General features: G+C 70.8%; 102 protein-coding genes and 4 tRNA genes (2 of these 106 only partly in view). 32 read left to right on the top strand and 74 right to left on the bottom strand.

The genetic code is table 11. The features are described 5' to 3' along the window. Together IM778_RS03865 and IM778_RS03860 are read right to left on the bottom strand one after the other, a co-directional pair. Positions 1–1,713 carry the 5' portion of a copper amine oxidase gene (locus tag IM778_RS03865; RefSeq protein WP_194410771.1) on the bottom strand. It extends 132 nt beyond the left edge of the window, so 1,713 of the gene's 1,845 nt are visible here — the first part of the coding sequence; the start codon lies at positions 1,711–1,713; its stop codon lies off the left edge, out of view. A 17-nt stretch (positions 1,714–1,730) separates the two neighbouring features. Next, positions 1,731–2,570 carry a hypothetical protein gene (locus IM778_RS03860; protein WP_194410770.1) on the bottom strand — a complete coding sequence of 280 codons (840 nt, stop codon included), beginning with the start codon at positions 2,568–2,570 and terminating at the stop codon, positions 1,731–1,733. Positions 2,571–2,822: 252 nt separating this feature from the next. Between IM778_RS03860 and IM778_RS03855 the strand changes: the two genes are divergently transcribed. Further along, positions 2,823–4,262 carry an APC family permease gene (locus IM778_RS03855; protein ID WP_194410769.1) on the top strand — a complete coding sequence of 480 codons (1,440 nt, stop codon included), beginning with the start codon at positions 2,823–2,825 and terminating at the stop codon, positions 4,260–4,262. Continuing rightward, a complete protein-coding gene (locus IM778_RS03850; protein ID WP_194410768.1) occupies positions 4,259–5,005 on the top strand; it encodes an IclR family transcriptional regulator in 747 nt (248 codons plus the stop codon). Before IM778_RS03855 ends, IM778_RS03850 begins: the two co-directional genes overlap by 4 nt. Positions 5,006–5,017: 12 nt before the next feature. Here the strand turns inward: IM778_RS03850 and IM778_RS03845 are convergent, their stop codons facing one another. The 3 genes from IM778_RS03845 to IM778_RS03835 are packed head-to-tail and all read right to left on the bottom strand — an operon-like array spanning position 5,018 to position 8,543. Next, positions 5,018–5,659, bottom strand: a complete 642-nt coding sequence (locus IM778_RS03845; protein WP_194410767.1) for a DUF305 domain-containing protein — start codon at positions 5,657–5,659, stop codon at positions 5,018–5,020. A gap of 43 nt (positions 5,660–5,702) precedes the next feature. Then, positions 5,703–7,862 carry a helicase HerA-like domain-containing protein gene (locus IM778_RS03840; protein WP_194410766.1) on the bottom strand — a complete coding sequence of 720 codons (2,160 nt, stop codon included), beginning with the start codon at positions 7,860–7,862 and terminating at the stop codon, positions 5,703–5,705. Positions 7,863–7,871: 9 nt separating this feature from the next. After that, a complete protein-coding gene (locus tag IM778_RS03835; RefSeq protein ID WP_194410765.1) occupies positions 7,872–8,543 on the bottom strand; it encodes a phosphatase PAP2 family protein in 672 nt (223 codons plus the stop codon). A 190-nt stretch (positions 8,544–8,733) separates the two neighbouring features. Here IM778_RS03835 and IM778_RS03830 point away from each other — a divergent pair, with 190 nt between their 5' ends. Then, complete coding sequence (locus IM778_RS03830) at positions 8,734–9,231, top strand: nitroreductase family deazaflavin-dependent oxidoreductase (protein ID WP_194410764.1); 498 nt, start codon at positions 8,734–8,736, stop codon at positions 9,229–9,231. A gap of 57 nt (positions 9,232–9,288) precedes the next feature. Here IM778_RS03830 and IM778_RS03825 read toward each other — a convergent pair whose 3' ends face one another. Next, entirely contained in the window at positions 9,289–10,659 is a 1,371-nt protein-coding gene (locus IM778_RS03825; RefSeq protein ID WP_194410763.1) for a multidrug effflux MFS transporter, read from the bottom strand. 127 nt (positions 10,660–10,786) lie between these two features. Here IM778_RS03825 and IM778_RS03820 point away from each other — a divergent pair, with 127 nt between their 5' ends. Together IM778_RS03820 and IM778_RS03815 are read left to right on the top strand one after the other, a co-directional pair. Beyond that, complete coding sequence (locus IM778_RS03820) at positions 10,787–11,494, top strand: DUF3105 domain-containing protein (RefSeq protein WP_194410762.1); 708 nt, start codon at positions 10,787–10,789, stop codon at positions 11,492–11,494. Between the two features lie 4 nt (positions 11,495–11,498). Beyond that, positions 11,499–12,170, top strand: a complete 672-nt coding sequence (locus IM778_RS03815; protein WP_194410761.1) for a DUF305 domain-containing protein — start codon at positions 11,499–11,501, stop codon at positions 12,168–12,170. A 34-nt stretch (positions 12,171–12,204) separates the two neighbouring features. Here the strand turns inward: IM778_RS03815 and IM778_RS03810 are convergent, their stop codons facing one another. The 3 genes from IM778_RS03810 to IM778_RS03800 all read right to left on the bottom strand — a co-directional run bounded on the left by IM778_RS03810 (position 12,205) and on the right by IM778_RS03800 (position 15,624). Beyond that, entirely contained in the window at positions 12,205–13,188 is a 984-nt protein-coding gene (locus IM778_RS03810) for a carbohydrate ABC transporter permease (RefSeq protein ID WP_194410760.1), read from the bottom strand. Continuing rightward, positions 13,185–14,153: a carbohydrate ABC transporter permease gene (locus IM778_RS03805; RefSeq protein ID WP_194410759.1), complete on the bottom strand. Its 969-nt coding sequence runs from the start codon at positions 14,151–14,153 to the stop codon at positions 13,185–13,187. The genes IM778_RS03810 and IM778_RS03805 overlap by 4 nt, the downstream gene beginning before the upstream one ends. Before the next feature lie 115 nt (positions 14,154–14,268). After that, entirely contained in the window at positions 14,269–15,624 is a 1,356-nt protein-coding gene (locus IM778_RS03800; RefSeq protein WP_194410758.1) for an ABC transporter substrate-binding protein, read from the bottom strand. Between the two features lie 229 nt (positions 15,625–15,853). Here IM778_RS03800 and IM778_RS03795 point away from each other — a divergent pair, with 229 nt between their 5' ends. Further along, positions 15,854–16,930 (top strand): LacI family DNA-binding transcriptional regulator, encoded by a 1,077-nt coding sequence (locus IM778_RS03795; protein WP_194410757.1) that lies wholly within the window; start codon positions 15,854–15,856, stop codon positions 16,928–16,930. Between the two features lie 12 nt (positions 16,931–16,942). Here IM778_RS03795 and rplL read toward each other — a convergent pair whose 3' ends face one another. The 6 genes from rplL to IM778_RS03765 form a co-directional block, all read right to left on the bottom strand. Continuing rightward, entirely contained in the window at positions 16,943–17,332 is a 390-nt protein-coding gene (rplL, locus tag IM778_RS03790) for a 50S ribosomal protein L7/L12 (protein WP_194410756.1), read from the bottom strand. Between the two features lie 44 nt (positions 17,333–17,376). After that, positions 17,377–17,892, bottom strand: a complete 516-nt coding sequence (gene rplJ / locus IM778_RS03785) for a 50S ribosomal protein L10 (RefSeq protein WP_194410755.1) — start codon at positions 17,890–17,892, stop codon at positions 17,377–17,379. Positions 17,893–18,183: 291 nt separating this feature from the next. Then, positions 18,184–19,170 (bottom strand): DUF4349 domain-containing protein, encoded by a 987-nt coding sequence (locus tag IM778_RS03780; RefSeq protein ID WP_194410754.1) that lies wholly within the window; start codon positions 19,168–19,170, stop codon positions 18,184–18,186. Positions 19,171–19,244: 74 nt separating this feature from the next. Then, positions 19,245–19,568, bottom strand: a complete 324-nt coding sequence (locus IM778_RS03775) for a 4a-hydroxytetrahydrobiopterin dehydratase (protein ID WP_194410753.1) — start codon at positions 19,566–19,568, stop codon at positions 19,245–19,247. A 54-nt stretch (positions 19,569–19,622) separates the two neighbouring features. After that, on the bottom strand, positions 19,623–21,005 hold the full coding sequence (locus IM778_RS03770) for an FAD-binding oxidoreductase (RefSeq protein ID WP_194410752.1): 1,383 nt from the start codon (positions 21,003–21,005) through the stop codon (positions 19,623–19,625). Between the two features lie 79 nt (positions 21,006–21,084). Further along, positions 21,085–22,734, bottom strand: a complete 1,650-nt coding sequence (locus IM778_RS03765; RefSeq protein WP_228484734.1) for an HD domain-containing phosphohydrolase — start codon at positions 22,732–22,734, stop codon at positions 21,085–21,087. 51 nt (positions 22,735–22,785) lie between these two features. Between IM778_RS03765 and IM778_RS03760 the strand changes: the two genes are divergently transcribed. Beyond that, positions 22,786–23,466, top strand: a complete 681-nt coding sequence (locus tag IM778_RS03760; RefSeq protein WP_194410751.1) for a YqaJ viral recombinase family protein — start codon at positions 22,786–22,788, stop codon at positions 23,464–23,466. A gap of 12 nt (positions 23,467–23,478) precedes the next feature. Here IM778_RS03760 and IM778_RS03755 read toward each other — a convergent pair whose 3' ends face one another. Continuing rightward, positions 23,479–23,895, bottom strand: a complete 417-nt coding sequence (locus tag IM778_RS03755; protein WP_194410750.1) for an SRPBCC family protein — start codon at positions 23,893–23,895, stop codon at positions 23,479–23,481. Positions 23,896–24,101: 206 nt separating this feature from the next. On the opposite strand from IM778_RS03755, the gene IM778_RS03750 reads away from it, so the two are divergent. Together IM778_RS03750 and IM778_RS03745 are read left to right on the top strand one after the other, a co-directional pair. Beyond that, complete coding sequence (locus IM778_RS03750) at positions 24,102–25,853, top strand: MDR family MFS transporter (protein ID WP_194410749.1); 1,752 nt, start codon at positions 24,102–24,104, stop codon at positions 25,851–25,853. An 11-nt stretch (positions 25,854–25,864) separates the two neighbouring features. Next, positions 25,865–26,329 carry a MarR family winged helix-turn-helix transcriptional regulator gene (locus tag IM778_RS03745; RefSeq protein ID WP_228484733.1) on the top strand — a complete coding sequence of 155 codons (465 nt, stop codon included), beginning with the start codon at positions 25,865–25,867 and terminating at the stop codon, positions 26,327–26,329. Between the two features lie 17 nt (positions 26,330–26,346). Here IM778_RS03745 and IM778_RS03740 read toward each other — a convergent pair whose 3' ends face one another. The 3 genes from IM778_RS03740 to IM778_RS03730 form a co-directional block, all read right to left on the bottom strand. Next, positions 26,347–27,348: a sugar phosphate isomerase/epimerase family protein gene (locus tag IM778_RS03740; RefSeq protein ID WP_194410747.1), complete on the bottom strand. Its 1,002-nt coding sequence runs from the start codon at positions 27,346–27,348 to the stop codon at positions 26,347–26,349. Between the two features lie 33 nt (positions 27,349–27,381). After that, entirely contained in the window at positions 27,382–28,527 is a 1,146-nt protein-coding gene (locus tag IM778_RS03735) for a Gfo/Idh/MocA family protein (protein ID WP_194411711.1), read from the bottom strand. Between the two features lie 102 nt (positions 28,528–28,629). Further along, positions 28,630–29,676 (bottom strand): substrate-binding domain-containing protein, encoded by a 1,047-nt coding sequence (locus IM778_RS03730; protein WP_194410746.1) that lies wholly within the window; start codon positions 29,674–29,676, stop codon positions 28,630–28,632. A 276-nt stretch (positions 29,677–29,952) separates the two neighbouring features. On the opposite strand from IM778_RS03730, the gene IM778_RS03725 reads away from it, so the two are divergent. From IM778_RS03725 to IM778_RS03710, 4 genes are all read left to right on the top strand, one after another. Beyond that, a complete protein-coding gene (locus IM778_RS03725; protein WP_228484732.1) occupies positions 29,953–31,473 on the top strand; it encodes a sugar ABC transporter ATP-binding protein in 1,521 nt (506 codons plus the stop codon). After that, entirely contained in the window at positions 31,470–32,528 is a 1,059-nt protein-coding gene (locus IM778_RS03720; RefSeq protein ID WP_194410745.1) for an ABC transporter permease, read from the top strand. The genes IM778_RS03725 and IM778_RS03720 overlap by 4 nt, the downstream gene beginning before the upstream one ends. Positions 32,529–32,652: 124 nt before the next feature. Then, positions 32,653–33,828 carry an ROK family transcriptional regulator gene (locus IM778_RS03715; RefSeq protein WP_194410744.1) on the top strand — a complete coding sequence of 392 codons (1,176 nt, stop codon included), beginning with the start codon at positions 32,653–32,655 and terminating at the stop codon, positions 33,826–33,828. Between the two features lie 188 nt (positions 33,829–34,016). Beyond that, on the top strand, positions 34,017–35,048 hold the full coding sequence (locus tag IM778_RS03710; RefSeq protein WP_194410743.1) for an NADP-dependent oxidoreductase: 1,032 nt from the start codon (positions 34,017–34,019) through the stop codon (positions 35,046–35,048). Between the two features lie 7 nt (positions 35,049–35,055). Here the strand turns inward: IM778_RS03710 and IM778_RS03705 are convergent, their stop codons facing one another. Next, entirely contained in the window at positions 35,056–35,949 is an 894-nt protein-coding gene (locus tag IM778_RS03705) for a LysR family transcriptional regulator ArgP (RefSeq protein ID WP_194410742.1), read from the bottom strand. 71 nt (positions 35,950–36,020) lie between these two features. On the opposite strand from IM778_RS03705, the gene lysE reads away from it, so the two are divergent. Then, complete coding sequence (gene lysE, locus IM778_RS03700; protein ID WP_194410741.1) at positions 36,021–36,701, top strand: L-lysine exporter; 681 nt, start codon at positions 36,021–36,023, stop codon at positions 36,699–36,701. A 13-nt stretch (positions 36,702–36,714) separates the two neighbouring features. Here lysE and IM778_RS03695 read toward each other — a convergent pair whose 3' ends face one another. Further along, a complete protein-coding gene (locus IM778_RS03695; protein ID WP_194410740.1) occupies positions 36,715–37,068 on the bottom strand; it encodes an iron chaperone in 354 nt (117 codons plus the stop codon). Positions 37,069–37,126: 58 nt separating this feature from the next. Between IM778_RS03695 and IM778_RS03690 the strand changes: the two genes are divergently transcribed. After that, positions 37,127–37,402, top strand: coding sequence for an acylphosphatase (locus IM778_RS03690; protein WP_194410739.1), 276 nt, complete (start codon positions 37,127–37,129; stop codon positions 37,400–37,402). A gap of 4 nt (positions 37,403–37,406) precedes the next feature. Here IM778_RS03690 and IM778_RS03685 read toward each other — a convergent pair whose 3' ends face one another. The 8 genes from IM778_RS03685 to IM778_RS03650 form a co-directional block, all read right to left on the bottom strand. Then, positions 37,407–38,222 (bottom strand): amino acid ABC transporter ATP-binding protein, encoded by an 816-nt coding sequence (locus IM778_RS03685; RefSeq protein WP_194410738.1) that lies wholly within the window; start codon positions 38,220–38,222, stop codon positions 37,407–37,409. Next, a complete protein-coding gene (locus tag IM778_RS03680) occupies positions 38,209–38,880 on the bottom strand; it encodes an amino acid ABC transporter permease (protein WP_194410737.1) in 672 nt (223 codons plus the stop codon). Before IM778_RS03680 ends, IM778_RS03685 begins: the two co-directional genes overlap by 14 nt. 68 nt (positions 38,881–38,948) lie before the next feature. Next, positions 38,949–39,752: an amino acid ABC transporter substrate-binding protein gene (locus tag IM778_RS03675; RefSeq protein ID WP_194410736.1), complete on the bottom strand. Its 804-nt coding sequence runs from the start codon at positions 39,750–39,752 to the stop codon at positions 38,949–38,951. A 203-nt stretch (positions 39,753–39,955) separates the two neighbouring features. Continuing rightward, complete coding sequence (rplA, locus tag IM778_RS03670; protein WP_194410735.1) at positions 39,956–40,648, bottom strand: 50S ribosomal protein L1; 693 nt, start codon at positions 40,646–40,648, stop codon at positions 39,956–39,958. Positions 40,649–40,662: 14 nt separating this feature from the next. After that, a complete protein-coding gene (gene rplK / locus IM778_RS03665) occupies positions 40,663–41,094 on the bottom strand; it encodes a 50S ribosomal protein L11 (protein ID WP_194410734.1) in 432 nt (143 codons plus the stop codon). 145 nt (positions 41,095–41,239) lie between these two features. Further along, on the bottom strand, positions 41,240–42,268 hold the full coding sequence (nusG, locus tag IM778_RS03660; RefSeq protein ID WP_194410733.1) for a transcription termination/antitermination protein NusG: 1,029 nt from the start codon (positions 42,266–42,268) through the stop codon (positions 41,240–41,242). 86 nt (positions 42,269–42,354) lie between these two features. Then, positions 42,355–42,627 (bottom strand): preprotein translocase subunit SecE, encoded by a 273-nt coding sequence (gene secE / locus IM778_RS03655; protein ID WP_194410732.1) that lies wholly within the window; start codon positions 42,625–42,627, stop codon positions 42,355–42,357. A 93-nt stretch (positions 42,628–42,720) separates the two neighbouring features. Continuing rightward, positions 42,721–42,793: transfer RNA gene (locus IM778_RS03650), tRNA-Trp, on the bottom strand. A gap of 170 nt (positions 42,794–42,963) precedes the next feature. On the opposite strand from IM778_RS03650, the gene IM778_RS03645 reads away from it, so the two are divergent. Next, positions 42,964–43,578, top strand: coding sequence for a tetratricopeptide repeat protein (locus IM778_RS03645; protein ID WP_194410731.1), 615 nt, complete (start codon positions 42,964–42,966; stop codon positions 43,576–43,578). Positions 43,579–43,677: 99 nt separating this feature from the next. On the opposite strand, the gene IM778_RS03640 is transcribed toward IM778_RS03645, so the two are convergent. The 5 genes from IM778_RS03640 to gabT all read right to left on the bottom strand — a co-directional run bounded on the left by IM778_RS03640 (position 43,678) and on the right by gabT (position 50,428). Next, positions 43,678–45,042, bottom strand: a complete 1,365-nt coding sequence (locus tag IM778_RS03640) for an NAD-dependent succinate-semialdehyde dehydrogenase (RefSeq protein WP_194410730.1) — start codon at positions 45,040–45,042, stop codon at positions 43,678–43,680. Positions 45,043–45,071: 29 nt separating this feature from the next. Then, positions 45,072–46,649, bottom strand: a complete 1,578-nt coding sequence (locus tag IM778_RS03635) for an APC family permease (protein WP_194410729.1) — start codon at positions 46,647–46,649, stop codon at positions 45,072–45,074. Continuing rightward, the gene (locus IM778_RS03630) at positions 46,649–47,542 is read right to left on the bottom strand and encodes a universal stress protein (protein WP_194410728.1); all 894 of its coding nucleotides are present in this window, start codon (positions 47,540–47,542) and stop codon (positions 46,649–46,651) included. Before IM778_RS03630 ends, IM778_RS03635 begins: the two co-directional genes overlap by 1 nt. After that, a complete protein-coding gene (locus IM778_RS03625) occupies positions 47,539–48,900 on the bottom strand; it encodes a flavin monoamine oxidase family protein (RefSeq protein WP_194410727.1) in 1,362 nt (453 codons plus the stop codon). The genes IM778_RS03630 and IM778_RS03625 overlap by 4 nt, the downstream gene beginning before the upstream one ends. A gap of 151 nt (positions 48,901–49,051) precedes the next feature. After that, positions 49,052–50,428: a 4-aminobutyrate--2-oxoglutarate transaminase gene (gabT, locus tag IM778_RS03620; protein WP_194410726.1), complete on the bottom strand. Its 1,377-nt coding sequence runs from the start codon at positions 50,426–50,428 to the stop codon at positions 49,052–49,054. Between the two features lie 93 nt (positions 50,429–50,521). Between gabT and IM778_RS03615 the strand changes: the two genes are divergently transcribed. The 6 genes from IM778_RS03615 (at position 50,522) to IM778_RS03590 (ending at position 58,999) form a co-directional block, all read left to right on the top strand. After that, a complete protein-coding gene (locus IM778_RS03615; protein WP_228484731.1) occupies positions 50,522–52,066 on the top strand; it encodes a PucR family transcriptional regulator in 1,545 nt (514 codons plus the stop codon). Positions 52,067–52,181: 115 nt separating this feature from the next. Beyond that, entirely contained in the window at positions 52,182–53,573 is a 1,392-nt protein-coding gene (locus tag IM778_RS03610) for an NAD(P)/FAD-dependent oxidoreductase (RefSeq protein ID WP_194410724.1), read from the top strand. 995 nt (positions 53,574–54,568) lie between these two features. Then, positions 54,569–55,873, top strand: a complete 1,305-nt coding sequence (locus tag IM778_RS03605; protein ID WP_194410723.1) for a sugar ABC transporter substrate-binding protein — start codon at positions 54,569–54,571, stop codon at positions 55,871–55,873. A gap of 148 nt (positions 55,874–56,021) precedes the next feature. Beyond that, positions 56,022–56,882: a carbohydrate ABC transporter permease gene (locus IM778_RS03600; RefSeq protein ID WP_228484730.1), complete on the top strand. Its 861-nt coding sequence runs from the start codon at positions 56,022–56,024 to the stop codon at positions 56,880–56,882. Position 56,883: 1 nt separating this feature from the next. Next, complete coding sequence (locus IM778_RS03595; RefSeq protein ID WP_194410721.1) at positions 56,884–57,771, top strand: carbohydrate ABC transporter permease; 888 nt, start codon at positions 56,884–56,886, stop codon at positions 57,769–57,771. A 73-nt stretch (positions 57,772–57,844) separates the two neighbouring features. Next, entirely contained in the window at positions 57,845–58,999 is a 1,155-nt protein-coding gene (locus tag IM778_RS03590; protein WP_194410720.1) for a glycoside hydrolase family 1 protein, read from the top strand. A 272-nt stretch (positions 59,000–59,271) separates the two neighbouring features. Here the strand turns inward: IM778_RS03590 and IM778_RS03585 are convergent, their stop codons facing one another. The 3 genes from IM778_RS03585 to IM778_RS03575 form a co-directional block, all read right to left on the bottom strand. Beyond that, the gene (locus IM778_RS03585; RefSeq protein WP_194410719.1) at positions 59,272–59,892 is read right to left on the bottom strand and encodes a TetR/AcrR family transcriptional regulator; all 621 of its coding nucleotides are present in this window, start codon (positions 59,890–59,892) and stop codon (positions 59,272–59,274) included. Between the two features lie 37 nt (positions 59,893–59,929). Continuing rightward, the gene (locus IM778_RS03580) at positions 59,930–61,486 is read right to left on the bottom strand and encodes a glucoamylase family protein (protein ID WP_194410718.1); all 1,557 of its coding nucleotides are present in this window, start codon (positions 61,484–61,486) and stop codon (positions 59,930–59,932) included. Between the two features lie 275 nt (positions 61,487–61,761). Beyond that, on the bottom strand, positions 61,762–63,240 hold the full coding sequence (locus tag IM778_RS03575; protein WP_228484729.1) for a helix-turn-helix transcriptional regulator: 1,479 nt from the start codon (positions 63,238–63,240) through the stop codon (positions 61,762–61,764). 222 nt (positions 63,241–63,462) lie between these two features. Here IM778_RS03575 and aceB point away from each other — a divergent pair, with 222 nt between their 5' ends. Both aceB and IM778_RS03565 read left to right on the top strand, forming a co-directional pair. Further along, positions 63,463–65,103, top strand: a complete 1,641-nt coding sequence (gene aceB / locus IM778_RS03570; RefSeq protein WP_194411708.1) for a malate synthase A — start codon at positions 63,463–63,465, stop codon at positions 65,101–65,103. Between the two features lie 40 nt (positions 65,104–65,143). Then, a complete protein-coding gene (locus IM778_RS03565; protein WP_194410717.1) occupies positions 65,144–66,739 on the top strand; it encodes an isocitrate lyase in 1,596 nt (531 codons plus the stop codon). A 66-nt stretch (positions 66,740–66,805) separates the two neighbouring features. On the opposite strand, the gene IM778_RS03560 is transcribed toward IM778_RS03565, so the two are convergent. Beyond that, positions 66,806–66,961 (bottom strand): response regulator transcription factor, encoded by a 156-nt coding sequence (locus tag IM778_RS03560; protein ID WP_337905419.1) that lies wholly within the window; start codon positions 66,959–66,961, stop codon positions 66,806–66,808. 18 nt (positions 66,962–66,979) lie between these two features. Further along, positions 66,980–67,306, bottom strand: coding sequence for a hypothetical protein (locus IM778_RS03555; RefSeq protein WP_194410716.1), 327 nt, complete (start codon positions 67,304–67,306; stop codon positions 66,980–66,982). Positions 67,307–67,478: 172 nt separating this feature from the next. Here IM778_RS03555 and IM778_RS03550 point away from each other — a divergent pair, with 172 nt between their 5' ends. Beyond that, positions 67,479–68,717, top strand: coding sequence for a pyridoxal phosphate-dependent aminotransferase (locus IM778_RS03550; protein ID WP_194410715.1), 1,239 nt, complete (start codon positions 67,479–67,481; stop codon positions 68,715–68,717). A gap of 226 nt (positions 68,718–68,943) precedes the next feature. Here IM778_RS03550 and IM778_RS03545 read toward each other — a convergent pair whose 3' ends face one another. The 7 genes from IM778_RS03545 to IM778_RS03515 form a co-directional block, all read right to left on the bottom strand. Next, the gene (locus IM778_RS03545; protein WP_194410714.1) at positions 68,944–70,080 is read right to left on the bottom strand and encodes a UDP-N-acetylmuramate dehydrogenase; all 1,137 of its coding nucleotides are present in this window, start codon (positions 70,078–70,080) and stop codon (positions 68,944–68,946) included. A 3-nt stretch (positions 70,081–70,083) separates the two neighbouring features. After that, positions 70,084–70,515 carry a MaoC/PaaZ C-terminal domain-containing protein gene (locus tag IM778_RS03540; RefSeq protein WP_194410713.1) on the bottom strand — a complete coding sequence of 144 codons (432 nt, stop codon included), beginning with the start codon at positions 70,513–70,515 and terminating at the stop codon, positions 70,084–70,086. Continuing rightward, entirely contained in the window at positions 70,512–70,961 is a 450-nt protein-coding gene (locus IM778_RS03535) for an FAS1-like dehydratase domain-containing protein (RefSeq protein ID WP_194410712.1), read from the bottom strand. Before IM778_RS03535 ends, IM778_RS03540 begins: the two co-directional genes overlap by 4 nt. 629 nt (positions 70,962–71,590) lie before the next feature. Further along, positions 71,591–72,385 carry a sulfite exporter TauE/SafE family protein gene (locus tag IM778_RS03530; RefSeq protein WP_194410711.1) on the bottom strand — a complete coding sequence of 265 codons (795 nt, stop codon included), beginning with the start codon at positions 72,383–72,385 and terminating at the stop codon, positions 71,591–71,593. A 3-nt stretch (positions 72,386–72,388) separates the two neighbouring features. Continuing rightward, on the bottom strand, positions 72,389–73,198 hold the full coding sequence (locus IM778_RS03525; protein WP_194410710.1) for a DUF2510 domain-containing protein: 810 nt from the start codon (positions 73,196–73,198) through the stop codon (positions 72,389–72,391). A gap of 83 nt (positions 73,199–73,281) precedes the next feature. Further along, positions 73,282–75,336, bottom strand: a complete 2,055-nt coding sequence (locus IM778_RS03520; protein WP_228484823.1) for a heavy metal translocating P-type ATPase — start codon at positions 75,334–75,336, stop codon at positions 73,282–73,284. A gap of 445 nt (positions 75,337–75,781) precedes the next feature. After that, positions 75,782–76,819 carry an alpha/beta hydrolase gene (locus IM778_RS03515; protein WP_194410709.1) on the bottom strand — a complete coding sequence of 346 codons (1,038 nt, stop codon included), beginning with the start codon at positions 76,817–76,819 and terminating at the stop codon, positions 75,782–75,784. Positions 76,820–76,914: 95 nt separating this feature from the next. On the opposite strand from IM778_RS03515, the gene IM778_RS03510 reads away from it, so the two are divergent. Then, positions 76,915–77,538 carry a rhomboid family intramembrane serine protease gene (locus IM778_RS03510; RefSeq protein WP_194410708.1) on the top strand — a complete coding sequence of 208 codons (624 nt, stop codon included), beginning with the start codon at positions 76,915–76,917 and terminating at the stop codon, positions 77,536–77,538. Here the strand turns inward: IM778_RS03510 and IM778_RS03505 are convergent, their stop codons facing one another. From IM778_RS03505 to IM778_RS03485, 5 genes are all read right to left on the bottom strand, one after another. Further along, positions 77,539–79,776, bottom strand: a complete 2,238-nt coding sequence (locus tag IM778_RS03505; RefSeq protein ID WP_194410707.1) for a LuxR family transcriptional regulator — start codon at positions 79,774–79,776, stop codon at positions 77,539–77,541. A 95-nt stretch (positions 79,777–79,871) separates the two neighbouring features. After that, positions 79,872–81,218 (bottom strand): serine/threonine-protein kinase, encoded by a 1,347-nt coding sequence (locus IM778_RS03500; protein WP_194410706.1) that lies wholly within the window; start codon positions 81,216–81,218, stop codon positions 79,872–79,874. A gap of 126 nt (positions 81,219–81,344) precedes the next feature. Beyond that, a tRNA-Met gene (locus tag IM778_RS03495) sits at positions 81,345–81,418 on the bottom strand. A 35-nt stretch (positions 81,419–81,453) separates the two neighbouring features. After that, positions 81,454–81,525, bottom strand: a tRNA-Thr gene (locus IM778_RS03490). A gap of 62 nt (positions 81,526–81,587) precedes the next feature. Then, on the bottom strand, positions 81,588–82,958 hold the full coding sequence (locus IM778_RS03485) for a M23 family metallopeptidase (protein ID WP_228484728.1): 1,371 nt from the start codon (positions 82,956–82,958) through the stop codon (positions 81,588–81,590). A 271-nt stretch (positions 82,959–83,229) separates the two neighbouring features. On the opposite strand from IM778_RS03485, the gene IM778_RS03480 reads away from it, so the two are divergent. Next, positions 83,230–83,523, top strand: coding sequence for a hypothetical protein (locus IM778_RS03480; RefSeq protein WP_194410704.1), 294 nt, complete (start codon positions 83,230–83,232; stop codon positions 83,521–83,523). Positions 83,524–83,832: 309 nt separating this feature from the next. On the opposite strand, the gene IM778_RS03475 is transcribed toward IM778_RS03480, so the two are convergent. Next, positions 83,833–84,633, bottom strand: a complete 801-nt coding sequence (locus IM778_RS03475; protein WP_194410703.1) for an inositol monophosphatase family protein — start codon at positions 84,631–84,633, stop codon at positions 83,833–83,835. Positions 84,634–84,726: 93 nt separating this feature from the next. Between IM778_RS03475 and IM778_RS03470 the strand changes: the two genes are divergently transcribed. Further along, positions 84,727–86,325: a phytoene desaturase family protein gene (locus tag IM778_RS03470; protein WP_194410702.1), complete on the top strand. Its 1,599-nt coding sequence runs from the start codon at positions 84,727–84,729 to the stop codon at positions 86,323–86,325. Between the two features lie 48 nt (positions 86,326–86,373). Here IM778_RS03470 and IM778_RS03465 read toward each other — a convergent pair whose 3' ends face one another. The 5 genes from IM778_RS03465 to aztB form a co-directional block, all read right to left on the bottom strand. Then, on the bottom strand, positions 86,374–87,393 hold the full coding sequence (locus IM778_RS03465) for a hypothetical protein (protein WP_194410701.1): 1,020 nt from the start codon (positions 87,391–87,393) through the stop codon (positions 86,374–86,376). Positions 87,394–87,550: 157 nt separating this feature from the next. Further along, positions 87,551–88,765, bottom strand: a complete 1,215-nt coding sequence (gene aztD / locus IM778_RS03460; RefSeq protein ID WP_194410700.1) for a zinc metallochaperone AztD — start codon at positions 88,763–88,765, stop codon at positions 87,551–87,553. A gap of 29 nt (positions 88,766–88,794) precedes the next feature. Beyond that, positions 88,795–89,706, bottom strand: a complete 912-nt coding sequence (gene aztC, locus IM778_RS03455) for a zinc ABC transporter substrate-binding protein AztC (protein ID WP_194410699.1) — start codon at positions 89,704–89,706, stop codon at positions 88,795–88,797. Beyond that, entirely contained in the window at positions 89,703–90,962 is a 1,260-nt protein-coding gene (locus IM778_RS03450; protein WP_228484727.1) for an ABC transporter, read from the bottom strand. The genes aztC and IM778_RS03450 overlap by 4 nt, the downstream gene beginning before the upstream one ends. A gap of 32 nt (positions 90,963–90,994) precedes the next feature. After that, complete coding sequence (aztB, locus tag IM778_RS03445) at positions 90,995–91,837, bottom strand: zinc ABC transporter permease AztB (protein ID WP_194410698.1); 843 nt, start codon at positions 91,835–91,837, stop codon at positions 90,995–90,997. Between the two features lie 55 nt (positions 91,838–91,892). Here aztB and aztA point away from each other — a divergent pair, with 55 nt between their 5' ends. Further along, positions 91,893–92,555, top strand: coding sequence for a zinc ABC transporter ATP-binding protein AztA (gene aztA / locus IM778_RS03440; RefSeq protein WP_194410697.1), 663 nt, complete (start codon positions 91,893–91,895; stop codon positions 92,553–92,555). A 15-nt stretch (positions 92,556–92,570) separates the two neighbouring features. Here aztA and IM778_RS03435 read toward each other — a convergent pair whose 3' ends face one another. Continuing rightward, positions 92,571–93,125 carry a YbaK/EbsC family protein gene (locus IM778_RS03435; protein ID WP_228484822.1) on the bottom strand — a complete coding sequence of 185 codons (555 nt, stop codon included), beginning with the start codon at positions 93,123–93,125 and terminating at the stop codon, positions 92,571–92,573. A gap of 66 nt (positions 93,126–93,191) precedes the next feature. Here IM778_RS03435 and IM778_RS03430 point away from each other — a divergent pair, with 66 nt between their 5' ends. Beyond that, positions 93,192–93,602 carry an META domain-containing protein gene (locus tag IM778_RS03430; RefSeq protein WP_194410695.1) on the top strand — a complete coding sequence of 137 codons (411 nt, stop codon included), beginning with the start codon at positions 93,192–93,194 and terminating at the stop codon, positions 93,600–93,602. Between the two features lie 62 nt (positions 93,603–93,664). On the opposite strand, the gene IM778_RS03425 is transcribed toward IM778_RS03430, so the two are convergent. From IM778_RS03425 to IM778_RS03380, 10 genes are all read right to left on the bottom strand, one after another. Next, a tRNA-Tyr gene (locus tag IM778_RS03425) sits at positions 93,665–93,746 on the bottom strand. A gap of 90 nt (positions 93,747–93,836) precedes the next feature. Beyond that, entirely contained in the window at positions 93,837–94,748 is a 912-nt protein-coding gene (locus IM778_RS03420; protein ID WP_194410694.1) for a PfkB family carbohydrate kinase, read from the bottom strand. Continuing rightward, positions 94,745–95,245 carry an FBP domain-containing protein gene (locus tag IM778_RS03415; RefSeq protein WP_194410693.1) on the bottom strand — a complete coding sequence of 167 codons (501 nt, stop codon included), beginning with the start codon at positions 95,243–95,245 and terminating at the stop codon, positions 94,745–94,747. The genes IM778_RS03420 and IM778_RS03415 overlap by 4 nt, the downstream gene beginning before the upstream one ends. 386 nt (positions 95,246–95,631) lie before the next feature. Then, positions 95,632–96,546, bottom strand: coding sequence for a bile acid:sodium symporter family protein (locus IM778_RS03410; RefSeq protein ID WP_194410692.1), 915 nt, complete (start codon positions 96,544–96,546; stop codon positions 95,632–95,634). Between the two features lie 84 nt (positions 96,547–96,630). Continuing rightward, the gene (locus tag IM778_RS03405; RefSeq protein WP_194410691.1) at positions 96,631–97,419 is read right to left on the bottom strand and encodes a hypothetical protein; all 789 of its coding nucleotides are present in this window, start codon (positions 97,417–97,419) and stop codon (positions 96,631–96,633) included. Continuing rightward, complete coding sequence (locus IM778_RS03400) at positions 97,416–99,338, bottom strand: alpha-amylase family glycosyl hydrolase (protein ID WP_194410690.1); 1,923 nt, start codon at positions 99,336–99,338, stop codon at positions 97,416–97,418. The genes IM778_RS03405 and IM778_RS03400 overlap by 4 nt, the downstream gene beginning before the upstream one ends. Before the next feature lie 149 nt (positions 99,339–99,487). Beyond that, a complete protein-coding gene (locus IM778_RS03395; protein WP_194410689.1) occupies positions 99,488–100,972 on the bottom strand; it encodes an alpha-amylase in 1,485 nt (494 codons plus the stop codon). 4 nt (positions 100,973–100,976) lie between these two features. Further along, positions 100,977–101,963, bottom strand: a complete 987-nt coding sequence (locus IM778_RS03390; protein WP_194410688.1) for a sugar ABC transporter permease — start codon at positions 101,961–101,963, stop codon at positions 100,977–100,979. Between the two features lies 1 nt (position 101,964). After that, positions 101,965–103,584, bottom strand: a complete 1,620-nt coding sequence (locus IM778_RS03385; RefSeq protein ID WP_194410687.1) for an ABC transporter permease subunit — start codon at positions 103,582–103,584, stop codon at positions 101,965–101,967. Between the two features lie 75 nt (positions 103,585–103,659). Continuing rightward, positions 103,660–104,910: a sugar ABC transporter substrate-binding protein gene (locus tag IM778_RS03380; protein ID WP_194410686.1), complete on the bottom strand. Its 1,251-nt coding sequence runs from the start codon at positions 104,908–104,910 to the stop codon at positions 103,660–103,662. A 283-nt stretch (positions 104,911–105,193) separates the two neighbouring features. On the opposite strand from IM778_RS03380, the gene IM778_RS03375 reads away from it, so the two are divergent. Continuing rightward, complete coding sequence (locus IM778_RS03375; protein ID WP_194410685.1) at positions 105,194–105,682, top strand: YajQ family cyclic di-GMP-binding protein; 489 nt, start codon at positions 105,194–105,196, stop codon at positions 105,680–105,682. 44 nt (positions 105,683–105,726) lie between these two features. Here IM778_RS03375 and IM778_RS17975 read toward each other — a convergent pair whose 3' ends face one another. From IM778_RS17975 to IM778_RS03345, 6 genes are all read right to left on the bottom strand, one after another. Then, positions 105,727–106,017 carry a hypothetical protein gene (locus tag IM778_RS17975; protein WP_228484821.1) on the bottom strand — a complete coding sequence of 97 codons (291 nt, stop codon included), beginning with the start codon at positions 106,015–106,017 and terminating at the stop codon, positions 105,727–105,729. A 950-nt stretch (positions 106,018–106,967) separates the two neighbouring features. After that, entirely contained in the window at positions 106,968–107,966 is a 999-nt protein-coding gene (locus IM778_RS03365; protein WP_194410684.1) for an alpha/beta hydrolase, read from the bottom strand. Between the two features lie 23 nt (positions 107,967–107,989). Further along, on the bottom strand, positions 107,990–109,363 hold the full coding sequence (locus IM778_RS03360) for an FAD-dependent oxidoreductase (protein WP_194410683.1): 1,374 nt from the start codon (positions 109,361–109,363) through the stop codon (positions 107,990–107,992). Between the two features lie 74 nt (positions 109,364–109,437). After that, on the bottom strand, positions 109,438–110,493 hold the full coding sequence (locus tag IM778_RS03355; protein ID WP_194410682.1) for a polyprenyl synthetase family protein: 1,056 nt from the start codon (positions 110,491–110,493) through the stop codon (positions 109,438–109,440). A 115-nt stretch (positions 110,494–110,608) separates the two neighbouring features. Continuing rightward, complete coding sequence (locus IM778_RS03350; protein WP_194410681.1) at positions 110,609–111,352, bottom strand: demethylmenaquinone methyltransferase; 744 nt, start codon at positions 111,350–111,352, stop codon at positions 110,609–110,611. Positions 111,353–111,391: 39 nt separating this feature from the next. After that, positions 111,392–111,943 carry a DUF402 domain-containing protein gene (locus IM778_RS03345; RefSeq protein WP_194410680.1) on the bottom strand — a complete coding sequence of 184 codons (552 nt, stop codon included), beginning with the start codon at positions 111,941–111,943 and terminating at the stop codon, positions 111,392–111,394. A gap of 22 nt (positions 111,944–111,965) precedes the next feature. Here IM778_RS03345 and IM778_RS03340 point away from each other — a divergent pair, with 22 nt between their 5' ends. Continuing rightward, positions 111,966–113,052 carry the 5' portion of an isochorismate synthase gene (locus IM778_RS03340; RefSeq protein WP_228484726.1) on the top strand. 209 nt of this gene lie beyond the right edge of the window, so 1,087 of the gene's 1,296 nt are visible here — the first part of the coding sequence; the start codon lies at positions 111,966–111,968; its stop codon lies off the right edge, out of view.

Raw genomic sequence — 113,052 nt, 5'->3', positions numbered from 1 at the left:
TCCGAGGATCGCGGACGGCGAAGCGGCTGCCACCATGAAGGTGCCCTGCGCGACCGCTGACGACGTCTGCCCGGTCAGCACCAGCGTGTGCTCGCCGGGGGACGTGTCGGACGGGACGATGAACTGCGCGGTCACCACTCCCTCGTCATCGGCGAGGAACGTCCCGACGTCGACCGGGTCGGAGTGCAGCACGGCGCTCACGGTCTCGCCCGGGGCGAAACCGCCCGCCGTCGCCGTCTGCGTCCCTCCCGGAGCGACCTCGGCGTGGCCGAACGTCACCGAGGCGACGTCCGGGGTGGGCTCCGCGGTCGGCCCGGTCGTCGGCTCGGTGGTCGGCTCGGTCGTCGGCTGCGCCGTCGGCTCGGTCGTCGGAGTCGGCGTCGGCGACGCGGTGGGCATGGGCGTGATGTTGGGGTTCGGCACCCCGCGCATGTCGCCGTTGACCCACTTGCGGCCCTCGGGGATGTTCGGCGCCTGAGCGGCGAAGTCCCGCGGGTAGAGCGTGAAGCCCTGCCAGTGGATCGGCATGGGGCTCTGGTCCTCATCGCGGTTGATGTGGTGGAAGCCCACGTTCACCCACGCCACCGGGTCGGTGAGCGACTCGGCGTCGGCGATGTAGTCCGTCACCATCTGCCCCGCCTTGGACGGGATGAGGTTGTAGCTCGCGTGCAGCTCGTCCGACTTGGCGTTGGTGAACGCGATGTCGTAGTCGGTCTCGGGGTTGAGGTTGTACGCCTGGTCGCGCGGCACGATGATCTCGTACGAACGGGCGTGGCCGTCCGCGTTGAGGCTCTCGGGGTTGACCACGCGGTAGGCCTCGCGGTTCGCCCCCATCGTCTTGGTCTCGGTGGTGACCGGCGTGATCTGGGTGTCGAGGATGGCGGTGTGACCGGTGTCGCCGGTCGTGCCGTGCTCGCCCGTGTGCGTGGTCGCGAACTTCTCGACGATCTGGCTGGTGCCGGAGTCGAGGCCGAAGTCCACGCGCCAGAACGCGGAGTGGTAGTGGTTGACCGCGAAGTCCTCCTGGCCCGGTGCGAGCGGCCACCCGTGGTTGACGACGTTCACGTAGTCGTTGGGCGACAGGTCGCCGGTGGCGCCGAGGCGCACCGAGATCTCGCCGTCGTCGTGGAACCGGTACTCGGTCTGGTACTCGTACCAGCCGATGCGCGACACCGAGTGGAGCACGAGGTCGGTGCCCTGGGCGGCATACAGCGCGTCCCGCGCGATGTTCGAGCGATACGCCAGGCCCGAGTCCTCCTCGCCGATGCAGACGGCCGGGATCACTCCGCGCGTCGCGTCGACCCACGACGCGCGCACCTCGCCGACCGGGCAGTCGACGGCCTCGATCGCCTGCAGCCGACGGCCGCCCACCTGGTAGGTGGTGACGTCGTTGTACTCGGTCGCGCCGGTGTCGTACGGCACGTTCAGCTGCGCGAGGGCGATCGAGTCGAGCACGAGGATCGGCGCGGCGTCGTCGCGCGGCTGGTACGCGATCTTGTCGAGCACGAGGCCGCGGTACGAGTCGATGCGCCAGCACATCTGCCAGCTCGACCCGGACTCGAGGGTCTCCGAGACGAGCGAGTCGCCGGAGCAGGAGGCCTCGGTGACGGTCTGCGCGGAGGCGGCGGCCGGGGCGGACAGGACGAGTCCGCCGGCGAGGACGGCCATCGCCAGGCCGGCGCCGAAGACCCGCCGAAGGGGGGTTCGTTTCATGTGGGTGTTCTCCATGGTCATGAGATGGTCAGGACTTCTCGGGTCGACAGGTTGACGACGAAGGTGCTGGTGGTGAGGAACGCGCCGCCGTCGACCTGGGCCAGCAGCTGCACGCACCGGTCGACGCCGCACGCCTCGGCGCCGAAGGCTCCGGCATCCGTCACGAAGGAATGCGCCGTGAGCTCGACCTCGGCCGAGGCCGGAGTGAGGACCGAGCCGCCGGTGAGGCTCGCGAACTCGTCGACGACGGGCTGGGCCGCGTCGGAGTCCAGCAGCAGCTCCCACGCGAACGAGGTCTCGGCGTCGGTCGGTGCGGGCTGGGTGCCCGACGCGCGCTCGACCGCCTCGATGACGCCGCGGGTGACGTTGACGATCATGCTGACCGTCTCTTCGGTGGCGTAGTCGTAGTAGAGCGACAGCAGCCGGCGCTGGCCGTCGCCGTACGCCTGCGGGTCGGCGACGTCGGTCGACAGGAACTGCATGCCGGGCTGGCCGAACACGTCCTGTCCGGTCGAGAACGCCGGGTCCTGCGCGCCGAGGAAGCGGACGTACTCGACCTCGGCACCGCTGAGCTGGTCGTACGCGGCGGCGATCGTGGCGGGCTTGGCGATCTGCTCGGCCTTCTCGGGTGCGTCCTCGTCGGTGCTGTCGGCGGCAATCGGAGTCGAGGCCGGCGTCTCGGGCGACGAGGTGGCCTGGACGGCGGTCTGCGTCGCGAACACCAGCGCGACCGCGGCGGCGCCTGCAGCGACGGCCGAGCCGATGCCGAGGGCACGCGGCGTGAGGAGGCGGGCCCATCGCTGCGACTGCGAGCCGGGCGGCGGATCCTCTCCGGGGGAGTGCTGTGTGTGGGTCACAGGGTTCCTTTCGATGGCGTCGATGTCGGAAGACGCGGCCGACGACTCGCGTCGCGCCGATTCTTCGCGTTCGCCGTTTCCTCGCCGTGTGCTCACTCGAACGCCCCGCGAAAACCCGATGAGACACCGGAGCCGGCATCCGGCTCGCCCGTCTCACGCGCTGTCACGCGCGCGAAACACGGTCTGCGGTTGCGTGCAACGCAGCGCGGCTAGCGTCACAGCCACCCAGACACGTGCGGCGAGGGAGGACGGGTGAGCGCACTCGCGGACGCGATCAGCCGGGCCCGCCCGCGGGTCGATCTCGGCGCGAGCTCGCCGTTCGCGGGCCTGCGGCGCCGGCACGCGCACACCGTCGACGTCGTCGCGCAGTCGGTGGCCGCGACGGCGCCTGCGGGCGTCCTGCTGGTGCACCCGGCGGCCGCGTACGCCCGCAGCGGGTCGTTCGGGTTCATCGACATCGCGATCACGATCGCCCTCGTCATCGGCGTCGCCCTCGTCATCGGGATGTTCGCGCGGCGGATCGCCAGCACGGGGTCGCTGTACACATTCGTCGCGCGCGGTCTCGGCACGCACGCCGGCCTCGTCGCCGGCACGGCGCTCGGCGCGGGATACCTGGCCGTCGCGATGAACACGCTCCTTTCGGGCTCGTCACGCGTGGCCCAGCTCGTCACCGGTTCACCGGAGCCGCCGCCCTGGCTGGTGTGCGCCCTCGTCGGCGGCTTCGGCTGCGTGATCGCCGCCCTCGTGGCGCGGGGTCTGCGCATCTCGACGCGCATCCTGCTCGTGCTGGAATCCGTCGCGGTGCTGACGGTCATCGGGCTGTCGATCGCCGCCCTCAGCCTCACGAGGTGGGACCTGGGCCTTCTCGTGCCGGACTCGGCCGACTTCTCGCTCGACGCGATCGTGACGGGCGTGGCATTCGCCCTCATCGGGTTCGTCGGGTTCGAGAGCGGCACGGCGCTCGGGCCCGAGACCCGCCGCCCCTATGCCGCGGTGCCGCGGGCGATCCTCGTGAGCGTCGGCGCCACCAGCCTCGTGCTGCTCGTCGGCACCGCCGCGCAGCTGTCGATCGTCGCCGAGCAGCCCGGGGCGCCGTCCCTGGCGGCCGTCACCGGTCTCGCACCCCTCATCGACGGGATCGTGGCGATCTCGTTCCTCGCGTGCGCGCTCGCGATGACGAACGCGGCGACGCGGCTCGCGTTCGCCATGAGCCGCGAGGGCCTCCTCCCGCCCGCGCTCGGGCGGGTGTCACGGCGCGGCGTGCCGGCGGTGGGCGGCGTGCTGCTCGCGGCCGCCGTCACCGCGGTGCCGCTCCTGGTGCTCGCGCTGGGCGGCAGCCGGCAGGACCTGCGGATCGTCACCTCCCCCGCCTCGATCGTCGGCTTCCTCGTCGCGTACGCCCTGGTGTGCGCCGCGGCGCCGGTCTTCCTCGCCCGCATCGGCGAGCTGACCGCGCGCGCCGTCGTGCTGGCCGCCGTGCCCTTGCTCGGCCTCGTGGGAGTGCTGGGCTTCTATCTCGTCGCGACGATGCGTGACAACCCCGTGGGTCTGCTCTGCGCCCTCGCCGGCCTGTGCGCGATCGCCATGGCCGGGGCCGTGCGGGTGGCGCGGCATCCGCACGTCGGCGATCGGGTCGGGGTGCACGACTGGCCGGTCGACGGCGACTGCATCGACGGGGCGACACGGCAGTGAGCGCCGCCGGCCTCGCGCGCGAACCGCGCCTGCCCGAGAGCGGGCTGGGGCTGGCCCTCGAGATCCTCGAGCAGGTGGCGCGCGAGCACCACGGCGCGACGGCCGCCGACATCGCCCGCGCGGTGGGTGCGCCCCGGGCCACGGTGTACCGCGTCGTCAACTCGCTCGTGCGCGACGAGTACCTCGTGCGCCGGGCGGACTTCTCGGGCTTCATGCTCGGCACGCGCGTGCTCGAGCTCGCGGCGGTCGTGGGCGCCCGCACCCGGCCCGACCACGCCGACGTCGTCGACCGGCTCCGACGCGAGACGGGCGAGGCGGTGCACCTGTTCGGGTTCCACCGCGACGGACTCGTGCTGCTCGACGAGGATCCGGGCCTGCCGCTGTCGGATCTCGAGTCGCTGCTGTCGGACCCGACGCGGTCCGCGACCGGCCACCTGTGGCTCGTCGATCATCCCGAGCGCACCATCCCCCGCGCGCCGCGCTGGCGGGTCGCTCCGTCGCCCGACCAGCGGCAGGCGATCGAGGAGGCGTACTCGGTGCGCGGCTATGCGGAGCAGGCGGCGATGCTCGCGCCCGACCGGGGCTGCCTCGCGGTGCCCATCCGCGACGAGCGCTCCCGCCCTGTCGGGGCCGTCTGCCTCGCGACCAGCACGTCGCGCCTCTCGCTCGCGGCGCGGTACGTCGGCGCGCTCCGTGACGCGGCGCGCGCGCTCGCGCCGGCCGCGAGCCTCAGCCAGTGGTGACGTACCCCCGGCTCAGGGCGATGACGCAGCGAGCTCGTCGAGCGCGGCCAGATCGGCCTCGGCGTGCGCCAGCACGCGGCGTGCCGATTCCGCCACCGCCGGGTGCGGGGCGCCGTCGAGCACGAGGGTGACGAGCGCGACCATCCCGGCGGTCTGGTCCCGCAGGATCCCGGTGAACTCGCGCTCGGCGGCGGGCGGTGCGGCGTCGGCGAGCGCGAGCTGCCGGCTCCACGACGGCATGCCCGGCATCTGCGCATGGTCGGCGCCGTGCCCGCCGCACAGGCCGTCGGCGGGCGGCGTCGCCGGACGCGCGTCGGCCCACGACACGTACCACTCACGCAGGTCGTCGAGCTCGGCGACGGCACGCTCGGCGACGGCGTCCGCCAGCGCGCGGGCGGCCGGCGCGGTCCCCTCCTTGCGCAGCAGGGTCCGGGCGAGCTCGGACTCCTCGACGCGGTAGTAGATCATCGCCTCGACGTAGCAGTAGTCGTCGGCCGTCACGGCTGCCGACGCCGACGGCACCACGGACGATGCGGGCGCGGTGGGCGCGGCATCCGGGACTCCCCCGCTCGAGGCGGCCACCGCGAGCGCGACCGCCGCGCCCGCCGTCGCGACGGCGAGCGTCAGCGCCACGACGACGACGGGCTTGCGCACGGCGGAACCTTCCGGAGAGGACCGATCCGCTCGGGCCGGGAGTTCAGCGCCTGCCGGTGCCGAAGATCCCGCGGATCACTCCGCCCAGTATCGCCTCGGTCGACTTCGAGTTCAGAATCTGCTCGATCGGCGACGCCGGCGCCGACCGGGAGCGCGACGTGCGGGTCGTGCCCGCGGTCTTCTTCAGCAGCCGCTCGTACTCCTGCTGAGCCTTCTTGTCGGCCGCGGCCTGGGCCTTGTCGATCGCGGCCTGCTGCTTGGCCAGCTCCGCGTCGATCCGGGCCCTCTCGAGGGCGGCCTCCTCGGCGGCGGCGGCCTCGTCGGCCGCCTTCATCTTCGCCGCCAGGATCTCGCGCGCCGACTCGCGGTCGATGGCCGTGCCGTACTTCGCCAGCAGCGGCGAGGCCTTCACGGCGGCCTCGATGGCCGGATCCGGCGTGGGCGACATGAGCCCCAGCGGTGCGCGCAGCCGCGTCCACGCGACGGGCGTCGGCGCACCCTTCTCGCTCATCACGGTCACGATCGCCTCGCCCGTGCCGAGCTCCTGCAGCACGCGCTCGAGGTCGTAGCCCGAGGTCGGGTACGTGCCCACGGTCGCCCGCAGCGCTTTCGCGTCGTCGGGAGTGAACGCGCGCAGCGCATGCTGCACGCGCGAGCCCAGCTGTGCCAGCACGTCGGACGGCACGTCCTTCGGGGTCTGCGTCACGAAGAAGACACCGACGCCCTTCGACCGGATGAGCCGCACCGTCTGCACGATCGCGGCGAGGAAGTCCTTCGAGGCGTCCTTGAACAGCAGGTGCGCCTCGTCGAAGAAGAACACGAGCTTCGGCTTGTCGGGGTCGCCCACCTCGGGGAGGATCTCGAACAGCTCGGCGAGCAGGTACATCAGGAACGTCGAGAACAGCGCCGGCTTGTCGATCACCCCGGGCACCTCGAGCAGGCTGATGACGCCGCGACCGTCGGACGCCGTGCGGAGGAAGTCGGTGACGTCGAACTCGGGCTCGCCGAAGAACACGTCGGCGCCCTGGTCGGCGAACGTGATGAGCTCGCGCAGGATGACCCCTGCCGTCGCCGCCGACAGCCCGCCGAGCTCCTTGAGCTCGGCCTTGCCCTCGTCGCCGGTGAGGAACGTGAGCACGGCCCGCAGATCCGACAGGTCGACCAGCGCCAGGCCGTTCTTGTCGGCGTAGTGGAACACCAGCCCGAGGCTCGACTCCTGCGTGTCGTTCAAGCCGAGCACCTTGCTCAGCAGCAGCGGGCCGAAGCCCGACACCGTCGCCCGCACCGGCACGCCCTTGCCGATGCCGCCCAGCGCGAAGTACTCGGTCACCGACGCCTCGGGCCGCCAGTCCTGACCGATGCCCTTCGTGCGGGCCAGCAGCTTCTCGCTGGGCTCGCCCGGGGTCGCGACGCCCGACAGATCGCCCTTGATGTCGGCCGCGAACACCGGCACGCCGTTCGCCGCGAGCTGCTCGGCGAGCCCCTGCAGCGTGCGGGTCTTGCCGGTGCCGGTGGCCCCGGCGACCAGTCCGTGCCGGTTCATCATGCCGAGGGGGATCCGGATCTGCGCCGCCGGTACGGGGTCGCCGTTGACGAGGGCGCCCAACTCGAGGGCGGGGGTGTCGCCGTCGAAGCCGTACCCCGAGATGATCTTCTGGATCTCCGCCGCGGTGAGCGGGCCGGTCTCGGCCGGCTCGTCGGGTGCGGACTCCGGTTCCGGTTCCGGTTCAGCGGCGGCCGCTTCGGCGGATTCCGGTTCCGGCGCGGCCGCGGCGTCCGCGCGCTCGGCGGTTTCGGCATCCGTCGTCGCCGCCGTGCTCGCGAGATCAGGAGATATGGCGGACGCAGGAGGTTTCGTGGCGGAATCGTCCTGCGTCGGCGAGATCTCCTGATCTGGTGAAGGGGCCGGGGCGGCTCCGGCGGGGGCGGCCTCGGCTCCGGCGGGGACGGCCGCGGCGGCCTCGGCTCCGGCGGGGACGGCCGCGGCTCGGGCCTTCGCGGCCTCGGCCTCGGCTGCGGCGAGCGCGGCCTTCGCCTGGGCGGCTTTCAGCTGTGCCTCGGCCGCCTCGGCTTCGGCGCGCAGGCGCGCGAGGTCGGCCTCGGCAGCCGCGACGTCGGGATCGGGCGCAGCGGGGGCCGAGCCCGCGCCCCCGGAGGCTCCGGGCGACGAACCGTCGGCGGCGGGAGGGGGCGTGGGGATCATGCGCTCAGCCTAGCCACGCGCCCCGAGACCGGCATCCGTTCTCTCCCGTGCCATCGGCACGGCGAAAACGGCGGCGACCAGCAGCGCCGCACCGACGCCGAGCAGCGCGCCGCCGAGCGTGTCGCTCAGCCAGTGCGCGTGCAGATACGTCCGGCTGAAGGCCATCAGCAGCACCCACACAGCTCCCGCGACGGCCACCCACACGCGCGGGAAGACCACCACCGCCGCAGCCGCGATCGTCGCCGCATTCGCGACGTGGCCCGACGGGTACGAGCCGTAGTCCGACACGACCAGGATGTCTTCGGGCCGCACACGCCCGAACAGGTGCTTGAGCACCTGCACACCCGCCGCCGACACCGCCTCGGCGGCCAGGAAGTACGCCGCCGCCCACGGCCGCCGCAGCAGGATCAGCCCCACGGCGCTGCCGATCGGCACCGCCAGCACGCCGACCCATCCGCCGCCGACCCAGTTCATGACGCGCGAGAACCCCAGCAGCACCGGGTTCCACCACGTCGTGACCAGGGCGTTCCACCACACGTCCACGGCGAACGGCTGGTCGCGGCGCGCGAAGAGCCACCAGCCGAGCAGGCACGCGAGCGCCACGAGCACGCCGCCGGCGACGAGGAACGCGATGACGGTTCCCCGCAGCTGCCGCTGCCTCTGCTGCTGCCGCTCGATCATCGCCCCATTCTGCCGGGCCGCGCACCCGCCCGGAGATGCGAAAACACCAGTCCGTCACCCGACACGCCGTGTCCCGGCATCCGTCACCGCCGTGTCGTCGTCACCGACTGGTGTTTTCGCACGGCTCGCGCGCGGGCCCGCTCACCCCGCGTGCGCTGCGGGCCCGCGCCCCATCTGTGAAGATGGGGCCGTGACCCGAGTCGTCGACGTCGTCCGCGCCGTGATCGCCCCGCTCACCCGCACGCGGGTGTTCCGTCGCGTGATCGGCCCGGCCCTGCTGCCGCCGATCGAGCGGCTCCTCGCACGGGTCACGAGCGGACGCGTGCAGCTGAGCGCCCTCCTCGTGCCCTCGCTCGTCCTGCACACGGTCGGCGCGAAGTCCGGCATCGTCCGCGACGTGCCCCTCATGTACACGCCGGACGGGCACGGCCGGGCGATCGTCGCGGGCACGAACTTCGCCGGCGAGAAGCACCCCGCCTGGACGACGAACCTCCTCGCGAATCCGGATGCCGACATCACCGTGCGCGGCCGGCGCATGCCGGTGCACGCCACCCCGATCCCGGAGGCCGAGCGCGACGCGACATGGGCGACGATCGAGCGCCAGTGGCCGGGGTACCGCAACTACGAGCGGGAGTCCGGACGCACCGTGCGCCTGTTCCGCCTGCAGCCGGTCCGGCCGCGGGACTGACCGCACGCCGGATCAGGGGGGCAGCCGGTCCGGCCGCAGGACTGACCGCACGCCGGATCAGGGGGTCAGCCGCTCCACGGTGCGCGGACGCACGATCAGCCACAGCGACAGCACGCCGATCACCGCGCATCCGACCATGACCGAGGCCATCGTCGTCGCGGTGATCCCGGCATCCCGCGCGATCCAGCCGACGAGGGGCGAGATGATCCCCGCGACGCCGAAGTTCGACGCGCCGATGATCGACTGCGCCGTGCCGGCGGCCTTGCCGTGGCGATCGAGCGCGAGCACCTGCACGCACGGGAACGTGAAGCCGCATGCGGTCATGAACACGAACAGCGGCGCCACGGTGCCCCACAGCCCGAGACCCAGCTGGTCGGTGACGATGATGGCGGATGCCGCGAGCACGAGCACCGCGGTCGACCACGCCAGCACCCACTGCGGGCCGAAGCGCGCCGCGAGCCGCGACGCCGCCTGGACGCCCAGCACCACGCCGAGGGAGTTCACCGCGAACATCAGCCCGTACTCCTGCGGGCTGAGCGCGTAGTCGAGCTGGAACAGGAACGACGAGCTCGACAGGTACGAGAACAGGCCGCTGAAGGTCATGCCGCCGATGATCAGCACGCCGATGAACACGCGGTCGCTCAGCACGCTGCGGTAGCGCTGCCACACGGTGGTCGCGCCCCGCTCGTGGCGGCGCGCCGGCGGAAGGGTCTCGGGGATGAAGATCAGCGCCGAGATGAGCATCACCGCGCCGTAGACCGCCAGCACGGCGAACACGCCGCGCCAGGGCATCACCAGCAGCAGCGCCGAGCCGACGAGCGGTGCGAGCACCGGCGCGACGCCCGAGACCAGCGCGAGACGCGACAGCATGACGACGAGGCGGCGCCCGCCGAAGAGGTCGCGCACGATCGCGGCGGCGACCACGCCACCGGCGGCCGCACCCGCCCCCATCAGCACGCGGGCGACCGACAGCAGCTCGAGCGAGGGGGCGAACGCGGCGGCGGTGCTCGCCACGACGTGCAGCGCCGTGACCGCCAGGAGCGGCACGCGGCGTCCGACCTTGTCGCTGAGCGGACCGACGACGAGCTGACCGAGCGCGAAGCCGACCATCGTGCCGGTGAGGGTGAGCTGGATCGCGGCGGCGGTGGTGTCGAACTCCGCCTCGAGCACCGGGAACGCCGGCAGGTAGAGGTCGATCGTGAAGGGGCCGAGGGCCGTGAGGGCGCCCAGCAAGATGATGTACAGGACCCGCTTGCGCGTCGGGATCGAGTCGCCGGGGTGCAGGACGATCGGCGCGGTGGCGGGGTTGCTGCCGAGCGTGCGGATCGCGCCGGTCGGGGTCGGACGGGGCGGCTCGTGCGCGGGCTTCGCGGCGTCGGGGGCGAGGTCTTCGGGGCGCTGGACGGGGACGGACGCGGTATCGAGCAACAGTTCCTGGTTTCGGCGAGATGCGGTGAGTGCGACGACGAGGTCGAATCGATTCGAGGTCCGATGATACCGCACCGGTCGGCAGCCTCACAGCGGACGCCCGCATGCGCTCGCATAGGATGAGGGGGTGACACCGACCCCCGCCGACCAGCGCAAGAGCGGCAACCCTGCCACGCAGGCCGAGATCAACCTCACCGTCAAGCAGCAGCGCGAGCAGAAGCGCCAGGCGAAGCTCGCCGAGTATCAGAAGCAGCTCGCCAAGCGCCGCCGCAGCAAGCTGGTGTGGTGGATCGTCGGCTCGGCGGCGGTCGTCGTGATCGTGGGCCTCATCGTCGCGTCGATCGTGTTCGCGCCGGCTCCCCCGAAGCAGTACGAACCGGGCAGCGAGGGCGCCGAGATCGAGGGCGTCGAGACGTTCGAGAACGCCACCGAGCACGTCGACGGCACCGTCGACTACGAGCAGAACCCGCCTGCCGGCGGTCCGCACAACCCGGTGTGGCTGAACTGCGGCGTCTACGACCAGCCCGTCCCGAACGAGAACGCCGTCCACTCGCTCGAGCACGGCGCCGTGTGGGTCACGTACGACGCCGACGAGGTGACCGGCGAGGAGCTCGACACCCTCAAGAGCCAGCTGCCGTCCAGCTACGTCATCCTCTCGCCCTACGAGGGCCTGGATTCGCCGATCGTGCTGTCGAACTGGAACCACCAGCTGAAGCTCGACTCGGCCGATGACGAGCGGATCGGCGAGTTCTTCGAGGAGTACTGGCGCAGCCAGAACGTGCCCGAGCCCAACGCCGCCTGCACCGGCGCCCTCGACGCGCCCGGCAAGCAGTGACCCCATGAGCGACGACGCGACCGTCGGCCGGCGACCGCTGCGCTGGTGGGCGATCGCCCTCGTGCTCCTCGCGATCGCGGCGCTCGCCTTCGCCGTGGGGCGGTTCTCGACCTTCGGCGCGCAAGGGCCCGGCACGCCCGGCACCGACTCCCCCGAGGCGGGGTTCGCGCGCGACATGCAGGTGCATCACGCGCAGGCCATCCAGATGGCCATGGAGATCTACCGCGAGACCGACGACGACGAGCTGCGCGTGCTCGCCTACGACATCGCGACCGGTCAGGCCGGCCAGCGCGGCGAGATGTACGACTGGCTCGTGCAGTGGGGGCTGTCGCAGAGCGGCGGGCCCATGATGCAGTGGATGGACGCCTCCGGCGAGAGCCACGCCCACGGCGGCGACGGCGAGCCGATGACCGACGACGAGGCCCGCGAGGCGATGGGCATGGCGACGGATGCCGAGCTCGCCGCACTCGAAGAGGCCACCGGTCAGGCCGCCGACTGCCTCTTCCTCGAGCTCATGATCCGCCACCACGAGGGCGCGATCCCGATGGCCGACGCGCTGCTCGAACTCGGCACCGACCCGCGCGCCCTCCAGGTGGCGGGCAGCATCGAGGCGGGGCAGACGGCCGAGATCGACGCGATGCGGTCGATGCAGAGCCGGCTGGGCTGCACGGGCTGAGCCCTCGGCAGACCGGCCGCCCCACGCTGTCGCGCTAACCCTTCGTGCTGCCGGCGAGCAGTCCTCTCACGAAGTAGCGCTGCAGGCCGAAGAACACGATCAGCGGCACCACCAGCGAGACGAAGGCTCCGGCGGTCAGTCGCTGCCAATCCTGGCCTCTCGAGCCGACCATCTCGGCGAGGCGCTGCGTGAGTGGTGCGACATCCTGCGTCCCGCCCGAGAAGATCAGCGCGACGAGCAGGTCGTTCCACACCCACAGGAACTGGAAGATCGCCACCGACGCGATCGCCGGCGTCGCCAGCGGGACGATCACCCGGAGGAAGATCTGGCTGTGGCTGGCGCCGTCCACACGCGCGGCCTCGATCACCTCGCCCGGGATCTCCGAGATGAAGTTGTGCAGCAGGAAGATCGTCAGCGGCAGCGCGAAGATCGTGTGCGCGATCCACAGCGGCAGGTAGTTCTGCACCGGGATGACGGGTATCACATCATGCAGCCACTCCTGGCCGGGTCGCAGCCAGATCGCGAACGTCTGCAGCAGCGGGACCAACGCCATCTGGATGGGCACGATCTGCAGCGCGAAGATGAAGATGAACAGCCAGTTCGAGAGCCGGAACTTCATCCATGCGAACGCGTAGGCCGCCATCGACGCGAAGACGATCGGGAAGATCGTCGCCGGGATGGCGATCGCGAGCGAGTTGACGAAGTACGCCCCGAGCTGCGGCGACGACTGCGACGGCGAGAACAGGACGTCGCGGTAGTTGTCGAGTGTGAACCCGGGGTTCTGGAAGACGGTCCACCAGCCGGTCGTCTGGATCAGCTCGGCTGGACGGAACGACGAGATGAACAGCCCGAACGTCGGGATCGTCCACAGCACCGCGATGACGAGGGCGGCGATCGTCGCGACCGGGGAAGTGAGGCGGCGTTTCGCGCGCGCGGCCGGCCTGGTGTCTTCGGCGGCCTCGCGATAGGCGTCCGGACCGCCTTCGATCGGAAGGTCGACGGGGGCGACGCTGCTCATCGGATCTCCCTCTGCTTGCGGAGGATATTGACGTTGTAGATGACGATCGGGATGACGAGGAGGAACAGGATCACCGCGAGCGCCGATCCGCGACCGACCTCACTGGCGCGGAACGCCTGGACGTACATCTCGTTCGCCACGACGGAGGTGTTGAAGTTTCCGCCGGTCATGGTGCGGACGATGTCGAAGACCTTCAGGGTCGCGATCGAGATCGTGGTGAGCACGACGACGAGCGCTCCGCGGATCCCCGGGACGGTGACGTTGGAGAAGCGCTGCCACGGGTTGGTGCCGTCGAGCATCGCCGCTTCGATCTGCTCGGTCGGGATGCCCTTGATCGCGGCGCTCAGCACCACCATGGCGAAGCCGGTCTGGATCCAGATCATCACCACGATCAGCAGGACCGTGTTGATCGGGTCGGTCTGCATCCACTGCACCGGCTCGCCGCCGAACGCGACGACGAACGCATTGAGGAGGCCGATCTGGTCGCGGCCTGCGGAACGGTACTCGTAGACGAAGCGCCAGATGATGCCGGCGCCCACGAACGAGATGGCCATCGGCATGAACACGAGCGCCTTGTAGTACTTCTCGCCTCGGGACTTGTCGATCCAGACCGCGTACGCCAGGCCCAGCGCCGTCGAGAACGTCGGCACGAGCAGCACCCACACCACGGTGTTGACGAGCGTACGAATCGCCGAGGGCTGGGTGAACATCCATACGAAGTTGTCCCAGCTGAAGTTGCCGGCGTTGTCCTGGAAGGCCAGGCCCGTGGTGCGGATAGCCGGCCACACCAGGCCGACGGCCAGTAGGAGCACCGCCGGCAGCAAGAACCACAGCAGCTGCCACCAGCTCCTCTTCTTGCCGACGCGTCGGCCCATCAAGAAGATCAGCAGTCCCACGATCGCCGCGAAGACCACCAGGCCTATCACCACCTGGAGGATCTTTCCGATCAGATCACCGGTTGTCATCGGTCGCCTCTCTTGCTTCGTCTTCGAAGGGAGCATGCGACGGCCCGCGGGGCCGCGCGGTGGGTGGGAGGTGTCCGGGGCGGGGAAGCCCCGCCCCGGACACCTCACCGGCGAGTCAGCTGGCGGGCCAGCTCGCCTCGATCTCGTCGACCACCGACTGGGTGCTCGCACCGCCCACCCACTCGACGATGCCCGTCCAGAACGAGGCCGCACCCACGGCGCCCGGCATGAGGTCCGACCCGTCGAAGCGGAACGTGGTCTCGGGATCCTGCAGGATCTCGATGGACTGCACGAGCAGCTCACTCGAAGCGTTCTCGGGGTCCACGCCGGTGTTGGCGCTGATCACGCCGCCGAGGCTGACGCGGTTGTTCGCCCACGTGTCGCTCGACAGGAACGTACGCACCGCCTCGACCTCTTCGGCATCGCGGAACGCGACCGGAAACTCGCCACCGCCGGTGACCGACAGCGGGTCGCCCGCGTCAGCAGGAGGAAGCAGGAAGCCGAAGATGTCGCCGTTCGACGCCACCGTCACCTCGTCTCCGCCCTCGGGGTTCCAGAACGTCTCGTAGAACGACGCCTGGTGGTGCAGCGAGCACTCGCCGTCGAGGATCGGCAGGCCCGCCGTCTGGAAGGCCTCGCTGATCTGCGTCGAGACGTCGCCGATGCCGCCGTTGACCATGTCGTCGTTCTTCAGGTACTCGCCGACCGCGTCGAAGGCCTCGACGATCTGCGGGTCGTTGAACGGGATCTCGTGCGTCACCCACTGGTCGTAGACGTCGGGCCCGTGAAGGCGCAGGACGTAGTCCTCGATCCAGTCGGTGCCCGGCCAGCCGGTCGCCTCACCGGACTCCAGGCCCACGCACCACGGCTTGTGGTCTCCGGCGTCGGCGATGTCCTGCGACAGGGCTGTCAGGTCGTCGAGCGTCGCGGGGATCTCCCAGCCGTTCTCCTCGAACTCGGTCGGCGAGTACCAGATGTAGCCCTTGATGCTCGCCATCAGCGGCGCCGCGTAGAACGTGCCGTCGTACGTGCCGTAAGCCTTCCAGTCCTCGGACCAGAACTCGTCGACGTTGGCCTCGACGCCCTCCGACGCCGGGATCAGCCAGCCGCCCTGGGCGAGACGTGCCAGCAGGCCGGGCTGCGGCACGATGCCGATGTCGGGCGCGTTGCCGCCTTCGGCGAGGACGGCGATCTGAGCCTCGAACTCGCTCGAGCCCTGATAGTCGATGGTGATGCCGGTGCAGGTCGCGAAGTCGCTCCACGACTCCACCAGTCTGTCGGCCTCGAGGTCGAGGATGGTGCCGCCGATCGTGACGGTCGCGTCCTCGAACGTGCCGTATTCCTCGTACTCGGAGCAGTCGACGTCTTCGCCGCCCTCCTCCATGTCTCCGGTGCAGCCGGCCAGTGCGAGGGCTGCTACACCCACGCCGGCCGCCGCCGCGATCAGCCGACCGCGTCTGTGCACTCTCATTCGTCCTCCTCATCGAGTTCGCGGAGCCCGCGATCGGTCTCCGCCCGTTTAGGGAACCGATTCCATGATTACGCTAGGGGATGCCGGGGAGCGGCACAATCGCTCTGGGTCACAACTCGATAAACAGCGGACTGCGGGTGGCGCCCCGCCGAGCCCCGGGGCACAATGGTGGCCGGAACCGGTTCCAGAATCCGCGGACTGCGTCGTCCGCGGTCACGAGGAGGACCCGATGGCGGGCATCGCCGACGTGGCGCGCGCGGCAGGCGTCTCGAAGTCGACGGCGTCGCGGGCGCTGACCGGCGCGGGATACGTCTCGGAGGCCACGCGGGCGCGCGTGAAGGATGCCGCGGCCGCCCTCGGCTACGTCCCGACGACGAGCGCGGTGAGCCTGGTGACCGGCCGCACCCAGACGATCGGCGTCGTGATGCCGTCGCTGGACCGCTGGTTCTTCGCGCAAGTGCTCGAAGGAGTCCAGGACGCCCTGCTCGAGCACCGCTACGACCTCGTGCTCTACGGTGCGCCCCCGGAATCGGCCGCGCGCCGCGAGATGTTCGAGCACTTCCTCGCGCGCAAGCGGTTCGACGGCCTCATCGCGGTCGGAATCGAGCCCAGCGCCCGAGAACTCGAGCGCCTCATCGCGTTCGGGAAGCCGGTCGTGAGCGTGGGCGGGTACGACGCGGGCACCGACGCGGTGTCGATCGACGACGAGGCGGCCGCACGCATCGCGACCGAGCATCTGGTGGGCCTCGGCCACCGCGACATCGTGTTCCTCGGCGGCGACCCCGACGGCCGCCGCACGAGCTTCGGAGACGGGCGACGCCTCGAGGGATACCGGGCGGCGATGCGGGATGCCGGGCTCGATGCATCCGCGCGCCATGTGCAGTCCGAGGTGACGATGCCGGGCGGCTACGGCGCGGCGGCCGAGCTGCTGGGCGACCGGCGCACGCGTCCGACCGGCATCGTCGGCGTGTGCGACGAGGTCGCCGTCGGAGCGATCATCGCCGCCCGCCGGCTGGGCATCCGGGTGCCCGAGCGGCTGAGCGTGATCGGCATCGACGATCACGCGTACGCCGAGATGTTCTCGCTGACCACGCTGCAGCAGCGGCCGCACCAGCAGGGACGCGCGGCCGTGCGGCTGCTGATGTGGCAGCTGCGCGACCCCGAGGCGACGACGCACCGCATCTACGAGTCGTCGCCGCTGGTGGTGCGCAGCTCGACCGCCGCCGTCGATGACGACGCCTCGGCGATCGTCCGCACCGCGAACAAGACGAAGGCCCCGGATGCGCAGCATCCGGGGCCTTCGTGAAGAAGAGCGAGATTACTTGAGGGTAACCGTCGCGCCGGCCTCTTCGAGAGCGGCCTTCGCCTTGTCGGCGGTCTCCTTGTTGGCGCCCTCGAGGACGGCCTTGGGAGCACCGTCGACGACGGCCTTCGCCTCACCGAGGCCGAGCGAGGTGAGCTCGCGGACGACCTTGATGACCTGGATCTTCTTGTCGCCGGCGGCCTCGAGGATGACGTCGAACGCGTCCTTCTCCTCGGCCTCCTCGGCGGGGGCACCACCGGCGGGAGCGCCGGCAGCGGCCACGGCCACGGGGGCGGCAGCGGTGACGTCGAAGGTCTCCTCGAACGCCTTGACGAACTCGCTGAGCTCGATGAGCGTGAGCTCCTTGAACTGGTCGAGCAGCTCCTCAGTGCTGAGCTTTGCCATGATGTTTCTCCTTGATTGTGGTTTCGCTACGCCGAGGCCCGATGTCAGGCCGCGGACTCCTGCTTCTCGCGCAACGCGTCGACCGTGCGGACGGCCTTCGACGGAAGCGCACTGAAGACGTATGCCGCCTTGGTCATCGAGGCCTTCATCGCACCGGCGAGCTTCGCCAGCAGGACTTCACGGCTCTCGAGGTCGGCGAGCTTGTTGACCTCGTCAGCGCTCAGGGGGTTCCCGTCGAAGAAACCGCCCTTGATCACGAGAAGAGGGTGTGCCTTGGCGAAGGCACGCAGGCCCTTCGCGACGGCGACCGGGTCGCCGTGCACGAACGCGATGGCCGACGGACCCTTGAGGTCGTCGTCCAGCGACGAGATCCCCGCGTTGTTCGCGGCGATCTTGGTGAGCGTGTTCTTCACCACGGCGTATTCCGCGTCCTGACGGATGGTGTTGCGGAGCTCCTTGAGCTCTGCAACCGTCAGACCGCGGTACTCGGTCAGCAGAACGGCGGTCGAGTCCTCGAAGTGCTTCGTGAGCTCGGCGACCGATGCTTCCTTCTGCGCCATGGCCACTCCTTGTGTGTACGAGACGCTCCGCGATGGCGGGGCGCCGGCCGCAGGCTGCCGGTCATCAGAGTCGGCGCAGGCAAACAAAAACGCTCCGGCGCAAGCGCACGGAGCGGGATTCCTGAACCCAGGAGATTCGTTCGTGACACCTGCGCGGGCCTCTGCGTCTGCAGTGCTTCGATCTCAGTACGCTTTCACGCACATCGATGACCGGCGGTCTTCGGCTCCGTCAAGGGTACGTGATGCCGCAGGATCGGCCAAATCGGCGCACGCCCGCCGGCACCGGCCGGATCACGCGGTCGGCGGCGTGCCGCCCGTGCGCACCGGACGCCGCTCATCGTCCTGAATCCACGGCAGTGGCGGCTCGGACCGAGGCTCGGCAGGCGGCTCGGGCGGCCGGCGGCGCCGCACCCAGCGCACCAGCGCCACGATCGCCGCGGCGAGCAGGCCCAGCGCGAGCAGCCACGGCAGGAGCACGCCCAGCACGATGGCGAATCCGGCCAGGAAGGTGACGAACGACGTCCATCCCACGATCAGGCCGCCCCAGAACGAGTCGGGCGCGGTCGACGGGGACGGCTGCGACTGGATCGAGAGCGTGACGGTCGAGAACGCCACCTGCTCGCCGAGATCGGCCTGCCGGGCGAGGTAGGTCTCGAGTTCGGTCTGGCGCTGCGAGATCTCCTCTTCGATCGACAGGAGGTCGTCGACGGACGCGACCCCCTCCTGGAACGACTCGAGCCGCGCGATGGTCGACTGCAGCGCGGCGACCCGTGCGTCGACATCCTGCACCTCGGTGGTGACATCGACCGTCGACGTGCGCAGCGACTCGACGGTGCCGAGGTCCCGCAGCGCATCGAGGGCGGTCTCGAGCGAGTCCGCCGGGATGCGCAGGACCATCGTCGCGGTCATCCGCGCGCCCTCGTCGCTCTGGTCGCTCCATTCCTCCCGGCCGTCGACGCGCCCGCCCGCATCGCGCACGATGTCGAGCGCTGCGGCGGCGGCCTCGTCGACGTCCGCGGCGACGATCGACATCGACCCCTCGATGATCACGGAACGGTCGTCCTCCGCGGCGGCGCCCGCATCCTCGGCACCCACGCCCTCGGCTCCCGCGCCGGCACCGGGCTGAACGACGCTGCCGCCGGAGCCGGCGCCCCCAGCCGAGCATCCGACGAGCGCGACCGCGATGGCGATGAGCGCCGCGACCGCCGCCGGGCGCGCCCCGTGCGAACGGCGGCGGCGCGGCGGGACATCCTCTCGAACGCCCGCTGTCGACTCCATGCGCACACGCTAGCGGCGCCCGATCTCGGCGCGCAGCGGGTGCCCGTGTCGATCCCGTAACGATGCGGCCGCGGTCAGATCTCGCGCTCCGGGTGATCCGCATCGGCGTCGACGCCGAGCTCACGGGCTGCGCGCGAGATCTCGGCCGCGAGCTCGGCATCCTTCGCCGTCAGGCCATCGGCCGAGTGGGTGTAGAGCCGCACGCGCACCGCCGGATAGCGGACGTCGACGTCGGGATGGTGGTTCGCCGCGTCGGCGAGCCGGGCGACCGCCGCGAACAGCTTCGCTCCCGTCGCGAAGTCCCCGGTGCGGAAGCGCGCGAACGCGCCCGCGTCGGTCGCCCGCCAGTCGCCGACATCCGGGAACGTGCCGAACTCGTCGCTCGTGATCGTGTCCATGATTCGACGATGCCACTGCGCAGGGCGGATGCAACCCCCTCTTCGCGCGAGGGCTCACGGACGCAGCGCGGCCTCGGCGAAGATCCCCTCGGGGTCGAACGCGCGCCGGATGCGCTCCACCCGTTGCTGGTGCGCGCCCAGCACCAGGCCGCGATCGGTCTCGCCGTCGAACCCGGCGAAGTTGAGGTAGACGCCGCGCGACCATGGCGAGAGCTCGTCCCAGAACCCCCGCGCCCATTCGATCGACGCGTGATCGAGGCCCGGATCGGACCAGATGGCGTCGATCGACACGTTGAAGCGGGAACCACGGTGGGCGAAGGCCGACGCGTCGGGTCCGGTGCGATCGATCGCGCCGCCGAGCGTGCGGATGAAGACCGCGGATCGCGGGTCCGGCCGGCGGGAGGCCCGTGCGACGATGAGGTCGATCGCCTCGTCGTCGAGCTCGTCCATGAAGTGCGACTTCCAGAAGTACCGGTCGCCCGGCGGGATCGCGAAGTCGAACGCGCTCTGCGCCTCGATCCAGGTGCTCGTGCCGCTCAGATCCAGCAGCGGCTCACCGAGTCCACGGAACGGCTCGAGCGCGGGTCCCGCGTCGGCCGGGTCGCCGATGTACGTGCCGAGGACCACGACGACGGGCAGCCCCACGACCTCGTCCGGGATCCCCGGGAAGGGCGGGAGCGCCCACAGCGCGAACTGGGGCGCGACCGTCTCGGGGGCTTCGGCCGCAAGCGTGCGCCACCCACGGAAGACCGGCGCAGCGGCCTCGACCGGGTACACCAGCGCCGCCGCCGCGACGTCCGGGCCCAGCGGGTGCAGCTCGAACTCGAACTCGGTCACGACTCCGAGCCCGCGGCCGGCGCCGCGCAGCGCCCAGAACAGATCGGGGTTCTCGCGCGCATCTGCCGTACGCACGACGCCGTCCGCGGTGACGACGGTCATGGCGCGCACGTTGTCGCAGGCGAGACCGAAGGTCCGCTGCTGCAGGCCCAGCCCTCCGCCGAGGGTGAGTCCGGCCACCCCGGTCTCGGACACCTCGCCGCCGGGCGTCGCCAGCCCGAACGCCTGGGTCGCGGCATCCACATCCGCCCATCGCGCACCGCCCTGCACCCGGGCGATCCGGGCATCGGGGTCCACTTCCACGGCGCGCATCGCCGACAGGTCGATCACGAGCCCGTCGTCGCACACCGCGCTCCCCGCCACCTGGTGCCCGCCGCCGCGCACCGACACGGGCGGCCGGTATCGCCGCGCCGCCTGCACGCACGCGACGACGTCGTCGACCCCCGCGCACCTCACGATGACCTCGGGATGCCGGTCCACGAGGCCGTTCCAGACCGCCCGGGCCTCGTCGTAGCCGACGTCGTCCCGCCCGATGACGGCGCCGCGCACGGCCGGCCTCAGATCCCTGATGAGCTGTGAGCCCACTGCCTCGAGCACCATGACCGCGTCTCCTCGTCGTCGCCGTCGCCGACGGCATCGCCGGCGGTGCGCACAGGCTAAGGGCGTCGGGCAGCCCGTTTCATGGGGCGATCGACCCATCTTCGGCGCGCTCGCGGACCGGCGCCGCGTCGCCCGAGAACAGGGCGTGCCGCACGGTGAAGACCGCGAGCATCGCCCGGTTGCGCGCCCCCGTCTTGACGTAGATGTGCTCGAGATGATGCGCCACCGTCTTCGGCGACACATGCAGCGCCTCGGCCATCTCGGCGGTGGAGCGCCCGCGTGCCGCGAGCTGCAGCACCTCGACCTCGCGATCTGTGAGACCGCACGGCCAGGAGCGACGCCGCCGGCGACGGTGCCCGGCCGCGACCAGCACTGCTTCCACGGCCGCCGAGTCCAGCCGGCCCTCCCGGGCCCCCTCGCGCAGCACCGCAGGGAGATCGGATGCCGGGACCGCGGCGCGATGCGGACGCCGTTCCGCCTTCGAACTGTAGACGTCAGCGGCTGCCAGCAGCCGGCCGGCCGGTGAGATCGCGTCGCCCGAGAGCGCTCGCGGATAGCCGGATCCGTCCAGGCGTTCATGGTGCTGGCCCGCGGTGGCGCCCAGCGGACGCAAGCCCGGGAACGGTTCGAGGATCGACTCCGTGACGTAGGGATGCAGGCGGATCTGCTCAGCCTCAGCCGGGGTGAGCGGGCGCCGGCTCTCCCAGACGGCCGCGGGCACTCCCAATCGCCCGATGTCGTGCAGCAGGGCGGACCGGCGCACGTGGACGCGGTCGCGCGCGGCGAACCCGCACTCGGCGGCCGCGGCATCCACGAGGCCGGCCGTCATCGATTGATGCCCGAGCGCAGACGGAGCCTTGAGGTCCACGTAGTCCGCGATCGCTGCCAGCGCCGCGTCGAGCCGCGCGCCGTCGATCGCGTCGTCGAGCGCGGGGCAGACGCGCTGGACCGCCGCGAGCGGACCGGCGTCGGCCAGCTCGTCGAACAGCGCGCCGGCCTCGTCGCAGAACGCCTCCACCAGGCCGGGGTCGAACTCCGTTCCGCTGCGGGCGCGCGCCACCGCGACGGCGGCATCCTGCCCGCCCGCGCGCCACATCGCCATCACGACGTCGCCCAGGTCGCAGGCACGGGCCGAGAACGCGATCTCGGTCCCGCCGAGACCGTCGGGCTCGCCCTGGCCGTCCCAGCGTTCGAAGACGTGGCCGAGACCGATCCGCTCCCGCAACGGCACGGCCAGAGCGTCGGCGAGCGCGGTCGCCGCGAAGCTGTGATTGGGGAACATCTCGTCGACCTGGCGCCGACCGTCGACGCGGAATCCGGCGATCGTGCGGCGACGCACCGCAGCCGGCTGCCCGGCTCCGAGATGGCGTGCCAGGTAGACGGCCTCGGCGTGCTCGTCGCCGAAGTCCACCGTCCGGAATCCGGCCTTCGCGCGGTGATCGTCACCGAACCACGTCGCCTGCTCGAGCGAGTCGACGTGGCATCCCGCCCACGCGAGCATCGACGTGTGGAAGACCTCGCGCCGCGCGTCGTCGTCGAGACCGGCCCGTTCCGCCAGGCGCAGCGCGATGCAGGTCTGCCCGAGAGTGTGACCCATGGGCTGCCCCATGCACAGGTCGATCCCGCGCGACAGCGCTGTCAGCAGCTCATGCCGGTGGACCGGCGGTGCCCCGACGTCCTCGACGGCGACCATAGAGGGATTCTCGCACCGGCGCACGGCGGTGCACATCGGCGGGCATGTCGGCCGGCCGGCGTCGGGCGCCGGGGTTACGCTCGAACGGTGACCCCTGAGCTCGCCGCACGCACCCCTGAGCTCGCGGCCCGCATCGTCGCGGACTCCCGCGATCGGGTCGCGTGGGTGCGAGCCCGCTCGCGCGGCATCACGGCGACGGATGTCGCGGCCCTCACCTCCGAGCGGGCGATCGCGCGCGCAGCCGACGCCAAGCTCATGGGTTCGGGTTTCTCGGGCAACGCCTACACGGCGCACGGTCGCGCACGCGAACCCGAGATCGCGTCGTGGGTGGCGGCCACCCACGGCATCCAGCCGTCGTCCGCGCTGTTCCACGCCGTCGTCGAGAAGCGTCACCTCGCCACCCCCGACGGCATCGCGGTCGACGTCGCCGGGCGGGTCACGCTCGCCGAGATCAAGACGACGAACAAGGCCTGGCGCAGCATCCCGCGGTCCTACCTCCGTCAGGTGTGGTGGCAGCAGCACGTGCTCGGCGCCGAGCGCACGCTCGTGGCGTGGGAGCAGCACGACGGCTTCGTCCCGGTCGGCGACGAGCCCCGGTGCGCGTGGGTCGACCGCGACGAGGCCGAGATCGCGAAGCTCGTGCGCCTCGCGACCGCTCTCATCGACGAGCTCTACCTGCGCACGACCCGTGGCCGCAACGACGAGCGGATGCCGCAGCCGCCGTCCGCGCCGCGCCAGCCGTTCCGCGCGCTCGCCCTCGCGGACTGACCGCGCCGGTCGTCACCCCTCCAGCAGCAGCGCGAGCGACTCGAGGTCCCGCTCGAGGGCCCGCTGCACGGTGTCGCCCAGGCGCTCCGACCAGCCGTCGGCCTCGGGACCCTCGAGCCAGGCACGGAGGACGACGACGCACCCGCCGTCGACGGGGGTGGCCTCGTGGTGGACCGTGAGCTCGGCGCCACCGAGCTCGGTGCGGTCGGCGTAGACCGCCCCGGGTCCGACGGCGGTGACCACGAACGACGCCTCCTCGCCGCCCCGCGGCCGGGAGACGCCGCGGGCGCCGATCCCGAACGGGTCCTGGGGGCGGAAGTACTCCATGCTGGGGGCCCACTCCGGGTGCGATCCGAGATCGCACCACCGCGCGAAGAACTCCTCAGCGCGGGCGGTGGACGTGCGCTCGGCGCGGGCGATCCCGATCATCACCCGACGGTAGCGGGAGGGTACGACATCCGCCCGCCACCGCTCTCTCGTTCGCTGCGTCCGGTCTCGCCGCGGCGCCTGGCGACGATGGTTGACGTGTGTCAACCATCGTCGTATAGTTGACTCATCTCAACTGTTGACCTCGGTCAACTTTCTCGCGCGCCACTGCCGCGGCGCCTCGACCTCACACTGCTCGAAGGATCTCCATGGTCACGTCCACCCCCGCGACCGGGTCGGTCGCCACTGCCACCGCCGGCGGCGCCACCATCGCCGACGACAAGCGCCGGCACCGCCGCGTGCTGCAGGCGCTCACCGGGCTGCTGCTCGGCATGTTCGTGTCGATGCTCGCGTCGACCGTCGTGTCGACCTCGCTGCCCGTCATCGTCCACGATCTCGGCGGCGACCAGGCCGCGTTCACATGGGTCGTCACCGCCACACTGCTGACCACCGCGATCTCGACGCCGATCTGGGGCAAGCTCGCCGACCTGTTCAACCGCAAGCTGCTCATCCAGATCGCGATCGTGATCTTCGTGCTGGCGACCGCCGCGGCCGGATTCTCGCAGGATCCCGGCACGCTCATCGCGTTCCGCGCGGTGCAGGGCATCGGCGCCGGTGGACTCGCGGCGCTCAGCCAGGTGATCATGGCCGACATCATCAGCCCGCGCGAGCGCGGTCGCTACATGGGCCTGTTCGGCGCCGTCATGGCCGTCGCCACGGTCGGCGGACCGCTCCTGGGCGGCTTCATCACCGACACGATCGACTGGCGCTGGAACTTCTTCATCGCCGTGCCCTTCGCCGTCGCTGCCCTGATCATGATGCAGCGCACCCTGCACCTGCCGGCGAGGCCCAAGACCAAGGTGCGCATCGACTACCTCGGCATCGTGCTGCTGTCGACCGCGGTCTCGCTGCTGCTCATCTGGATCACGAACGCGGGCAACGACTACGGGTGGTGGAGCGCCGAGACGATCCTCATGGTCGGCGGCGCACTGCTGGCGACGCTCCTGTTCATCATCGTCGAACTGCGCTCGAAAGAGCCGCTGGTCCCCCTCACGATGTTCCGCAACCGCACCTTCACGCTCGCCGTGATCGCGTCGATCTCGATCGGCATCGCGATGTTCGGCACGTCGGTCTTCCTCAGCCAGTACATGCAGATGGCACGCGGCGCCACGCCGACCGAGGCGGGACTCATGACCATCCCCATGATCGGCGGCCTGCTCATCGCGTCGATCGTGATCGGCGGGCTCGTCACCAAGCACGGGCACTGGAAGCCCTATCTCGTCGTCGGCGGCGTGCTGCTGATCGCGGGTTCGTTCCTGCTGTCGACGATCGAGTACGACACGAACTTCGTGCTCGTCTCGCTGTACATGTTCCTGCTCGGCGCCGGCGTCGGCATGACGATGCAGAACCTCGTCCTCATCGTGCAGAACACCGCCAAGCCCACCGAGATCGGCGTCGCCAGCTCGGGAGTGACGTTCTTCCGCAGCCTCGGCGGCACGATCGGCGTGTCGGTCATGGGTGCCGCTCTCGCCACCTCGGCGACCGACCTCGTCGCCGAACGCCGCGCCGACATCGGGGCGGCCATCGCGAAGCTGGGCGAGGAGGGCGTGGCCGTGGCCGAGCAGCTGCAGTCGGGCGCGATCCCGAACGTCGCACAGCTGCCCGAAGCAGTCCGCGTGATCTTCGAGGACATCTACGCCCAGGCGATCGCCCACTCGTTTCTCATCGCCGTGCCGCTGGCCGTCGTGAGCCTCATCGCGATCGTGTTCCTGCCGAACGTCCCGCTCACGCGCATGACGACGAGCGAGCGCGTCAGTGCGAGCGAGGCCGACCTCGCGACCGTCACGACGGCCGAGGGCATGGACGCTCTGACCGCGACCGCCGAGAACACGACGACGGATGCCTCGGCCACCGCGACCGCCGATGACGCCGCGTCCGCGACGACCCGGACCCGACGCTAATGTCGATCAGGATGGCCACCCACGAGACCCGAGAGGCGCGCACCGAAGCGGTGCGCGCCCTCGAAGCGGAGTTCGGCGAGCTGATCAACCGGTTCCGGCGGATCATCCTCGAGAACGCGAACCGGGTGAGCCCGGGCATGCTGCCCGGCGCCTACAAGGTGTTCACCACGATCGTGCGCCGCGAACAGGTGACGCTGTCGGCCCTGGCCGAGACCCTCATGGCCGACAAGGGCCAGATCAGCCGTACGGTGCGCGAGCTCGAACAGCTGGGACTGGTGCAGCGCACCCCCGATCCCACCGACGGCCGGTCGAGCCTGCTCGCACCCACGCCGGAGGGTCTCGAGCGCCTCGCCGCGGCGCGCGCGCCGCAGGAGAGCACGCTCGTCGACGCGCTCGAGGACTGGTCCCTCGACGACATCCACAACCTCACGCGGCTGCTGCACGCCCTGACGGCGGGTGAGTCGCCGAGCTCCTGAGCCCGGCGACCCGACCGTCAGCGCTGCGAGAACGCGGCGTCGAATGCGGCGTCGGAGGGCCGGTACGTGGACAGCCGGCGGACGAACTCGAGGGCCTCGGGCGCACCGACGAGGCGGTCCATGCCGGCATCCTCCCACTCCACCGAGAGCGGACCGTCGTAGCCGATCGCGTTGAGCATGCGGAAGGCATCCTCCCACGGCACGTCGCCGTGGCCGGTCGAGATGAAGTCCCAGCCCCGCCGCGGGTCGGCCCAGGCCAGGTGCGACGACAGCCGGCCGTTACGACCGTTGAGGCGCTTCTTCGTGTCCTTGCAGTGCACGTGGTAGATCCGGTCCTGGAAGTCCCACAGGAAGCCCACCGGGTCGAGGTCCTGCCACACCATGTGCGACGGATCCCAGTTCAGGCCGAACGCCTCGCGGTGGCCGATGGCCTCGAGCGTGCGCTTGGTGCTCCAGTAGTCGTACGCGATCTCGGACGGGTGCACCTCGTGCGCGAAGCGCACGCCCACCTCGTCGAACACGTCCAGGATCGGGTGGAAGCGCTCCGCGAAGTCGCGGTAGCCGGCATCCACCCACTCCTCCGACGCCGGCGGGAACATGGCCACGGCCTTCCAGATCGAGGAGCCGGTGAAGCCGGTCACCGTCTTCACGCCGAGCCGGGCGGCCATGCGCGCGGTGAGCTTCATCTCTTCGGCGGCGCGCTGACGCACGCCCTCGGGATCGCCGTCGCCCCACACCCGGTCGTTCAGGATGTCGCGGTGGCGCTGGTCGATCGGGTCGTCGCACACCGCCTGCCCGGCGAGGTGGTTCGAGATCGTGTAGACCTTCAGGCCGTTGCGCTCGAGGATGTCGAGCCGCCCCTGCACGTAGGCGTCGTCGTCCCATCTCGACACGTCGAGGTGGTCGCCCCACGAGGCGATCTCGAGCCCGTCGTAGCCCCATTCGCCCGCGAGCCGTGCCACCTCCTCGAACGGCAGGTCAGCCCACTGGCCCGTGAACAGAGTGATCGGTCGCGTCATCGCGAGTACCTTTCGTCGTTGGGATGCCGGAGCTCAGCCGGCGATGGGGGTCCAGACGCTTCCCGCCGCCGAGCTGCGCTCCACGCCGTCCAGCACGCGCTGCACGTGGAGGCCGTCGGCGAAGGACGGGCGAGGCTGCGAGCCCTCGTCGATCGCCGCGACGAAATCGCGCACCTGGTGCGAGAAGCCGTGCTCGTAGCCGAGCATATGACCGGTCGGCCACCACGGCGCAAGGTACGGGTGGTCGTGCTCGGTGACGAGGATGCGGCGGAAGCCCTGCTCGAGCTCGGGCTGGGTCGCGTCGTAGTACTCGAGCTCATTGAGGCGCTCGAGGTCGAAGGCGAGCGCGCCGGTCGATCCCGAGATCTCGATGCGCAGCGCGTTCTTGCGTCCGGTGCGGAAGCGCGTCGCCTCGAACGACGCCAGCGCGCCGGACTCGAGCCGGCCGGTGAAGAGAGCCACGTCGTCGACGGTGACCTCGCCGCGCTCCGCCGACGCGGTGCCGGAGAGACCGACGCCTTCGCCCAGCAGGGGGCGCTCGGCGACGAGCGTCTCGATGAGACCCGACACCGACGTCACCTTCTGACCGGTGATGTACTCGGTGAGATCGACGGCGTGCGCCCCGATGTCGCCGAGCGCGCCGGAGCCGGCGTGCTCCTTCTTGAGGCGCCACGTGAGCGGGGCCTCGGGGTCCATCAGCCAGTCCTGCAGGTACTCGGCCCGCACTTGACGGATCTCGCCGATCCGTCCGGACGCGACCAGATCGCGGGCGAACGTCGTGGCGGGCACGCGGCGGTAGGTGAAGCCCACCATCGAGCGCACGCCCCGCTCGGCCGCGGCGACCGCCGCGCGGTCCATGGCCTCCGCCTCGGCGACGGTGTTGGCGAGAGGCTTCTCGCACAGCACGTGCTTTCCGGCCTCGAGCGCCGCGATGGCGATCTCGGCGTGCGTGTCGCCCGGGGTGACGATGTCGACGATGTCGATGTCGTCGCGCGCGATCACCTCGCGCCAGTCGGTGGCGCTCTCGTTCCACCCCCATTTGCGGGCGGATGCCGCGGTCGTCTCGGCATCGCGGCCGACCACGACGGTCATCTCGGGCTGTCGGGGGAGGTCGAAGAATCGCGGGGCGACTCGCCACCCCTGGGAATGTGCGGCGCCCATGAAGCCGTGGCCGACCATGGCGACGCGAAGCGTATCGGTCAACGCGCTGTCCTCACTTCTCGGAAGGGTGAAGCAGGGGCGCCCGCCGGCTCGACGGGCGCCCCGTGCTCTTCTTCTGTCTTACTCGAACGAGAGGCCGATGTATTGCTCGACGTTCTCCTTCGTCACGACGGGGGCGTCGAGGACGATGCGGTTCGGGATGCCGGGGGTGATCAGGTCGCCCATCGTCTTGCCCTGCGCGATGAGGCGCGCGAGCGCGACGCCGTCGGCGGCCTGCGTCGACGGGTAGATGACCGTCGCCTTGAGCACCGAGTCGTCGGCCTCGATGGCCTCCATGGCGCTGCGGCTTCCGGCGCCGCCCATCATGAAGAACTCGTCGCGACCGGCGGACTCGATGGCCGCCAGCACGCCGATGCCCTGGTCGTCGTCGTGGTTCCAGATCGCGTCGATCTGCGGGTTGGCTGCGAGCAGCTGGGATGCCGCCGCCTCACCGCCGGCGACCGTGAAGTCCGCCGCGACGCGGGCCGAGACCTCCAGGCCGCAGTCCTCGAGGGCGTCGGCGAAGCCCTGCGAGCGGTCCTGCGTCAGCGGCAGCGAGTCGATGCCCGCGATCTCTGCGACGACGGCGTCGGAGTCGCCTCCGAGCTGCTCGCAGATGTAGGTGCCGGCGCTCACGCCCATGCCGTAGTTGTCGCCGAGGATCGTCGCGCGTGCGGCGAACGGGCTCGAGAACTCGCGGTCGACGTTGATGACCGGCACGCCGGCCTCCATGGCGGCGATCGCGGCCTCGGTCAGCGCGGCCCCGTCCGAGGGCAGCAGCACGATGGCGTCGACGCCCTCGTTGACGAACGTCTCGACAGCCGCGATCTGGGCGATCGGGTCGTTGGTGCCCTCCGCGACGCGCAGCTCGACATCGTCGTAGCTGTCGGCCGCGGCCTGCGCACCGGAGTTGATGGCACCGAGCCAGCCGTGGTCGGCCGCAGGACCCGAGAATCCGATGACGACGGTCTCGCCCGACTCGGCGTTCTCCTCGGTCGTGGTCCCCTGGTCGACGACGTCGCCCTCGTCCGCGCCTCCGCCGGTGCACCCGGCGAGAAGTCCGATGGCTGCGATGACAGCGGTGCCCGTGAGCACCAGCCGCGTGCGCGCTTTCAGGTGTGAGCGCATGTTTCCTCCTTGAAATGTGATGCAGCGGTGACAGCGCGCTGCCTTCGAGGGGGATGACGGGCCCGCACTCCAGGATCGACGCTGACGGGGACCACCGTAGCAGAAGTGTCGCTCAGCTTGTCAGCTTTTGATTTTTGTTCGGCATAAGTGGCGGGCCCGATGCGAGGCAACCCCGGATCGCCCCGGGGGCGGGTTTCCGTGATTTCGCGCAGGCACGAGTGCCTTGCGGCGAATCCACGCTCGGCACGCCCACGGTTGGCGTGTTATGTTCGTCGCGTGATCAAAGTTGACCATCAATCGGCATTACTCGACGTCCGAGGCGTAACGAAGGCGTTCGCGGGCGTTCAGGCGCTGCGAGGCGTCGACCTCGAGATCCTGCCGGGCGAGGTGCATTGCATCCTCGGCCAGAACGGCGCGGGCAAGTCGACGCTGATCAAGACACTGGCAGGCGTCCACCGTCCCGACGAGGGAGTCATCTCATGGCTCGGCGAGCCGGTCGAGATCCCGACTCCCGAGGCCGCCATCGAGCTCGGCATCGCGACGATGTACCAGGAGCTCGACGTCGTCGACGGGCTCACGATCGCCGAGAACATCTTCCTCGGGCACGAGCTGTCGCGCGGCGGGTTCACCAAGCGCTCCGAGGCGGCCAGGCAGACGCGCGAGCTGCTGCGACGCCTCGGGCACGGCAGCCTGTCGCCGCACACCGAGGTCGGCCAGCTGAGCGCCGCCAACAAGCAGATCGTCAGCATGGCGCGCGCCCTCTCGCACGACATCAAGCTGATCATCATGGACGAGCCGTCGGCGGTGCTCGACGGCGAGGAGGTCAAGAACCTCTTCCACGTCGTGCGCGAGCTGACGTCGGCGGGGATCGCGGTCGTCTACATCACGCACCGGCTCGAAGAGATCCGCCAGATCGGCGATCGCATCACCGTGCTCAAGGACGGGCGCTCGATGGCCAGCGGCCTCCCCGTGGCCGACACCCCGACGCCCGAGCTGATCCGCCTCATGACGGGCCGCTCGGTCGAGAACGTCTTCCCGCCCGCGGTCCCGCTCCCCGACGAGGCGCCCGTCGTGCTCGAAGTGCAGGGCCTGGCCGCGGCCGGCGTCTTCGAAGACGTGTCGTTCTCGGTGCGCGCGGGAGAGGTCGTCGGGCTCGCCGGCCTCGTCGGCTCGGGGCGGTCCGAGATCCTCGAGACGGTGTACGGCGCACGACGCGCGACGGCCGGCACGGTGAAGGTCGGCGGCAAGAAGCTCCCCCGCGGCTCCGTCGTGGCCGCCGTCCGCGCCGGCATCGGCCTGTCGCCCGAAGAGCGCAAGAGTCAGGGCCTCGTCCTCGACGAGCCGATCTACGTCAACGTGACGCTGTCGTCGGTCTCGCGCTTCGCCAAGGCCGGATTCCTCGACGAACGGGCCGAGCGCACGGCCACCCGCGAGCAGATCGAGGCCCTCGAGCTGCGGCCCGCAGACCCCGATCGCGAAGCGATCACCCTGTCGGGCGGCAACCAGCAGAAGATCCTGCTCGCCCGTTGGCTGGTCCACGGCACCCGCGTGCTGCTGCTGGACGAGCCCACCCGAGGCGTGGACGTCGGCGCGCGCGCCGAGATCTACGCCCTCATCCGGCGCCTCGCCGCCGCGGGCAACGCCATCGTCGTCATCTCGAGCGAGATCGAAGAGGTGCTCGGCCTGTCCGACACCGTCCTCGTGGTCGTCGACGGCCGCGTGCTCGAAACCCTTCCCGCCTCCCAGATCGATGAGCACGGCGTGCTCGATCTCGTCATGAAAGGAACCGCCGCGTGAGCGAGCAGAAGACCACGGGGGCCGAAGCCGTCCCCTCGAACGGCGGGGTCGCGTCGCCGGGCGCCGAGCCGCCGCGCAAGTCCGGAGCCCAGCGCATCCTGTCGGGATCGGTCGGTCGCAACCTCGGCCTGGTGCTCGCCCTGATCGTGCTCGTGATCGTCGGCGCCGTGACGGCCCCCGACACCTTCATGAGCGTCAGCAACCTCCTGACGATCCTGCGGCAGGCCTCGATCATCGGCGTGATCAGCATCGGCATGACTCTCGTGATCATCTCCGGCGGCATCGATCTGTCGGTGGGGTCGGTGATGGGACTCGCGTCCGTCGTCGCCACGATCGCCGCCGTGCAGGACCTCGCCGACCAGATCCACTGGGTCCTGATGGTCGTGATCGCGCTCGCCGTGGGCCTGGCCGCAGGCCTCATCAACGGCATCGTCATCGCGTACGGCAAGGTCGTCGCGTTCATGGCGACCCTCGCGATGCTCGTCGCCGCACGCGGGCTCGCCGAGATCCTCGCCGAGCGGCGCACCCTGCAGGTCGGGGAACGCGACTTCATCGTGTTCATGAACCTCGACATCATCGGCGTCGACATGCTGATCTGGATCTTCGCCATCGTGGCGGTGCTCGGCTGGGTTCTGCTCAACCGCACCACGTTCGGCCGCCGCACGGTCGCGATCGGCGGCAACCGCGAGGCCGCGCGGCTCGCGGGCATCAACGTCAAGCGCCACACCATGTGGCTCTACGCGATCGCGGGACTGTGCGCCGGCATCGCCGCGGTCATGATGCTCGGACGCACCACGGCGGGCACGTCGACCCACGGGACGCTCTACGAGCTCGATGCGATCGCCGCCGTCGTCGTCGGTGGCACGCTGCTGATCGGAGGCCGCGGCACGATCACCGGCACCGTCTTCGGCGTGCTGATCTTCGCGACGCTGACGAACGTCTTCGTGCAGAACAACCTCTTGTCCTCCGTGCAGGCGGTCGTGAAGGGCATCATCATCGTGGTCGCCGTGCTGCTCCAGCAGCGGTTCGCCAGGCCGACCGGTCGAGCGACATGACGGATGCCGCGGCCAGGCCCCGCAGCGCCCCACCGGGCCTGCGGCGCCGGGCCGCGGCATCCCCGTCCGCGTCCGGCGCGATCGGCTGCCCGCCGAACCGCCGATACTCTGAGGTGTGAAGAGCATGAGCATCGAACCGACGACGAACGTGACCGGCGTGAGCCAGCTGTTCCAGCTGTTGCGCGACGGCGTTCCGCGTACCCGGGCCGAGCTGGCGAAGTCCACGGGCCTGGCGCGATCGACCATCGCCGCCCGCGTCGACGAGCTCATGCGCATGGGCCTGATCACTCCCGTCGCCGACGCGGTGTCGACCGGCGGGCGGCCGCCGTCGCAGTTCGCCCTCAACCCGGCGGCAAAGGTCGTCGTGGCCGCCGATGTCGGAGCGTCGCACGCGACGGTCGCCATCACCGACCTCACCGGAAGCGTGCTCGCCGAGCACTCCGAGCCCCTCGACATCGCACTCGGCCCGGTGCCGGTGCTGACCTGGCTGGTCGAGAGCGCCAGCACGCTGCTCGATCGCGTGGAACGCGACCGCTCGCACGTCGCGGCCATCGGCATCGGCGTCCCCGGTCCCGTGGAGCACTCGACGGGGCAGCCCGTGAACCCGCCGATCATGCCGGGATGGGATCGCTTCGACATCCCCGGGTGGCTCAATCAGCACCTCGAGGTGCCCGTGCTCGTCGACAACGACGTGAACATCATGGCGCTCGGCGAGCGCCAGGTCGCGTGGCCGGGCGTCGAGCACCTCATGTTCGTCAAGATCGCCACGGGCATCGGCGCCGGCCTCATCTCGGGCGGCGCGCTGCAGCGCGGCGCACAGGGCGTCGCCGGCGACATCGGCCATGTGCAGGTCGCGCGCGCCGCGGACGTACCGTGCCGCTGCGGCAACCGCGGCTGCCTCGAGGCGATCGCGGCGGGCCCGGCGATCGCCCGGACCCTGCGAGGGCAGGGCGTCGAGGCGCACACCGGGTCCGACGTCGTCGATCTCGTCAAGCGCGGGAACATCGAGGCGATCCAGGCCGTGCGCCAGGCCGGCCGCGACATCGGCGAGGTGCTCACGACGTGCGTGAGTCTCGTCAACCCCTCGGTCATCGCGATCGGCGGCTCGATGGCGCGCGTCGGCGAGCACCTCATCGCCGGCGTCCGTGAGATCGTCTACACGCGCTCGACCCCGCTCGCCACCGAGCACCTCTCGATCGTGCAGTCCATGACCGCCGAGCACGCCGCCGTCCTGGGCGCCAGCATGCTCGCCGTCGAGCACGCGCTCTCTCCCGAGGCGCTCGCCGTCGGGTTCCGCTGAGCCGGAGCCGTTCCGGCTCCGCCCTGCATCGTCTCGGCGGCCGGCGCACGGCGAGTGCACGGCGAGTGCACGGCACCCCTTAGCCACGCGGTAGCACCCGCGTAACACGACCGAGACAAACGCGCGGTTGACTGGCCTCACCGAGGCAGAGTGGTGCCGACGACGACAGCACTCGGAGGGAGCGCGCCATGAGATTCCGACCGTTGCGATCGGCACCGGCGCCGGCCGTCGATGGGGCCACCGTGCTCGAGCCGCCGTCCGCGATGCGGGCGATGGTGATCGACACCACGGGGGACCCCGACGCGCTGCGCGCGGCATCCGTCCCCGTCCCCTCCCCCGTGCTGAGCGAACTGCTCGTGCGCGTGATCGCGGCAGGAGTCAACCCGATCGACGCGAAGACCCGGTCGGGCGCGGGCGTCTCGGGCGCCATCGGAGCGTACCCCGCGACGCTCGGCTACGACTTCAGCGGCGTCGTCGTGAAGAGCCCGTACGAGTCGCACCCGTTCCCGCCCGGCACCGCGGTGTTCGGCATGGCGTCGTTCCCCCGCTCCGGCGGGACGTACGCCGAGTTCGCCGTCGTCCCCTCGCTGTCGGTCGCGCGCAAGCCGGGCGCGCTGTCGCACGTCGAGGCGGCCGGCGTGCCGCTGGCGGCCCTGACCGCGTGGGGCCTCGTCGTCGAGACCGCCCACGCGCACGAGGGCCAGCGGATGCTGATCCACGCCGGAAGCGGCGGGGTGGGCCATTTCGCGGTGCAGCTGGCCGCCTACTTCGGCGCGCACGTGACCGTCACCTCGTCGGCGCGCAACGCGCCCTGGCTGCGCGAGCTCGGCGCGTCGGTCGTGATCGACTACACCACGACGCGCTTCGACGAGGTCGTCGCCGATGTCGACGTGGTGATCGACCTCGTCGGCAACACGACGGGCGACACCGGCACGCGATCGCTCCAGGTGCTGCGCCCGGGCGGGCTGTACGTCCTCGTTCCGACCGGCGCGTGGCCCGGCTATGCGGCGGCCGCCGCCGCCGCCGGCGTGCGCGCCACGTCGTACAAGGTGATCCCCGACGGCGGCGCCCTCGCCACGATCGCCCGGCTCCTGGACTCGGGCGCGGTGCAGGTCTACATCGACACCGTGTTCGATCTGACCGAGGCGGCCGCCGCGCACCGGCAGCTCGAACAGGGGCACACGCGCGGCAAGCTCGTGCTGCGCGTGAGCGACGACTGAGCCGCGCTCAGCCCACCGGCGCGAGCACGCGACGCCCCTCGGCCACGACCTCGTCGGCGATCGCGTCGAGCAGCGGCGAGCGCAGGTTCCACTGCTGCCAGTGCAGCACGACGTCGACGGGGTCGCCGCCGAGGAGCACGAGCTCGCCGCGCGCGATCGCCTCGTGCGACTGGAAGCGCGGCAGCATCGCCCAGCCGAACCCCAGCCGCACCGCGGTCGCGAAGTCGTTCGAGGCGGGCACGTAGTGCCGCGGCGGCCGCGCGGGGTCGACGCCGCGCGAGGCCAGCCACGCGTTCTGCAGATCGTCGCGCCGGTCGAAGTCGACCAGCGGCGCCTCGGCGAGCGCCGCCGCCGAGTCGTCCGCCAGCCAGCGCTCGACATAACCGGGAGTCGCCACCGCCTGGTAGCGCATCGCGCCGAGCACCGAGACGCGGCATCCGGCCACCGGCGCGCCGCGAGAGGTCACCGCGCCCATCACGGCGCCCGACTCGAGCAGCCCCGCGGTGAAGTCCTGGTCGTCGCGGTGGAGATCGAAGACGACCGGATGCCGCTGCGACAGGCGCGCGAGCGGGTCGAGGAACCACGTGGCCAGCGAGTCGGCGTTGACCGCGATCGGCACGCTGATGCGGGCGCCCTCGGCCGGGTCGTCGCCGAGCTCGACGAGCGTGTCGTGCTCGAGCAGCGCGGCCTGCCGGGCGAGGCGGATCACGGCGGCACCGGCATCCGTCGCCCGCACCGGCTTCGAGCGCACCAGCACCAGCCGCCCGAGCTGCTCCTCGAGCGCCTTGATGCGCTGGCTCACGGCCGAAGGCGTGACGTGGAGCCGCCGCGCGGCGGCATCGAGGGTGCCCTCGTCGACGGCGGCGGCGAGGGTCTCGGCGAGTTCGAACGGAATGCGCATCTTCAGTCTGGCTAATGGTACTGAAGAAGCGTGAGCTGGACTACGGATCGGGGTGTTCGTAGCGTCGAAGCGTGCTCTCCCCCGTCCTCGCCGGCCTCGGCCTCGGCTTCTCCCTCATCATCGCGATCGGCGCGCAGAACCTCTTCGTGCTGCGCCAGGGACTGCGGCGCGAGCACGTGCTCGCCGTCGCGGCGGTCTGCGCCGTCTCGGATGCGGTGCTCATCGTGCTGGGCGTCTCGGGCATCGGACTCGTGCTGCAGGCCGTTCCGTGGCTCGTCGACGTCGTGCGGTGGGCGGGGGCGCTGTTCCTGGTGATCTATGGCGTGCTCGCCGCACGCCGGGCCTGGCGGCCGTCGGGCGAGGTGCTCCGTGCCGCCGAGACCGACACGCCCGCCGCGGGAGGGGCGTCGGCATCGGCATCGGTTGTGCCCACCACCACCGCCACGGTCGCGCGGCCCCGGCTGATGCCCGTGCTCCTGACGTGTCTCGCTCTGACGTGGCTGAACCCCCACGTGTACCTCGACACGGTGTTCCTGCTCGGCACGGTGGCGAACACCCATGGCGACGCACGCTGGCTCTTCGCCGCGGGCGCGGTGACGGCGAGCTTCGTGTGGTTCTTCGGTCTCGCCTTCGGCGCACGCCTGCTCGGGCGGTGGCTGTCGACCCCGCGCGCGTGGCGGATCCTCGACGGCGTGATCGCGGTCGTCATGATCGCGCTCGGCGTCTCGCTCGTGCTGCCCACGGGCGGCTGACCCGAGCCGGCGGTCACGCGTCGATCTGCTGTGTGCGCGCGTTCACGAGTGCCCGCACGACGTCGTCGGGCAGCGGGTGCTCGGGCTGGAACCGGATCGTGCCCTTGTCGAGGCTGACCCCGGGATGCCCGGCGAGCGCATCGGCGACCGCCGAGACGGCGTCGGGGCTGAACGGGTAGACGCCGATGTGCTTCTTCGCCCGCATCACCGACACGAGCGGCTTGCCCCGGTACACGAGCGCCGGCATCCCATACCCGAGTCCCTGCTCGGCCTCGGGCACCTCTTCGCGCGCGATCGCGTAGATCCGCTCGATCGAGGGCCGGTCGGCCGGGTCGAGTCCTGCGAGGAGTTCGTCGACGGTTCCCATGGAGGCATCCTCGCACCGCCCCTCGCCCGCCGCACCCCGATCACGGCACGATGGAGGCATGAGGCGTGTGCACGTCGTCGTCCGCGGCGAGGTCCAAGGGGTCGGGTACCGCTACACGATGCGCCTGGTCGCGCGCGAGGCGGGCGTCGCCGGATGGGTGCGCAACCGGCGCGACGGCACGGTCGAGGCAGAGGTCGAGGGCACCGACGCCCAGGTCGACGAGGTGCTCGCGTGGATGGCGGAAGGCCCTCCGGGGTCGCGCGTCGAGAGCGCGACGGTGACGGATGCCGCACCCGCCGGCGAGCGCGGGTTCGAGGTGCACCCGACCGCGTGACGGATCAGTCCTCGAGCGGATGCAGGATGCGCTCGACGAACCGGCGCGTACGCTCCTGCCGGGGCGCCGTGAAGAGCTGCTTCGGGGCGCCGCGCTCGACGATGACCCCGTGGTCGAAGAACAGCACCTCGTCGGCGACCTGCCGCGCGAACCCGAGCTCGTGCGTGACGATCACCATCGTCCAGCCTTCGTCGGCGAGCTCCTTCAGCACGACGAGCACCTCGCCGACCAGCTCCGGGTCCAGCGCGCTCGTCGGCTCGTCGAAGAGCAGCAGCTGCGGCCGCAGCGCCAGGGCGCGGACGATCCCGACGCGCTGCTGCTGACCGCCCGAGAGCTCGAACGGGTACGCGTCGCGCTTCTCGATCAGCCCGACGCGCTCCAGGAGCGCCTCGGCGTTCGCGATCGCCTCGGCCTTCGGCACGCGGTGCGCGTGCACCGGGCCCTCGATCACGTTCTGGAGCACGGTGCGGTGCGGGAACAGGTTGTGATGCTGGAACACCATCGCCGAGCGGTCGCGCAGCGCGGCGCGATCGGCCTTCGAGATCCGGGCGGAGAAGTCCAGCACCGGGCCGCCGTCGACGTCCACGACGCCGGCGTCGGGCGTCTCGAGACCGTTGAGCGAGCGCAGCACGGTGGTCTTGCCCGATCCGCTCGGGCCGATCAGCACGACGACCTCGCCGCGACGCACCGAGAACTCGACCCCGTCGAGCACGCGGTTGGTGCCGAAGCTCTTGGTGAGCCCGCTAACCCGCAGGAGCGGCCGATCGTCGGCGGGCGCGGGCGGCGCGAGCGGGTCGCCGGGAAGGTCAGTGGGCGACATAGCGGTCGAGCCTCCTCTCCACGGCGCTCTGCCCGGTCGAGAGGATCAGGCAGAACACCCAGTAGATCAGCGCCGCCTCCAGGTAGATGACCATGAACTCGAATGTGAAGGCGGCGATCTCCTGCGCCTTGCGGAACAGTTCCGTCACGAGGATCAGCGACGCAAGCGACGTGTCCTTCACGAGCGAGATGAACGTGTTCGACAGCGGCGGCACCGAGACGCGCGCCGCCTGCGGCAGCACGATGCGCGCGAGCGTGTGCGTGTGCGAGAAGCCGACCGTGTGGGCGGCCTCCCACTGGCCCTTCGGCACCGACAGGATCGCGGCGCGGATCACCTCGGCGGCGTACCCGCCGACGTTCAGCGAGAACGCGATGATCGCGGCGGGCCACGGGTCGATCACGAGTCCGATCGAGCCCATCCCGTAGAAGATCACGAACAGCTGCACGAGCAGCGGCGTACCCCGGATCACCGAGATGTAGAACCGCGCGACGTTCGAGACGACCGGGTTCGACGACAGCCGCATGAGTGCGACCACGAGGGCCAGGACGAGGCCGATCGCGAACGACACGAGCGCGAGCGGGATGGTCGCGGTCAGTCCGGCCGCCAGCAGCGGCCAGAAAGAGTCGGCGACGAGCGTCCAGGTCTCCGATTGATCCATCGGCGCTCCTTCCCGTGGACGGCGGCGTCCGGCCGCCGGCCCGGAAGCCGGCGGCCGCGCCGAACGGACTACTGGGTGACGTCGGCCCCGAAGTACTTCTCGCTGATCTCGGCGAGCACGCCCTCTTCACGCAGCTCGGCCAGCGCCTCGTCGACCGCCTTCACCAGCGCGGCCTTGTCCTTCGTGAACGCGAAGGCGTTGTACGCCGGGTCATCGGTCTCGGCGGCGATCTTCAGGCCGGTCGGACCCTCGCTCTTCTCGTAGTCGAGGAAGGTGAGGTTGTCGTTGATCGTCGCGTCGACGCGGCCCTGCTGCAGCAGCGCCACGGCCTGGGCCCAGCCCTCGACGGCTTCCACCTGCGCGCCGCTCTCCTGCGCGAGCTCGTACCAGTTGCTGGTCAGCGACTGCGCCGTGGTCTTGCCCTCGAGGTCGGCGAAGCTGGTGATCGTCTCGTCGTCCTCGGGCACGACGATGACGCCGGGCGAGACGGTGTACGGCTCGCTGAAGAGGTACTTCTCTTCACGATCGGGGTTGATCGACACCTGGTTCGCGATGACGTCGAAGCGCCCGGCGTCGAGGCCCGTGAAGATCGCGTCCCACTGGGTCTCCTCGAACACGACCTCGAGCCCGAGCTTGTCGGCGACCGCCTCGGCGATCTCGACGTCGAAGCCGACGAGGTCGCCGGACGCGTCGTGGAACGTGAAGGGGCGGTAGGTGCCTTCGGTGGCGACCGTCAGAGTTCCCGCGGTGACCAGGCCGTAGTCGTCGCCACCGGGTGTCGGGGCGGAGCCGGCGGTCGATCCGCTGCTGCAGGCGGTGAGGGCGAGAGCGGCGGCGGCGGTGAAGACAAGGGCGGTGAGGCGGCGCGACATAGATGTTTCCTGTGATGCGGTGATGCGGGGTGCGGTGGGTGAACCGCGGTGGACATTCCAGTACAACACGGACCACGCCGGCGGGCTTCGTCGTGTGACGTTCCGTTGCTGCCCGTGGACCCCTGGGCGCCCGCTCGGCCCGGGGAGACGACGAAGGCCCCACCCGGAGCGGGTGAGGCCTTCGTGCGAAGTACTCGCGGGCGTCAGGCGATCGCGTTGACGTCCAGCGGGATGCCGGGACCGAACGTGGTCGACACGGCGCCCTTCTGGATGTAGCGGCCCTTCGAGCTGGACGGCTTGAGGCGCACGATCTCTTCGAGCGCGACCTTGAGGTTCTCGTCGAGCTGCTCCTGCGAGAACGAGGCCTTGCCGACGACGAAGTGCACGTTGGCGTGCTTGTCGACGCGGAACTCGATCTTTCCGCCCTTGATCTCTTCCACGGCCTTGGCCGGGTTGGGGGTCACGGTGCCGGTCTTGGGGTTGGGCATGAGGCCGCGGGGGCCCAGCACCTTACCCAGGCGACCGACCTGGCCCATGAGCTCGGGCGTCGAGACGGCCGCGTCGAACGCGGTCCAGCCGCCGGCGACCTTCTCGATGAGCTCGGCGCCGCCGACCTCGTCCGCACCCGCGGCGATGGCGGCCTCAGCGGCCGGGCCCGTCGCGAAGACGATGACGCGGGCGGTCTTGCCCGTGCCGTGCGGGAGGATGACGGTGCCGCGCACCATCTGGTCGGCCTTGCGGGGGTCGACCGCGAGCTTGAGCGCGACCTCGACGGTCGAGTCGAACTTCGCCGAGCCGGTCTGCTTCGCGAGGGCGACGGCCTCGGTGGGCGTGTAGAACTTGTCCGCCTCGATCTTGGCGGCAGCGGCCTGGAAGGCCTTGGACTTGGTTGCCATGTGTCTTATCCCCCTCAGTCCTCGACCGTGATGCCCATGGAACGGGCGGTGCCGGCGATGATCAGCGAGGCGGCCTCGATGTCGTTCGCGTTCAGGTCGGGCATCTTCGTCTCTGCGATCTGGCGCACCTGCTCCTTGGTGAGCTTGGCCACCTTGGTCGTGTGCGGGGTCGACGAGCCCTTCTGGACGCCGGCGGCCTTCTTGATGAGCTCAGCGGCCGGCGGGGTCTTCAGGATGAACGTGAAGCTGCGGTCCTCGTAGACGGTGATCTCCACGGGGATGACGTTGCCGCGCTGCGACTCGGTCGCGGCGTTGTACGCCTTGCAGAACTCCATGATGTTGACGCCATGCTGACCGAGCGCGGGGCCGATCGGCGGCGCCGGGTTGGCAGCACCGGCGTTGATCTGAAGCTTGATCAGGCCGGTCACCTTCTTCTTCGGTGCCATTCTCTTTCCTTTCAACGAACGGATGCCGGGGCACCCTGTTCTCCCGCGAATCCGGCCGTTCCGGAACGCGGTGTCGATCGCGCGCGCTCAGAGCGCGCGGCAAACCTCAAAAGTCTACCAGCGACAGCGCTGGGGTTTCGACTCGCTACAACTTCGTGACCTGGTCGAACGAGAGCTCGACCGGGGTCTCGCGCTCGAAGAGCGACACGAGGACCGTGAGCTTGCCGCTCTCGGGCTTGATCTCGCTGATCGTGCCGGGCAGGCCCGCGAACGAGCCCTCCTTGATCGTGATCGTCTCGCCGACCTCGAAGTCGACCTCGGCGGGGAGGACGCGCGTCGCGGCGGCGGCGCCCTTCTTGGCGGTCCCACCCTTCGCGGTCGCGACCTCCTTGACCTCGACGAGGCTCTTCAGCATGTTGAAGGCCTCCTCGAAGCGCAGCGGCGTCGGGTTGTGCGCGTTGCCCACGAAGCCGGTGACTCCCGGGGTGTGACGCACGACCGACCAGGTGTCTTCGTTGAGCTCCATGCGCACGAGCACGTAGCCGGGGATCCGGACGCGCGTGACCATCTTGCGCTGCCCGTTCTTGATCTCGACGACGTCCTCCATCGGGACCTCGATCTGGTAGATCTCCTCCTCGACCTCGAGCGTCGACTTGCGCTGCTCGATGTTCGCCTTCACCTTGCGCTCGAAGCCGGCGTAGGAGTGGATCACGTACCACTTGCCCGGGAGCGAGCGGAGCTCGGCGCGGAAGGCCTCGTACGGGTCCTCTTCCTCGTCGGTCTCGTCGTCGGCGTCCGACGCCTCGTCCTCGTCGCCGTTCACGTCAGGGCCGTCGTAAGGCGTCACCTCGTCGGCGGCCTCGGCCTCACGCTCGGCCACCTCCTCCGCGATGGAGTCGTTGATGACCTCGGCCGCAGCCTCGGTCTCGGCCGTCTCGTCGAGATTCAGCGCGTCGTTCACGATCGCATCCGCCTCCGGGTCGTCGATATCGATGTCGTCCAGGCCTGCGTCGTCCTCGTCGCTGTCGTCGACGATGTGGATCGCGACGTGCTCGGCGGCCTCGACCGACCGCTCCTCCTCCGCGAGGACGTTGCCTTCCTGCGCCTCGTCGTCCTCCGAGGACTGCTCGGCTGCCGTCGCCCAGTCGGCGTCGTCGACATATCTTTCAGTCACGTTGAGTTCTTCTCTTCCGTTCCGTCCGCGGCGACCTGAGGTCCACCCGGGTCACGCTCCTCGTGTCACACGGGAGGGGTCGGCGTTCAGGCGCCCGGCACTCCGAAGACGTACGCAGCGATCCACACGAACAGCACGTCCAAGCCGTAGACGATCGCCATCATGACGACGACGAAGCCGAGCACGACGCCCGTGTACTTCAGCAGCTCCTGGCGCGTCGGGGTGACGACCTTGCGAAGCTCGGCGAAGACCTGACGGATGAACAGGGCGATGCGCGCGAAAACGTTCGGCTTCTTCTCGCGGGGTGCGCTCGCTCCCCCTGCGGGGACGACCTCGCCCTTCGGCTCGTCCTGAACCATCGATGCCACCTGATTACCTTCCGTGGGCCGACGGGAGTCGACACACTTTGTTGTCAACCACCGGAGACGTTGCGCCGGTGTTGCGCTGACGCGCAGGGCGGACAGGAATCGAACCTGCAACCTGCGGTTTTGGAGACCGCTGCTCTGCCAATTGAGCTACCGCCCTAGAGACCCAGGGGTCTCGTGAAACCCGCACTCTTCCCCTGACACCTGAGCGAGAGGGGCCCTGCCTCCCGGCCTTGAACCGGCGGGCACGGCGAAAGAATGCAGACTTCAACTGCACCATCCAGTGTACGGCATGCCCGCTGGGGCCGCGAACCCGCCTAGCATGCCGCCATGCCCATCACGCAGTCTCTCCTCGACGAACTCTGGGACTTCTCGGACGCCGCCGGCTCCGAGGCGCGGCTGCGCGAGGCGCGCGAAGAACAGACGGATGCCGAGGACCGCGCCGAGCTCGACACCCAGGTCGCACGGGCCCTCGGCCTTCAGGAGCGGTTCGCCGAGGCGCACGCGATCCTCGACCGCGTCGACGTCTCCCACGACGCCCTCGCCGCGCGCGCAGCCCTCGAGCGAGGGCGGCTGCACAACTCCGCCGGCGACCACGAACGGGCCGTGGCGTACTTCCTCGCGGCGGTGGATGCGGCATCCCGAGCCGGACACGTGTTCCTGCAGGTCGACGCGCTCCACATGCTCGCGATCGCCGAGCCGGAGCAGGGCGAGGAATGGACCGACGCAGGGCTGGCGGCGCTGGAGGGCGTCGACGACCCGCGGACGCTGCGCTGGCGCGTATCGCTGCACAACAACGCCGGGTGGCGTCTGTTCGACGAGGGTCGCGTCGACGAGGCGGTGGCGTCGTTCGAAGCCGCACGGGATGCCGCGACCCGCTGGGGCACACCGCAGCAGGTGCAGTGGGCCGACGAGGCCCTCGCCGAGGTGAGCGCGCACCTCTGAGCGTTTCGTCTCGCTTCGCTCGCTCAACGACCGGAACTCGGTCGTTGAGCGAGCGAGCGCCAGCGAGCGAGACGAAACGCGCCGAGCCGACGAGAGACCTCAGCCCGCGACGCGGATGAGCTTCTTGTTGACGAACTCGTCGGCGGCGAGCAGACCCATCTCGCGCGAGGTGCCGGAGCGCTTCACGCCGCCGAAGGGCAGTTCGGGCGAGTCGGCGAGCACGATGTTGACGTAGACCATGCCCGCGTCGATCTTGTTCGCGATCCGCTCGGCCTGCGCGGGGTCGGTCGTGTAGACGTACGACCCGAGGCCGAAGCTGGTGTCGTTGGCGATCTTGACCGCCTCGTCCTCGTCGGCCACCTTGTAGACGACTCCCGCCGGGCCGAAGAGCTCCTCGCGGTACACGTCCATGTCGGGCGTAACGTCGGTGAGCACGGTCGGCTCGTAGAAGGCGCCGTCGCGGTTGCCGCCGGCGACGAGCTTCGCCCCCTGTGCCACGGCACGGTCGACCTGCTCCTGCAGACGCTCGGCGGCCGCGAGCGACGACAGCGGGCCGAGCACGGTGTCTTCGGCGAACGGGTCGCCCATCTTGGACGCGGTCATCGCCTCGGTGAACTTCTCGAGGAACGTGTCGTAGAGGCCCTCCTGCACGATGAAGCGCTTGGGCGCGTTGCACGACTGGCCGTTGTTGTCCATTCGGGCCTCGACCGCCGCCGCGACGGTCGAGTCGAGGTCGTCGGTCGACAGCACGATGAACGGATCGGATCCGCCGAGCTCGAGCGCGACCTTCTTGAGGTTCTGGCCGGCGAGCGCCGCGACCGCGGAGCCCGCGCGCTCCGATCCCGTCACCGAGACGCCCTGCACGCGCCGGTCGGCGATGATCGTGGCGGCCTGCTCGTTGGTCGCGTACACGTTGGTGTACACGCCGTCGCCGAGTCCGGCATCCGCGTAGATCTTCTCGATGGCCGCCGCCGACTCGGGGCACTGCGGAGCGTGCTTGAGCAGGATGGTGTTGCCCACCACGATGTTGGGCGCCGCGAAGCGGGCGACCTGGTAGTACGGGAAGTTCCACGGCATGATGCCGAGCAGGGCGCCGAGGGGGGTGCGGCGGATGATCGCGGTTCCCTCCCCCTGGATCTCGATCGGCTGATCCGCCGTGATCGTCTCGGCGTTGTCGGCGTAGTACTCGGTGATGTCGGCGGCGAAATCCACCTCGCCGAGCGCCGCCGAGAGGGGCTTGCCCATCTCGCGCACGATGATCGCTGCGAGCTCGTCGCGACGCTCGCGGTGCAGCTCGGCCACCTTGCGGATACGTGCCGCGCGCTCGGCGACGGGAACGTCGCGCCACGGGCGGTAGGCGGCATCCGCCCCCGCGATGGCGGCCTCGAGAGCCTCGTCGGTGATGGTCGGATACGTGGCCAGGGTCTCGCCCGTGGCCGGGTTGACGACGGCGTAGTCGCTCATATCAGTTGTCTCCGATCGGATGGGTGGTTTCAGTCTGCCGCGACGCGGCGTTCGCGTCGAAGGCTTTCGGGAGCTTCGAGACCGAGTGTCTCGCCGCGGAAGAAGGCCGGACGCTTGATCGCCTGCCAGATCATGATGGCGACGCCCGTCAGGATGACGGTGACGCCCAGGATGAACACGAGGCCGACGCCGGCGATGTTCGACCCGCTGCCGTAGTCCGGATCCATGCTGTCGACGAGCGTGATGACGAACAGCACCGCGAGGATGCTGCCGCCCACGAGCGGGAACAGGAAGGCGAAGAAGAACGAACGCGCCGAGTCGAACCACTGCTTGCGGAAGTACCACACGCACGCGAACGCAGTGAGTCCGTAGTAGAAGCAGATCATCATGCCGAGAGCGGTGATGGTGTCCCACAGCACGTTCTCGCTGACGAACCGCATCACAGCGTAGAAGACGCTCGCGACGACGGCCGACACGATGGTGGCGAAGCCGGGCGTGAAGAAGCGGGGGCTCACACGCGCGAACTGCTCGGGCAGCGCGCGGTAGTGCCCCATCGCGAGCAGGGTCCGCGCCGGGCCGACCGCCGTCGACTGCAGCGATGCCGCCGAACTCGTGAGCACCGCGAGCGAGACGAGGAACGCGAGGGGCCCGAGGATCGGATCCGACAGGTAGAAGAACACGTTGCCCTGGATGTCGGGGTTTCCGAGGCCGAGCTCGCCCTCGCCGACGCCCGCGAACGACAGCAGCGCCATCGACAGCAGCAGGTAGAGTCCCGCGACGATCAGCACCGTCACGGTCGCCGCGCGTCCCGGCGTCTTGCGCGGGTTGCGGGTCTCCTCGTTCATCGTGAGCACGACGTCCCAGCCCCAGAAGATGAAGATCGACAGCGACAGTCCCGCGACCACCGCACCGAAGTCCCCGACGGCGAACGGGTTGAACCACGACAGCTCGACCGGGCTCGCGTCGAATGCGGTGCCGTTCGCCACGTGCACGAACGCCGCGACGAGGAAGATCACGAGCACGACGACCTGGAAGCCGACGAGCACGTACTGCAGCTTCTGAGTCGTCTGCAGATCGCGGTACGACACGATCGTCGCGCCGAGCATGAACAGCAGGCACACCCCGACGTTGATGAACGGGTTGAACGCGAGCGCGGCGATCCACCCCGGGCTGCCGGCGAGCTGGTCGATCAGCAGGAACAGGAACTCCACCGCGATGCCGGCGAGGTTCGACAGCACGATCACGGTGGCGGCGACGAGGCCCCAGCCGGCCATCCATCCGATCCACGGGCCGAAGGCGCGCGTGGCCCACGTGAACGACGTGCCGGAGTCCGGCATGCGCGTGTTGAGTTCGCGGTACCCGAAGGCGACCAGCAGCATCGGGAGGAATCCGACGATGATGATCGCCGGCACCTGGAACCCGACCTCCGACACCGTCGGGCCCAGCGATGCGGTCAGCGTGTAGGCCGGGGCGATGGTTGAGATTCCGATCACGACCGCGCCGACGAGACCGACCGTGCCGGCGCTCAGGCCCTTCTTCGAGATGCCGCCGGCCTCTGCGCCGGCGACGGGGGCGAGCGGCGCCTCGGCCGCAGTGGGGGCGCCCATCATCGCGCTCCGTTCTTGCTGTGGTGGTCGCGCGTGCGGGGCACGACGACCATGGGGACGGGGAGCTCGTGCAGCATCTTCGCCGCAGTCGATCCGAGGAACAGGCGGCGCGGCTGTGCGAGCCGGCTCGAGCCGACGACGGCGAGCTCGCCGGGCTCCCAGCCCAGGTGCGAGACCGCGTCTTCGATGCTCTCGCCGCGCGCGACGACGACGTCGGCGTCGACGCCCTCGGGCAGCGCGGCCAGCGCCTTGCCCAGGACGTCGTCGGCGTGGGCCGCACCGGCGATCCGGATCACCCCGGTGTCGACGCTCGCCGGAAGGTCGACCGACACGAGCGACAGGAGCCGCAGCCCGGCATGGGCCGACGTGGCCAGCGCGACGCTCTCGTCGAGCAGCGCCTCGGCGCCCGGACGCGTGCCGATCGCCGCCGTCACCCGGCTGATGCCGGTGCCCGGGTCCACGCGCCGCGAGCCCTCGGGGGCGAGCACGACCGGCACATCCGACGAGTGCAGCAGCTCGGTGGCGACCGTACCGAGGCGGTGGCGTCCGCGCCGGCCGCCGTTCGCAGCACCCACGACGACGTGCGACGCGCCGAACTCGTCGGCCGTGCTCACGAGGCCTTCCGCGAACGACTCCCCGTAGCGCACGTGGGTGCGGACGTCGACGGATGCCGGGACTGCGGCCGCGGCATCCGTCAGCCATTCCTGGGCCTGCTGCTGCAGGTACCGGTCGTAGCCGGCGTCGGGCGGCGTGATGACGCTGCGCTCCTCGCCGGGGAGCACCACCACGAGGTCGAGCGACGAGGCGGTGGCGGCGGCCAGACGCGCGCCGAGCGCGACGGCGTCGGCGCCGGCGTCGGTCGCGGTGTAGCCCACGACGATGCGCGCGCTCATCGGCCGGCCGACTCGAGGATGTTCGACGCCACGAGGCGCCCCATGCGGATCGCGCCGTCGACGTGCTGGTATCCGGCGCCGGCCATGTCGCTGCAGGCGAAGTGGATCGGACCGACGGGGGTGCGCAGGTCGGCGCCGTAACGGGCGAGACCGCCCAGGTCGAAGCTCGCGGCGTAGGCGCCGCGCGTCCACTCCTCGGCACCCCAGTCGCTCTCGAAGTACACCAGCGGGTTCAGCGCCTCGGGCCCGTAGTAGTGCGACAGCGACTCGAGGACGCGCTGCCGGCGCTCCTCGGGCGAGACGCGGAAGAGGTCATCGGCGTTGCGGTCCGAGACGAAGCCGACGAGGGTTCCGCGCTCGTCTCCGTGGTTGGTGTTGTCGTAGGCCTCGTGCGAGATCTCGTACGGGCTGAACGCGGTGCCCGACAGGCCCTGCTCACGCCAGAACGGCCGGTCGTAGACCGCGTGCACCTTGACCACGAAGCCCATCGAGATGTGCTGGTGCATCTGCTGCTTGAGGCGCGGGAGCGGCGGCGTGAACTCGATCCAGGGGTACAGGATCGGTGCGTGCGCCAGCACGACGTACCGCGCGCGCACCTCGAGGCCCTTGTCGGTGACGACGCGCACGCCGTCGTCCGAACGATGCACCTCATTGACGGGCTGGCCGAGCAGGATGTCGCCACCGAGGCGCTCCGCCAGCAGAAGGGGCACCTGCTGGAGCCCGCCCACGACGCGCTCGTCCAGGATGAAGTCGGCGTCGACGAGGTGCGAGAAGCTGCCGGCGCTCGCCGCCATGAGCAGGGCCTGCAGCGTCGAGAACGCGTACGCGGGCTTGGTGAGCATCGCCCCGGCGATGAAGAGGGCGATGTTGTCGCGCGCCTCCTGGTCGTCGGTCTGCTCCTCGAGCCATGCCTCGAACGACACCCGGTCCAGCTCCTCGGCGTCGGGGTGCTCCCAGGGCCGGTCGGGGTCGACCTCGGCGACCATGCCGTCGAGCAGCTCGATGAGCCGCACGATCTCCTTCTCGGTGCCGGGGGCGACCGGGAAGATCTCGCCGGTGAAACGCTTGAGCTCGCCGTCCTTGCCGATGTACAGCGAGTCGCCCTCGCGGTAGCGGCGGTACGTCTCGAGCCCGAGCTCGGCGAGCGTCTCCTTCAGCGCGTCCTGGTCGGGCGAGACCCACTGGCCGCCGATCTCGAGCATGGCGCCGTCGACCACGTCGGTCCACAGCCGGCCGCCGACACGGTCGCGGGCCTCCAGCACGACGACCGACAGTCCCGCCTTCCTCAGCTCGTTGGCGGCGGTCAGGCCGGCGGCGCCGGCTCCGACGATCACGACGTCGCGGGTCAGCTCGGTCATGGGGACTCCTTCGTCATGCGCGTGTGGGGCGCGGGCTCTTGCGTTGCGTGTGGATCGAGGCGTTTCGTCTCGCTCGTTCCTCGCTCGCTCGACGACCGGACGAGGGCGTTGAGCGGGCGAAGCGAGACGAAACGCGTTGAGGATGCCGCGGTCAGTTGCCGGCGAGGGCGGCCGCGACGACGTCCAGGCCCTCGTGGAGCAGGTCGTCGCCGATCGAGAGCGGCGGCAGGAAGCGGATCACGTTCCCGTAAGTGCCGCAGGTGAGCACGATGACGCCCTGCGCGATGCACGCCTTGGCGACCGCGGCGGTGAGCGCGGCATCCGGCTCCCCCGTCGCGGGGTCGACGAACTCGGCCGCGATCATCGCACCGTGACCGCGGACGTCTCCGACGCGCGGGTCGGCGACCTGCAGCCGGCCGAGGCGGTCGGTGAGGATCGCGCCGATCTCGCGCGCCCGCTCGACCATCCCGTCGTTCTCGAACACGTCGATCGCGGCGAGCGCCGCGGCGCACGCGATGGGGTTGCCACCGTAGGTGCCTCCGAGGCCACCGGCGTGGGCGGCATCCATGATCTCGGCGCGCCCCGTCACCGCCGCGAGCGGCAGGCCGCCGGCGATCCCCTTGGCCGTCGTGATGAGGTCGGGCACGATGCCGAACACCTCGCTCGCGAACATCGCCCCGGTGCGGGCGAAACCGGTCTGGATCTCGTCGGCGATGAAGACGACGTCGTTCGCGCGGCACCAGTCGGCGATCGCGGGGAGGAACCCGTCGGCCGGGACGATGAAGCCGCCCTCACCCTGGATGGGCTCGATGATGACGGCGGCGAGGTTGTCGGCGCCGACCTGCTTCTCGATGACCGAGATCGCCTTCTTCGCCGCCTCTGCGCCGTTCAGGCCGTCGCGGAAGGGGTACGACAGGGGCGCGCGGTAGACCTCCGACGCGAACGGGCCGAAGCCACTCTTATAAGGCATCGACTTGGCGGTGAGCGCCATCGTGAGGTTGGTGCGGCCGTGGTAGCCGTGGTCGAAGGCGACGACGGCCTGCTTGCCGGTGTGCTTGCGTGCGATCTTCACGGCGTTCTCGACCGCCTCGGCGCCCGAGTTGAACAGCGCGCTCTTCTTGGCGTGGTCGCCCGGCGTCAGGCGGTTGAGCGCTTCGGCGACCGCGACGTACGAGTCGTAGGGCGCGATCATGAAGCACGTGTGCGTGAACTGCGCGACCTGCTCCTGCACCGCCGCGACCACCTTCGGGTGCGCGTTGCCGATGGTCGTGACCGCGATGCCCGAGCCGAGGTCGATGAGCGAGTTGCCGTCGGCGTCGACGATGACGCCGCCGCCGGCGGCCACGGCGTGGACCGGCGCGGTGTGGCCGACGCCCGCGGCGACCGCGCCGGCCTTGCGGTCGATGAGCTCCTGCGAGCGCGGGCCCGGGATGCTGGTGACCAGGCGGCGCTCCTGCGGAAGGGTGGGACCGCCCAGGGGCATGTCGACCGGGCGTGATGCGATCTGCGTGTCGGCTGCGCTGCTCATGCTGGGGAGCGTATGTCGCCCCCGCGCACGCCCGCACCTTCCCGGCCGTACATTATCCATAGCCCGCTATACGACCCGTACACTCGGAGGACGATGGACACCGCCGCCGATGCCCCGACGCTGCGGGCGCTGCTCGCGCGTCGAGACCTGGGCCTGACGCTCGCCGACACGCGATCGCTCGAGCCCGGAGCGCTCGATCGCTCGATCCGCTGGGTGCACAGCTCCGACCTGTCGGACCCGACGCCCTTCCTGTCGGAGGGTCTCGTGCTGCTGACGACCGGCACGCAGTTCCCGCGCCCCGAGGACGCCGGCGCCGACGACCCTGAGCCCTACCGCGCGTACGTGCACCGGCTGGCCGCGCGGGGCGTCGTCGGCCTCGGCTTCGGCACCGAGGTGGCGCGCCCCGGCATGCCCCCGGCGCTCGCGGACGCGTGCCGCGACGAGCGGATGCCGCTGTTCGAGGTTCCCTACCGCACGCCGTTCATCGCCGTCGCGCGCGCCAACGCCGAGGCGATCGCGGCCGAGGCCTACGCCCGCCGGAGCTGGGCGCTCGCGGCGCAGCGGGCGATCGCACTCGCCGCGCTGCGGCCGGACGGACTCGGAGCGACCGTCGCCGAGCTCGCGAAGCAGCTCGACACGTGGGTGGGCATGTTCGACGCCGCCGGCGAGCTCTCGCGCGAGCACCCCGCGGGCGGACTCGACGCCGGCACCGCCGCCGACCTGCAGCGCGAGGTCACCGGCGTGCTGCACCGCGGCGCACGGGCCGGATCGTCGCTGCGGATCGGCGACACCCCGTTCACCCTGCAGACCCTCGGACGCGGCGGGCGCCTGCGCGGTGTCATCGCGATCGCGGCGGGCGACCTCGACCAGGAGGGCCGCGTCGTCGTCACCGCCGTCATCGGGATGGCCGGTCTCGCGCTCGAGCAGCAGCAGGGGCTCAGCCGGGCACGCGGCGCGCTTCGTGCGGGCCTCGTGCAGTCGCTGCTCTCGGGCGACCCCGCCCTGGCGCGCCGCACCTCGCGCGACCTGTGGGGGCCGTTGCCCTCCCCGCCGATCGTCGTGGGACTGACGGATGCCGCGGCCGCACGCGTCGAGGGCATCGCCGAGCTTCTCGAACTCCGCGCCGAAGAAAACCGGGGTGGCCTGTTCTTCGGCCGGGGCGACGACGGGCTGGTGCTGGTGTCGCCCGCCGGCGACGGCACGGCCGTCCGGGAGCTGGTGGAGCGCTTCGACGTCCGCGTGGGCCTCTCGAACCCGACGGGCTACGACGGCTTCGCCGCCGCGTTGAGCGAGGCGCGCGTGGCGCGCGACCGCGGCGCCGGCCCGATCACCAAGTTCGCCGAGGTGTCGGCCAGCGGCGTGCTCTCGGCGCTCTCCGACGACGCACGAGCGCTCGCCCGCGCCGAGCTCGCCCCGCTGTCGGAGCACGACACCGCTCACGGCACGAGCCTCGTCGAGACGCTCCGGGTGTGGCTCGACGAAGACTGCTCGCACGAGGCATCCGCCCGCGCCCTCGGCGTCCACCGCCACACGGTGCGCACGCGGCTCGCCCTCGTCGAGCGCGTGCTCGGCCGCGAGCTCGCGTCGTTCGCCACGCGCGCGGAGCTCTGGGCGGCGCTGCGCGCCCTCGAGGACTGAGCACCGCGAGAGCGGGCCGCGGGTCGACCCTCGCGCGACGGATCCGCCGACGCGAGCTCGGCTTCGCGACAGATCGCCGGGATGCCGTACCGCCGCGACGCGGCAGGATGGGCGCATGAGCGAGACCGGAGTGCCCAACGGGGACGTGTCGTGGTGGTGGCGGGACCTCGGGGGCACGCCGCAGGCGCGCGCCCCCTTGCCGGGCGACCTCGACGCCGACGTCGCGATCGTGGGCGCCGGGTACACCGGCCTGTGGACGGCGTACTACCTCAAGCGGGCGCAGCCCGGCCTGCGGGTCGTCGTGCTCGAGCAGCGGTTCGCCGGGTTCGGAGCATCCGGGCGCAACGGCGGCTGGCTCACCAACACGGTCACCGGGGGGCGTGAGCGGTACGCGGAGTCCCACGGCCGCGACGCCGCGATTGCCCAGCAGCGCGCCCTCAACGAGACCGTCGACGAGGTCATCGCCGCGGCCCAGCGCGAGGGCATCGACGCCGACATCGTCAAAGGCGGCGAGTTCGGCGTCGCCCGCACGCCGGCCCAGCTCGCACGGTTGCGCGCCGCGTACGAGGGCGAGCGGGAGTGGCCCCACACCGACCTGGAGTGGCTGGATGCCGCGGCCGCGGCATCCCGGATCCGCATCGACGGCGTGCTCGGCGGGGCGTGGCATCCGCACTGCGCGCGCGTGCACCCCGCCAAGCTGGTGCGCGGTCTCGCGGAGGCTGTCGAGCGGCTCGGCGTGACGATCCACGAGCAGACGCGCGTGCGCGAGATCGCGCCCGGCCGGGCTGTCACCGACCGCGGAACGGTGCGCGCGACGCACGTGCTGCGCGCGACCGAGGGCTTCACCGCCGACCTCGCCGGAGAGCACCGCACGTGGCTGCCGATGAACTCGTCGATGGTCGTCACCGAGCCGCTGCCGGCGTCGTTCTGGGAGGGCGTGGGCTGGGACGGCCGTGAGACGCTCGGCGACTTCGCCCACGTGTACATGTACGCGCAGCGCACCGCCGACGACCGCATCGCGTTCGGCGGACGCGGAGTGCCGTACCGCTACGGCTCGCGCGTCGACACCGACGGCACGACGCAGCAGCGCACGATCCGCTCGCTCACCGCGGTGCTGCGCGAGTTCTTCCCGGGCGCCTCGGCCGTGCCGATCGCGCACGCCTGGGCCGGCGTGCTGGGGGTGCCCCGCGACTGGGCTGCGACCGTCGGCCACGACCGCGCCACGGGTCTCGGCTGGGCCGGCGGATACGTCGGAACCGGCGTCACCGCGACGAACCTCGCCGGCCGGACCCTCGCCGACCTCGTGCTCGGTCACGACACCGACCTCACGCGGCTGCCGTGGGTCGGCCACCGCGCCAAGAAGTGGGAGCCGGAGCCGCTGCGGTGGGTGGCCGTCAACGCCATCTACACCGCGTACCGCCTGGCCGACCGCCTCGAGGCCTCGGGCTCGACCCCCCGCACCGCCTGGCCCGCGCACATCGCCGACGTCGTCGCCGGACGCCACTGACGCTGCGGTCCCCGCCGCCGCGCGACTCCGGCGTCCGGCGTCCGGCACCGGGCTCCGGGTACCGGGCACCCGGCACCCGGCACCGGCATCCGGCACCGGGCACCGGCATCCGGCGTCCGGCGTCCGGCACAGGCCCCCACGAGATCAGGACATCTCGCGGACGCAGGACGATTCCGCACCGAAACGTCCTGCATCCGCCAGATCACCTGTTCTCGCCACACCTGTTCCCGCCACATGCGCGGGCGTCGGCACGCCGGCTAGCACGCGACGGATGCCGTTACCAGGGCACACCCCGACGCGACGGGTCGCGGCATCCCCCCACGAGATCAGGACATCTCGCGGACGCAGGACGATTCCGCACCGAAACGTCCTGCATCCGCCAGATCACCTGTTCCCGCCACACCTGTTCCCGCGACATGCGCGGGCGTCGGCACGCCGGCTAGCACGCGACGGATGCCGTTACCAGGGCACACCCCGACGCGACGGGTCGCGGCATCCCCCCACGAGATCAGGACATCTCGCGGACGCAGGACGATTCCGCACCGAAACGTCCTGCATCCGCCAGATCACCTGTTCCCGCCACACCTGTTCCCGCGACACGCGCGGGCGTCGGCACGCCGGCTAGCACGCGACGGATGCCGTTACCAGGGCACACCCCGACGCGACGGGTCGCGGCATCCCCCCACGAGATCAGGACATCTCGCGGACGCAGGACGATTCCGCACCGAAACGTCCTGCATCCGCGAGATCACCTGTTCTCGCCAGATGCGCGGGCGTCGGCACGCCGGCTAGCACGCGACGGATGCCGTCGCCAGGGCATTCCTCGACGCCACGGGTCGCGGCATCCTGCGCATCATGAGCCCTTTCTCATCCCTAATACCTTTCACCTGTAAGGTTTTAGGCGTACATTCGTGACACGGCGCAGCATCGCGCCGGCACAGCCGAGGCAAGGACGCCGCACGGGTGCGGCGACGACCGAAGGAGGCGTCAGACCGATGACACGATCAGGTGCACGCAGGACTTCCCGGTGGGCGGCGGCGGGAGCCACCGCGCTCATCGGCGCATTGGTGCTCGCCGGATGCGGCCGCACGGACGGCGGCGGGGGTGGCGACGACGGTGGCGGCGGCGGAGAGGCGATCGACGACTCCCCGGCGACCGGCACCATCCAGGTGTGGGCGATGGGCAACGAGGGCGAGGTGCTCGACGAGCTGGCAGCCCAGTTCGAGGAGGAGAACCCCGACGTCACGATCGAGGTGACCGCCGTGCCGTGGGAGAGCGCCCACGACCGCATCGCCACCGCGATCGCGGGCGGCGAGACCCCCGATGTCACGATGCTCGGCACGACCTGGGTGGGCGAGTTCGCCGCCACCGGCGCATTCGAGCCGACACCCGAAGGGCTCGTCGACGAGTCGTCGTTCTTCGAGGGCTCGTGGGACACCACCGTCGTCGACGGCGTCGCGTACGGAGTGCCGTGGTACGTCGACACGCGCGTGCTCTACTACCGCACCGACCTCGCCGAGCAGGCGGGCGTCGAGCCGCCGGCCACGTGGGACGAGTACACCGCGTTCACGCAGGCGCTGCAGTCGGCCGGCGCGCAGTGGGGCGTCTCGCTCCCGCCGGGCGGCTTCGACTCGTGGCAGTACGTCACGCCGCTCGCGTGGCAGCAGGGCGGCGACATCCTGAACGAGGACGGCACCGAGTTCACCTTCGACACCCCCGAGTGGGAAGAGGCGTTCGCGTTCTACACCAGCTTCTTCGAGGAGGGCATCGCCGAGCCGCGGCGCCTGGAGGGCGGCGAGATCGAACAGGCGTTCATCAACGGCGAGGTCGGCGCGTTCTACAGCGGCCCGTTCCACGTGGGCCTGCTGCTCGACCAGGGCGGCGAGGAGTTCGCCGACCAGTTCGGCGTGGCCATGGTGCCCGGCGCCGACAGTCGCACGAGCTTCACCGGCGGTGGCAACCTCGCGGTCTTCGAAGACACCGACAACCGCGATGCGTCGTGGAAGTTCGTGCGGTGGCTGAGCCAGCCCGAGACGCAGATCGCGTGGTACGACATCTCGACCGACCTCCCGAGCGTGGAGGCCGCGTGGGACGACCCGACCTTCGCGGAGGACCCCTACCTCAGCGTGTTCGGCGAGCAGTTGCAGGACTCCAAGGCCCCGCCGGCGATCCCCACGTGGGCACAGGTGTCGGCGGTGATCGACCAGGAGCTCGAGAAGGCGACCCGCGGCGAGACCACGCCCGCCGATGCGATCGCCACGATCCAGCAGCAGGCGACGTCGATCGGCACCGGGCAGTAGGAGCCCGCATCCCATGATCCCCACGCCTTCTCCACCCGCCGCGGGCGCGTCGCGCGGAGCCTCGCGGCGCGTGGGCCCGGCTCTCGCGACCCCGGCTCCGCCGCGCGGCCCCGCCCCTCGGGCGCGCGCCTCGCGGCGGAGCCGGCACATGACCCTCACGGCGTGGATGTTCGCGCTGCCGTTCGTGGTGCTGTTCGTGGTGTTCATGGCGGGACCGATCGTGGCCTCGCTCGGGATGAGCTTCACCGACATGACCACGCGCGACCTGCAGACGCCGTTCCAGGTGAACATCGTCGGGCTCGACAACTACGCGCGGCTCTTCCAGGACCCGCGGTTCGTGCGGTCGCTGGCGAACACCTTCACGTTCGTGATCGTCGCCGTCCCGCTCACGATGGGCCTGGCGCTGGTCGTGGCGCTCGCGCTCGACAAGGGCATCCGCCGGTTCCGCACGGTGTTCCGTGTCGGCTACTACGCACCGGTGGTCACGAGCATCGTCGCCATCGCGATCGTGTGGCGGTTCATCCTCCAGCCCGACGGACTGCTCAACGGCTTCCTGAGCCTGTTCGGCATCCAGGGGCCGGACTGGCTGCAGTCGACGACGTGGGCGCTTCCGTCGCTCATCATGATGGCGGTCTGGCGCAACATCGGGACGCTCATGGTGATCTTCCTGGCAGCACTGCAGGGGGTGCCGCGCGAGCACCACGAGGCCGCCATGGTCGACGGCGCGAACGCGTGGCAGCGGTTCTGGAACATCACGATCCCCGCGATGCGCCCCGCGCTGCTGTTCGCGGCGGTCATCACCGGCATCGGCTTCCTGCAGTTCTTCGAGGAGCCGTTCGTGATGACGCGCGGCGGTCCTCTCGACGCGACGCTCTCGACCGCGATGTACACGTACCAGCAGTTCGGCTTCGGCAACTACGCGTACGCGTCGGCCGCGAGCTACGTGCTCTTCCTCGCGATCGTCATCCTCTCGCTCATCCAGTTCCGCTTCCTCGGAAGGAAGGACTGACATGGCCACCGTCGCCCCCGCCTCGACCGCGTCGCACGCGGCGCCCGAACCGGCTCCCCGTCGCCGTCGCCGCCGCGAGAAGACCCGCTGGTGGCTCTACGTCGTGCTGTTCCTCGGGCTCGTCGCGATGGTCATGCCCTTCGTGTGGATGATCCTCGGGTCGTTCAAGACGGATGCCGAGATCCGGCAGTACCCGACCGAGTTCCTGCCCCGCGACCCCACGGTCGAGAACTACGAGACGCTGTTCGGCCGGCTGGACTTCACGACCTTCTTCGTCAACAGCATCGTCGTGGCGGTCTTCGTGACGCTCGGCAACATCGTGTTCTGCTCGATGGTCGGCTACGCGCTGGCAAAGCTCGAGTTCCGCGGCAAGAAGCTGCTGTTCACGCTCGTGCTGGCCACGCTCATGGTGCCGGGCGTCGTCACCTTCGTGCCGCTGTTCGTGCTGACGGCGAACCTGGGGCTGGTGAACTCGTACCCGGGGCTGATCCTGCCCTTCCTCATCGCCCCGATCGGTGTCTTCCTGATGCGGCAGTTCATGCTCGGGCTGCCCGACGAGCTGATCGAGGCGGCGCGCATCGACGGCGCGAGCGAGTGGCGCATCTTCCTGCGCGTCATCATGCCGATGTGCGGACCGGCCGTCGCAACCCTCACGATCCTCACGTTCCTCGGCAGCTGGAACAACTTCCTGTGGCCGCTCGTGGTGGCCACCACCGAAGACATGTACACCCTGCCCGTCGCGCTCGCGCTGTACTCGGTCGGCCAGAACGCCGCCCGCTACGGCCTCATGATGGCGGGCGCCGTCGTGGTCGTGGTGCCCGTGCTCGCGGTCTTCGTGCTGCTGCAGCGCTACTTCGTGCAGGGCATCGCGCTCACCGGCATCAAGTGATCACAGCCTCGACGCAGGCGCCGACGGATGCCTCGGCATCCGTCGACTCGACAACGAAAGGACCATCGTCACGATGAAGTTCCCCGAAGGCTTCCTGTGGGGCGCGTCGACCGCCGCGCACCAGATCGAGGGCGGAAACGTCAACTCGGACTGGTGGCAGCGCGAGTGGGGGCATCTCGCCGGTCCGCCGGTCGAGTCGCCCTCGGGTGACGCCGCCGACAGCTACCACCGGTACCCCGAAGACATGGCGCTGCTGGCGAATGCGGGCCTCGGCGCCTACCGCTTCAGCATCGAATGGGCGCGCATCGAGCCCGAGAAGGGGTGGTTCTCGCGGGCCGCGCTGGACCACTACCGGCGCATGATCGGCACGGCGCGGGACCTGCGTCTGCAGCCGGTGATCACGCTGCACCACTTCACGAACCCGGTGTGGTTCGCACGCGACGGCGGATGGCTGACGGATGCCTCGGTCGACGCGTTCCGGCGCTACGTCGAGGGCGTCCTTCCCCTGCTCGACGGCGTCGATCTCGTCTGCACCATCAACGAGCCGAACATGGTGTCGGTCCTCGCCGATCCGGAGGTCGGCTTCCCTTCGGTCGGGCTGCCGCCGGGCGTGCCGGACGTCACGGACCGGCTCATCGCCGCGCATCGCGCGGCCGTCGACCTGGTGCGATCGGTCGGCGCGCACGCCGGGTGGTCAGTGGCGACGCAGGCGTACCAGCCGGAGCCCGGGGCCGAGGCGGTCGCCGCGGAGTACGGCGCATCGCGCGAGGACGTGTTCCTCGATGCCGCCGAGGGGGACGACTGGATCGGCGTGCAGGCGTACACGCGCACGAGGATCGGCGCCGCGGGCCCCCTGCCGATCCCCGACGACGCCGAACGCACGCTCACGGGCTGGGAGTACTACCCGCCGGCGGTCGGCGAGGGCGTCCGGAATGCGTGGCGCCGCGCCAAGGCACCCGTGTACGTCACCGAGAACGGCATCGCGACCGCCGACGACGAACGCCGCATCGACTACACCACGGGGGCGCTTGAGGCGGTCCTCGACTGCCTCCGGGACGGGATCGAGGTCCGGGGCTATCTGCACTGGAGCGCCCTCGACAACTACGAGTGGGGCAGCTTCCGCCCGACCTTCGGTCTCATCGGCTGGGATCCCGAGACCTTCGAGCGGCATCCGAAGCCGAGCCTCGACTGGCTCGGCCGCGTGGCTCGGGCGAACGCGCTCGCCTGACGCAGGGCCGCCGCCCCCGGTCGTTGAGCGAGCGAAGCGAGACGAAACGCCCCCGCTCAATCCCTCGCCCCCGGTCGTTGAGCGAGCGAAGCGAGACGAAACGCCCCCGCTCAACCCGCCGCCCCCGGTCGTTGAGCGAGCGAAGCGAGACGAAACGCCCCCGCTCAATCCCTCGCCCCCGGTCGTTGAGCGAGCGAAGCGAGACGAAACGCCCCGGCTCAACCCGCCGCCCCCGGTCGTTGAGCGAGCGAAGCGAGACGAAACGCCCCGGCTCAGTCGCTCGTGCGCAGGTACCCGCGCACGAACTCCTCGAACAGCGGCACCATGTCGACCGACTCGTCGAGCAGCCATTGCAGCTGGATGCCGTCCATCACGGCGCTGATGAGGCGCGCGGCGAGAGCGGGGTCGAGGTCGGCGCGCACCTCTCCCGCCTCCTGGGCGGCGCGCAGCAGCTGCTCGCCGGCCGCGGCGCTCGACCGGTAGCGCTCGGCGAAGTCGTGATGCGACGGATGCTCCGAATCCGTCGCCTCCGCGGAGACGATCGCGTACAGCGAGGTCAGGCCGCGCGACGACTGGTTGTAGGCGACGACCTTCTCGGCCTGCTGGACGAGCGTGTGCTCCGCCGGGTCGCCGGCGGCTTCCCGCACCTTCTCGTCGCGCTGCCGGAGCACCTCGGCGAACAGCTCCTCCTTGCCGGCGAAGTGATGCATGAGGCCCGCCGGTGTGAGGCCCACGCGCTTGGCGATCTCGCGCAGCGACCCGCTGTGGAACCCGGTGCGCGAGAACACCGCGAGGGCCTCGTCGACGATCGCCTGCCGTCGGGCCTGCCCCTTGGCATAACTGCCCCGCGGGCGCCGGGCCGTCGCCGGCGCGGACTCCTGTTCTGCGCTCACGATTCCTCCCGTCCCTGCCCGCCGGGCCGGGTGCGGCTCAGCGGTCGGACTGCCCGGAACCGCCCCACGACGATCCGAACACCTGTTGCCGCATCGCGGGGCGAAGGAGCTTCTCCATGTCGCGATCGACGAAGTAGTCCTTCAGCGTATCGCCGGTCAGCTCGTTGCCGATGGCCGCCATGATCATGGACTGGTCGAGCGACAGGTACCGCTCCGCGACGGTGCCGCTGCGCACGGCGACCGAGTCGTAGAAGCCGCCCGGACCGTACGCGCCGAGCTCGGTCTCGATGAGGCGCAGGTTGTCGATCGCGCCCTCACGGTCGTAGGGCAGCGCCAGGAACGCGGCGTGCGGTGTCACGACGCCGTCGCCGTACTCCGGGTCGGGGTTCGTTCCCGTGCTGCAGCCGGGGTGATCGATGTCGACATCGGTGTGCTCGGCATCCGAGAAGTAGCCGTCGGAGCGCATGCCCGCGATGTCGACGCCGTACTCGGAGTACCCGCCGAACGGGTTGCTGGCGGGCGAGAAGCCCCAGTACCCGTACCCCGCGTCTTCGAGGCCGTGGTGCTCGTGGACGGCGACGGTGATGGGGTGGTTCAGCCGCCACGAACGAGGACCCCACTTCGCCTCGGGTACGAGCAGGTCGGGCATGAGCGCCTCGAACATGCTGCCGCCCCACGCCGGCACGAACGACATGCCGGCGTACGAGTACACGCCTTCCCACACCTGGAATCCGTCGTACGTGCGGTACTGGCCGCTGGGCAGCTGCTCCTGCCAGTCCCAGTCGCAGCCGGGCGGCATCGTGCGGTGGGTGCCCGAGAGCGCGGTCGGCGGGATCTGGCCGTTCGCGATGCCGAGGTAGGTCGCGATGCGGCTCTCGCTCACCGTCGTGTCGTAGTGGTGGCACGTGTAGTACGCCGTCTCGCCCGAGCCGTTGTACATCGGGGCGGCGGTGCTGCAGTCCGGCGGCGGCACCTCCCAGAACCCTCCGCGGTTGGTGCCCGCCGGCAGCCCGGGCGCGCCTTCGGGGTTGAAGAAGGCCGAGAAGTCCATCGAGTCGTACAGCGCGTCGGCCTGTTCGGCGAGCGCGGGCTCGGCCTCGCGCACGATGCGCAGCCCTGAGGCGAGCCAGCCGTTGTCGACCGTGCTGAGGAACGGGTGGACCGGGTCGCCCGAATCGGGCCATGTCGTGAGCTTGGCTCCCGTGGCCGGGTCGTACCAGTTGTAGAACATGCCGCTGGCGTCGTTGCGCTCGAGCGTGCCGAGCGTCGCGAGCGTCGTCGCCATGCGCTCGCGCGCGTCGTCGGCCGAGATGATGCCGAGGTCGCGCGCCGTGACCGTCGACCAGAGGTAGCCGCCGATGTTGGTCGGCGACGTGTACGCGCCGATCGTGCTCAGGTCGCCGGTGATGTTGTCGGAGGGCAGTCCCGTGTTCTCGTCGGTCATCGCGTCGAGCGAAGCCCACGTGTCGTGCGCCCACCGCTCGAGCAGATCGTCGCCCGGCTTTGCGCCGGCGCTCGCTGCGCTCGGACCTGCCAGCGCCAGTCCCGCGGCGACCAGTCCTGCGACCGCCAGCGTGCTCACCCATCGCTTCATCGCGCTCTCCTCGTCGAAAGCGGCTCCGCCGGGCGGAACCGTCGGTGCGCAAAACCTTACACACGAAAGGTATTAGCGTGAAGATGCGGCACCACTCTCTCACCCGGTTCTCACGGGGTTCCCACGCGGATGCCGCGGGTCGCGGCATCCGTCGCCCGGAACAGGTGATCTGGCGAACGCAGGACGATCCGCACCGAAAAGGTCCTGCCTACGTCAGATCACCTGTTCTCGGCATGAGGACCGAGAGCGGATCCCGCAGCTGCCCGGGCGTCGGGTCAGCGCGGCGCGTGGGCCTGGAGGAACTCGTAGACGTCGGTGGTGTCGACGCCGGGGAAGGCCCCCGTGGGCAGGGTCGCCAGCAGCGTCCGCGGAGTGCGCACGTTCGGCCACGAGTGCTCGCGCCACGCCGCCTCGAGGTCGGCCGGCGCGCGCCGGCAGCACACCTCGACGGAGTGCTTCGAGACACCGCGGTTGGGCGTGTCGCGCCCGAGGAACCACTTGGTGTCGTCGAACCGCACCCCGACCGACACCGAGTGCGCGCCCTCGCTCGAGAGCTCGACGCGGGCCGTGCACCAGTACGTGCCGTTGCCGGTGTCGGTGTACTGGTAGTAGGGGTTGAAGTGGTCGTCCACGTCGAAGACCACGCGCGAGGTCCAGCGCCGGCAGCACATCTGCCCCTCGATGGCGCCGAGGCGGTCGGTCGGGAAGTTGACGTCGTCGTTCTCGTACGCCTTCGTGATCGTCCCCGACTCGTGCACCTTCAAGAAGTGCACCGGGATGCCGAGGTGCACGGTCGCGAGGTTGGTGAACCGGTGCGCGGCGGTCTCGTACGAGACGGAGTAGGCGTCGCGGAGGTCCTCGATCGAGATGGCGCGGTCCTTCTTCGCCTCCTGCAGGAACGGCACGGCGTGCGCCTCGGGGATCAGCAGCGCGCCGGTGAGGTAGTTCGTCTCGACCCGCTGGCGCAGGAACTCCGCGTACGACGTCGGCTCACGGTGCCCGAGGATCCGGCTCGACAGCGCCTGCAGCACCGCCGTGCGCGGATCCCCCTTCGCCGAGAGCCGGCTCGAAAGATAGAGACGCCCGTTCTTGATGTCGGCGACCGAGCGCGTCGTCTGCGGCAGGTCGGGCACGTAGTGCAGCGTGAAGCCCAGGTGCGCGGCGATGTCGGAGGCCGTCCGCTGGGTGAGCGGGCCACCGGGGTGATCGACGGCCTCCAGCAGGGCGCGCGCCCGCTGCTCGAGCTCTTCGAAGTAGTTGTTCTGGGTGCGCATGAGCCGGCGCAGCGCGACGTTGGCCCGACGCGCCTCCTCCGGCGTGGCCGCTCGCTCGTCGCGCAGGCGCTCGATCTCGCCCTGCAGCGCGAGCATCGCCTTCAGCGCCTCGTTCGGCACCGTCTTGCCGATGCGGAACGGCGGGATGCCGAGCGCCTGGAACGTCTGGCCCCGCATGGCCCGCTCGAGCGCGATCTCGAGCGTCGCGCGCTCGTCGAGCGGCTCGGACTCGAGGATCGCGTCGATGGAGGAGCCGAGGGCACGGGCGATCGCCTGCAGCAGGGTGAGCTTCGGCTCGCGCCGGCCGTTCTCGATCATCGAGAGCTGACTGGGCGCGCGGTCGACGGCGGCGGCGAGCTCTTCGAGCGTCATGCCGCGGTCGGTGCGCAGCTGCCGGATGCGGCGGCCGATCGTGAGCGGGTCCACTCCTTCATCGTCCGGGAGTTCTGCGGCCGCATCACGGGTCAACGTGGTCGTCATGGCCCGATTCTGTCACGAAAGCAGAAATAATCGAAAACTTCACACCCGGATTCGTCATGAACGACCTTGAACTTCACCGCACAGTGGTCTTACGGGCTCCCACCGATCCGCCAGGACACGGATCACGGATGCCTCGCCCGGCCGACACCGCCGGGTCGCGGCATCCCCACGACAGCACTTCACAGACAGGACACGGACATGACACCTGCGACTGCGACTCCGATGCGTACGCGCACGGGGCCCATCCCCACCCAGACCCACGAGCCCGGGATCGAGATCGCCGGGCGCCTCGGCCCCCGCTACGACGAGATCCTGACGCCGGAGGCGCTCGCGTTCCTCACCGAGCTGCACCACCGGTTCGGCGCCCGGCGCCACGACCGGCTCGCCGACCGCATGCGCCGCCGGTTCGAGATCGGCAACGGTCACGACCCGCAGTTCCGCGACGACACCCGGCACATCCGCGAGGACGCCGAGTGGCGTGTCGCCGGCGCCGGCCCCGGCCTCGAGGACCGCCGCGTCGAGATCACGGGCCCGACCGACCCCAAGATGACGATCAACGCGCTGAACTCCGGCGCGAAGGTGTGGCTGGCCGACCAGGAGGACGCCACCAGCCCCACCTGGAAGAACGTCATCGAGGGCCAGCTGAGCCTCCGGGACGCGATCCGGGGCGAGCTGACCTTCACCAGCCCCGAAGGCAAGAGCTACGCGGTGACCGCCGAGCACACGCCCACGATCGTGATGCGCCCGCGCGGGTGGCACCTCACCGAGAACCACATCCGCTTCACCGACCGCACCGGCCGCACGATGGCGGCGTCCGGGTCGCTCGTGGACTTCGGGCTGTACTTCTTCCACAACGCGAAGCAGCTGATCGCGAACGGCCGCGGTCCCTACTTCTACATCGCCAAGCTCGAGTCGAGCGAAGAGGCGAAGCTGTGGGACGACATCTTCACGTTCAGCGAGCGCTCCCTCGGCATCCCGCACGGCACGATCCGCGCGACGGTGCTCATCGAGACGCTTCCCGCAGCGTTCGAGATGGAGGAGATCCTGTTCGAGCTGCGCGACCACTGCGCGGGCCTGAACGCCGGCCGCTGGGACTACATCTTCTCGATCATCAAGAACTACCGCGGCCGCGGCGCACGGTTCGTGCTGCCCGACCGCAGCGAGGTCACGATGACCGTGCCGTTCATGCGCTCGTACACGGAGCTGCTGGTGAAGACGTGCCACAAGCGCGGGGCCTTCGCGATCGGCGGCATGAGCGCGTTCATCCCGAACCGTCGTGACCCCGAGGTGACCGAGCGGGCGTTCGAGAAGGTCGCCGCCGACAAGAAGCGCGAGGCCGGCGACGGCTTCGACGGCACGTGGGTGGCGCACCCCGACCTGATCCCGGTGGCGCGTGCCGAGTTCGACGCGGTGCTGGGCGACCGCCCGAACCAACTCGACCGTCAGCGTCCCGACGTCGAGGTGACGCCGGCCGACCTGATCGACGTCCACATCGGCCGCCCCATCACGGCGGCAGGCGTGCACGCCAACGTGTCGGTCGCGATCCGCTACCTCGAGGCGTGGCTGCGAGGCCAGGGCGCCGTCGCGATCGACAACCTCATGGAGGATGCCGCGACCGCCGAGATCAGCCGCAGCCAGGTGTGGCAGTGGATCCACCAGGACCGCACCACCGAGGACGGCACCCCGATCACGCGCGAATACGTGGAGGGGCTGATCACCCAGGTACTCGGCGAGGTGGAGCGCCGCGACGGCGACCGCTTCGACGATGCGGCGGGCATCTTCCGCGAGGTCGCGCTGGGGCAGGACTTCCCGGCCTTCCTCACGCTGCCGGCCTACTCCCGCTTCCTCACCGAGACCGAATGACAGTCCCCGACATCACCACCATCACCGCAGAGGACACGAAATGACCGCCTACCAAGACGACATCCACGCCATCGAGGCGCTCACGCAGCAGCACGGCCCGAGCTGGGACGCCATCGACCCCGAGCACGTCGCCCGCATGCGGGCGCAGAACCGGTTCCGGACCGGGCTGGAGATCGCCCAGTACACCGCCGACATCATGCGGCGCGACATGGCGGAGTACGACGCCGACTCGTCGCTGTACACCCAGTCGCTCGGCGTGTGGCACGGCTTCATCGGGCAGCAGAAGCTGATCTCGATCAAGAAGCACCTCAAGAGCACGAACAAGCGGTACCTCTACCTGTCGGGCTGGATGGTCGCCGCGCTCCGCTCGGAGTTCGGTCCCCTCCCCGACCAGTCGATGCACGAGAAGACCTCCGTGCCCGCGCTCATCGAGGAGCTGTACACGTTCCTCCGTCAGGCCGATGCCCGCGAGCTCGACCTGCTCTTCACTCAGCTCGACGAGGCACGCCGGGCGGGCGACGAGACCGCGGTCGAGTTCCTCCAGTCGCAGATCGACAACCACGAGACCCACGTGGTGCCGATCATCGCCGACATCGACGCCGGCTTCGGCAACCCCGAGGCGACGTACCTCCTCGCCAGGAAGATGATCGAGGCCGGCGCGTGCGCCATCCAGATCGAGAACCAGGTCTCGGACGAGAAGCAGTGCGGGCATCAGGACGGCAAGGTCACCGTTCCGCATGAGGACTTCATCGCCAAGCTCAACGCGGTCCGCTACGCGTTCCTCGAGCTCGGGATCGACAACGGGATCATCGTCGCCCGCACCGACTCGCTCGGTGCCGGGCTCACGCAGAAGCTCGCCGTCTCGCAGCGCCCCGGCGACCTCGGCGACCAGTACAACTCGTTCCTCGATGTCGAAGAGATCACCGAGGACGAGCTGAGCGACGGCGACGTGATCATCCGCCGCGAAGGCAGGCTGCTGCGCCCGAAGCGCCTGGCCAGCAACCTGTACCAGTTCCGGCCCGGCACGGGCGAGGACCGGGTGGTGCTGGACTGCATCACGTCTCTGCAGAACGGTGCCGACCTGCTGTGGATCGAGACCGAGAAGCCGCACGTGGAGCAGATCGCGGGGATGGTGGACCGCATCCGCGAGGTGATCCCGAACGCGAAGCTCGTCTACAACAACAGCCCGTCCTTCAACTGGACGCTCAACTTCCGCCAGCAGGCGTACGACCTGCTCGTGGAGGAGGGCAGGGATGTCTCGGGCTACGACCGCGGCGAGCTGATGAGCGCCCAGTACGACGACACGGAGCTCGGGCGGCTGGCCGACGAGAAGATCCGCTCGTTCCAGCGCGACGGATCCGCCCGCGCCGGGATCTTCCACCACCTCATCACCCTCCCGACCTACCACACGGCGGCGCTGTCGACCGACGACCTCGCCAAGGGGTACTTCGGCGACGAGGGCATGCTCGCCTACGTCCAGGGCGTCCAGCGTCGCGAGATCCGCGAGGGGATCGCCACCGTGAAGCACCAGAACATGGCGGGGAGCGACATCGGCGACACCCACAAGGAGTACTTCGCCGGTGACGCGGCCCTCAAGGCCGGCGGTCAGCACAACACCATGAACCAGTTCACCTGATTCCCGCATCGGGCATGACGGATGCCTCGGACCCGCGCACGACGCCGGTCCGGGGCATCCGTCGTCTCATCCTGGAAGGAGTCCGCGCTCCATCGCGAGCGTGACGGCCCGCGTGCGGTCGGCGGCGCCCAGCTTCTCGAGGACCTTCCGTAGGTACGTCTTCACCGTCGACTCACCGATGCCGAGCCCGACGGCGATCTGCGTGTCGCAGGCATCCCCCATTCGGTCGATGCCTCGGCGTCAGATGCCGGCATGCTCGGGCAGCGGCGCCGGGCGGGCGGCGGCCTGCTCCTCGGTGCGGAGCAGGCGCTGCCCGCGGATGCCGCCCACGAGTGCCCACGCGAGCAGCCAGATCCCCGAGCCGATGGTGAGGATCGCCGCGGAGCGCAGCCCCGCCTCGGGATCGATCAGCACGGCGAGGCTGATGAGCGAGACGACGCCGCCGACGATCGCGCCGGTGGCTCCGATCATGGTCAGCACGCAGCCGCGCGCGAGCCACCACGCGACCCCGCCGGCGAAGACGAGGACGATCGCGAAGACCACGGCACCCCAGATCCATGCATCCACGTGGCACAGGCTACCGTCGGCGTCGGCCGGCCGGAAGCCCGGCGTTCGCACGGACCCTCGCCGCGTCTGCTCGGACGTTCCGTCGCGTGCCGCGCGCATCGCGCACAGCTCTCGGTCCACAGGCGCCGGATCGGCGGCTGACCGCCGCGACGCGGCCGACTACGCTCGAAGCGTGACCGAACGCGCACCGCTCTCCCGCAAGCCCAGGCTCTCCGTCAAGCTCAGCGCCATCGCCGAGTCGGCGACCCTCAAGGTCGACGCCAAGGCGAAGTCGCTGCAGGCCGCCGGCCGTCCCGTCATCTCGTATGCGGCGGGCGAGCCCGACTTCGCGACCCCGCAGTTCGTCGTCGATGCCGCGGCCGAGGCGCTGCGCGACCCGGCGAACTTCCGCTACACGCCGGCGGCGGGGCTAGCGGTGCTGCGCGAGGCGATCGCCGCGAAGACGCTCCGCGACTCCGGCCTCGAGGTGGACCCGTCCCAGATCATCGTGACCAACGGCGGCAAGCAGGCCGTGTACCAGGCGTTCCAGGCCGTGGTGAACCCCGGCGACGAGGTGCTGCTGCCCGCCCCGTACTGGACGACCTATCCCGAGGCGATCGCCCTGGCCGACGGCATCCCGGTCGAGGTCTTCGCGGGAGCCGACCAGGACTACAAGGTGACCGTCGAGCAGCTCGAGTCCGCGCGCACGGACAAGACGACGGCGCTCGTGTTCGTGTCGCCGTCGAACCCGACCGGCTCGGTCTACACGCCCGACGAGACCCGTGCGATCGGCGAGTGGGCCGTCGAGCACGGCATCTGGATCATCACCGACGAGATCTACCAGAACCTCGTCTACGCGCCCGAAGGCTCCGACACGCCCGTCAAGGCCGTCTCGATCGTCGAGGCGGTTCCGGATGCCGCGGCCCAGACGATCCTCGTCAACGGCGTCGCGAAGACCTACGCGATGACCGGCTGGCGCCTGGGCTGGATGGTCGGCCCGAAGGATGCGATCAAGCTCGCCGGCAACCTGCAGTCCCACCTCTGCTCGAACGTCAACAACGTCGCGCAGCGCGCGGCGGTGGCGGCGCTGAACGGCCCGCAGGACGAGGCCGAGCAGATGCGCCAGGCCTTCGACCGCCGGCGCCGCGTGATCGTGAGCGAGCTCTCGAAGATCGACGGTGTCACGGTGCCGACGCCGCTCGGCGCGTTCTACGCGTACCCCGACGTGCGCGGCCTCCTCGGCCGCGAGTGGGCGGGGGTCACGCCGACGACGACGCTGGAGCTCGCCGACCTCATCCTCGACAAGGCCGAGGTCGCGGTCGTTCCGGGCGAGGCCTTCGGCCCCTCGGGCTACCTGCGGCTCTCGTACGCGCTCGGCGACGACGCGCTCCTGGAGGGCGTGCAGCGCCTGCAGCGCCTCTTCGCGAGCTGACGCGTTTCGTCTCGTCGCTGCGTTCCTCGCTCAACGACCGGTCCGTCGGTCGTTGAGCGAGCGAAGCGAGACGAAACGCCCTGCGGTCGTTGAGCGAGCGAAGCGAGACGAAACGCCCACCACCCCGCCCGGCCCACCCGGTCGTTGAGCGAGCGAAGCGAGACGAAACGCCCACCACCCCGCCCGGCCCACCCGGTCGTTGAGCGAGCGAAGCGAGACGAAACGCCTAGAGTTCGACGTTCACCAGTACGGGCTCGGGCTGCAGGATGAGGCCGAACTCGGACTGCACGCGCCCTTGGATGAACCGGGCGAGCTCGGCGAGCTCGCCCGCCGTGGCGTCGCCGCGATTCGTCAGGGCGAGCGCGTGCTTGCTCGACAGCGCCGCACGCGAACGCGGCAGCTTGAAGCCCTTGCGCAGGCCGGAGTGCTCGATGAGCCATCCGGCGCTCACCTTGACGTCCGACTCGCCCGCCGAGGGCGGCGGCACATAGCCGTCGTACGCGGCGAGCGGGATGACCAGCACAGGATCGAGGTCGGGAGCGACCGGCCATCGCGGGCACTCGTCGGGAAGCGTCCGGGCGAAGGATGCCGTGACCACCGCATTCTGGAAGAACGACCCGGCGCTGTACGTGTCGGGGTCGTCGGGGTCGAGCACCATGCCCTTGCTGCGCCGGATCTCGAGGATGCGCTCGCGCACCCACGCAAGCGACACCTCGTCGTCGGGCCGCAGCCGCAGCGCCGTGCGCAGCTGGTCTCCGGCGATGCGGCGGCCGCCGTGGCCGACCTCGGCGAGGTCGAGCGTCACGGTGAGGATCACGGCGCGACGGGAGGGTGCGGAGCCGTAGTGGTGCTTGAGCACCGACGTGCGGAACCCGAGCCCGAGCTCCGCGGCCGGCACCGTCGAGACCTCGCCCGTCGACTCGTCGAGGAGCTCGACCTCGGCGAGGGTCTGCACGATCTCCTGCCCGTAGGCGCCGACGTTCTGCACGGGAGCGGCGCCGACCGTCCCGGGGATCCCCGACATCGCCTCGATTCCGGCGAGACCCTCGGCCACCGCGTACGCGACGAGCTCGTCCCAGTCATGGCCCGCCTGGACTTTGAGCCGTGCGCGACCCGGCACGGGTGACGGCATCCGTTCGATGCCCTTCGTGAGGATGCGCACGACGGTGCCATCGAAAGGCTCGTCGCCCACGAACAGGTTCGATCCGCCGCCCAGCGCGAGCCACGGCTCGCCGCCGGCCCACACGTCTCGCAACGCCGAGACGAGCTCGTCGGCCGACTCGGCCTCGACCATGCGGGTCGGAGCGCCGCCGGTGCGCAGCGTGGTCAGCCGCGCGAGCGGGAAAGGGGTCACATCGGGCATGCGTCAGACGGTCCGCACGCGCACCTGCGCCTTGACCAGCACGGTGGCACCCTCGTACGACACGGTCAGGTCGATGCGCGCAGAATCGTCGTCGACGGCGCCCACCTTGGCGACCACGGTGACGTCGGCGCCCGTCTCGGCGGCGACGACGACGGGTCGAGTGAAGCGCACGCCATACTCGAGGATGCGCCCGGTGTCACCGAGCCACGGCTCGATCGTGCCGACCGCGAGGCCCATCGTCAGCATGCCGTGCGCGAGCACGCCGGGCAGGCCGACGGCGGCGGCGACGTCGTCACGGTAGTGGATGGGATTGAAATCGCCGGATGCCCCGGCATAGCGCACGAGGGACTCCCGGGTGAGATGAACCGTGCGCTCGGCGACGACATCGCCGACGGCGAGCGCGCCCACCACGGGACCGGTTGACGGGGCGGTCATGCGTCGCCCTCCCCCACGAGCAGGACGGACGTGGTGGTGACGACGTGCTCGCCCGCGGCATCCGTGATCTCGGACTCGCTCGTCACCATCGCCGCGGCGCCCATGGCGCGGATGCCGGTGACCGCGAGCCTCGCCGTGAGCTCGTCGCCAGCCACGATCGGACGCGAGAAGCGGAACTTCTGCTCGGCGTGCAGCACGTTCTGCAGCACGATGCCCGAGTCGGGCTCGGCGAGCAACTGCTGGAGCGTGGCATCGGTGACGACGATCGCGAAGGTCGGCGGCGCCACCACGTCGGCGTAGCCGAGCGCCTGCGCGGCTGCCGGGTCGAGGTGCTGCGGGTCTTCGGCGAAGACGGCGCGCGCGAACTCGCGCACCTTCTCGCGACCCACGAGGTAGGGGGGCGTCGGCGGGAACTCTCGTCCGACGAGCTCGGGGTTCACTGGCACCAGGCCATCCTACCGAGCACGTGCCGCACGCCCGCCGGGGGCTGCGGCCGGGCGCCGCCGGTCCAGGGCTCGGTGCGCTGCGCGCGGGGCGGGGCTGCGGCCGGGCGCCGCCGGTCCGGGCTCGGTGCGCTGCGCGCGGGGCGGGGCTGCGGTCGGGACGCTGCTCCAGCCTCGGCTGCACTTTCCTGCCGGGGCGCACCCGATCTGTGGCGCCACATCAGGAAACTGGCGCCACGACCGTCGCCGGGGTCAGGAATATGGCGCCACGCCAGGAAACTGCCGCCGCATCAGGGAACTGCCGCCGCGCCGGTCCGAACTCGTGCACCGGCGCGCCAGTTCGGCCGCGGCCGGGACGCTGCTCCAGCCGCGGCTGCACTTTCCTGCCGGGGCGCACCAGATCTGTGGCGCCACATCAGGAAACTGGCGCCACGACCCGCCGCCGGGGTCAGGAATATGGCGCCACGCCAGGGAACTGGCGCCACGCCAAGAAACTGCCGCCGTGCCAGGAAACAGCCGCCGCGCCGCGAGGCCCCGGGAGCCACGGGAAAGGCGCCGCGCCGCCGGACGCCGCGCCGCCGGACGCCGCGCCGCCGGACGCCGTGCCAGAGAACGGACGCCGGGACCAGGAGTCAGGCCCGGCGGCTGTGGAGGGCGCGCAGCGCCAGCTGCACGGCGATCACGACGAGGTACGCGGCGAAGAGGAGGTTGGCCACGAACGGGTCGACGAGCGTCGCGACCCACGCGCCGAGCGCGGTCGTCGTGCATGCGGCGACCCCGACGACCGCCGCGGCGACGAGGTCGACGTTGCCGCGACGCAGGTTGCCGATCGTGCCCGACAACGCGGTCGGGATCATCATGAGCAGCGATGTGCCCTTGGCGACGAGATCGCTCGTGCCGAACAGCACCATGAGCGCGGGCACGACGACGATCCCGCCGCCCACGCCGATAAGACCCGACAGGATGCCGGTACCCACGCCGAGAGCGACGAGCCCGATGCCGCTCAGCCACGTGAGCGCGAGCTCGGCGTCGCGCGACGGGATGACGAGGAACAGACTGACGATGACCGCCACGAGGAACCCGACGAACGCCCAGCGCAGCACGGTGAGCGGCACGCGCGGCAGCATCCAGGTGCCGATCTGCGCGCCGACGACGGCCCCCGCGGCGAGTAGGAGGGCCGGGATCCACGCGACCGAGTCATGCAGCGCGTACGAGACCACCCCGACGGCGGCGGTCGGCACGATCGCCGCGAGCGACGTGCCCGCCGCGAGGCGCTGGTTGAAGGTCAGGAACAGCACCAGGAACGGCACGATCACCGTGCCCCCGCCGACGCCGAACAGACCCGAGAGGACTCCCGCGAGAAGCCCGATGCCCACGCACGTCAGCAGGAAGCGAGCGCCGCGCTGGCGCGGGTGGAGCTCTGTCACGCGCTACCCGATCGCGTCGATGGCCCACTCGCCCTCGACCGCGACCACGGTGTAGGTGTAGACGGCCGACATGGGCTCGGGCGTCTCGAGCGGCTCGCCGGTGTCGTCGAGCACGGTCAGATAGGTCTCGGTCGTGGTGACCGTGATCGTGCCCTGCTCGCTCGCGACGTCGTCGACGCGCACCTCGTAGTCCTCGACGGACTCGACGAACAGCTCCGCCTCGGCGACGAACGACTCGCAGTCGCCGATGCCGGTCGAGGCGCGGAAGTCGTCGGTCGTCGACGCCTCGAAGGCCTCGCAGTCGGCATCCTGCCATGCGTCGTCGTACAGCTCGACGGCGGCGACCGCCGCGCGCTCGTCGTCGGACCCGGCGGCGCCCCCGGCGCCCGACGTCGCAGCGCTCATCAGCAGGATCGGGATGAGCACGGCGGCGGCGATCACGATCCCGAGCAGCACGAGTCCGAGCACGAGCCAGAGGATCCAGAGCTTCGAGGTGCGACGCGGCTCGGTCGCGGCGGCGAAGCCGCCACCCGGATAGCCCGCTGCGCCGTACCCCGGGTGCGCGGCCATGTAGGCCGCCGGGTCGCCCGGATGCGGCGGGTAGGCGCCCGCCGGGTCGCCCGGATGCGGCGGGTAGGCGCCCGCCGGGTCGGCGGACTGCGCAGGATACGCGGCGACGATCTCGGCTTCCGTGGGCGCATCCGCCGAGGGCTCGGGGTCGGGCTGTGCGACGTGCTCCGTCCAGTGGCTGCCGTCCCACCAGCGCATCGCGCCGTGGCCGTCGTCGTACCAACCGGGAGGAGTCGTCGTCATCCTCAAACCCTATCCTTGCGGGGCGTGTCACGACTCCGCCTGAGACGCTGCCCAGGCGGAGTCGTGACTGGCAGGAGGACGGGTCAGCGCTCGAGCACGGCCCGGGCGCTGCGCTCGGGCGCGAGGTCGAGCCGGCGCAGCAGCTGCGCGTTGAGGGCGACCACGATCGTCGAGAGCGACATCAGGATCGCACCCACCGACATCGGGAGCACGAGCCCGACAGGTGCGAGCACGCCGGCCGCGAGCGGCACCGAGATGAGGTTGTACCCGGCCGCCCACCACAGGTTCTGGGTCATCTTGCGGTAGCTCGCACGCGAGAGCTCGATGACCGACAGCACCGACCGCGGGTCGCTCGAGGCGAGGATCACCCCGGCAGACCCGATCGCGACGTCGGTGCCCGCGCCGATCGCGATGCCGACGTCGGCTCGCGCGAGTGCGGGAGCGTCGTTCACGCCGTCGCCGACCATCGCGACCTTCTTGCCCTCGCGCTGCAGCTCGGCGACCTTCGCGGCCTTGTCTTCGGGACGCACGCCCGCAAAGACACGACGGATGCCGAGGGCCTCGGCCACCGACCGGGCCACGGGTTCGGCATCCCCCGTGATCATGACCACCTCGACACCGAGCTTGTGCAGCGCCTCGACGGCTTCGCGCGACTCGGGGCGGATCTCGTCGGCCAGCGCGAGGCCACCGATGACGGTGCCTTCGCGCACGACATGAAGCACGATCGAGCCCTGCTCGCGCCACGCCTCGGCGGCGCTCACGTCGGCGGCCCCGACGTCTTCGAGCAGCCGCGGGCCGCCGACCCGCACGTCGCGGCCCTCGACCGTCGCGGTGACGCCGACCGCGGGCGACGAGGCGAACCCGGTCGCGGTGGGGATGCGGATGCCGCGGGCCTCGGCCGCGCGCACGATCGCCCGGGCGAGCGGGTGCTCGCTGTCGGCCTCGGCGGCCGCGGCGAGCGCGAGCACAGTGTCGGCATCGAGGCCCGACTCCGCGGCGACGTCGACGACGGTCGGCTCGCCCTTGGTGAGCGTGCCGGTCTTGTCGAAGAGCACGGCGTCGATCGTGCGCATGCTCTCCAGCGCCAGGCGATCCTTCACGAGCACGCCGCCGCGGGCCGCGCGTTCGGTCGCGATCGACACCACGAGCGGGATCGCGAGGCCGAGTGCGTGGGGGCACGCGATCACGAGCACCGTGATGGTGCGCACGACCGCCTCGTCGGGCAGACCGAGCACGGTCCACACGATCGCGGTGACCGCCGCCGCGCCCAGCGCGAACCAGAACAACCAGCCCGCCGCGCGATCCGCCAGGCGCTGCGCGCGCGACGTCGAGTTCTGCGCCTCGGCGACGAGGCGACGGATGCCGGCGATCGTGGTGTCGTCCCCGATCGCGGTGACCTCGACACGCAGCCCCGAGTCGGTCGCGACGGTGCCCGCCGTGACGGGGTCACCAGCAGCGCGCGCCACCGGGCGCGACTCGCCGGTGATCATCGACTCGTCCATGTCGGCGCGTCCGTCGACGATGCGCCCGTCGGCCGGGACGCTGCCGCCCGGGCGGACGACGACGACATCCCCGACACGCAGCTCGGCGGGCGCCACCGTCACGATGCGGTCGCCTTCGACGCGTTCGGCCTCATCCGGGAGAAGCGCCGCGAGCGAGTCGAGCGCCGACGTCGTCTGCGCGAGCGAGCGCATCTCGAGCCAGTGCCCGAGGAGCATGATGACGATGAGGAGCGCGAGCTCCCACCAGAAGTCGAGCTGGTGGTCGAGCAGCCCGAGGGTCGCCCCCCACGAGGCGACGAACGCCACCGTGATCGCGAGACCGATCAGCAGCATCATGCCGGGCTGACGGGCGCGCAGCTCCGACACGGCGCCGGTGAGGAACGGCCGGCCTCCCCACACGAACATGACCGTGCCGAGGACGGGCGGGATCCATCCGATCAGCGGCACATCGGGCAGCGAGTACCCCAGGATCATCGCGAACATGCCCGACAACGCGACGACCGGGACCGCGAGCGCGAGGTTGATCCAGAACAGGCGCCGGAACTGGGCGACATGGTCAGCACCGTGTCCGGCGTGGCCGCCGTGCCGGGCGTGGCCGCCCGGGGCAGCGTGCCCGGCGTGGGCGGCGTGGTCCATCGCGGCGTGATCCATCGCGGGGGTGTCGCCGGCCTGGGCGTGGCCCGCGTGATCGTGCGCGTGGCCCGCGTGATCGTGCGCGTGGCCGGAGTGGTCCTGCGCGTGGCCGGAGTAATCGTGGGCGTGGTGCGAGTGACCCGCGTGATCGTGCGCGTGGTCGCCGTGCCCGTCGTTCCCGGCGTCGCCGACGTGAGTGTCGTGGGCATGGGTGAGGCCGTGCGTGCCGTGATCGTGCGGGTCGCTCATCGTGCTCTCCTCTCGCGCTACTTCATTAGTACCCCCAGGGGGTATCACCCGCAACCCCGCCGGCGCGCACACTATTCCAGGCGTGGCAGGCTTCACCGAGCTCCAATCGATGACGTTCGTGAAGGATGCCGCCCAGCCCCGCGCGAGCGCGGTCCCCCGGCATCCGTCGTCGCCTCGGCCGGCACGCGGTGCCGGATCGTCAGGACGTGACGGAGTCCAAGTACGCCAGCGTCTCGTCGAGAGCGTGCTGCGCCTCGTCGAGGTCGAGATGGAACTGGTACTCGTGTGGAAGGGCCGGCTCGTGATCCGCCGGCCAGAACACGGCGGTCACCGGCACACCGAGACTCCGCAGCCGCTGGGCCATCGGGATGCCCTCGAGCCATGTGAGGCCGTCGCCGTTGCCGCCGCTGATGTACGTCGGCGGAAAGTCCGACGTGACGAACTCGATCGTCGACATCGTGGCGCCGGATGACTCCGCCGCCCAGTCCTTCGTGCCGGTGTACGACCACAGGGCGACCTTGAAGCCCCAGCCGGCGATGCCCGGCAACTCCGTCATGGCCCGCAGGTCGTACACGCCGCAGTTGAGGATCGCCCCTACGAGCTGGTCGGCCGACCACGCCGGGTCGACGTCCATCAGCTCGGCGTACTCGGGGTTCGTCACCAAGGTGGCCATCTGGCTCGCGAGCTGACCGCCCGCCGAATCGCCCGCGATCACCAGCCGGCTCGAGTCGACCGACAGTGCCTGGGCGTGGTCGTCGATATAGGCCATCGCCTCATTGATCTCGTCGACCGCCGTCGGATAGACGCCCTCCGGTCCGAGGGTGTAGTTCACCGCGATCGCGGTGTACCCGGCGTCGGCGAGAATCCGCATGTACGGATCGACGTCGGCGGACGACCCCGAGATCCATGCCCCGCCGTGGATCCACACGACCGCCGGGCGCTCCTCCCCCTCCCCGGCGGCGGTGTACACATCGAGGGTGAGGCCGTCGCCCGCGTCGGAGTACGCGACGCCGGTCAGCTCACGCAGCGGCGTGTCGGGAACGTGGCGGCTCATCTCGGCGGCGGTCGATCTGCCGCCCTGCTCGAAGACCGCCCGGATCAGCATCGCCGACGGCCACGGCGTCAGCGAGAGGACCACCACGACGGCCAGCACGATCGACAGGACGACTCCGAGAGAGATCAGCAGTCCCCGATGCCGCCGCGTACGCGTGCGCTTCTCGTCCGTCTCCGGCGCCATCGCTGTCCCCCGATCATCGTGGTCCTTCCGATGAGGCTATCGGCCGGTGTCGCGTCAGCCGCTCAAGCCGACGCGATGGATGCGACGATGGGCATATGACGAGCACGAGCCCACCGCAGCGCCGGGGCGGCGGCATCCTCGGCCGCGTCATCCAGCCGCTGATCCTCCTCGGCGTGATGTGGATCGTCCGCGTGCTCGACGACGTGATTCCCGGCAGCTGGAATCACCTGTACGGCATCGAGTCGTGGACGCTCGACGGGCTCGACGGCCTGGTGCTCTCGCCCGCTCTGCACAGCGGATGGCCGCACCTGCTGTCGAACACGGTGCCGTTCCTCATCCTCGGAGTGCTCGTCGCGCTCGATGGGATCGGGCGCTTCTGGGCGATCACGGCGATCATCGCCGTGATCGGCGGTCTCGGCACGTGGGTGTTCACCGCGCCGGGCGCCGTCACGGTGGGGGCCTCGGGACTCGTGTTCGGGTACTTCGGCTACCTGCTCGTCCGGGCATTCGTCGCGCGATCGCTGGGGCACGGCATCCTCTATGCGCTCATCGCGATCGCCGTCGCCGTGCTCTACGGCAGCAGCATGCTGGCGGGGATCTTCGGCGCCGCCGAGGGGATCTCGTGGCAGGCACACCTGTTCGGGGCGATCGGCGGAGGCGTCGCGGCGATCGTCACGCGCCCGAGGCGCGGCCACGCGCACACGGCGCGAGCCGTCTGATCAGCGCCCGAGCAGGCCGACCTCGATCGCACTGTCGACAGCCCCGCTGCGAGTCGTGACCCCGAGCTTGCGGTAGATCGACCCGAGCTGCGAGCTCACGGTGTTGCGCGAGACGAACAGGCGATCGCCGATCTCGGCGACGGTCAGGTGCGTCTGCAGGTACGGGAGCAGGCGCAGCTCGGCCGGGGTGAGCGGCACCGACCCGCCGAGCGCCGGATGCGTGTCGAGCGTGCGACGGAACGCCTCGATGTCGTCGGAGAGTGCGCCGACGTCAGGGCACCGGTGAAGCAGGTCGTCGATCTCGCGCATCAGATGGTTGGTGGCGGAGCGGTCGCCGATCGCGAGATGTGCTTTCGCCAGCTGCAGTCGCACGCGCATGGACAGATAGGGCAGCAGGTACGTGCATCCGACACGGGCGCGCATGGCGCGGGCGAGCAGGCGATCGCCCTCGGCGCGCCTCCCGTCGTTGAACGCCACGCGGGCCGCCACGGCCAGCGCCAGCGCCGTGGTGGCGTAGCCGTCGACGTGGAGCTCGTCGATCAGCGCCACTCCGCGGTGGGCGTGGGCCGCGGCATCCGGCCAGTTCCGTTCCTCGATCGCGAGGATCGCGAGCTCCGCCTCGGCGAGGATGACGCGATCCGAGGCGGCGGCGGGCGTCAGGGCGCCGGCGGCTTCGGTGAGCGCGGGCCGGGCGGCGTCCGCGTCGCCGGCGAGCAGGAGCGCCGAGCCGTACAGGTACGCCGCGAGGCTCCGCCAGTCGCTGCCCGCCGGCTCGTGCCCGTACGCGAAGGTCGCGTCGACGAGCAACTGCTCGAACCCGCCCGCGCACATCGCAGCGCGCAGCATCGCCTGCGAGGCCGCGAACGCCTGGCGGGCCTCTGGGGGGAACGGCGTCGTGTCGACCTCCTCCACGATCCGCACCCAGGCCTCGGCGGTTCGCGTGCGCCCGTGGAGGATCGCGATCCACGCGGCGAAGAGCGCCAGCGGCGGGCTGGCCCGCACGAACCTCTCGCCGAGCGCCGACAGCCAGCGATCGACCGTCAGAACCTGCCCGGCCTGGTACAGCGGCAGAGCGATCTCGCCGATCAGCCGCGCCGCATCCGCCGTCCGGCCGCCGCGCAGGAGGTGCTCGACGGCCTCGACCCGGAGGCCGTGGTCCTCGTGCCACCGGGCCGCCCGCGCATGCATGTCGGCTACGGCATCCGCCCCCTCCGCGCGCTCGAACTCGGCGAGGAGGAACTCGCGGAAGAGCGCGTGGTATCTGTACCACCCGCGTTCACGGTCGAGCGGCACCAGGAAGAGGTTCAGCGCCTCGACTTCCTGCAGGCGGGCAGCGGAATCGTCCGTGCCGAGCAGCGCGTTGCAGCTCGCCGCCGACAGCTGATCGAACACCGCGGTCCGCCGCAGGAACGACTGGAGCGAGTCCGGAAGCCGGGTGAGGCATTCGCGGTAGAGGTAGTCCGAGAGGTAGCGGTCCTCGCCCGTCACCGAGCGCGCCTCGCCACCGCTGCGCGCGACGAGCGCACACAGGAAGATGCCTGTCGGCCATCCCTCGCAACGCTGGACGATGCCGCGGAGATCGTCGTCGTCGATCGCGACCTCGGCTTGGTCGAAGATCGCGCGGGCGCCCCGCGAGTCGAGCGAGAGATCGCCCGCAGACAGATCCCACGACCGCCCGGCGGCCCGCTGACGTGCGAGAACCGGTGGCTCATGACGGCTCGACAAGACGACCTGCGACCCGGCGGGGACGCGAGAGAGCAGCACCTCGATCGCGTCCTGGCACGCCGACGACCGCGCGCGGTGCAGGTCGTCGATGAAGAGCACGAAGGCCTTCGGAGACGCGGCCAGCGCACCGGCGAGCAGCGGCGCCGACCGGCCGAGCGATGTCGGGCCGATGCCTCGCATCTCGGCGATCACGTCTTCGGCGGCCGGGCTGAACGAGGCGCATGCCGCTGCGATCACCGAAAGGAGGGATGCCGGGTCGTCGTCGGTGCGATCGAGCGACACCCACGCGACGACGCGCGTCTCGGTCGCCGCCCACTCGGCGAGCATCGTGGACTTGCCGTAGCCGGCGGGCGCGCTGATCGAGACCACCGGCGCCGCGCTTGCTCGTGCGCGATCGATGAGATGCCGGCGACTGACGGTTGCCGTTCGCGGCGTAGGCGCACGCGTCTTGCTCGCGAGCAGAATCCTCTGCAGATCGCGGCGCGACGAATCGTCGCCCAGATCATCCCCCACGACGGCATCCTATTGTGCCCGGGTTGCCCGCCATCGGACCATGACGTCGGCGTGCCGCTGCGTGCTCCGCCGCTGGGCGCGATCGCCGCGCCGGGTCAGTCGTCGTCGTCCCGCTGTTCCCTCTCAAGCCGCTTCTGCTCCTCCTCCTGCTGTTTGCGCTGCTCCTCTTCGCGCTTCTTCTGCTCCTCCTCGAGTCGCTTGCGCTCCTTTTCCGCGGCCTTGCGCTCCTCGTCGGTCATCCCGGGACCCACGACGATGTCGTTGCCGGTGTCATCCGGCGGGACGTCGGACGGGTCCTCGGCGGGCACGGTCAGCGCCGGATCGGGTGTCTGCGGCGAGCCCGCGAGCGTCGAGATGCCGATGATCGCCGCGGTCGCCACGACCGCGGCGGCGAGGGCTCCTCCGATCGTCGCGATCAGTCGCCTCCGTCGACGGTCGCGGAGCGGCTGCCCACCTGAGGCGGGCGCCGATGACGCCGGGACGGTGGCCGCCACCGGCGCGAGGAGCGTCGGCGCGGTGACTTCCGCCGGCGCGAGGAGCGTCGGTGCGGTGAGCGCAGCGGTGGCGTCGGTCTGCGTCCGGGGCGTCTCGGGCGCGACCGCCGGCACCCGCTCGGTGAGATGGTGCGCGGCGATGGCGACTTCGGCCGCGGTCGGGCGCTCCGACGGCTCGAGGCGCATCATGCGCGTGAGCAGATCGGCCCAGCGGCGATCCAGCGACGCAGGGATCGGCGGCGGGCTCTCGAGCCGCGCGAGCGCAGCCGCCATGCCGGCCCCGTGCGGATGCACGCGCTCCCCCGTCAGCGCTTCCAGAAGCACGAGGGCGAGCGAATAGATGTCGGACGCGGGTGCCGGCTCACCACCTCGGATCTGCTCGGGCGCCAAGTACGCCACCGTCCCGATCACGAGCCCCGGCGAGGTGAGGCGAGAGGCATCGAGCAGGTATGCGATCCCGAAGTCCGCCAGCTTCGCGCGCGGCCGGGCGCCGGGCAGCGGGGCGGGGCTGAGCAGCACGTTGGACGGCTTGATGTCGCGGTGCACGATGCCGGCCGTGTGCACGACGTGAAGCGCCTCGGCGAGCTCCGCTGCGAGGTGTCCGGCCATCTCGGCGGGCAGCGGCCCGCCGGAGGCCACCCGCGATGCAAGCGTGGGTCCGTCGACGAACTCCATCGCCAGATACTCGGGTTCGCCGGGAACGAGACGGGCATCGAACAGCGTCACCAGAGACGGATGATTCAGCGAAGCGAGCAGTGTCACCTCGCTCCGCGCGCGCTCCGACGAGGCGCCGTCGACTCCAGGCCGGATCAGCTTGATCGCGACCGTCCGGCCCAGAATCACGTCCTCAGCTCGGTAGACGCGGGCCATGCCGCCCTCGCCGACGCACTCGCCCAGCCGATACCGACCGTCGAGCAACGCCGGCGGGTCGACCCCCACAGCGCTCATCGGTTCCTCCTCGCCGCGCGATGCGACGCGCCACCATCTCCTACGACGCTAGCTGCAGAAGGTGGGTACGCGGCAGTCACGGGCCCGACACGACAAAACCCCCGGAAATCCGGGGGTCTTGATCTGTAGCAGGAGCGGGGCTTGAACCCGCGACCTCACGATTATGAGTCGTGCGCTCTCACCAACTGAGCTACCCTGCCGCACCGCATCCGCGGTCACTGAGACGGATGCTGCGAGCCCCGAGTCAGGATTGAACTGACGACCCCTTCCTTACCATGGAAGTGCTCTGCCACTGAGCTATCGGGGCGTGCTGCCTGCTCGCAGGCAACTAGAAGAGAATACCAGAGCCGAGGCATCCTTCCGAACTGATCAGCCCACGGTGTGGGTGCCGTCGGTGTGCTCGCGCAGCCACGCCATGGGGTCGATCGCGGTGGTGCCGTTCACGAGGATCTCGAAGTGGGTGTGGGCGCCGTACGAGCGTCCGGTGTTGCCGGTCCGGCCGAGGATCGTCCCGACCGTGACGTGCTGGCCGGGCGTGACCTCCATCGAGCCGTACTGCATGTGCGCGTAGTGGCTCGAGACCAGCTGGCCGTCGATCATGTGGTCGATGATGACGTGCACGCCGTAGGCGCCGCCCGCCTCCGAAGCAACGCGCACCGTGCCGTCGGCGATCGCCTGGATCGGAGCGCCCGCCCCGGGCGTGAAGTCGACGCCCTGGTGCATGCGACCCGAGCGCATGCCGAAGCCGTACGACATCGTCACACCCACGGCGAACGGCCATTGGATGTTGGAGTTGGGGTCGTTGCGGAACAGGTTGGAGAAGTTCTTGATGCCCGCCTCGGACGCCAGCTCGGCCATCGTCGTCGTGGCATAGTTCTCGGTGCGATCGAGCGTGTCGTTCTGGGCGCTGGCCGGGGCGACGTACGCCTGGATCTCGTCCTCGTCGATCTCGGTGACGACGGTGCCCTTCGCGGGCGCGACGACCGACATCGACGCGTCGGCGCCGCTGGCCGCCGCCACCGCCTCGACGGGGGTCGTCATGCCGACCGCCATGAGTCCGACGATCCCGAACACGCCGATCGAGAACGACGCGGTCGCGACCCGCTTGAACGAGGCTCCCCGAGCGGCCCTCGCGCGACGCGGAGCGGCATGGGGCTTCGACGACGCCGCCGCCCGCGCGGTGTCTTCGGCAGGCGCCTCGTCGGCCGCGGTCTCGCGAACCGGAACCTCGGATGCGAACGAGAACATCCGGCTCGCCGCCTCGAACTCGTCGACATCGGATGCCGTCTGCTCCGCGATCGGGCCGGTCAGGGGCTCGACGCGCGCGGTGCGGGGGCGCTCGTCGTACGACGGCCGCGGCTGCGCCGGCTGCTCGGCGACCGGCGTCTCGCGGCGCTCGGCGACCGGCGCGGAATCCGCCGCGGCGGCGACGGCCTCGGCCGCGACGATCTTGGCGATGGTCTCGATGGTGTGCTCGGCGGCGCCTACGCGATCAGCTTCTTCGCCGGACACGCCGCCGCCAGCAGACGCTGTTGCGGGTGCCTCCGCCAGTTCGTCGGACGAGGTCACGGGACGGCCGACGGCGGCTTCAGGTGCGGGCTCGAGGAGTTCGAAGGGCTCGGCGGGGGCGAGGACCGTCTCGAGCAGGGGGGCCGGCTCGTCGCGCCGACGCGGCGTGCCATCGAACGTCGACGCGGCGCGCGGCACGTCGACCGCCGCGGTGGCGATGGGAGGCACCACGACGGGCTGCTCGGCGGTCTGCGTGCGACGTGCGCGGCGACTCGTCGGGGCAGCGGCCGCGGGGGCGACAGAGGCCGCGGGGGCGACGGCCGCCGCAGCCACAGCGGGAGCGGGTGACGCCGGTACGACGGGCTCGATCACGTGCCCGACGACCACCGCCGGTTCGACCGACGCGGGAGCGGGAGCGGTGCTGCGAGCCGAAGGCTCAGGGGAGGGAGCGGACTCTCGAGCTGCGGGGGCGGATGCCGAGGCGGCTCGACGCCGCCGCTGCATGCCAGGGGCCGCGGACGCCGCGGTTGCGGATGCCACGGGCGCAGCCGGGGCGGCGGGCCCGATCGGCGCAGACTGGGCCGTCCGTGCAGTCGGGGCGGTATCCGCGGGCCTGGCGGCGGACTCGGCTGCGGCGGTCTCCGCAGACCCGACGACCGGCGCACTCGAATCAGGCCGGACGGTCGGCGCCGCCGGTGCGCTGCGCGGGGTGCGGGTTGCGGCATCCGGCGCCGTCGTCGCGGCGGCGCGGCCCCACACCACCGTCGGGCGTTCGGGAGCCCCGCTCGCCGCCTGACGGCGGGCCTCCGCGCGCGATGCCCCTGCGGTCTCCGGGGTCGCCTGAGCAGGCGTTGCGGAGGTGCGGCTCGACCGGCGCGTGGGCGCAGGCTCAGCCATCGGGGCGTCGAAAGGCAATGCGGCGGCGGGCTCTCGGTCGAGTCGCGGGGGGACGCGACGAATCGGTCGTTCGGGCTATGACGACCCTCGTCGTTCGGGTGACGAAGGTAACGATCGGGTAAACACTACCCCGGGTGCCCTGGGAATGCCATGTACAGGTCGGGTTTTGCCCGGGCGTTTCATGAGGGTTCTGTGAGAGGACACCGGTTCACGCGAGTCCGGTGATGGTCGCGAGCTCGTCGAAGACCGCCGGGCAGGCGGCCACCACGAGCGGCGCGCGGCCTGATCCGTCGGGCGTCGCCCGCGCAAAACGACCACCGGCTTCGGCGACGAGGAGCGAACCGGCGGCGAGGTCCCAGGGCTGCAGCCCGCGCTCGTAGTACGCGTCGAGCCGTCCGGCCGCGACCGAGGCGAGGTCGAGCGACGCCGCACCCGCGCGCCGCAGGTCGCGCGCGATCGGCATGACCCGCTCGACGAGAGCGAGGTCGCCCGCGTGGGTCGCCGGGTCGTAGCCGAAGCCCGTCCCGATGAGCGCGCCCGCCCCGCCGACGTCGGTGCTGACGGCCAGTCGCCGATCGCCGAGCCACGCGCCCTCGCCCTGCGCCGCGTGGAACATCTCGCCCGCAGCGGGGTTGTGTACCGCGCCGGCGAGCACCTCCCAGCTCTCGGGCACCGGCTCGCCGCGCACGGCCGCGATGCTGACGGCGTAGGTCGGGATGCCGTACGCGTAGTTGACGGTGCCGTCGATGGGGTCGACGACCCACGTGATGCCGCTTCGCCCGGTCTCGGCGCCGCTCTCTTCGCCGAGGAACCCGTCGTCGGGTCGTGCGGCCTTCAGGCGCGACCGGATGAGCGCCTCGACTTCGCGGTCGGCCTCGGTGACGATGTCGGCGAGCGCGGACTTGGTCGCGGCGATGGCCACGCCCACGTCACGGCGTGCGCGCGCCAGATCGCCGGCCTCGCGCGCGATGCCGACGGCGAGGGCTTCGAGGTCGTGTGCGAGGCTCATGCCTCCACGCTATCCCGCCCCTCTTCCGCTCTTTCCGCCCCTCGCCCTCTCGGGTTCTTTCCCACAGGGACGGTGCCGGTACCGTGGGGGCGTATGGCCAGCGCAGACCCATCCCGCAGCTACGACGTCGTGATCGTGGGCGGCGGGCACAACGCCCTCGTCGCGGCCGCCTATCTCGGACGCGCCGGCCGCTCGGTGCTCGTCCTCGAGCGGCTCGACCACGTCGGCGGCGCGGCGGTGTCGGAGCGGCCGTGGGCCGGCGTCGACGCCCGGCTGTCGCGCTACTCGTACCTGGTGAGCCTCCTCCCCCGCCGCATCGTCGACGATCTGGGGCTCGACATCCGTCTGCGCCGCCGGCGCTACTCGTCGTACACGCCCGACCCGGGCGACCCGTCGCGCGGCGTCCTCGTCGACACGGCGGATGCCTCGGCCACCGCCGACTCGTTCGCCCGAGTCACCGGGAGCGGCGCCGAGGCCGACAGGTTCAGCGCCTTCTACGCACGCCTGGCCCCCGCTGCCCGGCTGCTGTTCCCGACGATGACCGAGCCGCTGCGCCGGCGACGGGAGGTGCGCGGCCTGCTCCGAGACGACGCACTGTGGGCGGACCTCGTCGATCGCCCGCTCGGCGGGATGCTGCGGGCCTCGCTCGAGACCGACATCGCGCGCGGCATCGCGCTCACCGACGGGCTGATCGGCACCTTCGCGACCGCGGACGACGAGAGCCTGCGGCAGAACCGCTGCCTGCTGTACCACGTGATCGGCGGCGGCACCGGCGACTGGGATGTGCCCGTGGGAGGCATGGGCCACGTCACCGATGAACTCGCCCGCGCCGCGCGAGCCGCCGGCGCCGAACTGCGGACGAGCGCCGAGGTCACCGCCGTCTCACCGGACGGGCACGTCGAGATCGCGGGCGCCGCACCCGGAGCCGTGCACGGCCGTCTCGTGCTGAGCGGGGTCGGGCCGACGGTCCTGGCGCGCCTGCTCGCCGCCGGCGGGGCCGGCGCGGCGGCGCCCGGCGCGGAGGCACCCGAGGGCGCGCAGCTGAAGGTCAACATGCTGCTGCGCCGCCTGCCTCGCCTGCGCGACCCGCACGTCTCGCCCGAGGCGGCGTTCGCGGGGACGTTCCACGTGAACGAGACCATGTCGCAGCTCGACCGGGCGCATGCGACGGCGTCGGGCGGCGGCATCCCCGATCCGCTGCCGGCCGAGATCTACTGCCATTCGCTGACCGACCCGTCGATCCTCGGGGCCGAGCTGCGCGCCTCGGGTGCGCACACCCTGACACTGTTCGGCCTGCAGGTGCCGCATCGTCTCGTCGACGAGCGGGACCCGGATGCCTCGCGCCAAGCTCTCCTCGACGCGGCCCAGTCATCGCTCGACGCGGTGCTCGCCGAGCCCCTCGCGAGCGTCCTCTACGAGGCCCCGGACGCGACGCCATGCATCGAGGCGCGGACGACCGCCGACCTCGAAAGCTCGCTCGGCATGGCCGGCGGCGACATCTTCCACGGCGCACTCGCGTGGCCGTGGGCGGAGGACGACGAGCCTCTCGACTCGCCGGCCGAGCGCTGGGGCGTCGCGACGACGCACCCGAACGTGCTGGTGTGCGGGTCGGGCGCCCGCCGCGGCGGCGCGGTCAGCGGCCTGGGCGGGCACAATGCGGCGATGGCCGCACTGGAACTGCTCGCCCGCTGACCGCGGTGTCGCGGGCGACGACCCCGGCCGTCGCCCGCGCGTCCGCGGTCAGCTCCTCGGCGGGAGCGGAGGCGGAGGCGGGTAGCCCTCGTACCCGGACGGTGCCGTCGGCGCCTGCGGGGACACGGGCGGCTCCGGCGCCTGCTCGGAGGCCGACGGGGCCTGAGCGGCTGCGTCGGCCGGAGCGAACACGTGGGCGCCGGGCGTCGGATACCCCGTGTAGTAGGCGTTCCAGTCGGGCGAGCCATCGGGAAGCATCGGCAGCGGGGTGGCGCCGTCCACGTAGGTCGGCCACGGCAGGAGTTCCTGCGCGGCCGGCTCGGGGGCGGACGGCGGTGCCGGCGCGTACGCCGGGGTCTGGGACTGAGCCTCGGCCGGCGCGTACGGACCGGCCGGGATGGCGGCCTGGCCGTAGCCGTACGCCATCGGCTGGGGCTGCGGCTTCTTCGGCGCGAAGAGCAGGTTCACGAGCGGGATGACGGCGGTGCCGACGGCGGCGAGGATCGCCACCGCGACCACGATCCGCCAGTAGATCTCGGGGAGGTCGAGCCACTCGCCGAATGCAAGCGGGATGACCAGCAGCGCGGCGAGCGAGACCACCAGGGTGATCGTGACGATCGCGACGATGCGCGTGAAGGGGGTGTCGTAGCGCTGGAACGCCTTCATGTAGAGGCGGACGTGAAGCAGCACCAGCTGCAGGATCAGCACGATCAGCAGGAACTGGATGAAGCGTGAGAATCCGAGCCAGGGGAAGCGCTCCGGCATCCAGATCATGACGGCTCCGAGCAGGAGCGTGACGATCCACGTCGCCATGCTCGCCAGCGCGAACCACGCGGGCCGGCGGGGTGCGAGGTGGGCGTCGAGGATCGCGACGCCGGCGAACGCCGCCAGCAGCAGGATCGTGAGGAAGGCGCGCCCGACGATGTCGTTCTGGTCGCCGACGAGCACCCAGATCACGCAGACGATCGCCGCGGCGATGAGCGCGCCGATCGCCACCCAGATCGCGGCGCGGAGCCACGACGCGGCGCGTGGGGACTGGGTGGGGGCGTACGGGTCGGGCGCGGTCATGGCGTTCCTCTCGTGTCGCGGATGAGATCCGCATGCCCATCCTGGCACGCGGCCTCGTTCGGCCGGGAGCTTGGCGACGCGCGCCGGTGGACAGGGTCCGGCCGGATCCCCGGGGATGCGGAGGCAGGTACGGCGATCCCTGCCTCCGCACCGATCGTCACCCGGCCGCGACGGCGATCTCGTTGGGCGTGACCTCGAGGGTCGCCGAGGCGACCACCTCGCCGGTCGTCAGATCGACGGCGTGGACCTTGTCGGAGGCGGGCTCGGTGACGTAGGCGATGTCGCCGACGACCACGATCGCCGGGTGAGCGTCCTGCCATTCGACAGGGCTCTCCCACGGCTCCACGATGGGGAAGGCGTCGACGAGCTCACGGGACTCGGGGTCGAACACGTGGATCGAGCCGTCCGCGGAGAGGATGTACCCGAGGTCTTCCGGTCCGCGTGCGATGTCGCGGAACGTGTACTCGACACCGTCGGGGAGGTCGATGACCTCGAGCGTGGCGGCCTCGGTGTCGATGACCGTGACGGCGCGCAGGAGGTACCCCTCGGCATCCGGGTCGTTCTTGTAGTCGCCGACCACGAGCGGGCTCGTCTCGCTGACGTACGCGTTGCCCATGCGGCCGTACGGCTGGTCGGGAGCGTCGAGCTTGACGATCTCGCCGTCGTGGTAGAGGAGCGCGCCGTTCTCGCAGCCGAAGACGACCGCCTCGTCCGCCGCGGTGCCCTCGCCGTGCACGCCCGGGCACTGGTCGCTCTCGGCGATGACCTCACCGGCCTCGTCCTGCACCACGATCCCGTTGCGACCGTCGGCGTTGCCGACCGTGGTCAGGAACGTGCCGTCCTCGAGCACGACCGACACGCCGTGGTGCGCCTCGACTCCCTCGATCGTCTCGGTCTCGGGGAGCGCGTCCTCGCTCGCGGCGAGATCGGCGGTGTCGAAGATCGTCGTGTCGCTCGTGCCGTCGGCGTACAGGATCGTCTTCCCCCCGTGACGCACGACGTGTCCGGGGGCGTCGGCCTCGAACACGAGGTCGGTCAGCGCGGGCTCCTCGGTGGTGCCCGCGGCCGTGTCGAGCACCTGGAAGCCCTCGCTCATGGTCACCATGACGTGACGATCGTCACCGGCTGGGTTGAGCCGGGTGAACTCCTCGCTGTCGAAATCGGCGACGACCTCGAGCGTGGCGCCGTCGAGCACGAGGATGCCGCCCTCGTACGAGAGGGCGACGCGCGGTCCGGCCGAAAGCTCCGACGATGCGGAGGGTGCGGCATCCGTCACGCCGGCGGGCGTGGACGCGCAGGCCGCGAGGGCGGCGACGGCACCGACGGCGACGACGACGGCCGATCCGGCGCGGCGCAACGTGGGTATTCGCATGAGAGTGTCCTCTTTCTTGGTGGTGGGCTTCACGACGAGAGCCCGGTGGCGATGCGCTCCGTGTTGACGCGCATCATGGTCAGGTAGGTGTCGGCGCCGCCGCCGGGCTCGGTGAGCGACTCGGTGTACAGCTCGATGACCTCGACGTGCACATCGGCCTCCTCGGCGAGCGCCCGCATCAGGCGGTCCGGCGATGACGACTCGGCGAAGATCGCGGGCACGCCCGTCGACTCGATCGCCGTGACGAGACCGGCGAGGTCGGAGGCACTCGGCGCGGCGAGTGTCGTGCCGCCGGGGATCACCGCGCCGATCAGGCGGAAGTCGAAGCGCTCCGCGAGATAGCCGAAGACATGGTGGTTGGTGACGAGGGCCCGGCGTGCGCCGGGGATGGCGGCGAACGCCTCGGTCATGTCGGCGTCGAGGGCCGCCAGTCCGTCGCCGTAATCCGCGGCGTTCGCGGCGATCGCCGCACCGTCCACGCCCGGCAGTCGCGAGAGGGCAGGCACGAGCGCGTCGACGACCTCGGCCATCCGCGCCGGGTCGGTCCAGAAGTGCGGGTCGGGCAGACCCGCCGCATCGCCTTCCCGGTAGTCGAGGATGTCGATCACGTCGCCGGCGACGAACGTGCCGACGCCGTCGGCGGCCGCCGCATCGAGGTGCTGCTGCAGCCCCTCCTCGAGTCCGAGCCCGTTCGAGACGACGAGATCCGCTGCGCGCAGCCGGGCCGCCTCCTGCGCCGAGATCTCGAACGAGTGCGGGTCGGCGTTGGGGCGCATCAGCGTCATCACGTCGGCTTCATCGCCGACGAGCTCGGTCACCACGTCGCCGAGGATGTTGGTCGACACCACGACGAGCGGCCGGTCATCGGATGCCGGAGCGCACGCGGCGAGCGCCGTCACGAGCATCGCGGTCGCAAGCGCCGGGATCAGCCGCCGGATCATCGCCCGCTCCCCACAACGGATGACGGTGCGGTCGGAGTCTCGAACTCGCGGGCGATCCGTGCCGCGTCGGCGAAGTCGATCTCGTACAGCCGCCGCTCCGCGGGCGCGTTGAGGTACGCGCGCTGCTGATCCGCGATGAGCAGGGGCGCGCCGGCGCCGGTGGCGAGCGACTCGGCGACGAGCGGGGCCGTCTCGGCCAGCACCGCGCCCGTCGCGCCGTCCAGCACCAGGACGCGCCCGTCGGCGGACAGCGCGAGCACGTGCTGCGCGGCGTCGTCGACGGCGGTCACCTGCACGAGGGGGGCGGGCGCGGGCAGCAGCGTCCACGACCGCTCGCGCGTGTCGAGCAGCCAGATTCCGGCATCGCCGGCGAGGCCCGCGACAGTGGGCCGCCCCTCGCGATTCGCGAACGCCGTCGCCGGTGGCGCCGTCGCGTCCTCGGGGTACGCGATCCGCTCGAGCACGACGGCGCCGGCGTCGACTGTCGCCAGCAGCGCGCCGTCGGCGCAGCCGATGACCGCACCCACGCGCGTCGTGATGGTTCCGCGGGCGTCGGCGCATTCCGCCGACGCGCCGGGCACCGGCATCCCGCTCTCGTCGTGAACCGTGACGGTCCCCGCGACCGCTCCAGCCGCACCCGGGGACTGCGCCTCGGTCACGAGCGCGAACGATCCGACGGGCACGACCAAGCCGTCATGCGGCTCGACCTCGAGTCGGAACAGTTCGGCGAGCTCTCCCTTCGACAGGGCCTCGGTGTCGAGGAGCACCGCTTCGCCGGTGTCGGCGAAGAAGACCCCGGTGCCTCCGCTGGTGGACGAGTTCGTGGTGGCGACGGTCGCCGGGCCCTCGCCTCGCACGGTTCCGACGATGCGGGGCTCGGCGACGTAGTAGTGGAAGTGATCGACGTGATCCCACGTCCAGCGCCCGCTGTCGACGACGGTGACGCCCCCGGGGCCCGAAGCGAACAGGTAGCGGCCGTCGCCCGTCACGGTCGAAGGCGGTGCGATCGCGCCGAGTCCGGTGACCTCCTCGTCGAGCAGATCGAGGTGACTCACCGCGCCCTCCGGATCGACGGTCGTCAGCCCGAGGGACGGCTCGCTCACCTCGGTCGCGCCGGCGATGTCGCCGTGACCGTCGTCCGAGGGCAGAGCGGCGGGAGCGCCGGCCGTGGGAGCCGCGCATCCGGCGAGGAGCGCGAGCAGCATCCCGAGGGCGGGGATCCCGAGGGCGGGGAGCGCGAAGGCGGAGCGGAACACAGAGTCCTTTCGTGTCGGGGAGATGGTGCGATTCAGGCGGCGGCGGGTGCCGGCGCGGTGAGGCCGTCGCGAGCGGCGCGGAGCATCCACGACAGGCCGGCCAGGCCGATCGCGGAGAGCGCGATCGACGCGCCCGCCGCGGTTCCGGCGTGCCACGACAGCAGAAGCCCCGCGGTGACGGCGCCCACCCCGAGCACACCGGCCAGGACCATGCGGGTGGGGATTCGCGACGTCCACTGCGCGGCGGCGACGGACGGTGCCAGGAGCAGGCCGACCACGAGGAGCGACCCGACGGCCTGGTACGACGCGACGATCGCGAGAGTGACCAGCGCGACCAGCGCCGCCTGTGCCGCGCGCGGGGCGAGCCCGAGCACCGCTGCGGTGCGGGGGTCGATCGCGAGCGCGACGAGCGGTCGATGCGCGGCCGCGGCGAGGGCGAGACCGGCGGCCGTCGCGATCGCGAGGCCCAGGAGGTCGGGGAGGGAGATCGCCAGGATGTCGCCGAAGAGGATGGCCGTGGCATCCGTCGCGAAGCTGCCCGAGTACGAGATCACGATGACGCCCAGAGCGAGCATCGCGACGAAGAGCATCCCGATGCTGGTGTCGTACGACAGGCGGCCGCGGCGCTGCAGCGCTCCGATTCCGAGGCTCATCGCGATGGCGCTGGCCGTCGCGCCGAGTACGACGGGGAAGCCGAGCACCGTCGCGAACGCCACCCCGGGAAGCATCCCGTGCGCGAGGGCCTCGCCGAGGAACGCCATGCCGCGGACGACCACCCACGTCCCGACGACCCCGCACAGCACGGCGACGAGCGCACCGCCGAGGAAGGCGCGCTGCACGAAGTCGAGCGAGAAGGGTTCGGCGATCCAGGTCACGGGAGACGACCGTAGCGTTATTGAGAACGATTCTCAAACTCGATAGGGTCGTGGCATGTCCCTTGTCACGACCCGTCCGCAGATCGCCCGGCTGGAGGGCGTCCACGTCGAACTCGGCGGGCGCGACGTGCTCTGCCACGTCGACGTCGTCGTGCAGCGCTCAGCGCTGACGGTGATCGCCGGCCCGAACGGGGCGGGAAAGTCCACGCTCCTCGAGGTGCTCGCCGGGACGCGGCGCCCCTCCGCGGGTCTCGTCGTCCGCGATGACGCGTCGTCGAGCTTCGTCCCCCAGCGGGCCGCGGTGGCCGAACGGCTCCCCGTCACCGTGCGCGACGTCGTAACGGTCGGCGCGTGGGGGCGACTCGGACCGTGGCGTCGCATGGACGCGATCGCGCGGCGCGCCGTCGACGATGCCCTCGAGAGCCTGGGACTGACGGCACTGCAGCGACGCCCGTTCTCGGAGCTGTCGGGAGGTCAGCGTCAGCGCGCGCTGCTCGCGCAGGGCCTGGCACGCGGGGCGGACCTGCTCCTGCTCGACGAACCCACCACGGCACTGGATGCCGACAGCGGCGAGCGGATCCGGACGGCGATCGCGGCGGAGGCCGGGCGAGGCACCGCAGTCGTGTGCGTGACGCACGACCTCGAGGTGATCGCGATGGCGGACAGGGTCATCCGGCTCGAAGCCGGCAGGGTCGTCGGCGACTCGATCACCGGCTGACCGCCAGGGGATGCCTCAGCCGAGGGGCCGACCGAGCCCTTCGACGAGCTCGGCGCCCGGCAGCGCGAGCAGGGCCGCGCCGGGCAGGAACAGCTTGCTGCCGCGCACTCCCCCGCCGATGACGACCTCGGGGGCGTCGGCGACCTCCGGGTCCACGAGGATCGGCCAGCCCGCTGGGAGCCCCACCGGCGTGATGCCGCCGTACTCCATGCCGGTGAGCGCGACGGCCTCATCCATCGGCGCGAACGACGCGCTGCGCACATCGAGGCGCCGGCGCACGATGCCGTTGACGTCGGCGCGCGTGGTCGCGAGCACCAGGCACGCGGCGAATCGCACGTCGCCGCCGCGCTTGCCCTTGACGATGACGCAGTTGGCCGAGGCATCCGGTGCCACTCCGTAGCGCTCGCAGAACGCGGCGGTGTCGGCGAGCGCCGGGTCGATCTCGACGACGCCGACCGTCGCGGCGACCTCCGGCGCGAGGCTCTTCAGGGCCGTGGAGACCGGCGCGGCGACGAGCTCAGGATGCTGCGTCGCGGGCTGTGCGGTCAGGGTGCCGGTCGCGGTCCACATCATCGGCCCAGACTAACCGCGCCGAATCCTCAGGCGCGCCCCACGGCGCCGTGGCATCATGTGCGCATGCCGCGCCGTCGCAGATGGACGCTCCCCCTCGCGTTCGCCGGAGCCCTCAGCCTCCTCCTCACCGCGTGCGCGCCGGGAGGTTCCGGAGTCGTCGGCCCGGTGGCCCCGGCGATGCGCGGCGGCGACCCGGTCGGCCAGTGGGGCGAGATCGCCGATCGCAGCACCTACCTCACGATCCTGCCCGACGGGACGATGCAGGCCCACGACGGCTGCAACTCCATGGGCGGGACGTGGGAACTCGAGCACGGAACCGTCGAGTTCCACGACGTCTTCGTCACCCTGGTGGCGTGCTCGGGTCTCGACGTGTGGCTCCGGCCTTCGACCGCCGTCGTCCGCGAGGACACGCTGGTGGTCTTCGACGAGGACGGCGATGCCATCGGGACCCTCCCCCGCGTCCCGGAGGAGTGAGCGGACAACCCGCCCCGCACATGCGAAAGGCCCCCGCATCGCGGGGGCCTTTCGGATTCGGGTGGCGAGTGAGGGATTCGAACCCCCGAAGTCGATGACAGCTGATTTACAGTCAGATCCCTTTGGCCGCTTGGGTAACTCGCCAGGTGCGCACCCGCCCGGCTTGTACAGTCGACCGGAGGCGCGATCCACAATCTTACGCTGTCTTCCGCGCGGTCGAAAATCGAGCCCGGTCTACGTGCCGACGCTGTCGGGATCGAGCGCCGCGAGCGCACTCGGGGTGCGCAGCAGCGCCCCCTCGAACCGGCACGTCGCGGCCGCGGCATCCATCGCAGCCTGCAGCACGGCACCCCAGTAGTCCGACCCCGACGGCTCGTCGGTGACGAGAGCGGCGATCGTCGCGGCGAACGCGGCGTCGCCGGCACCCATCGTGTCGACGATGCGCCCGGGAAGGGTCGAGATGGGCCGGGTCACCACCGTGCCGTCGGCCTCGATGGTCGCGCCGGCAGCGCCCTCGGTCGCCAGCACGGCGCGCGCGCCGAGGTCGATCAGACGCGCCCGCAGCGCGTCGAGGCGATCGCCGTACAGCAGCGCCGCATCGTCCTCGCCGACCTTGACCAGCGATGCCCCGGCGGCGAGCCGCTCGAAGCCCCGCACGAACTCGTCCTTGTCGTGCAGCATCCCCGTTCGCGGGTTGGGGTCGACGGCGACGGATGCCTCGGCCGCGGTGATCGCGTCGGCCAGCTCGGCCGTCTGCTCGGCGTCGTCGAACGCGAAGCAGCTGACGACGACGAGGTCGGCATCCGTCATCGCCTTGCGTTCGGCGTCGCCGAACCGGATGCGCCGCCGCTGCGACGCCTCGTTGAAGACGTAGGTCGGCTCGCCGCCGCCGGTGCGCGTGCTGACGGCGCGCGCGGTGCCGTGCAGCGACGGCGTCGCGAGAAGCCCGACGCCGTAGTCGTCGAGGTAGTGACGCACGCGCGAGGCGGGCTCGTCGTCGCCGAGCATCGCGACGAGCGTCGCGGGCACTCCGAGCCGCGTGAGGCCGACGGCGACGTTGAGCGCGGCGCCGCCGACGAACTCGCGCACGCCGGAGTCGTCGCGCAGCTCGTCGATGAGCGCGTCGCCGATCACGACGACGGTCATCGCGGCACCCCGGCGGTCTCGAGCACGCGGCCGACGAACGCCTCGGTGCGCCGCTTCGTGCCGTCGATCTTCAGGTCGACGCTCGCCCGTACCTCGTTCGGCGCGAGGGGAGCCGCGAGCCGCACCATCTCGTGACACGACAGGTCGGCGCAGATGTAGGTGCCGACGCTGTCGCCGTGCGCTCCCGCCTCGCCCGCCTTGCGGGCGGTGTAGAGCACGACCTGGTCGGCCGGCTGCATCGTGTGGCAGAGGTTGCACATCGCCGCGCGGGCACGCGACGAGCCGTCGGCCGCACGCAGCACGATGCCCGTCGGCTCGCCGTCCAGCTCGGCGACCAGGTAGCCGCGGCCTCGGGTGCGTGGGTCGCGCCACGCCAGGAAGTCCAGGTGGTCCCAGTCGGTGAGCACGAAATCGGCGGGCAGCGTGACGAGCCGCAGCTCGTCGGGCGACGCGTTCACGAACGACGAACGCACGTCCTCTTCGGTCAGCGGGCGCATGGCACCTCCTCGCCGCCCCAGTCTACGAACGACGGGCTTCTCCGCCACCCCGTACCCCCCGCGCCCTCCCCCGCGTGGCGTCCGCGGTCTCGGCCGCCGCCGCGCGCTCCACCCGCGAGAGTGCACCTGGTCGCCGAGGGCGTGGGGAGTACCCACACCCTCGTCCGCCAGCTGCACTCTCGCGGTCAAGGGCCAGGGGCGACGGGCCCAGCCCCAGGGCCAGGGGCGACGGGCCCAGCCCCAGGGCCAGGGGCGACGGGCCCAGCGCCAGGGGCCAGGGGCGACGAGCCTAGGGCCTAGGGCCTAGGGCCTAGGGCCTAGGGCCTAGGGCCTAGGGCCTAGGGCCTAGGGCCTAGGGCCTAGGGCCTAGGGCCTAGGGCCCAGGATCAGGGGCGCGGAGCGGAGGGGGGCGAGGCGGAGGGGGCGGGCGTGGCGTCGGCGGTCTCGGGGGCGCGGGAGCGGTCGCGGATGAGGAAGCCGAAGCCGAATGCGATGAAGAACATCAGCACGCCGTACACAGCGGCGGGCAGCGACAGCTCGACCGAGCCGAGCACGGTCTGTGCGATCACGATCGCGAGCGTGGCGTTGTGGATGCCGATCTCGAACGACGACGCGATCGACTGTCGCTTCCCCACCTTGATGAGGCGCGGCGCGAGGTAGCCGACGGTGAGGCTGATGACGCAGAACAGGGTCGTGATGAGCGACAGGCGGCCGAAGTTCTCGACCAGCAGCGTCCAGTTCTGCACGACCGCGCCGGCGATCACGATGACGAGGATGACGACCGACGCGATGCGCACCGGCTTGTCCATCGCCTGGGCGAAACGGGGCCAGAGGCGCCGCACGGCCATGCCGGCGGCGACCGGCAGCAGCACGATCGCGAACACCTCGAGCGTCTTGGCCCACTGCATGCCCAGCTGATCGTCGAACGGGTCGAAGTACAGGATCGAGAGGTTCGTGATGATCGGCAGCGTGAACACCGCGATGACGGAGTTGACCGCCGTGAGCGAGATGTTCAGGGCGACGTCGCCGCGGAACAGGTGGCTGTAGAGGTTCGCGGTCGTGCCGCCGGGCGAGGCGGCCAGCATCATCATGCCGACGGCGAGCACGGGCGGGAGCTGGAACGCGAGGACGAGCCCGAAGCAGATCGCAGGCAACAGGACGAGCTGGCACAGCAGGGCGATGATCACCGCCTTGGGCTGCTTGAGCACGCGGGCGAAGTCGCCCACGGTGAGGCTCAGGCCGAGACCGAGCATGATGATGCCGAGGGCTACGGGCAGCCCGATGGTGGTCAACGCTGACATGGGACTCAGTGTGCCCCACCGTGCGACCCCGTGTCGCGGGTTGTCCACAGTCCCGCCGCCGCGGAACCGTGGACAACCCGGACATCACCTCCAGCCGAGGCGCACCGCGACGACGTCCGCGGCTTCTGAGGGGAACTCCGCCCAGCCCGGCTCGAGCACCCGCCGGGTCATGCGGTACAGCTCGTACGCGCACTCCTCTATCGGCAGGTCCAGCGTCGCGCCGATGTCGGCACCCCACCGCGGGAAGTCGCGCTCGAACCGTCGCAGCGGGTCGATCGTGTCGCGGAGAGTGGTGGATGCCTCGGCGAAGCGACCGCGGATGGCCCGCACGAGATGCTGCACGGCCCATTGCCGGATGAAGCCGTTCCCGTTGATCACCTCGCCCCGGCGCACGCGGCCGACCCCGATGAGGAGCTTCACCAGGACGAGCCGCACGTCGTTCGCGGCATCGAACCGGTCGGCGGCGGCGGCGCGGGCACGGGCCTCCGTGATCAGCGCCGCGGTCGTGCCGGCCCCGTCGTCGACCACGACGCTCGCGTCGCCGGCGACTGCCCCCGCGAGTTCGGCGGCGTCCGAGAAGGCGAACTCGAACACGTGCCCGTCGTCGTAGACGGCGGCGAACCCGATCTCGCCCTCGCGCGCGGTGAGCACGATCCGCTCCTGGTCGGGCAGCCACGACAGGTCGGGCCGCACCGCGGCCCCCTTCCCCGACGCGGTCAGCGCGAAGAAATCGTGATCCGACCACTCGTCGCGGCGGTCACGTGCCTCCTCCGATGCGGAACCGAGGAGCACGAGGCCGATGAGCTCGTCCCGCGCCCGCACTCCGGCCACGAGCCCGGCGCTGAGTTCGTCGAAGCGATCCGGAGCCGTCATGCGCGGGCGTCGTCGAGCACGGGCAGCGACACACCGGCGAGACGCCACACCGCGAACGCGGGACCGTCCGCCGACAGCAGCACCGCGCCGTCGTCGGCGACCGCCAGAGTCGCGTCGCCGAACAGCGCCTCGGCACCGACCGCACCGGGGAGAGCGGATGCCGCGATCTCGGCATCCGCGTCGCCCTTCGCCGCCAGCACGAGAAGCGTCTCGTCGGCAGACTCGCGCACGAAGACCACGGTGTTGTCGTCGACGTGCACCCACCGCAGACCGCCGGTCGCGAGCGCGGGGTGCGCGTGACGCAGGGCGATGAGGTCGCGGTACAGCGCGATGCGCGCGGCGGTCTCGGGCTCGGTCTCGGTGCCCCACGGGATGGGCGTCCGGCTCGCCTCGCCGTCGGCGCCCACGAGGCCGAACTCGTCGCCCGCGAACACCACCGGCAGGCCCGGCATCGTCATCATGAGGCCGACCGCGACGGGGATGGTCCCCGGCGCCGCGTTGGTCGCGAACCGGCCGGTGTCGTGGGTGTCGAGCGGCTGCATGTTGCCGAGCCGCACGCGCCAGGGGATGCCGCCGGTGAAGCGGACCACCGCATCGACGAACTCCCGCGCGGTGTAGCGGGGGATGCCGCCGATAGGCTGCCCGAAGAACCACGGTTCCGTCTTCTCGTCGCCCTCCGCCGTGAGGTACGGCGTGCCGGTCGGCTCGGAGAGCCAGCCCCACAGCGGCCGCGTGAAGGACGGATACGTCATCGCGCCGTGCCAGCCGTCGCCCTGCAGGTCGCTCGCGGCGTCGTTCGTCGACTCCCCCAGCAGGATCGTGTCGGGGTTGATCTCGATCATCGTCTGGCGCAGCAGCTGCCGCACTTCGGCGTTGAGGTCGATCTCGCCGAGCCGCCCGGTCATGTTCGCGACGTCGATGCGCCAGCCGTCGGTCGAGTACGGCGGCTTCAGCCACTTCGCGACCACCGAGTCGGGGCCGTCGATGAAGCGCCGGCGCAGCTCCTGCGATGCCCAGTTGAACTTCGGCAGCGTCGGCGTGCCGAGCCACGACTCGTACTGCGTGTTCGCGCCGTCGGTGAAGTAGTAGAACTCCTCCTCCGGCGCGCCCGGGTGGCCGAGAGCCGCCTGGAACCACTCGTGCCGGTCGCCCGAGTGGTTGCTCGTGAGGTCGCCGATGACACGGATGCCGCGGGCATGGGCCGCCTCCACGAGGCGGATGTAGGCCTCGTCGCCGCCGAGCAGCGGGTCGACGCTGTGGAAGCTGGAGGCGTCGTAGCGGTGGTTCGAGGCCGCCGGGAAGATCGGGGTGAGATAGAGGAGGTTCACGCCGAGCGACACGAGATGGTCGAGCTTCTCGGTGACGCCGTCGAGATCGCCGCCGTAGAACTGCTGCGAGCGCCCGGGCATGACCGGGTCCACCGGGGTGTCCCAGCTCGCTGCGACCGCCCACTCGGGAGTCGCATGCGTGTCGGCCTGCGCCGAACGGGCGAAGCGGTCGGGGAAGACCTGGTACATCACGGCATCCGTCAGCCACGCCGGCGGCGCCGGGTAGCTGAGGAGCGCGAAGTCCTCGGCGTCGAGCGTCTCGAGCGTGTGCAGCCCGGTCTGGTTGAGCCACTCGACGGCGCCCGGCGAGCCGTCGGGACCGGCCTCGTGGACGAGCAGCCACCGGTAGCCGTGGCGCGGGTTGCGCACCGTGACCGGCGCCTCCCACCACTCCCAGCCGTCGATCGTGCCGAGGCGCACGGCATCCGTCCATTCCGGCTCGTGATCGGGGTTGGAGCGCGTGCGGACCGCCGCGAGCGGCCCGTACCCCTCGGGCACGCGCAGCCGGACGGTGACGACATCGCCGAGCGACGGCGCAAGGTTCGAGACGTACAGCGACGAGCCGTCGTGGTGCGGAAGAAGGGTTGTCATGCTCTGGCCTTTCGTGAAACAGGCGGCAGCGCCGCCGGATGAGAGATCGGTGCGACGTGGTTGCACGGCGGGAGCCATGACAGAGCCCTTGAGTTGTTGTTCAGTTGTGCCGCCACGATCCTGACACGGTTCGCGGGTTCTCCGCGCGGTCAGCGCCGGGATTCGAGGTGGATCGCCGCCGCGGCGAACGGATCGAGCGTGAAGACGGCCGTGCCGTCATCGACCCGATAAGTTGTGCCGCGGCATCCGTCGTCGTCTTCCGCACCGGCGCCGCCCGAGACGACATCGCAGTACTCGCCGGCCGGCAGCGTCGTGGGCACCTCGATGCGCTGCGGCTCGTCCCCGACGTTCACGGCGACGACGCCCCTGCCTTCGCGCTCGAACCCGTAGGCGTCGCCCTCGTCGACCCCCTCGAGTCGCGGCGCCGCGCCCGCCACGGCGCGGAACTCGAGCAGGCCGGCGATCGCGCGCCACGACTGCACGCACGTGCGATCGCCGTCGGCGTAGGACTGCGCAGGTCCCTCGACGCCCGCACACGAGGCCGGCAGCACGGATCCCCCGGCGTCCGCGGGAGCGCCGGCGTCACGACCGCTGAACGCGTACCCGGAGTACACGACCGGAGTGCCGTAGTCGTCGGCCAGCATCAGGGCGTTCGCGATCACGTAGAGCGGCCCGGCGCGGTACGTGACGCCCGCCTCGCCGCGTTCGGTGTCGTGGTTGTCGATGAAGACGAGGGCGGCGTCAGAGGGGACGTGCAGCGGACGGTCTCCGTCGAGGACGGGATCCGCGAAGATGCCGTTCCCGAGCTGAGGGGCGAGGTCGCGCGCATACGTGAACTCGAACACCTCGCCGAACCCGGCGTACTCCTCGGGAACGATGGGCTCGCCCCCGCCGCGGATCACCTCGCTGAAGACGCGCGTCCCCTCGGGCAGTTCGGCGACGATGGCCGCGACGTCGTCCGCGGCCATGTGCTTGGCCGCGTCGATCCGGAAGCCCGCGACGCCGAGCGAGAGCAGGTCGTCGAGGTAGGCCACGATCCGCTCGCGCACACGCGGGCTCGACGTGTCGAGATCGGCGAGGTTGACGAGTTCGCACGTCTGCACCTGCTCGCGGGAGTCGTAGTCGTCGATGTCGTCATCCGCCGTCAGCCCGCAGTGATGGAAGTCCTCCGCGCCGTACAGGCCCGGGTAGTCGTCGTGCGCGTACGGCGTGCCCGCGAATCCCTCGCCCGGCGCGTCCTGCCCCGCCATGTGGTTGACCACGGCGTCGGCGATCACGTCCACGCCCGCCGCGTCGCACCGTGCCACCATGTCGGCGAACTGCTCGCGCGTGCCGAGCCGCGACTCCACGCGGTAACTCACCGGTTGGTACGACGCCCACCACTCGGGGCGGTCGACGTGCTCGTTCGGGGGCGAGGTCAGCACCCACGCGAACCCGTTCGGACCGAGGGTCGTCTCGCACTCCTCGGCGATCGCCGACCACGGCAATTGGAAGAGCTGGATGCCGACATCGGGTGCCGACCGCTCGCCGGTCGCGCCGCCGGCCGCCGCACATGCGGCGAGCACCAGCAGCGCCGGCGCCGCGAGCGCGGCGAGCAGACCTCGACGCGCATCGGAGCGTCGCGGACGAGGCATCCCCTTACTTCACACTGCCTGCGGTCAGACCGCCGACGATGTAGCGCTGAAGCGCGAGGAAGAGCGCCACCGGCAGGATCGCCGCGAGCACGGCCCCGGCCGCGAACAGGCTCCAGTTCTTGGAGAACTCGTCGGAGATGAACTTGTACAGCCCGACCGCGAGCGTCTGCTTGTCGGGGTCGATGAGGATGATGCTCGCGATGACGAACTCGCTGGACGTGCCGATGAACGAGAGCAGTCCGACGACCGCCAGGATCGGCGCGACGAGGCGGAGGATGATCGTGAAGAAGATGCGCGCGTGCCCCGCGCCATCGATCTTCGCCGCCTCGTCGATCGACGAGGGGACGGTGTTGAAGAACCCGTACATCAAGTAGGTGTTCACCCCGAGCGCGCCACCGAGGTACACCATGATCAGGCCGATCTGCGTGTTGAGCCCGATCGCCGGGAAGATGTCGCTGATCTGCACCATGAGCAGGAAGATCGCGACCATCGCCAGCATCTGCGGGAACATCTGGACCACCAGCAGCGTGGTCAGCCCGAAGCGACGCCCGGTGAATCGCATGCGCGAGAAGGAGTACGCCGCGAGCGCACCCAGGATCACCGTGCCCGCCGCCGTGACGAGGCCGATCACGAGTGTGTTGACGAACCACGCGCCATACGGATGGGTCGACGAGCGGAACAGGTCGACGTAGCTCTCCATGCTCACGTTCGAGAAGAGCGCGTTGGCCGTGAGCAGCGTGCCGCCGGGGTTCAGCGACGCCGACACGATGTAGAGCAGCGGGAAGAGGGCGAACACCGTGATCACGATGCCCACGAGGTGACGCCACCCGGTCTCTCGGAAGTAGCGCTTGAAGCGGCGCCGCGGCAGTGGCGCCTCGCCCCGAACGCCTCCGGCGTCGTGCCCGGTGGCGGTGTCGAGATCGGCATCGTCCGCAGCGACGCGGTCGAGAAGGTTGCGCGCGGCGGGGGCGCCCGGCTGGAGAGTGCTCATTTCAGTTCAGCTCCTCGAGTGCCTTGGTGCGTCGGAACGCGATCACCGAGATCGTCGCGACGAGCAGGAAGATGATGATCGAGAACGCGCTCGCGAGGCCGTAGTCCGCGGTCGAGCCGACGAAGGCGACCTTGTACACCATCGTGATGAGGATGTCGGTGGCCCCGACATTCACGTCGGCGGCGACATCGCGCGGCCCGCCGCCGGTCAGCATGTAGATCAGGCTGAAGTTGTTGAAGTTGTAGGCGAAGGACGCGATCAGCAGCGGCGCCACGGCCACGAACAGCAGCGGGAGCTTGATGTTGCGGAAGATCTGCCACGCGCTGGCGCCGTCCACGCGCGCCGCCTCCTGCACGTCGTCGGGGATCGACTGCAGCGCCCCCGTGCAGATGAGGAACATGTACGGGAAGCCCAGCCAGAGGTTCACGAGGATGATGCTGAACTTCGCCAGCCATTCGTTCGTGAGCCAGGGGATGTCGGCGCCGCCGAACAGCACGACGTTGAGGAAGCCGAACTCCTGGTTCATCATGCCGGCCCAGACCAGCGCCGACAGGAATCCGGGGAACGCGTACGGCAGGATCATGATGACCCGGTAGTACTTCTTGGACTTCATGCGCGGATCGTTGAAGACGATCGCGAGGAAGAGGCCGAGCGCGAAGCACGTGAAGACCGACAGGAACGCGAAGACGAAGGTCCACACGAGCACCGCGAGGAACGGTGCGCGGATCGATTCCTCGGTGAAGGCCCGGACGAAGTTGTCGAATCCGACGTTGATCTGCCATCCGGGCCGGAGCTCCGCGCCATTGGGTGCGGTGAAGGCGCCGGTGCCGATGTCGGTGTACACCGTGCCGGTGCGGGTGTCCGTCATGGTGCCCGCCGCCTCGTCGTACTCGAGGTTCGACAGGTACACGTAGGCGCGGGAACCGTCGGGCGTGCGCAGCGCGCCGTCGTTGGGATCATCGCTGAGCGGTACGGCCATCTCGGCGATGACGTTCTGGTTCGCCACGACGTCGGCGAAGCGCAGCGTGTTGTAGCCGGGCACCGAAACGGCCTTGCCGTCTTCGATCTCGGCGTTGTCGACGGGCTGGAGCGGCCGCTCGACCCCGCCGAGCTCGATCTCGCCGTCGGGGTCGGTGACGAGGAACGAGAACTCGCCGAGCTGCTCGACGATCGTCACGTCGTACGCCGGGGAGTCGGGGACGCGTTCCTGCGCCGAGAGCATGAGTGCGTTGACGGCGCTCTCTTTGGAGCTGTTGTGGCCGGTGCCGTAGTTCGTGAAGGCGATGTAGGCGGTGTAGCCGGCGACGAAGATCTGGAAGACGAGCAGGAAGATGAGTCCGGGGATCAGGTACTTGGCCGGGAGGTTTCCGCGGCTGAAGTACACCCAGTTCGCAATGCCGGTGATCGCCAGGAGGAGGATCGCCGGGATGAGCTGCTCGCTCTGGAACAGGACGAGTGCGGCGTAGAGCGCCAGGGCGTCGATGATGCCGAGCGCGACGACCTTGAACAGCAGGAGCTTCCATCCTGCGCCGGCGGCCTCGGCGATCTTGGCGGCGCGACGCGAGCGCTTGCTCTTGATGGTCTCGGCCGCGGTCTCGCGGTCAATCGTCGGGGTCGTCATCGGCTCCTCTTTCCGGGGCTGCGGGAACGCCGGGCCGGGACGGCGTCCTGTCGGACGCCGCCCCGGCTGCGCGGGTTACTCGATCTCGGCCTGGATGTCGGCCGCCATCTTGTTCCACAGCTCGACCGGGTCGCCCCCGGCGCCGTTGATGATCGCACCCTCGGTCACGCCCCAGAACTGCCACACGGCACCCATCTCGGGGATGCTGGGCATCGGCACCGCGTCGGCGCCGACGGCACCGAAGCCGGCGGTGATCGGGTCGCTCGCGACAGCGGCCTCGTAGGCGGAGGTCAGCGCGGGCGTACGTCCACCGACCTCGTAGAGGGCCGACTGGACCTCTTCGCTGCCGATGTAGTTCACCAGGAAGTCCGTCGCGGCGAGCTTGTTGTCGCTCTCGGCGCTCAGGAAGAAGCCCTGCACACCTGCGAACGGCTGCGCGGCCTGCCCGCCCGCGGACGGGATCGGGTCGACGGCGAGGTTGAGGCCGGCCTCCTCGGCAGCGGGCACGTTCCACGGCCCGGTGAGGAAGAAGGGCGACTTGCCGGCGACGAAGTTCTCACGCGCGAGGTCGCCGTTGATGTTGGTGTTGAGCACACCGGCACCGGTTGCACCCTGCGAGGCCAGCCACGTGGCGAACGCCTGACCGCCCTCGTTGCCGATCTGCAGGTCGGCGGGGTCGTAGCCGCCGTCCGAGCCGGTGCCGAACACCGGGGCGCCGAACGAGGTCTGGAACGGGTAGAGGTGGTACGGGTCGGCCGCCTCGGGGTCGAGGCCGACCAGGAACGCGTACTCCGTACCGGCCGCCTGGCCCTTCGCGATCATGTCGTCGTACGAGGTGGGCGCCTCGGGGACGAGGTCGGTGTTGCGCAGCAGACCGATGTTCTCGATCGCGTAGGGAACGCCGTAGACCTGGCCCTCGTAGCTCCATGCGTCGATGGCGACCTGCTCGTAGTCGCCGGCCGAGTCGCCGAGCTCGACGGGGGCGACGACACCGTTGGTGACGAGAACGCCCAGCCAGTCGTGAGCGCCCACCGCGATGTCGGGGCCCTCGCCCGTCGGAACCTGCTGGACGAACTGGTCGCGGATGTCGCCGAACTCCTTCTGCACGAGCTTGACGTCGACACCGGTCTCCTCGGTGAACGCGGCAGCTGCGTCCTCGAGGACCGACGCGCGGTCCGCGTCGACCCAGACCGTGATCTCGCCGGCCGACTCCTGGTCGCCCGAGTCTCCGTTGTCGGCGCCGCCGCCGGCGCAGCCGGCGAGGGTCAGGGCCGAAACAGCAGCGATCGCGCCGAAAGCGGCGATGCTCCTCTTGTTCACCTTCATTGGTGGGTGCCTCTCTTGAGTGCTGATGTAGTGCCGACCTTCGAGCCGACGCTGAAGACCGTTCCTGAGTGCCCGCAGCGAACGGAGAACGGGTTCACCGGAACTGCAAGCGCTTACATTCTGACTGATGGCAAGGATTCAGGCAACTCGCACCTTGACAATCGATACCGCCCTGTGACATTCGCATCACCGTGGAACCGCTTGCATGAACGCGGCCGGGACTCTTCGCGCCTCCGGCACCGGCTCCGCTGCGCGGCGCGCGCACGCCGATAGACTGCCGCGCATGGCAGATTCCTCCTTCGACATCGTCAGCAAGGTCGACCACCAGGAGGCCGACAACGCGCTCAACCAGGCCCGCAAGGAGGTCGAGCAGCGCTACGACTTCAAGGGCACGGGGGCCTCGATCGAGTGGAGCGGCGAAGCCGTCCTGATCAAGGCGAACTCCGAGGAGCGCGCGAAGGCCGTGCTCGACGTCTTCCAGTCCAAGCTCATCAAGCGCGGCATCTCGCTCAAGAGCCTCGAGTCGGGCGAACCGGTCGCCAGCGGCAAGGAATACCGCATCACCTCGACCATCAAGGACGGCATCTCGTCCGAGAACGCGAAGAAGATCTCGAAGATCATCCGCGACGAGGGCCCGAAGTCGGTGAAGTCGCAGATCCAGGGAGACGAGCTGCGTGTGCAGTCGAAGTCCCGCGACGACCTCCAGGAGGTGCAGCGCCTGCTGAAGGCCGCCGACCTCGACGTCGACCTGCAGTTCGTCAACTACCGCTAGTACTCACCCCTGGCGTGGTCGCGTCGCCCAGGTGAACGGCTCGGTCACGGGATCTCCTCCACACTCACGGACCACGCGGGAAGCGGATCAGCGAAACGGCTCCAGGCCACAGGACCGGCGGCGAGCTCGTCATCTGTGATCGCGGCGGTGTCGAGCGCGTCGCGAATTCCGTACACGTCGAGGTCGAGGCCCGTGAACGGCAGGTCTTGCGCCGTCGTCGCGGTCTCCACATCCGCGGCGATCGGGTCGATCCAGATCGCCGAGCCGACATGGTTCCAGCGCGCGAGGACGCCGGCACGGGTCGCGAGGCGACAGAAGCCGGCCGACCGGAGGATGGTCCCCCAGTCGACCGGAATCGAGTTCGTCCAACACCGTCGACAGTCGGCCTGGGTGGAACGGCCGCGGCTGCTCGTACCGCGACGTCGTCACGCGGCGATCGGTCATGTCGGGACCGTGCTCATCGTTGAGGGCGTGGACCCACCCGGCCCGCTCGAGCAGCGGGGGCGCGCTCCGCCCAGCCGCGAGCAGGGCATGGACGTCTTCTGCGGGCCCGCGGGAGAGACGGACCCGTGCCGTCGGATTGAGATGGGAGGTGATCGCCATGAGGATCGACAGTTCCGCGGTGGGCGTCGATTCCCAGTTCACGAAGGTGATCAGCGTCGCGCACTCGAGGTACGAGATCGCTTGGCGCGCGCGCGATCCGAAGTCGCCCCTGTCATCGCCCGGCCTCACGGATCCGATGAGCGGCCTGCCGTCGCGGAGGTCGTCCCCCAGGTGCACCGCATCGACGACGCAGATGACCGACGAGTGCGGATCGTTCGCGATCGCGAGGTGTGGCAGGTCGCATGCGCTGACCCCGGCGCAGCGGCTGGCCGGCGCGGGGCGTGGCGACCGGTGGGCGCTGGGGCGAGCCGCGCGCGCTAGGCGAGCCGCGCGCCATGGGGCGAGCGGGCTACAAGGGGCGTCAGGGCTGATCGCACCAGGAGAGCGGAGCGTTCGCGGGATCGTCATCGGTTGAAGCTCCGCCCCCGGTCCGCAGAATGCCCGCTCGAGGCATCCGCGTTTCTCACACCTCGCGGGCAACGAAAAGGCCCCGGGTGCTGGGGACACCCGGGGCCTGTCGTCGTCGATAATTCGCTCGTCCACCCCCCGGCGAACGGCACCTGACGACGTGATCTGGGAAGGATCTTGGGGAGGGCCTTCCCGTGAGGCGCTGGGGACACCTCGTGTAGAAGTGTATCCCGATTGGTAGAACCATCGCTGTCCCCTCTTCGGGGGACATTTGTCAGCCGCGTGCGACGTAGCCGTCGAGCCACTCCGCGAGCGTCGTGAACGCCGCTGCACGGGGTCCGGGACGCGAGAGGAACACGTCGTGGATCGCACCCTCGATGCGCGCGATGGTCACGAGGCGCCCGATGCGCGTGGCCGCCCGCGCGATGTCGTCGACCCACAGTACCGAGTCGGTCGACGTCATGGAGTCCCGCCACGCGAGCGGCGGGGTCGACTCGGCCGAGAGCAGCACGAACGCAGGACAGCCGACTTCGACGCCGCCGGCGACGCGGCGATGGCCGTCCAGCACCGCGGCGAGCCAGCCCGGCGCCGTCGGGAAGCCGCGCTCGGGACGCCACGCCGCCTGCTCCTCCCCCGCCGGAAGGGTGCCGATCTCGGCCTGGGCGCGCGTGTAGAAGCCGAGATCGACCGCCGGCTGCGACCCGCGCGGGTCCAGCCGCGCGCGCATCTCGACGAGAGGCGCGAGCGCCTGGCGGCCGATCGCACCGAGCTGCAACTCGAGCCACGGGCTGTTGAGCACGAGCGCGGCGGCGCGCCCCGGGTGCCGGTCCGCCCACAGCGTCAGTGTCAGACCGCCGGTCGAATGACCGAGGAGCACCAGCCGGCGCCGGGTGCCGGCATCCGTCTGCCCCATCGCCTCGAGCGCCGCCTCGATGTCGGCGTCGTAGTCGTCGAGGTCGTCGATGTAGCCCGGCGCGTCACCGTCGCGCAGGCTGCGCCCGTACCGGCGCAGGTCGAGGGCGTAGAAGCGCGCACCGCGCCGCGTCCAGAACTGCGCCACCTCGCGCTGGAAGAAATAGTCCGACCAGCCGTGCACCGCCAGCACGTCGACGTCGCGCAGCGGCGCGAACAGCGACGTGAGAGGGTTCGGGATGGTGCGCACCAGAGTCGCGACGACAGGCCCGGCCTCGTCGTCGACCCCGAGCGGCAAGGTCAGCTGCTCGAACGGAGCCCCGAGGACATCTGGGACCCATTGTCGGAGCTGCCCGGCCATGGCCTCAGCCTACGTGCGCGAACTCACTCGCCGCGGGAGATGCTCACCATGTCCTCGCGCGGCACGACCTTGATGCGAGCCCGCTCGCTCGGTGCGCCCAGGGCCATCTCGTGCTCGTCGAGCCGGTGCCACCCCTCGAGGTCGGTCCACGCGACGCCGCGGGACGCCAGCAGTTCGGGGATCGCCTTCTCGGACGGGTCCGCCGGCTGCCACCACGTGCCCTGGTCGTTGATGAGGTGGCGGATGGTCTCCATCGCGTCGGACTTGGTGTGGCCGATGAGGCCGACCGGCCCGCGCTTGATCCAGCCGGTCGCGTAGACGCCGTTCACGCGCTGGTTGGAGTCCGTGCTCAGCACCTGCCCCTCGCGGTTGGGGATCACGCCGTGCCGCATGTCGAACGGCACGCCCGGCAGCGGCGAGCCGAAGTAGCCGACCGCACGGTACAGCGCCTGGATCGGCACCTCGCGGATCTCACCGGTGCCGACCACGCCGCCCTCGCCGTCGGGACGCGTGCGCTCGTACACGAACGACGACACCCGGCCCTCGGCATCCGTCTTCACTTCGAGCGGCTTGGCGTAGAAGTGCAGGTGCAGACGCCGCGACGCGGTGCCGCCGGCGTTGTTGACGGAGTCGCGCTTGCGCCACGACTGCAGCACGCGGTCGATGACCATGACCTGCTTGTTGCTGGCGATCGCGGCGCGCGAGGCCTCGTCGTAGTCGAAGTCCTCGTCGTAGACGACCATGTCGACGTCGCGCAGCTCGCCGAGTTCGCGCAGTTCGAGCGGCGTGAACTTGACGTTCGCGGGGCCACGACGGCCGAACACGTGCACGTCGGTGACCTTCGAGGCGGCGAGCCCCTCGTAGACGTTGTCGGGGATCTCGGTGGGCAGCAGGTCGTCGGCGTGCTTGGCCAGCATGCGGGAGATGTCGAGCGCGACGTTGCCGTTGCCGATGACGGCGACGGATGCCGCATCCAGCGGCCACTCGCGGGGAACGTCGGGGTGGCCGTCGAACCAGCTGACGAAGTCCGCGGCCCCGTACGATCCGGCGGCGTCGATGCCGGGGATGTCGAGATCGGAGTCGCGGATCGCCCCCGTCGCGAAGATCACGGCGTGGTAGTGGCGCTTGAGGTCTTCGAGGGAGATGTCCTCACCGAAGCGGACGTTGCCGAAGAGCCGGATGTCGCCGCGGTCGAGCACCTCGCGCAGCGCCGTGATGATGCCCTTGATGCGCGGGTGGTCGGGCGCGACGCCGTACCGGACGAGCCCGTACGGCGCCGGCAGCTGCTCGAAGAGATCGATCGAGACGTCGAACTTGCGCTCGGCCTTCAGCAGGATGTCGGCGGCGTAGATGCCCGCCGGTCCTGCACCGACGATCGCCAGCCGGAGCTTGGTCATGTGGGTCCTTTCGGTTCCCCGGTCGTCACGGCCCGGTCGTTGAACGAGCGCAGCGAGACGAGACGCGGGTGCGGCTAACTGGAGCGGTCGGCGACGGCTTGGGCGAAACGCGTCAGCCCTTCGCGCACGGGCCCGTCGGGCAGCGGCGCGAGGGCATCGATGGCCTCCTGCGACCACGCGCGGGCCAGCTCGCGGGTGGCCGCGGTGGCCTCGTGCTCGCGCAGACGCGCGAGCGGCTCGTCGAGGATGGCCGGGTCGGCGCCGTCGGCGATGCGCGCGACGCCGTCGTCGATGCGGGCACGGAGCTCTCGGGACGCGTCGTCCGTCCGCTGACCGAGCACGAGGTACGGCATGGTGGGGACGCCGGCGCGCAGGTCGGTGCCGGGCACCTTTCCGGTCTCGTCGGGGTCGGCCGACAGGTCGATGACGTCGTCGAGCAGCTGGAAGGCGACGCCGGCCTTCTCGCCGAACGTCATCATCGGCTGCTCGAGCTCTTCCGGCCCGTTCGAGAAGATGATGCCGGCCTGCGCCGCTGCGGCGATGAGCGAGCCGGTCTTGTCGGACAGCACCTCGAGGTAGAACTCCGCCGGGTCGTCGCCTTCGCCGGGGCCGACCGTCTCGTGCATCTGCCCGAGCACCAGCCGCTCGAACGTGTCGGCCTGGAGGTGGATCGCACGTTCGCCGTGGCGGGCCATGATCTGGCTCGCCCGGGAGAACAGCAGGTCGCCGGTGAGGATCGCGACGCTGTTGCCCCACACCGCATGGGCGCTGGGAACCCCGCGGCGCTTGTCGGCGGCATCCATCACGTCGTCGTGATACAGCGAGCCGAGATGGGTCATCTCGAGCGCCGTGGCCCCTTCGATGACCTCGTCGGTGATGCCGTCGCCCAGCTGCGCCGTCAGCAGCGCGAGCATCGGGCGCACGCGCTTGCCGCCCGCCTCGTAGAGGTAGCGGCTGGTGGCGTCGGCGAGCGCGTCGGTCACGCGCAGCTCGCGTTCCAGGGCACTGTCGACGCGCTTGAGACCGGCCTCGACCGTCGACTGGAGCCTGCGCGAACGCGGCCCAGCGAAGACGCGGTCGGAAAGGCCCAGGTTGCCCGCGATATGCGAGCCCGGCGCGGTCGGAGTCACGTGCCCAGCCTATCGGGGGTCCGGTCCCGGTCGTTGAGCGAGCGAAGCGAGACGAAACGCCATGGCCTCCGCGTCGGCTCTCTGCGATTCGCCTCGCTCGCTGGCACCCGCTCGCTCAACGACCGGAACTCGCCGGCTTGGTGCCGCGATGCAGGGCGACGATGCCCATCGAGAGGTTGCGGTAGGCGACGTCGCTCCAGCCCGCCTCGCGGATCCATGCCGAGAGCGTCGGCTGGTCGGGCCAGTCGCGGATCGACTCGTTGAGGTAGTCGTAGGCGTCGGCGTTCGAGCTCACGGTCTTCGCGACGACCGGCAGCACGCGGTCGTTGTAGAAGCGGTAGAGGCCGCGGAACGTCTTCGACGGCGGGTGCGAGAACTCGCAGACGACGAGGCGCCCGCCGGGCTTGGTCACCCGCAGCATCTCGCGCAGCGCCTTCTCGGGCTCGACGACGTTGCGCAGCCCGAACGAGATCGTGACCGCGTCGAACTCCTCGTCGCCGAACGGCAGCGCGGTGGCGTCGGCCTCGACGAACGACAGATTCGGGATGCCGCGATGACGGCGCGTGCCCTCCGCGATCATGCCGGGCGAGAAGTCGGCCGCGACGACGTACGCGCCGCTGCGGGCGAGGGCGACGCTCGAGGCGCCGGTGCCTGCGGCCAGATCGAGGATGCGCTGTCCGCGCCTCGGGCTCACGGCGCGGGTCGTGGCCGCACGCCAGAACCGGTCGTTGCCCATGCTCAGGACCGTGTTGGTGCGGTCGTACCCGGCCGCGACCTGGTCGAACATGCCGCTCACGCGCGACGGGTCCTTATGGAGGTCGGCGCGGTTCGGCTCGTGAGCGGAGGGGTCGGATGCCACGGCTTCGAGTCTAGGCCGCGGGCTCGCTGCGACCGCGGGTCAGGCTGCCGCGAGGGCGGAAAGCCGCGCGAGCCAGGCATCCGGCGTCGCATCGTCGAAGGGCGCCTCGCCGGCGCCGACCCTGCGCTCGAGGTCGACGGCGAGCGCCTCGAGCCGCTCGACGACCTCGGGCGGGTAGCCGTGGGCGGCGCGGTGCTCGTCCCACTCGTCGCGGTCGTCGATGTAGAGCCCGCGGCCGTCGATGGCCTTGACGACGTCGAGGTCCATGTCGATCCCGGTGGGCGCGCGCTCCTCCCAGCGGATGTCCCAGGCGATGTCGATGTACACGCGCACACGATGCGGCAGGGCGTGCACGGTCACGGCGTGGTCGCCCGACGGCGGCAGCAGCGTCACGTTGTCGACTTCGGCCGGGAACGACAGACCGGGCCGCACGTTGGCCCAGCCCGCAGGCTGGCCCAGCCAATCGCCCCAGCGGTCGCGGCCGAGGTAGATGGCGTCGTTGACCCAGTGCGGACTGCCGTCCCATTTGCGCCAGCGGAACTGCACCGCAGTGCCCGGCTGCGGGCGATCTGAGACGGCGTCGTCGGTCACCCGGCGAGTCTAGGCTGGAAGGGTGACATCTTCGCACCGCCCGCCTCAGCTGGTGGTCGAGACCCGCGAGATCGAGCCCGTCGACGACCTCCTCGCGTTCACCTCCCCGGCCGCGCCGCTGGCGTGGCTGCGCCGCGGCGACGGCATCGTCGGGGTCGGCACCGTCGGCGGCTACGAGAACGGCCCGGCGCTGCCGCCCGGATTCGACCGGGAACGGATGCCGTCGCCCGCCGACAGCTGGCGGTGGCTGGCCGAGGGCGCCGTGGTCGACGACCCGGTGGATCTCCCCGGCACCGGCCTGGTCGCTTTCGGCACGCTCGCGTTCGACGCCCGGTCGACGGCGACGAGCCGGCTCGTCGTCCCGCAGCTGGTCGTGGGCCGGCACGAGGGACGCTCGTGGGTCACCCGCATCCGCTCGGAATCCGACCTCGAAGCGCCCGAGCTCGAGCCCATCCCGTACGGGCCGTACTGGTCGGGCACCCTGGGACCGGGCGCGCTCGATCCCGCCGGGTACCAGGTCGCCGTGCGCGCCGCCGTCGACGCCATCGCACGCGGCGAGCTCGAGAAGGTCGTGCTCGCCCGCGACCTGGTGGGCACGATCCCCGCCGGCGCCGACCTGCGACGGCTCGTCCGCGCGCTCGCCCACGACTACCCCGACACCTGGACGTACGCCGTGGACGGGCTCATCGGAGCGAGCCCCGAGACCCTCGTGACCGTCTCGCGCGGCGCGGTGACCGCGCGCGTGCTGGCCGGCACGATCCCGCGCGGAACCGACGCGGCCGACGATGTCGAGGCATCCGCGACCCTCGCGCACAGCGCGAAGGACATCGAGGAGCACCGCTACGCCGTGCAGAGCGTGCTCGACACGCTCGGCCCGCACGTGACCGGGCTGCGCGCCGACGCCGAGCCGTTCACGCTCGAGCTGCCCAACCTGTGGCACCTCGCGACCGATGTCGCGGGAGAGATCGCCGACCACGCGTCGTCGCTCGACCTCGTGGCGGCGCTGCACCCGACTGCGGCGGTCGCGGGCACGCCGACGGATGCCGCGGTCGAGGCGATCCGCCGGCTCGAGCCGTTCGACCGCGGCCGCTACGCCGGACCGGTGGGCT

The sequence above is a fragment of the Microbacterium cremeum genome (assembly GCF_015277855.1).
GTDB lineage: Bacteria > Actinomycetota > Actinomycetes > Actinomycetales > Microbacteriaceae > Microbacterium > Microbacterium cremeum.
The sequence above is the reverse complement of the archived record's forward strand: the minus strand, read 5'-3'. Positions and strand labels throughout refer to the sequence as shown.

What these genes read in the sequence shown, in the direction of transcription:
- IM778_RS03840 (WP_194410766.1), bottom strand. Translation starts at nt 7,862, where the DNA reads ATGATCCCCACGCCCCCTCCCGCCGCCGACGGTTCGTCGCCCGGAGCC.
- IM778_RS03835 (WP_194410765.1), bottom strand. Translation starts at nt 8,543, where the DNA reads ATGATCGAGCGGCAGCAGCAGAGGCAGCGGCAGCTGCGGGGAACCGTC.
- IM778_RS03815 (WP_194410761.1), top strand. Translation starts at nt 11,499, where the DNA reads ATGAGCGACGACGCGACCGTCGGCCGGCGACCGCTGCGCTGGTGGGCG.
- IM778_RS03810 (WP_194410760.1), bottom strand. Translation starts at nt 13,188, where the DNA reads ATGAGCAGCGTCGCCCCCGTCGACCTTCCGATCGAAGGCGGTCCGGAC.
- IM778_RS03805 (WP_194410759.1), bottom strand. Translation starts at nt 14,153, where the DNA reads ATGACAACCGGTGATCTGATCGGAAAGATCCTCCAGGTGGTGATAGGC.
- IM778_RS03800 (WP_194410758.1), bottom strand. Translation starts at nt 15,624, where the DNA reads ATGAGAGTGCACAGACGCGGTCGGCTGATCGCGGCGGCGGCCGGCGTG.
- IM778_RS03795 (WP_194410757.1), top strand. Translation starts at nt 15,854, where the DNA reads ATGGCGGGCATCGCCGACGTGGCGCGCGCGGCAGGCGTCTCGAAGTCG.
- rplL (WP_194410756.1), bottom strand. Translation starts at nt 17,332, where the DNA reads ATGGCAAAGCTCAGCACTGAGGAGCTGCTCGACCAGTTCAAGGAGCTC.
- rplJ (WP_194410755.1), bottom strand. Translation starts at nt 17,892, where the DNA reads ATGGCGCAGAAGGAAGCATCGGTCGCCGAGCTCACGAAGCACTTCGAG.
- IM778_RS03780 (WP_194410754.1), bottom strand. Translation starts at nt 19,170, where the DNA reads ATGGAGTCGACAGCGGGCGTTCGAGAGGATGTCCCGCCGCGCCGCCGC.
- IM778_RS03775 (WP_194410753.1), bottom strand. Translation starts at nt 19,568, where the DNA reads ATGGACACGATCACGAGCGACGAGTTCGGCACGTTCCCGGATGTCGGC.
- IM778_RS03770 (WP_194410752.1), bottom strand. Translation starts at nt 21,005, where the DNA reads ATGGTGCTCGAGGCAGTGGGCTCACAGCTCATCAGGGATCTGAGGCCG.
- IM778_RS03765 (WP_228484734.1), bottom strand. Translation starts at nt 22,734, where the DNA reads ATGTGCACCGCCGTGCGCCGGTGCGAGAATCCCTCTATGGTCGCCGTC.
- IM778_RS03755 (WP_194410750.1), bottom strand. Translation starts at nt 23,895, where the DNA reads ATGATCGGGATCGCCCGCGCCGAGCGCACGTCCACCGCCCGCGCTGAG.
- IM778_RS03750 (WP_194410749.1), top strand. Translation starts at nt 24,102, where the DNA reads ATGGTCACGTCCACCCCCGCGACCGGGTCGGTCGCCACTGCCACCGCC.
- IM778_RS03745 (WP_228484733.1), top strand. Translation starts at nt 25,865, where the DNA reads ATGGCCACCCACGAGACCCGAGAGGCGCGCACCGAAGCGGTGCGCGCC.
- IM778_RS03740 (WP_194410747.1), bottom strand. Translation starts at nt 27,348, where the DNA reads ATGACGCGACCGATCACTCTGTTCACGGGCCAGTGGGCTGACCTGCCG.
- IM778_RS03735 (WP_194411711.1), bottom strand. Translation starts at nt 28,527, where the DNA reads ATGGTCGGCCACGGCTTCATGGGCGCCGCACATTCCCAGGGGTGGCGA.
- IM778_RS03730 (WP_194410746.1), bottom strand. Translation starts at nt 29,676, where the DNA reads ATGCGCTCACACCTGAAAGCGCGCACGCGGCTGGTGCTCACGGGCACC.
- IM778_RS03715 (WP_194410744.1), top strand. Translation starts at nt 32,653, where the DNA reads ATGAGCATCGAACCGACGACGAACGTGACCGGCGTGAGCCAGCTGTTC.
- IM778_RS03710 (WP_194410743.1), top strand. Translation starts at nt 34,017, where the DNA reads ATGAGATTCCGACCGTTGCGATCGGCACCGGCGCCGGCCGTCGATGGG.
- IM778_RS03705 (WP_194410742.1), bottom strand. Translation starts at nt 35,949, where the DNA reads ATGCGCATTCCGTTCGAACTCGCCGAGACCCTCGCCGCCGCCGTCGAC.
- IM778_RS03695 (WP_194410740.1), bottom strand. Translation starts at nt 37,068, where the DNA reads ATGGGAACCGTCGACGAACTCCTCGCAGGACTCGACCCGGCCGACCGG.
- IM778_RS03690 (WP_194410739.1), top strand. Translation starts at nt 37,127, where the DNA reads ATGAGGCGTGTGCACGTCGTCGTCCGCGGCGAGGTCCAAGGGGTCGGG.
- IM778_RS03685 (WP_194410738.1), bottom strand. Translation starts at nt 38,222, where the DNA reads ATGTCGCCCACTGACCTTCCCGGCGACCCGCTCGCGCCGCCCGCGCCC.
- IM778_RS03680 (WP_194410737.1), bottom strand. Translation starts at nt 38,880, where the DNA reads ATGGATCAATCGGAGACCTGGACGCTCGTCGCCGACTCTTTCTGGCCG.
- IM778_RS03675 (WP_194410736.1), bottom strand. Translation starts at nt 39,752, where the DNA reads ATGTCGCGCCGCCTCACCGCCCTTGTCTTCACCGCCGCCGCCGCTCTC.
- rplA (WP_194410735.1), bottom strand. Translation starts at nt 40,648, where the DNA reads ATGGCAACCAAGTCCAAGGCCTTCCAGGCCGCTGCCGCCAAGATCGAG.
- rplK (WP_194410734.1), bottom strand. Translation starts at nt 41,094, where the DNA reads ATGGCACCGAAGAAGAAGGTGACCGGCCTGATCAAGCTTCAGATCAAC.
- secE (WP_194410732.1), bottom strand. Translation starts at nt 42,627, where the DNA reads ATGGTTCAGGACGAGCCGAAGGGCGAGGTCGTCCCCGCAGGGGGAGCG.
- IM778_RS03645 (WP_194410731.1), top strand. Translation starts at nt 42,964, where the DNA reads ATGCCCATCACGCAGTCTCTCCTCGACGAACTCTGGGACTTCTCGGAC.
- IM778_RS03640 (WP_194410730.1), bottom strand. Translation starts at nt 45,042, where the DNA reads ATGAGCGACTACGCCGTCGTCAACCCGGCCACGGGCGAGACCCTGGCC.
- IM778_RS03635 (WP_194410729.1), bottom strand. Translation starts at nt 46,649, where the DNA reads ATGGGCGCCCCCACTGCGGCCGAGGCGCCGCTCGCCCCCGTCGCCGGC.
- IM778_RS03630 (WP_194410728.1), bottom strand. Translation starts at nt 47,542, where the DNA reads ATGAGCGCGCGCATCGTCGTGGGCTACACCGCGACCGACGCCGGCGCC.
- IM778_RS03625 (WP_194410727.1), bottom strand. Translation starts at nt 48,900, where the DNA reads ATGACCGAGCTGACCCGCGACGTCGTGATCGTCGGAGCCGGCGCCGCC.
- gabT (WP_194410726.1), bottom strand. Translation starts at nt 50,428, where the DNA reads ATGAGCAGCGCAGCCGACACGCAGATCGCATCACGCCCGGTCGACATG.
- IM778_RS03615 (WP_228484731.1), top strand. Translation starts at nt 50,522, where the DNA reads ATGGACACCGCCGCCGATGCCCCGACGCTGCGGGCGCTGCTCGCGCGT.
- IM778_RS03610 (WP_194410724.1), top strand. Translation starts at nt 52,182, where the DNA reads ATGAGCGAGACCGGAGTGCCCAACGGGGACGTGTCGTGGTGGTGGCGG.
- IM778_RS03605 (WP_194410723.1), top strand. Translation starts at nt 54,569, where the DNA reads ATGACACGATCAGGTGCACGCAGGACTTCCCGGTGGGCGGCGGCGGGA.
- IM778_RS03600 (WP_228484730.1), top strand. Translation starts at nt 56,022, where the DNA reads ATGACCCTCACGGCGTGGATGTTCGCGCTGCCGTTCGTGGTGCTGTTC.
- IM778_RS03595 (WP_194410721.1), top strand. Translation starts at nt 56,884, where the DNA reads ATGGCCACCGTCGCCCCCGCCTCGACCGCGTCGCACGCGGCGCCCGAA.
- IM778_RS03590 (WP_194410720.1), top strand. Translation starts at nt 57,845, where the DNA reads ATGAAGTTCCCCGAAGGCTTCCTGTGGGGCGCGTCGACCGCCGCGCAC.
- IM778_RS03580 (WP_194410718.1), bottom strand. Translation starts at nt 61,486, where the DNA reads ATGAAGCGATGGGTGAGCACGCTGGCGGTCGCAGGACTGGTCGCCGCG.
- IM778_RS03575 (WP_228484729.1), bottom strand. Translation starts at nt 63,240, where the DNA reads ATGACGACCACGTTGACCCGTGATGCGGCCGCAGAACTCCCGGACGAT.
- aceB (WP_194411708.1), top strand. Translation starts at nt 63,463, where the DNA reads ATGCGTACGCGCACGGGGCCCATCCCCACCCAGACCCACGAGCCCGGG.
- IM778_RS03565 (WP_194410717.1), top strand. Translation starts at nt 65,144, where the DNA reads ATGACCGCCTACCAAGACGACATCCACGCCATCGAGGCGCTCACGCAG.
- IM778_RS03560 (WP_337905419.1), bottom strand. Translation starts at nt 66,961, where the DNA reads ATGGGGGATGCCTGCGACACGCAGATCGCCGTCGGGCTCGGCATCGGT.
- IM778_RS03545 (WP_194410714.1), bottom strand. Translation starts at nt 70,080, where the DNA reads ATGCCCGATGTGACCCCTTTCCCGCTCGCGCGGCTGACCACGCTGCGC.
- IM778_RS03540 (WP_194410713.1), bottom strand. Translation starts at nt 70,515, where the DNA reads ATGACCGCCCCGTCAACCGGTCCCGTGGTGGGCGCGCTCGCCGTCGGC.
- IM778_RS03525 (WP_194410710.1), bottom strand. Translation starts at nt 73,198, where the DNA reads ATGACGACGACTCCTCCCGGTTGGTACGACGACGGCCACGGCGCGATG.
- IM778_RS03520 (WP_228484823.1), bottom strand. Translation starts at nt 75,336, where the DNA reads ATGGACCACGCCGCCCACGCCGGGCACGCTGCCCCGGGCGGCCACGCC.
- IM778_RS03515 (WP_194410709.1), bottom strand. Translation starts at nt 76,819, where the DNA reads ATGGCGCCGGAGACGGACGAGAAGCGCACGCGTACGCGGCGGCATCGG.
- IM778_RS03510 (WP_194410708.1), top strand. Translation starts at nt 76,915, where the DNA reads ATGACGAGCACGAGCCCACCGCAGCGCCGGGGCGGCGGCATCCTCGGC.
- IM778_RS03500 (WP_194410706.1), bottom strand. Translation starts at nt 81,218, where the DNA reads ATGAGCGCTGTGGGGGTCGACCCGCCGGCGTTGCTCGACGGTCGGTAT.
- IM778_RS03480 (WP_194410704.1), top strand. Translation starts at nt 83,230, where the DNA reads ATGCCAGGGGCCGCGGACGCCGCGGTTGCGGATGCCACGGGCGCAGCC.
- IM778_RS03475 (WP_194410703.1), bottom strand. Translation starts at nt 84,633, where the DNA reads ATGAGCCTCGCACACGACCTCGAAGCCCTCGCCGTCGGCATCGCGCGC.
- IM778_RS03470 (WP_194410702.1), top strand. Translation starts at nt 84,727, where the DNA reads ATGGCCAGCGCAGACCCATCCCGCAGCTACGACGTCGTGATCGTGGGC.
- IM778_RS03465 (WP_194410701.1), bottom strand. Translation starts at nt 87,393, where the DNA reads ATGACCGCGCCCGACCCGTACGCCCCCACCCAGTCCCCACGCGCCGCG.
- aztD (WP_194410700.1), bottom strand. Translation starts at nt 88,765, where the DNA reads ATGCGAATACCCACGTTGCGCCGCGCCGGATCGGCCGTCGTCGTCGCC.
- aztC (WP_194410699.1), bottom strand. Translation starts at nt 89,706, where the DNA reads ATGATCCGGCGGCTGATCCCGGCGCTTGCGACCGCGATGCTCGTGACG.
- aztA (WP_194410697.1), top strand. Translation starts at nt 91,893, where the DNA reads ATGTCCCTTGTCACGACCCGTCCGCAGATCGCCCGGCTGGAGGGCGTC.
- IM778_RS03435 (WP_228484822.1), bottom strand. Translation starts at nt 93,125, where the DNA reads ATGTGGACCGCGACCGGCACCCTGACCGCACAGCCCGCGACGCAGCAT.
- IM778_RS03430 (WP_194410695.1), top strand. Translation starts at nt 93,192, where the DNA reads ATGCCGCGCCGTCGCAGATGGACGCTCCCCCTCGCGTTCGCCGGAGCC.
- IM778_RS03420 (WP_194410694.1), bottom strand. Translation starts at nt 94,748, where the DNA reads ATGACCGTCGTCGTGATCGGCGACGCGCTCATCGACGAGCTGCGCGAC.
- IM778_RS03415 (WP_194410693.1), bottom strand. Translation starts at nt 95,245, where the DNA reads ATGCGCCCGCTGACCGAAGAGGACGTGCGTTCGTCGTTCGTGAACGCG.
- IM778_RS03410 (WP_194410692.1), bottom strand. Translation starts at nt 96,546, where the DNA reads ATGTCAGCGTTGACCACCATCGGGCTGCCCGTAGCCCTCGGCATCATC.
- IM778_RS03405 (WP_194410691.1), bottom strand. Translation starts at nt 97,419, where the DNA reads ATGACGGCTCCGGATCGCTTCGACGAACTCAGCGCCGGGCTCGTGGCC.
- IM778_RS03400 (WP_194410690.1), bottom strand. Translation starts at nt 99,338, where the DNA reads ATGACAACCCTTCTTCCGCACCACGACGGCTCGTCGCTGTACGTCTCG.
- IM778_RS03395 (WP_194410689.1), bottom strand. Translation starts at nt 100,972, where the DNA reads ATGCCTCGTCCGCGACGCTCCGATGCGCGTCGAGGTCTGCTCGCCGCG.
- IM778_RS03390 (WP_194410688.1), bottom strand. Translation starts at nt 101,963, where the DNA reads ATGAGCACTCTCCAGCCGGGCGCCCCCGCCGCGCGCAACCTTCTCGAC.
- IM778_RS03385 (WP_194410687.1), bottom strand. Translation starts at nt 103,584, where the DNA reads ATGACGACCCCGACGATTGACCGCGAGACCGCGGCCGAGACCATCAAG.
- IM778_RS03380 (WP_194410686.1), bottom strand. Translation starts at nt 104,910, where the DNA reads ATGAAGGTGAACAAGAGGAGCATCGCCGCTTTCGGCGCGATCGCTGCT.
- IM778_RS03375 (WP_194410685.1), top strand. Translation starts at nt 105,194, where the DNA reads ATGGCAGATTCCTCCTTCGACATCGTCAGCAAGGTCGACCACCAGGAG.
- IM778_RS03365 (WP_194410684.1), bottom strand. Translation starts at nt 107,966, where the DNA reads ATGGCCGGGCAGCTCCGACAATGGGTCCCAGATGTCCTCGGGGCTCCG.
- IM778_RS03360 (WP_194410683.1), bottom strand. Translation starts at nt 109,363, where the DNA reads ATGACCAAGCTCCGGCTGGCGATCGTCGGTGCAGGACCGGCGGGCATC.